The sequence below is a fragment of the Polaromonas sp. genome (assembly GCF_016185115.1).
In the GTDB taxonomy this organism is placed as follows: Bacteria; Pseudomonadota; Gammaproteobacteria; order Burkholderiales; family Burkholderiaceae_C; genus Polaromonas.
This window is the reverse complement of record NZ_JACPOF010000015.1, coordinates 455,351-569,929: the sequence shown is the minus strand read 5'-3', so window position 1 is coordinate 569,929 and position 114,579 is coordinate 455,351. Positions and strand designations below refer to the sequence as shown.

At 57.5% G+C, this 114,579-nt stretch carries 107 protein-coding genes and 2 tRNA genes (2 of these 109 only partly in view); 50 read left to right on the top strand and 59 right to left on the bottom strand.

The genetic code is table 11. The annotated features are described in order from the left end of the window. The 4 genes from HYX42_RS09200 to HYX42_RS09185 all read left to right on the top strand — a co-directional run. On the top strand, positions 1 to 364 hold the 3' end of the coding sequence (locus HYX42_RS09200; RefSeq protein WP_293402091.1) for an ABC transporter substrate-binding protein. Its footprint begins 980 nt before the window's first position; 364 of the gene's 1,344 nt are visible here — the last part of the coding sequence; the start codon falls outside the window, past its left edge; the stop codon is at positions 362 to 364. Between the two features lie 15 nt (positions 365 to 379). After that, positions 380 to 2,581: a CHASE domain-containing protein gene (locus tag HYX42_RS09195; protein ID WP_293402089.1), complete on the top strand. Its 2,202-nt coding sequence runs from the start codon at positions 380 to 382 to the stop codon at positions 2,579 to 2,581. Next, positions 2,581 to 3,231, top strand: coding sequence for a response regulator transcription factor (locus tag HYX42_RS09190; protein WP_293402087.1), 651 nt, complete (start codon positions 2,581 to 2,583; stop codon positions 3,229 to 3,231). Before HYX42_RS09195 ends, HYX42_RS09190 begins: the two co-directional genes overlap by 1 nt. Positions 3,232 to 3,643: 412 nt before the next feature. Beyond that, the gene (locus HYX42_RS09185) at positions 3,644 to 3,976 is read left to right on the top strand and encodes a hypothetical protein (protein ID WP_293402085.1); all 333 of its coding nucleotides are present in this window, start codon (positions 3,644 to 3,646) and stop codon (positions 3,974 to 3,976) included. 57 nt (positions 3,977 to 4,033) lie between these two features. Here the strand turns inward: HYX42_RS09185 and HYX42_RS09180 are convergent, their stop codons facing one another. The 5 genes from HYX42_RS09180 to HYX42_RS09160 all read right to left on the bottom strand — a co-directional run bounded on the left by HYX42_RS09180 (position 4,034) and on the right by HYX42_RS09160 (position 14,994). Then, positions 4,034 to 5,419: an efflux transporter outer membrane subunit gene (locus HYX42_RS09180; protein ID WP_293402457.1), complete on the bottom strand. Its 1,386-nt coding sequence runs from the start codon at positions 5,417 to 5,419 to the stop codon at positions 4,034 to 4,036. Positions 5,420 to 5,492: 73 nt separating this feature from the next. Then, positions 5,493 to 8,753, bottom strand: coding sequence for an efflux RND transporter permease subunit (locus HYX42_RS09175; RefSeq protein WP_293402083.1), 3,261 nt, complete (start codon positions 8,751 to 8,753; stop codon positions 5,493 to 5,495). Between the two features lie 667 nt (positions 8,754 to 9,420). Further along, positions 9,421 to 12,636: an efflux RND transporter permease subunit gene (locus HYX42_RS09170; protein ID WP_293402081.1), complete on the bottom strand. Its 3,216-nt coding sequence runs from the start codon at positions 12,634 to 12,636 to the stop codon at positions 9,421 to 9,423. A gap of 22 nt (positions 12,637 to 12,658) precedes the next feature. Beyond that, positions 12,659 to 14,311 carry an efflux RND transporter periplasmic adaptor subunit gene (locus HYX42_RS09165; protein ID WP_293402079.1) on the bottom strand — a complete coding sequence of 551 codons (1,653 nt, stop codon included), beginning with the start codon at positions 14,309 to 14,311 and terminating at the stop codon, positions 12,659 to 12,661. A gap of 236 nt (positions 14,312 to 14,547) precedes the next feature. Beyond that, positions 14,548 to 14,994 carry a CreA family protein gene (locus tag HYX42_RS09160; protein WP_293402455.1) on the bottom strand — a complete coding sequence of 149 codons (447 nt, stop codon included), beginning with the start codon at positions 14,992 to 14,994 and terminating at the stop codon, positions 14,548 to 14,550. Between the two features lie 210 nt (positions 14,995 to 15,204). Here HYX42_RS09160 and HYX42_RS09155 point away from each other — a divergent pair, with 210 nt between their 5' ends. Further along, positions 15,205 to 16,545 (top strand): dicarboxylate/amino acid:cation symporter, encoded by a 1,341-nt coding sequence (locus tag HYX42_RS09155; protein WP_293402077.1) that lies wholly within the window; start codon positions 15,205 to 15,207, stop codon positions 16,543 to 16,545. A gap of 73 nt (positions 16,546 to 16,618) precedes the next feature. Here the strand turns inward: HYX42_RS09155 and infA are convergent, their stop codons facing one another. The 4 genes from infA to HYX42_RS09135 form a co-directional block, all read right to left on the bottom strand. Next, a complete protein-coding gene (infA, locus tag HYX42_RS09150) occupies positions 16,619 to 16,876 on the bottom strand; it encodes a translation initiation factor IF-1 (RefSeq protein WP_293402075.1) in 258 nt (85 codons plus the stop codon). 54 nt (positions 16,877 to 16,930) lie between these two features. Further along, positions 16,931 to 17,185 carry a hypothetical protein gene (locus HYX42_RS09145; protein ID WP_293402073.1) on the bottom strand — a complete coding sequence of 85 codons (255 nt, stop codon included), beginning with the start codon at positions 17,183 to 17,185 and terminating at the stop codon, positions 16,931 to 16,933. 401 nt (positions 17,186 to 17,586) lie between these two features. Beyond that, on the bottom strand, positions 17,587 to 18,633 hold the full coding sequence (locus HYX42_RS09140) for a response regulator transcription factor (protein ID WP_293402453.1): 1,047 nt from the start codon (positions 18,631 to 18,633) through the stop codon (positions 17,587 to 17,589). Positions 18,634 to 18,640: 7 nt separating this feature from the next. Continuing rightward, a complete protein-coding gene (locus tag HYX42_RS09135) occupies positions 18,641 to 22,030 on the bottom strand; it encodes an ATP-binding protein (protein ID WP_293402451.1) in 3,390 nt (1,129 codons plus the stop codon). A gap of 710 nt (positions 22,031 to 22,740) precedes the next feature. Here HYX42_RS09135 and HYX42_RS09130 point away from each other — a divergent pair. The 5 genes from HYX42_RS09130 to ureC are packed head-to-tail and all read left to right on the top strand — an operon-like array spanning position 22,741 to position 26,299. After that, positions 22,741 to 23,043, top strand: coding sequence for an urease subunit gamma (locus tag HYX42_RS09130; RefSeq protein WP_293402071.1), 303 nt, complete (start codon positions 22,741 to 22,743; stop codon positions 23,041 to 23,043). Between the two features lie 16 nt (positions 23,044 to 23,059). Then, positions 23,060 to 23,581, top strand: coding sequence for a formylmethanofuran dehydrogenase subunit E family protein (locus HYX42_RS09125; RefSeq protein ID WP_293402069.1), 522 nt, complete (start codon positions 23,060 to 23,062; stop codon positions 23,579 to 23,581). 53 nt (positions 23,582 to 23,634) lie between these two features. After that, entirely contained in the window at positions 23,635 to 24,252 is a 618-nt protein-coding gene (locus HYX42_RS09120; protein WP_293402067.1) for a HupE/UreJ family protein, read from the top strand. Positions 24,253 to 24,275: 23 nt separating this feature from the next. Next, positions 24,276 to 24,581 carry an urease subunit beta gene (locus tag HYX42_RS09115; RefSeq protein WP_293402065.1) on the top strand — a complete coding sequence of 102 codons (306 nt, stop codon included), beginning with the start codon at positions 24,276 to 24,278 and terminating at the stop codon, positions 24,579 to 24,581. Next, on the top strand, positions 24,581 to 26,299 hold the full coding sequence (gene ureC / locus HYX42_RS09110) for an urease subunit alpha (protein WP_293402064.1): 1,719 nt from the start codon (positions 24,581 to 24,583) through the stop codon (positions 26,297 to 26,299). Before HYX42_RS09115 ends, ureC begins: the two co-directional genes overlap by 1 nt. Before the next feature lie 15 nt (positions 26,300 to 26,314). On the opposite strand, the gene HYX42_RS09105 is transcribed toward ureC, so the two are convergent. Together HYX42_RS09105 and HYX42_RS09100 are read right to left on the bottom strand one after the other, a co-directional pair. Next, positions 26,315 to 26,701, bottom strand: coding sequence for a type II toxin-antitoxin system death-on-curing family toxin (locus HYX42_RS09105; RefSeq protein WP_293402062.1), 387 nt, complete (start codon positions 26,699 to 26,701; stop codon positions 26,315 to 26,317). After that, positions 26,698 to 26,922, bottom strand: coding sequence for an AbrB/MazE/SpoVT family DNA-binding domain-containing protein (locus HYX42_RS09100; RefSeq protein ID WP_293402060.1), 225 nt, complete (start codon positions 26,920 to 26,922; stop codon positions 26,698 to 26,700). Before HYX42_RS09100 ends, HYX42_RS09105 begins: the two co-directional genes overlap by 4 nt. A 66-nt stretch (positions 26,923 to 26,988) precedes the next feature. Between HYX42_RS09100 and ureE the strand changes: the two genes are divergently transcribed. The 5 genes from ureE to HYX42_RS09075 all read left to right on the top strand — a co-directional run bounded on the left by ureE (position 26,989) and on the right by HYX42_RS09075 (position 30,455). After that, on the top strand, positions 26,989 to 27,648 hold the full coding sequence (gene ureE / locus HYX42_RS09095) for an urease accessory protein UreE (RefSeq protein WP_293402057.1): 660 nt from the start codon (positions 26,989 to 26,991) through the stop codon (positions 27,646 to 27,648). Between the two features lie 11 nt (positions 27,649 to 27,659). Further along, the gene (locus HYX42_RS09090) at positions 27,660 to 28,337 is read left to right on the top strand and encodes an urease accessory UreF family protein (protein WP_293402055.1); all 678 of its coding nucleotides are present in this window, start codon (positions 27,660 to 27,662) and stop codon (positions 28,335 to 28,337) included. Next, complete coding sequence (gene ureG / locus HYX42_RS09085; protein WP_293402053.1) at positions 28,334 to 28,990, top strand: urease accessory protein UreG; 657 nt, start codon at positions 28,334 to 28,336, stop codon at positions 28,988 to 28,990. Before HYX42_RS09090 ends, ureG begins: the two co-directional genes overlap by 4 nt. Before the next feature lie 63 nt (positions 28,991 to 29,053). Beyond that, positions 29,054 to 29,143, top strand: a tRNA-Ser gene (locus tag HYX42_RS09080). Between the two features lie 109 nt (positions 29,144 to 29,252). Continuing rightward, on the top strand, positions 29,253 to 30,455 hold the full coding sequence (locus HYX42_RS09075) for a multidrug effflux MFS transporter (protein WP_293402051.1): 1,203 nt from the start codon (positions 29,253 to 29,255) through the stop codon (positions 30,453 to 30,455). 18 nt (positions 30,456 to 30,473) lie between these two features. Here HYX42_RS09075 and HYX42_RS09070 read toward each other — a convergent pair whose 3' ends face one another. The 6 genes from HYX42_RS09070 to HYX42_RS09045 all read right to left on the bottom strand — a co-directional run bounded on the left by HYX42_RS09070 (position 30,474) and on the right by HYX42_RS09045 (position 35,431). Then, positions 30,474 to 30,698 (bottom strand): hypothetical protein, encoded by a 225-nt coding sequence (locus tag HYX42_RS09070; RefSeq protein WP_293402049.1) that lies wholly within the window; start codon positions 30,696 to 30,698, stop codon positions 30,474 to 30,476. Between the two features lie 31 nt (positions 30,699 to 30,729). Continuing rightward, entirely contained in the window at positions 30,730 to 31,887 is a 1,158-nt protein-coding gene (gene hemW / locus HYX42_RS09065) for a radical SAM family heme chaperone HemW (RefSeq protein ID WP_293402449.1), read from the bottom strand. Positions 31,888 to 32,059: 172 nt separating this feature from the next. Next, positions 32,060 to 32,659, bottom strand: a complete 600-nt coding sequence (gene rdgB / locus HYX42_RS09060) for an RdgB/HAM1 family non-canonical purine NTP pyrophosphatase (protein ID WP_293402047.1) — start codon at positions 32,657 to 32,659, stop codon at positions 32,060 to 32,062. A gap of 29 nt (positions 32,660 to 32,688) precedes the next feature. Then, positions 32,689 to 33,420, bottom strand: a complete 732-nt coding sequence (gene rph, locus HYX42_RS09055; RefSeq protein ID WP_293402045.1) for a ribonuclease PH — start codon at positions 33,418 to 33,420, stop codon at positions 32,689 to 32,691. 104 nt (positions 33,421 to 33,524) lie between these two features. Further along, positions 33,525 to 34,427 (bottom strand): protein phosphatase 2C domain-containing protein, encoded by a 903-nt coding sequence (locus tag HYX42_RS09050; RefSeq protein ID WP_293402043.1) that lies wholly within the window; start codon positions 34,425 to 34,427, stop codon positions 33,525 to 33,527. Next, positions 34,424 to 35,431: a serine/threonine-protein kinase gene (locus tag HYX42_RS09045; RefSeq protein ID WP_293402041.1), complete on the bottom strand. Its 1,008-nt coding sequence runs from the start codon at positions 35,429 to 35,431 to the stop codon at positions 34,424 to 34,426. The genes HYX42_RS09050 and HYX42_RS09045 overlap by 4 nt, the downstream gene beginning before the upstream one ends. An 87-nt stretch (positions 35,432 to 35,518) precedes the next feature. Here HYX42_RS09045 and HYX42_RS09040 point away from each other — a divergent pair, with 87 nt between their 5' ends. The 4 genes from HYX42_RS09040 (at position 35,519) to HYX42_RS09025 (ending at position 39,713) form a co-directional block, all read left to right on the top strand. Continuing rightward, positions 35,519 to 36,436, top strand: a complete 918-nt coding sequence (locus tag HYX42_RS09040) for a YicC/YloC family endoribonuclease (protein ID WP_293402039.1) — start codon at positions 35,519 to 35,521, stop codon at positions 36,434 to 36,436. Between the two features lie 55 nt (positions 36,437 to 36,491). Beyond that, positions 36,492 to 37,112 (top strand): guanylate kinase, encoded by a 621-nt coding sequence (gene gmk, locus HYX42_RS09035; protein WP_293402447.1) that lies wholly within the window; start codon positions 36,492 to 36,494, stop codon positions 37,110 to 37,112. A gap of 35 nt (positions 37,113 to 37,147) precedes the next feature. Then, on the top strand, positions 37,148 to 37,351 hold the full coding sequence (gene rpoZ / locus HYX42_RS09030; RefSeq protein ID WP_293402037.1) for a DNA-directed RNA polymerase subunit omega: 204 nt from the start codon (positions 37,148 to 37,150) through the stop codon (positions 37,349 to 37,351). Between the two features lie 121 nt (positions 37,352 to 37,472). After that, complete coding sequence (locus HYX42_RS09025) at positions 37,473 to 39,713, top strand: bifunctional (p)ppGpp synthetase/guanosine-3',5'-bis(diphosphate) 3'-pyrophosphohydrolase (protein WP_293402035.1); 2,241 nt, start codon at positions 37,473 to 37,475, stop codon at positions 39,711 to 39,713. A gap of 10 nt (positions 39,714 to 39,723) precedes the next feature. On the opposite strand, the gene greB is transcribed toward HYX42_RS09025, so the two are convergent. Then, a complete protein-coding gene (greB, locus tag HYX42_RS09020; RefSeq protein WP_293402033.1) occupies positions 39,724 to 40,284 on the bottom strand; it encodes a transcription elongation factor GreB in 561 nt (186 codons plus the stop codon). A gap of 72 nt (positions 40,285 to 40,356) precedes the next feature. Beyond that, positions 40,357 to 40,433, bottom strand: a tRNA-Arg gene (locus HYX42_RS09015). A gap of 168 nt (positions 40,434 to 40,601) precedes the next feature. Between HYX42_RS09015 and HYX42_RS09010 the strand changes: the two genes are divergently transcribed. Together HYX42_RS09010 and HYX42_RS09005 are read left to right on the top strand one after the other, a co-directional pair. After that, complete coding sequence (locus HYX42_RS09010; protein ID WP_293402031.1) at positions 40,602 to 41,741, top strand: CaiB/BaiF CoA-transferase family protein; 1,140 nt, start codon at positions 40,602 to 40,604, stop codon at positions 41,739 to 41,741. Positions 41,742 to 41,760: 19 nt separating this feature from the next. Next, positions 41,761 to 42,918, top strand: coding sequence for an acyl-CoA dehydrogenase family protein (locus HYX42_RS09005; protein WP_293402029.1), 1,158 nt, complete (start codon positions 41,761 to 41,763; stop codon positions 42,916 to 42,918). 83 nt (positions 42,919 to 43,001) lie between these two features. On the opposite strand, the gene HYX42_RS09000 is transcribed toward HYX42_RS09005, so the two are convergent. Beyond that, positions 43,002 to 43,985, bottom strand: a complete 984-nt coding sequence (locus HYX42_RS09000; protein ID WP_293402027.1) for a tripartite tricarboxylate transporter substrate binding protein — start codon at positions 43,983 to 43,985, stop codon at positions 43,002 to 43,004. Positions 43,986 to 44,104: 119 nt separating this feature from the next. On the opposite strand from HYX42_RS09000, the gene HYX42_RS08995 reads away from it, so the two are divergent. Beyond that, positions 44,105 to 45,673, top strand: a complete 1,569-nt coding sequence (locus tag HYX42_RS08995) for an AMP-binding protein (protein ID WP_293402025.1) — start codon at positions 44,105 to 44,107, stop codon at positions 45,671 to 45,673. A 7-nt stretch (positions 45,674 to 45,680) separates the two neighbouring features. Here the strand turns inward: HYX42_RS08995 and HYX42_RS08990 are convergent, their stop codons facing one another. The 4 genes from HYX42_RS08990 to HYX42_RS08975 form a co-directional block, all read right to left on the bottom strand. After that, a complete protein-coding gene (locus HYX42_RS08990) occupies positions 45,681 to 46,868 on the bottom strand; it encodes a CoA transferase (protein ID WP_293402445.1) in 1,188 nt (395 codons plus the stop codon). A gap of 15 nt (positions 46,869 to 46,883) precedes the next feature. Further along, on the bottom strand, positions 46,884 to 47,900 hold the full coding sequence (locus HYX42_RS08985; protein WP_293402023.1) for an NADPH:quinone oxidoreductase family protein: 1,017 nt from the start codon (positions 47,898 to 47,900) through the stop codon (positions 46,884 to 46,886). 15 nt (positions 47,901 to 47,915) lie between these two features. Then, positions 47,916 to 48,908 carry a tripartite tricarboxylate transporter substrate binding protein gene (locus HYX42_RS08980; RefSeq protein ID WP_293402021.1) on the bottom strand — a complete coding sequence of 331 codons (993 nt, stop codon included), beginning with the start codon at positions 48,906 to 48,908 and terminating at the stop codon, positions 47,916 to 47,918. A gap of 139 nt (positions 48,909 to 49,047) precedes the next feature. Beyond that, positions 49,048 to 50,577: an AMP-binding protein gene (locus tag HYX42_RS08975; RefSeq protein ID WP_293402019.1), complete on the bottom strand. Its 1,530-nt coding sequence runs from the start codon at positions 50,575 to 50,577 to the stop codon at positions 49,048 to 49,050. 184 nt (positions 50,578 to 50,761) lie between these two features. Between HYX42_RS08975 and HYX42_RS08970 the strand changes: the two genes are divergently transcribed. From HYX42_RS08970 to HYX42_RS08950, 5 genes are all read left to right on the top strand, one after another. Further along, positions 50,762 to 52,081, top strand: a complete 1,320-nt coding sequence (locus tag HYX42_RS08970) for an acetyl-CoA hydrolase/transferase C-terminal domain-containing protein (protein ID WP_293402017.1) — start codon at positions 50,762 to 50,764, stop codon at positions 52,079 to 52,081. 98 nt (positions 52,082 to 52,179) lie between these two features. Further along, entirely contained in the window at positions 52,180 to 53,094 is a 915-nt protein-coding gene (locus HYX42_RS08965; protein ID WP_293402015.1) for an SDR family NAD(P)-dependent oxidoreductase, read from the top strand. Positions 53,095 to 53,202: 108 nt separating this feature from the next. Next, positions 53,203 to 53,736 (top strand): MarR family transcriptional regulator, encoded by a 534-nt coding sequence (locus HYX42_RS08960; RefSeq protein ID WP_293402013.1) that lies wholly within the window; start codon positions 53,203 to 53,205, stop codon positions 53,734 to 53,736. Positions 53,737 to 53,898: 162 nt separating this feature from the next. Then, positions 53,899 to 55,065, top strand: a complete 1,167-nt coding sequence (locus tag HYX42_RS08955; protein ID WP_293402010.1) for an acyl-CoA dehydrogenase family protein — start codon at positions 53,899 to 53,901, stop codon at positions 55,063 to 55,065. Positions 55,066 to 55,095: 30 nt separating this feature from the next. Beyond that, positions 55,096 to 56,001, top strand: a complete 906-nt coding sequence (locus HYX42_RS08950; RefSeq protein WP_293402008.1) for an SDR family oxidoreductase — start codon at positions 55,096 to 55,098, stop codon at positions 55,999 to 56,001. Between the two features lie 8 nt (positions 56,002 to 56,009). On the opposite strand, the gene HYX42_RS08945 is transcribed toward HYX42_RS08950, so the two are convergent. From HYX42_RS08945 to HYX42_RS08930, 4 genes are read right to left on the bottom strand one after another with little or no spacing between them, the layout of a single operon-like run. Continuing rightward, complete coding sequence (locus HYX42_RS08945) at positions 56,010 to 56,798, bottom strand: crotonase/enoyl-CoA hydratase family protein (protein ID WP_293402006.1); 789 nt, start codon at positions 56,796 to 56,798, stop codon at positions 56,010 to 56,012. After that, a complete protein-coding gene (locus tag HYX42_RS08940) occupies positions 56,795 to 57,724 on the bottom strand; it encodes a CoA ester lyase (RefSeq protein WP_293402004.1) in 930 nt (309 codons plus the stop codon). The genes HYX42_RS08945 and HYX42_RS08940 overlap by 4 nt, the downstream gene beginning before the upstream one ends. 13 nt (positions 57,725 to 57,737) lie before the next feature. Next, a complete protein-coding gene (locus HYX42_RS08935; protein ID WP_293402002.1) occupies positions 57,738 to 58,886 on the bottom strand; it encodes an acyl-CoA dehydrogenase family protein in 1,149 nt (382 codons plus the stop codon). Then, positions 58,883 to 59,350, bottom strand: a complete 468-nt coding sequence (locus HYX42_RS08930) for a MaoC family dehydratase (RefSeq protein WP_293402000.1) — start codon at positions 59,348 to 59,350, stop codon at positions 58,883 to 58,885. The genes HYX42_RS08935 and HYX42_RS08930 overlap by 4 nt, the downstream gene beginning before the upstream one ends. Before the next feature lie 181 nt (positions 59,351 to 59,531). Here HYX42_RS08930 and HYX42_RS08925 point away from each other — a divergent pair, with 181 nt between their 5' ends. From HYX42_RS08925 to HYX42_RS08900, 6 genes are all read left to right on the top strand, one after another. Beyond that, on the top strand, positions 59,532 to 60,989 hold the full coding sequence (locus HYX42_RS08925; RefSeq protein WP_293401997.1) for a 3-oxoacyl-[acyl-carrier-protein] synthase III C-terminal domain-containing protein: 1,458 nt from the start codon (positions 59,532 to 59,534) through the stop codon (positions 60,987 to 60,989). Between the two features lie 164 nt (positions 60,990 to 61,153). Further along, positions 61,154 to 62,356: an acetyl-CoA acetyltransferase gene (locus HYX42_RS08920; protein WP_293401995.1), complete on the top strand. Its 1,203-nt coding sequence runs from the start codon at positions 61,154 to 61,156 to the stop codon at positions 62,354 to 62,356. A 37-nt stretch (positions 62,357 to 62,393) separates the two neighbouring features. Further along, positions 62,394 to 63,407, top strand: coding sequence for an NADP-dependent oxidoreductase (locus HYX42_RS08915; protein WP_293401993.1), 1,014 nt, complete (start codon positions 62,394 to 62,396; stop codon positions 63,405 to 63,407). Positions 63,408 to 63,437: 30 nt separating this feature from the next. Beyond that, positions 63,438 to 64,295, top strand: a complete 858-nt coding sequence (locus HYX42_RS08910; RefSeq protein ID WP_293401991.1) for a MaoC/PaaZ C-terminal domain-containing protein — start codon at positions 63,438 to 63,440, stop codon at positions 64,293 to 64,295. Positions 64,296 to 64,346: 51 nt separating this feature from the next. After that, complete coding sequence (locus HYX42_RS08905; protein ID WP_293401989.1) at positions 64,347 to 65,279, top strand: 3-keto-5-aminohexanoate cleavage protein; 933 nt, start codon at positions 64,347 to 64,349, stop codon at positions 65,277 to 65,279. A gap of 10 nt (positions 65,280 to 65,289) precedes the next feature. Beyond that, the gene (locus HYX42_RS08900; protein ID WP_293401987.1) at positions 65,290 to 66,792 is read left to right on the top strand and encodes an AMP-binding protein; all 1,503 of its coding nucleotides are present in this window, start codon (positions 65,290 to 65,292) and stop codon (positions 66,790 to 66,792) included. A gap of 322 nt (positions 66,793 to 67,114) precedes the next feature. On the opposite strand, the gene HYX42_RS08895 is transcribed toward HYX42_RS08900, so the two are convergent. Then, positions 67,115 to 68,095, bottom strand: a complete 981-nt coding sequence (locus tag HYX42_RS08895) for a tripartite tricarboxylate transporter substrate-binding protein (protein ID WP_293401985.1) — start codon at positions 68,093 to 68,095, stop codon at positions 67,115 to 67,117. A gap of 148 nt (positions 68,096 to 68,243) precedes the next feature. On the opposite strand from HYX42_RS08895, the gene HYX42_RS08890 reads away from it, so the two are divergent. Beyond that, complete coding sequence (locus HYX42_RS08890; RefSeq protein ID WP_293401983.1) at positions 68,244 to 69,449, top strand: CoA transferase; 1,206 nt, start codon at positions 68,244 to 68,246, stop codon at positions 69,447 to 69,449. A 78-nt stretch (positions 69,450 to 69,527) separates the two neighbouring features. Here HYX42_RS08890 and HYX42_RS08885 read toward each other — a convergent pair whose 3' ends face one another. Further along, on the bottom strand, positions 69,528 to 70,085 hold the full coding sequence (locus HYX42_RS08885; RefSeq protein WP_293401981.1) for a hypothetical protein: 558 nt from the start codon (positions 70,083 to 70,085) through the stop codon (positions 69,528 to 69,530). A 33-nt stretch (positions 70,086 to 70,118) separates the two neighbouring features. Beyond that, on the bottom strand, positions 70,119 to 70,763 hold the full coding sequence (locus HYX42_RS08880; RefSeq protein ID WP_293401979.1) for a glutathione S-transferase N-terminal domain-containing protein: 645 nt from the start codon (positions 70,761 to 70,763) through the stop codon (positions 70,119 to 70,121). A gap of 174 nt (positions 70,764 to 70,937) precedes the next feature. On the opposite strand from HYX42_RS08880, the gene HYX42_RS08875 reads away from it, so the two are divergent. The 3 genes from HYX42_RS08875 (at position 70,938) to HYX42_RS08865 (ending at position 74,114) form a co-directional block, all read left to right on the top strand. After that, a complete protein-coding gene (locus HYX42_RS08875; RefSeq protein WP_293401977.1) occupies positions 70,938 to 71,654 on the top strand; it encodes an MgtC/SapB family protein in 717 nt (238 codons plus the stop codon). Positions 71,655 to 71,959: 305 nt separating this feature from the next. Further along, positions 71,960 to 72,907, top strand: a complete 948-nt coding sequence (locus HYX42_RS08870) for a bestrophin family ion channel (RefSeq protein ID WP_366931143.1) — start codon at positions 71,960 to 71,962, stop codon at positions 72,905 to 72,907. 169 nt (positions 72,908 to 73,076) lie between these two features. Next, positions 73,077 to 74,114 (top strand): VWA domain-containing protein, encoded by a 1,038-nt coding sequence (locus HYX42_RS08865; protein WP_293401973.1) that lies wholly within the window; start codon positions 73,077 to 73,079, stop codon positions 74,112 to 74,114. Between the two features lie 39 nt (positions 74,115 to 74,153). Here HYX42_RS08865 and HYX42_RS08860 read toward each other — a convergent pair whose 3' ends face one another. Continuing rightward, positions 74,154 to 74,585 carry a helix-turn-helix domain-containing protein gene (locus HYX42_RS08860; RefSeq protein ID WP_293401971.1) on the bottom strand — a complete coding sequence of 144 codons (432 nt, stop codon included), beginning with the start codon at positions 74,583 to 74,585 and terminating at the stop codon, positions 74,154 to 74,156. Between the two features lie 203 nt (positions 74,586 to 74,788). Here HYX42_RS08860 and HYX42_RS08855 point away from each other — a divergent pair, with 203 nt between their 5' ends. Beyond that, positions 74,789 to 76,246, top strand: coding sequence for an integrase (locus HYX42_RS08855; protein WP_293401969.1), 1,458 nt, complete (start codon positions 74,789 to 74,791; stop codon positions 76,244 to 76,246). A gap of 51 nt (positions 76,247 to 76,297) precedes the next feature. Here HYX42_RS08855 and HYX42_RS08850 read toward each other — a convergent pair whose 3' ends face one another. The 5 genes from HYX42_RS08850 to HYX42_RS08830 form a co-directional block, all read right to left on the bottom strand. Continuing rightward, entirely contained in the window at positions 76,298 to 77,050 is a 753-nt protein-coding gene (locus tag HYX42_RS08850; RefSeq protein ID WP_293401967.1) for an SDR family oxidoreductase, read from the bottom strand. 137 nt (positions 77,051 to 77,187) lie between these two features. Next, a complete protein-coding gene (locus HYX42_RS08845) occupies positions 77,188 to 77,922 on the bottom strand; it encodes an SDR family oxidoreductase (protein WP_293401965.1) in 735 nt (244 codons plus the stop codon). A gap of 37 nt (positions 77,923 to 77,959) precedes the next feature. Further along, a complete protein-coding gene (locus HYX42_RS08840; RefSeq protein WP_293401963.1) occupies positions 77,960 to 78,772 on the bottom strand; it encodes an SDR family NAD(P)-dependent oxidoreductase in 813 nt (270 codons plus the stop codon). Positions 78,773 to 78,794: 22 nt separating this feature from the next. Next, complete coding sequence (locus tag HYX42_RS08835; RefSeq protein ID WP_293401961.1) at positions 78,795 to 79,778, bottom strand: tripartite tricarboxylate transporter substrate binding protein; 984 nt, start codon at positions 79,776 to 79,778, stop codon at positions 78,795 to 78,797. A 168-nt stretch (positions 79,779 to 79,946) separates the two neighbouring features. Beyond that, positions 79,947 to 81,257: a citrate/2-methylcitrate synthase gene (locus HYX42_RS08830; RefSeq protein ID WP_293401959.1), complete on the bottom strand. Its 1,311-nt coding sequence runs from the start codon at positions 81,255 to 81,257 to the stop codon at positions 79,947 to 79,949. A gap of 175 nt (positions 81,258 to 81,432) precedes the next feature. Here HYX42_RS08830 and HYX42_RS08825 point away from each other — a divergent pair, with 175 nt between their 5' ends. From HYX42_RS08825 to HYX42_RS08815, 3 genes are read left to right on the top strand one after another with little or no spacing between them, the layout of a single operon-like run. Further along, entirely contained in the window at positions 81,433 to 82,299 is an 867-nt protein-coding gene (locus HYX42_RS08825; protein ID WP_293401957.1) for a polysaccharide deacetylase family protein, read from the top strand. Between the two features lie 45 nt (positions 82,300 to 82,344). Beyond that, positions 82,345 to 82,803, top strand: a complete 459-nt coding sequence (locus HYX42_RS08820; RefSeq protein WP_293401955.1) for a DoxX family protein — start codon at positions 82,345 to 82,347, stop codon at positions 82,801 to 82,803. A gap of 20 nt (positions 82,804 to 82,823) precedes the next feature. Beyond that, positions 82,824 to 83,333: a cupin domain-containing protein gene (locus tag HYX42_RS08815; protein ID WP_293401953.1), complete on the top strand. Its 510-nt coding sequence runs from the start codon at positions 82,824 to 82,826 to the stop codon at positions 83,331 to 83,333. Positions 83,334 to 83,416: 83 nt separating this feature from the next. Here the strand turns inward: HYX42_RS08815 and HYX42_RS08810 are convergent, their stop codons facing one another. The 3 genes from HYX42_RS08810 to HYX42_RS08800 all read right to left on the bottom strand — a co-directional run bounded on the left by HYX42_RS08810 (position 83,417) and on the right by HYX42_RS08800 (position 87,097). Then, positions 83,417 to 84,775, bottom strand: a complete 1,359-nt coding sequence (locus HYX42_RS08810; RefSeq protein ID WP_293401951.1) for an MmgE/PrpD family protein — start codon at positions 84,773 to 84,775, stop codon at positions 83,417 to 83,419. A 46-nt stretch (positions 84,776 to 84,821) separates the two neighbouring features. Next, a complete protein-coding gene (locus tag HYX42_RS08805; RefSeq protein ID WP_293401949.1) occupies positions 84,822 to 85,874 on the bottom strand; it encodes a tripartite tricarboxylate transporter substrate binding protein in 1,053 nt (350 codons plus the stop codon). 74 nt (positions 85,875 to 85,948) lie between these two features. Further along, a complete protein-coding gene (locus HYX42_RS08800) occupies positions 85,949 to 87,097 on the bottom strand; it encodes an alpha-hydroxy acid oxidase (RefSeq protein WP_293401947.1) in 1,149 nt (382 codons plus the stop codon). 163 nt (positions 87,098 to 87,260) lie between these two features. Here HYX42_RS08800 and HYX42_RS08795 point away from each other — a divergent pair, with 163 nt between their 5' ends. Further along, entirely contained in the window at positions 87,261 to 87,674 is a 414-nt protein-coding gene (locus tag HYX42_RS08795; RefSeq protein ID WP_293401945.1) for a VOC family protein, read from the top strand. Between the two features lie 49 nt (positions 87,675 to 87,723). On the opposite strand, the gene HYX42_RS08790 is transcribed toward HYX42_RS08795, so the two are convergent. Genes HYX42_RS08790 through HYX42_RS08775 form a run of 4 tightly spaced genes read right to left on the bottom strand, consistent with a single transcriptional unit; the run spans position 87,724 to position 91,655 of the window. Next, entirely contained in the window at positions 87,724 to 88,890 is a 1,167-nt protein-coding gene (locus tag HYX42_RS08790; protein ID WP_293401943.1) for a CoA transferase, read from the bottom strand. Positions 88,891 to 88,902: 12 nt separating this feature from the next. After that, positions 88,903 to 89,859: a hypothetical protein gene (locus HYX42_RS08785; RefSeq protein ID WP_293401941.1), complete on the bottom strand. Its 957-nt coding sequence runs from the start codon at positions 89,857 to 89,859 to the stop codon at positions 88,903 to 88,905. A 1-nt stretch (position 89,860) separates the two neighbouring features. Continuing rightward, a complete protein-coding gene (locus HYX42_RS08780; RefSeq protein ID WP_293401939.1) occupies positions 89,861 to 90,835 on the bottom strand; it encodes a tripartite tricarboxylate transporter substrate binding protein in 975 nt (324 codons plus the stop codon). A 31-nt stretch (positions 90,836 to 90,866) separates the two neighbouring features. Next, positions 90,867 to 91,655, bottom strand: coding sequence for a citryl-CoA lyase (locus HYX42_RS08775; protein ID WP_293401937.1), 789 nt, complete (start codon positions 91,653 to 91,655; stop codon positions 90,867 to 90,869). A gap of 77 nt (positions 91,656 to 91,732) precedes the next feature. Here HYX42_RS08775 and HYX42_RS08770 point away from each other — a divergent pair, with 77 nt between their 5' ends. After that, positions 91,733 to 92,662, top strand: a complete 930-nt coding sequence (locus tag HYX42_RS08770; RefSeq protein ID WP_293401935.1) for a LysR family transcriptional regulator — start codon at positions 91,733 to 91,735, stop codon at positions 92,660 to 92,662. Positions 92,663 to 92,850: 188 nt separating this feature from the next. Continuing rightward, a complete protein-coding gene (locus tag HYX42_RS08765; RefSeq protein ID WP_293401933.1) occupies positions 92,851 to 93,765 on the top strand; it encodes a LysR family transcriptional regulator in 915 nt (304 codons plus the stop codon). Positions 93,766 to 93,843: 78 nt separating this feature from the next. Here HYX42_RS08765 and HYX42_RS08760 read toward each other — a convergent pair whose 3' ends face one another. Both HYX42_RS08760 and HYX42_RS08755 read right to left on the bottom strand, forming a co-directional pair. Next, positions 93,844 to 94,821, bottom strand: a complete 978-nt coding sequence (locus tag HYX42_RS08760) for an NAD(P)H-quinone oxidoreductase (protein ID WP_293401931.1) — start codon at positions 94,819 to 94,821, stop codon at positions 93,844 to 93,846. 18 nt (positions 94,822 to 94,839) lie between these two features. Continuing rightward, positions 94,840 to 95,820 (bottom strand): tripartite tricarboxylate transporter substrate binding protein, encoded by a 981-nt coding sequence (locus HYX42_RS08755; RefSeq protein ID WP_293401929.1) that lies wholly within the window; start codon positions 95,818 to 95,820, stop codon positions 94,840 to 94,842. Between the two features lie 269 nt (positions 95,821 to 96,089). Here HYX42_RS08755 and HYX42_RS08750 point away from each other — a divergent pair, with 269 nt between their 5' ends. Genes HYX42_RS08750 through HYX42_RS08725 form a run of 6 tightly spaced genes read left to right on the top strand, consistent with a single transcriptional unit; the run spans position 96,090 to position 101,638 of the window. Further along, positions 96,090 to 97,067, top strand: a complete 978-nt coding sequence (locus HYX42_RS08750; protein ID WP_293401927.1) for a tripartite tricarboxylate transporter substrate-binding protein — start codon at positions 96,090 to 96,092, stop codon at positions 97,065 to 97,067. Between the two features lie 35 nt (positions 97,068 to 97,102). Further along, positions 97,103 to 97,618 carry a cupin domain-containing protein gene (locus HYX42_RS08745; protein WP_293401925.1) on the top strand — a complete coding sequence of 172 codons (516 nt, stop codon included), beginning with the start codon at positions 97,103 to 97,105 and terminating at the stop codon, positions 97,616 to 97,618. A 41-nt stretch (positions 97,619 to 97,659) separates the two neighbouring features. Beyond that, complete coding sequence (locus HYX42_RS08740; RefSeq protein WP_366931147.1) at positions 97,660 to 98,508, top strand: amidohydrolase family protein; 849 nt, start codon at positions 97,660 to 97,662, stop codon at positions 98,506 to 98,508. A 52-nt stretch (positions 98,509 to 98,560) separates the two neighbouring features. Then, positions 98,561 to 99,505, top strand: a complete 945-nt coding sequence (locus HYX42_RS08735; RefSeq protein ID WP_293401924.1) for an ABC transporter substrate-binding protein — start codon at positions 98,561 to 98,563, stop codon at positions 99,503 to 99,505. Then, complete coding sequence (locus HYX42_RS08730) at positions 99,505 to 100,467, top strand: tripartite tricarboxylate transporter substrate binding protein (protein WP_293401923.1); 963 nt, start codon at positions 99,505 to 99,507, stop codon at positions 100,465 to 100,467. Before HYX42_RS08735 ends, HYX42_RS08730 begins: the two co-directional genes overlap by 1 nt. Before the next feature lie 13 nt (positions 100,468 to 100,480). After that, a complete protein-coding gene (locus HYX42_RS08725) occupies positions 100,481 to 101,638 on the top strand; it encodes an alpha-hydroxy acid oxidase (RefSeq protein WP_293401921.1) in 1,158 nt (385 codons plus the stop codon). 46 nt (positions 101,639 to 101,684) lie between these two features. On the opposite strand, the gene HYX42_RS08720 is transcribed toward HYX42_RS08725, so the two are convergent. The 13 genes from HYX42_RS08720 to HYX42_RS08660 all read right to left on the bottom strand — a co-directional run. Next, entirely contained in the window at positions 101,685 to 102,707 is a 1,023-nt protein-coding gene (locus HYX42_RS08720) for an ABC transporter substrate-binding protein (RefSeq protein ID WP_293401919.1), read from the bottom strand. Continuing rightward, positions 102,658 to 103,428: a class II aldolase/adducin family protein gene (locus HYX42_RS08715; RefSeq protein ID WP_293401890.1), complete on the bottom strand. Its 771-nt coding sequence runs from the start codon at positions 103,426 to 103,428 to the stop codon at positions 102,658 to 102,660. Before HYX42_RS08715 ends, HYX42_RS08720 begins: the two co-directional genes overlap by 50 nt. 40 nt (positions 103,429 to 103,468) lie before the next feature. After that, the gene (locus HYX42_RS08710) at positions 103,469 to 104,482 is read right to left on the bottom strand and encodes a tripartite tricarboxylate transporter substrate binding protein (RefSeq protein WP_293401888.1); all 1,014 of its coding nucleotides are present in this window, start codon (positions 104,480 to 104,482) and stop codon (positions 103,469 to 103,471) included. Positions 104,483 to 104,828: 346 nt separating this feature from the next. After that, positions 104,829 to 105,818 (bottom strand): tripartite tricarboxylate transporter substrate binding protein, encoded by a 990-nt coding sequence (locus HYX42_RS08705; protein ID WP_293401886.1) that lies wholly within the window; start codon positions 105,816 to 105,818, stop codon positions 104,829 to 104,831. A gap of 72 nt (positions 105,819 to 105,890) precedes the next feature. Continuing rightward, entirely contained in the window at positions 105,891 to 106,964 is a 1,074-nt protein-coding gene (locus tag HYX42_RS08700) for a lysophospholipase (RefSeq protein WP_293401884.1), read from the bottom strand. 140 nt (positions 106,965 to 107,104) lie between these two features. Beyond that, positions 107,105 to 107,974: an ABC transporter substrate-binding protein gene (locus HYX42_RS08695; protein WP_293401882.1), complete on the bottom strand. Its 870-nt coding sequence runs from the start codon at positions 107,972 to 107,974 to the stop codon at positions 107,105 to 107,107. A gap of 135 nt (positions 107,975 to 108,109) precedes the next feature. Further along, complete coding sequence (locus HYX42_RS08690; RefSeq protein WP_293401880.1) at positions 108,110 to 109,105, bottom strand: tripartite tricarboxylate transporter substrate binding protein; 996 nt, start codon at positions 109,103 to 109,105, stop codon at positions 108,110 to 108,112. A 12-nt stretch (positions 109,106 to 109,117) separates the two neighbouring features. Continuing rightward, positions 109,118 to 110,770 carry a CocE/NonD family hydrolase gene (locus tag HYX42_RS08685; protein WP_293401878.1) on the bottom strand — a complete coding sequence of 551 codons (1,653 nt, stop codon included), beginning with the start codon at positions 110,768 to 110,770 and terminating at the stop codon, positions 109,118 to 109,120. A 15-nt stretch (positions 110,771 to 110,785) separates the two neighbouring features. Beyond that, a complete protein-coding gene (locus HYX42_RS08680; RefSeq protein ID WP_293401876.1) occupies positions 110,786 to 111,793 on the bottom strand; it encodes an ABC transporter substrate-binding protein in 1,008 nt (335 codons plus the stop codon). Between the two features lie 127 nt (positions 111,794 to 111,920). Beyond that, positions 111,921 to 113,087: an ABC transporter substrate-binding protein gene (locus tag HYX42_RS08675; protein WP_293401874.1), complete on the bottom strand. Its 1,167-nt coding sequence runs from the start codon at positions 113,085 to 113,087 to the stop codon at positions 111,921 to 111,923. Positions 113,088 to 113,140: 53 nt separating this feature from the next. Continuing rightward, positions 113,141 to 114,148 (bottom strand): fumarylacetoacetate hydrolase family protein, encoded by a 1,008-nt coding sequence (locus tag HYX42_RS08670; RefSeq protein WP_366931142.1) that lies wholly within the window; start codon positions 114,146 to 114,148, stop codon positions 113,141 to 113,143. A 1-nt stretch (position 114,149) separates the two neighbouring features. After that, positions 114,150 to 114,524, bottom strand: a complete 375-nt coding sequence (locus HYX42_RS08665; protein ID WP_293401872.1) for a YciI family protein — start codon at positions 114,522 to 114,524, stop codon at positions 114,150 to 114,152. Then, positions 114,525 to 114,579 carry the final stretch of a VOC family protein gene (locus tag HYX42_RS08660; protein WP_293401870.1) on the bottom strand. The gene runs 875 nt beyond the window's last position, so only the last 55 of its 930 coding nucleotides appear in the window; the start codon falls outside the window, past its right edge — the gene reads right to left on this strand; the stop codon is at positions 114,525 to 114,527.

The following is a 114,579-nucleotide window of genomic DNA, read 5'->3' as shown; positions in this document are numbered from 1 at the left end:
TTTCTACATCTTCAGGAAAAGCCCGCCCGCACAACAAAAGGCGGCGTTCAGGTTTGTGCAATGGATGGTGGCGCCCGCACGCACGGCGCAATGGGGCATCAATTCCGGCTACATCGGCGTCAGCCCCGCCGCATGGGAGACCGACATCATGAAAAAACATGTTGCGGCGTTTCCTGCTGCGGCCGTTGCACGCGACCAGTTGCCGGGCGCCGTCGCAGAACTGTCTACACATGAAAACCAGCGCGTTACGCGCGCCCTGAACAACGGCCTGGCCGCAGCATTGACAGGCAGCAAGACACCACAACAGGCCATGCGTGACGCACAGGCTGAAGCGACACGCATCCTGCTGCCCTTCCAGCGCTGAGGCTTGAAGATATCCGTGAAAACAAGCACATCCCTGGCCGGCAAAAAACCGGTGACACAGAAACAGCTGAGGTTTTTCAGCTATCTGTTGCCCTGCGTGGTGCTGGGTCTTGCGCTTGCCATGGCCTGGTATTTCTGGGAGCGCGAACGCAGGGAAATTGAAGTCGTATTGCAGGGCGAGTTTGACGCGCGCGTGCGCGAGACCGTCAGCCTGTTCAGGGAACGCATGCTGGCCTGCGAGCAGGCACTGCGCGCCACGCACGGGCTCTTCTCGACGTCAGACCGGGTGCAGCGCGGTGACTTCCAGGCTTTTGTCGCCAACCTGCGCATACAGAACCATGCCGGGCTGCAGGGCATGGGCTTTGCGCTCATCGTGCCGCCGGCTGAACGCGAAAAGCACATTGCGGCGGTGCGCAGCCAGGGCTTTCCGGCGTATACCGTGCAGCCCGCGGGCGATAGCGGCAGCAGCACCTCGGCGCTTTATTTCGAGCCCACCGGCTCAAGTTTTTTAAGCACACTGGGCACCGACTACTTTGCAGAACCGTCCCGCCGTCCGGCCATGGAAGCCGCACGTGACAGCGGCGGCATTGCGATTTCCAACAAGGTCAAACTGCCTGAGGAAGACCCTGCACAGGTGCAGGCCGGTTACCGCATGTACCTGCCGGTCTACAAAAACGGCCTGCCGCATGAGACGGTGGCGGAACGCCGTGCCAACATCAGCGGCTGGATTTACGCAGCCTTCAGCATGGACGGCCTGATGGACAACATCCTGGGCGAACGGGCCAGCATCACTGTCGAGGTTTACGACGGCGGCGAAGAGCGTGGCGACGACCAGCTGGTAGACACCTACAGCGACCGGGTGGGCGGCGAATCCACCGTCAAGCTGTTCCACAGCTCGAAGCAGGTTGAGGTGGGCGGCTATTCATGGACGGTCGTGGCGCGCTCACTGCCCAACTTCACCACTGCGATTGCGATCAGCAAACTGCAGCTGGTGGCCCGCCTGGGCGCAGCCGTGAGTGTGCTGCTGGCTGTGTTGACCTGGTTTTTGCTGCGCCGCCGCCTGCGCGCGCTGCTGGCGGCCGAAAGCCTGCGCGCAGCGCGTGACCATGCAGAAGCCGCCAGCCATGCCAAGTCGCAGTTCCTGGCCGTCGCCAGCCACGACCTGCGCCAGCCCATACAGGCGCTCAGCCTGTTCGTTGCAACGCTGCAGGCCATGGCCCGCAAGCCTTCGCTCACGGGCAGCGAGGTCGGGCATATTGCGGGTCGCCTGCAAACCGCACTCAACGGCCTGGGGCGCCTGCTCAACGGCCTGTTCGACCTGTCGCGCCTGGACAGCGGCACGGTGGCCATCACAAGGCGGCCGGTACGGGTTGCTGAATTGCTGGCAGAAGTGCAAGCCGCCTTTGCCGGGCCGGCAGAAGCCAGCGGGCTGGGCTTCAAGGTGGTGATGCCGCATGGGCTGTGGGTGGACACCGACCCGCTGGTCATGGCGCGTGTGCTTTCAAACCTCACGGCCAATGCGCTGCGTTATACCGACAGTGGCCGCGTTCTTGTCGGCTGCCGGCCGCGCGGGCAGCAGGTCGAGTTCCAGGTGTGGGACACAGGCATAGGCATTGCAGAGCATGAGCGTGCCAGGATTTTTGGCGAGTTCTACCAGGTGCCCCACGTCGCACGCGACAGGGAACACGGCCTGGGCCTGGGCCTGGCCATCGTGCAGCGCTCTGTGCATTTGCTGGGCGGCCGGATCAGCGTGTGTTCAGTGCCCGGCAAGGGTTCGATGTTTTCAGTGCTGCTGCCGCGTGCGGACCCTGTGCCTGCAGAAGACCAGGGCCTGCTGATGGAACCGGACCAGTTGGCCCCCGGCAGTGTGCTGGTGCTCGACGACGACCCCGAGGTCAGGGATTCGATGCAGCGCGTGCTGTCCGAATGGGGCCATGAGGTGCTGGTTGCGGCCACGCTTGAGGAGGCACTGGTGCTGGCAGGCGCGCATGCAGACAGCATCACCATGATCCTGTCCGACTACCAGCTCTCCGATACCACCAATGGCGTGCAAGCCATTGAGGCCGTGATGGCACGCCTGGGCCACCAAGTGCCTGCCACCATCATCACCGGCGATACTTCTGCCGAACCGCTGGCCCACGCCGCAAGCCGGGGCCTGCGCGTGCTGTACAAACCGATAGACCCGCAGGTGCTGGCCGCCCTGATGAAAGCTGCCTGATGACCACCGTCACCAAAATCATCCTCGCTGAAGACCATGTGCTGATGCGCGAGGGCCTCAAGATGCTGCTTTCAACCGAGCCGGGTTTTGAAGTCGTTGCCGAGACGGGCGATGGCGCGGCCGTGCAATCGCTTGTCACGCAGCTCAGCCCGCAGCTTTTGCTGCTGGACCTTGGCCTGCCGGGTCTGCATGGCGTCACCGTGCTGTCTGCCGTCAAGGCGCTGTTGGGTGATGCGGTCAAGGTGGTGGTGCTCACCGGCGACCTGCAGCCCAGTTCTGTGCAGCAGGCGCTGGCTGCGGGTGCAGACGGCTACGTGCACAAAAGTGAAAACAGTGCCGAACTGCTGCAAGCGGTGAAGGCGGTGCTGGCCGGCCGGCAATATGTCAGTGCCAGCATTGCTGCGGCCTTTGTACCGCATTCCACACGCGGAGATGCCCATGGCGGCGCTGCGCCTGCCACGCCGCGTGAGCGCGAAATCATGTCGCTGGTGGCGCGCGGCATGAGCAACCGCGAGATTGCCGTGCTGCTGGCCATCAGCGTGCTGACGGTTCGCACACACCGGCAAAACCTGATGGAAAAATTTTCGCTGCGCAATGCAGCAGAGATCACCGCCTACGCCGTGCAGCGCGGCTACTACCTGCCCAACTGACCCTGCACCGGGGCGTTTACACGCATGCCGCCATGGTTGCATCTGCGCAAATCGGATGATCAAGGCCAGGCGGCGCTTGAATTGCTATATTTTCAATAGCTGCTCACGCTCATGTTTATTGGCCTGCAGCCATTTTTGGCAGATAAAAGCAGGTATTTTTTGCCATTTTGGGCGGTCTGGAGGCATTTTTCCAGGCTGCCAGCCGTGAAACAGATCAAATGTTAACTTGCAAGTTAACATTTTTAATGTACGGGCAACCCGAACTGGCCCTTGACAGTCGCCACCTCTACTGCCTTTGCAGTATGGCCTCCACACCATTAGTTACACAAAATCAACGGCAGCCGATTCACGAATTGCCCCATGACCCGTGTGAATACGGTTGCCTTCCGACCAATACCTGAACAAGGGCCGCATGCTCATCGCCACCGCAAGCTCGTTGCCGCCTCACCTGAAGATGCCGGACACATCGCGCATTGGCGGCACCATGCCTTTTGAAAATGATGCTGCAGTTCTGGCCGTGCTGGACGTGGCGTGGCAACTGCCTTCCGACGTGCTGATGAGCTGCGAGATCGGCGTGCGCAACTGTGCCGGTGAGGTGTATCGCCGTGCCCTGGTCAAGGGTGTGGCACAAATGCTTTACCTTGAAGATCGCCTGAGCCAGATGGGTTTTGTGCCCGAGCTTGAAGACAGCGAACACAATGGCAGCGGGTTTGACGTCATCTTCAGGCGCAGCGTCAGGAAGTAAGCAGCCCGGGCGTCAGCGCTTCAAAAAGGCTGAAGATGAACCACAACAGCAGGGCGGCTACGGCGCAGGCTGCCAGCCGCCACCCAGCGACTGGATCAGCGCCACAGCGGTCGTCTGCCGATCTGCCAGCGCCTGTATCAGCGCACGGCGCGCACTGAGCGCGGTCGCCTGGGCCGTGATCACTTCCGTATACCCGACCTGCCCGCTTTTGTAGCGGTTAAGCACCTGCTGCTCGACCAGGTCTGCAGACTCGGACGCCTGGCGGCGCAATTCCTGCTGGCTTTGCAACACGCGGGTGGCGGAGAGCTGGTCTTCCACGTCCTGAAAAGCCGCCAGAACGGTTTGCCGGTAGCGTGCCACGGCCTGTGCGTTGCCGGCCTCTGCGCCCTCAACGCGTGCGCTGGTGGCGCCTGCATCAAATATCAGCTGCGCAGCAGACAGGCCCAAAGACCAGACACTGCTGGCCGCCTTGAACAGGTCTGCCACACGGCTGGCGCCCGAGCCCGTTGAGGCATTCAGGCTGATGCTGGGGTAATAGGCGCTTTTGGCGATGCCGATCTGCTCGTTGGCAGACGCGACGCGGCGCTCGGCCGCCGCGATGTCAGGCCGGCGCTGCAGCAGCGTTGACGGCACACCGACAGGAACCTGCGGCACCACGGGTGTCCAGCTCGCCAGGGCGGGCAGGCTGAAGTTGGCAGGTACTTCACCCACCAGCACGGCAATTGCATGTTCGAACTGGGCACGCGAACGCTCCAGCCCCAACTGGTCGGCCTTGCCATTGGCGAGCTGGGTTTGTGCCTGCAACACATCTGTTTTGGCGGCGATGCCTGCGGTATAGCGGTTCTGCGTGATCTCGAGTGCGCGGGTAAAACCTTCTATGGTTTTGTCGAGCAGCGCCTTCTGTGCATCGGTTTGCCGCAGCGAAAAGTAGTTCACAGCCAGTTCACCCTGTGCAGACAGCTTTGCCGACGCAAGATCTGCCGCACTGGCTGCCGCACCTGCATTGGCGCTGTCAACGGCACGGCCAAGGCGGCCCCAGACATCGGGCTCCCAGCTGCCGCCCAGGCTGACCTGGTAGTTGTTGCCGGTGCGACCCGCGACGCCTGTGGTGACATTGCCGCTGCTGCGCGATCGAGTTGCACCACCATTGAGCGTGACGGACGGGAACAGCGACGCACGCTGCTCGCGCACCAGCGCCCTCGCCTGTGCATAAGCGCCCACGGCAATCGCCACGTTCTGGTTTGACACCTCGACGCGCGACGCCAGCTGGTCCAGCACCGGGTCCTTGAACAGCGACCACCACGGGCCGCGCTCAAGGGCGTCTGCGGGCACAGCCGGTATCCAGTCGCCGGCTTCCTTGAAGGCTGCCGAATCGGGTGTAGTGGGGCGCTGGTAGGTCGGGCCTACTGCGCAGCCGCTGACCAGCAAGGCCAGAGCAGCCATGGCCAGCAGGGAATAAGGGGGCTTTCTGTTGATGGTTATCGCAACGGTGGAATGCATGGAATGTGTCATGGTGTTATCCGGGTTGCAGTGCCTGATCTGAATCTGCATGCCTGCCCAGCAGGTGCTCGGTCTTGCCGGGGCGGCGCAGTTTGTCCATCAGCACGTAGACGACAGGTGTGGTCAGCAAGGTCAGCAGCTGGCTGGCGATCAGCCCGCCTATGATGGCAATGCCCAGTGGCCTGCGCAACTCTGCGCCTTCACCGAAACCAATGGCCAGCGGCAAGGCGCCCAGAATGGCGGCGAGTGTGGTCATCAGGATGGGCCTGAAGCGCAGCATGCAGGCCTCGCGCACGGCCTCGACGGCGGTCAGCCCGCGTGAACGCTCCGCGTCAATCGCAAAGTCGATGATGAGGATGGCGTTCTTCTTCACGATACCGATCAGCAGGAACACACCGATAAGCGCTATCAGTGAGAAATCGAGCTTGAAGATCAGCAGGGCCAGCACCGCACCGACACCGGCAGACGGTAGCGTAGACAGGACGGTGATGGGGTGTACCAGGCTCTCGTAAAGAATACCCAGCACGATGTAAATGACCACCAGGGCCGCAAAAATCAGCAGGGGCTGCTCCTGCTGCGACTGCTGCGCATTGCGTGCTGTTCCCTGAAAGCTGCCGCGCACATTGTTGGGCATGCCGATTTCTGCCTCGGCCTTTGCGACAGCCGCCTGGCCGTCGCTGATGGTCTTGCCCTCGACGAGGTTGTAGGAGATGGTGGTGGCCAGTTCACCATCCTGATGGTTGACGGAGGCGGCCTTGGGGTTCTCTGAAAACCGGGCTATCGCCGACAGGGGCACCATATTGGTCGCAGAAGAACTCAGCGCCTGGCCTGTGGACTGGTCACGCAGCGCAGGGTTCACGATATTGGTGAGCGACGATGAAGCCGCCGTCGATGAGGTGGTGATGGTCGCACCCTTGGCCGGTACATAAATGTCTTTCAGCGATTCGGGGCTGCGGATGTAGCGCTGCGCCACACCCATGATGACGTGGTACTGGTTGAGGTCGGTATAGATGGTGGCCACCTGCCGCTGCCCATACCCGTTGTAGAGCGCATTGTCAACATCGCGCGAGCTGATGCCCAGGCGGGCCGCGCTTTCCTTGTCTACCGTCACCATCATCTCGACGCCGTTGTCCTGCTGGTCGGTGTTGACGTCAATCAGGGCGTCCTGCTGCATCATCTGCTCGGACAACCTTGTGGCCCACCGCTTGAGGTCGGCAATGTTGTCGCTCTTGAGCGTGTACTGGTACGTCGAGTTGCTGGCGCGCCCGCCGCCCCGAAGGTCTTGTACCGGGTTGAGGAAAAGGCTCACACCCGTCACGGTAGCCAGCTTGGGCCGAAGTCGCGCAATGACGGCCAGGCCCTTGTCGGTGCGCTGGCTGGCAGGCTTGAGGTTGATGAACATGAAGCCGCCCCCCGCCCGGCCGCCGCCGGTGAAACCCACCACTGTATCGACCGCCGGATCGGCACGGATGATGTCCACCAGTTCCTTGAGTTTGCCCTGCATGGCCTGGAAGGAAATACTCTGGTCGGCACGCAGGCCGCCATTAATCTGGCCTGTGTCCTGCTGCGGGAAGAAGCCTTTTGGCGCCTTCACAAACAAAAAGACATTCAGGCCAATGACGGCCAGCAGAATCAGCATGACCAGCAGCTTGCTGCCCAGCGCCCAGTCCAGGCTGACCTCATAGCCGCGCAGCACGCGGTTAAAGCCATTCTCGAAAAAACGCGGGATGAAGCCAAGGAAAGCAAAACGGCCCGCAGGTTTGCCGGCCTCAGCATCGGTGTCTTCCTTGTTCTTCAGCAGCCAGGCACACATCATGGGTGTGGTGGTCAGTGATATCACCAGCGAGATCATCACGGCCGCAGACAAAGTCACGGCGAACTCGCGGAACAACCGCCCGGTTTGCCCGCCCATGAACAGCAGCGGGATAAACACCGCCACCAGCGACAAGCTGATCGACAGCACGGTGAAACCCACTTCACGCGCGCCCAGCAGCGCAGCCTTGAAGCGGTCCATGCCAGCCTCGATGTGGCGGCTGGTGTTTTCAAGCACCACGATGGCGTCGTCCACCACAAAGCCGGTCGCGACAGTCAGCGCCATCAGGCTGAGGTTGTTGAGTGAAAAGCCCAGCAGGTACATCACGCCAAACGTACCCAGCAGCGACACCACGGTGGCCACGGCGGGAATGACGGTCGCACGCGCGCTGCGCAAAAAGGCACTCACCACCAGCACCACCAGCACGATGGAGATCAGCAGCGTCAGTTCAATTTCATGCAGCGACGCGCGTATGGAGTTGGTGCTGTCCGATGCCACAGAAATTTTGACGTCAGCCGGCAATTGCGCCTGCAGTTCGGGCAGCAGCGCACGCACGCCATCGACGGTTTCAATCACATTCGCGCCGGGCTGGCGCGTGACCAGCACGATGACGGCAGGGTCGCCATTAAAAAGACCCAGCGTGTTGACGTTCTCCACGCCATCGCTGATCTCGGCCACATCCGACAGCCGTATGGCCGCGCCGTTGCGCCAGGCCACCACCAGCCCGGTGTAATCAGCTGCCTTGAGGCCGCCGGTGGCAGTGTTGGCCCCTGAGTAAATCTGAAGGCGCCGGCCATTGCCCTCAATCGCGCCCTTGGGCCGGTTGGCATTCGATGCCTGCAGGGCTGCGCGTATGTCTTCGCTGCTGACGCCGTAACGGTTGAGTGCAAACGGGATCAGGTCTACACGCACGGCAGGCAGCGAGCCACCGCCCAGCTCCACATCACCGACGCCCGGCACCTGCGCTATCTTTTGTTGCAGCAGGTTGGACACCTCGTCGTAAATGCGGCCCGGTGAGCGTGTCTTCGATGTCAGCGCCAGAATGATGACGGGCGCATCAGCCGGGTTGGCCTTGCGATAGGTCGGGTTGCTGCGCAGCGTGGATGGCAGGTCGGCACGCGATGCGTTGATCGCGGCCTGCACCTCACGCGCCGCGGCGTCAATCTTGCGGTTGAGGTCAAACTGCAGGCTCACACGCGTTGAGCCCACGCCGCTCGACGACGTCATTTCATTGACACCCGAGATCGTGCCCAGCCTGCGCTCAAGCGGCGTCGCCACACTGGTGGCCATGGTTTCGGGGCTTGCACCTGGCAGTGAGGCGCTGACCGAGATGACGGGGAAATCAACCTGCGGGAGTGGCGAGACCGGGAGGACGAAGAAGGCGCCTATGCCTGCGAGGGCCAGGCCTATGGTCAGCAGGACTGTGGCTACTGGTCTTCTTACGAAGGGTTCTGAGAGGTTCATGTTTGACCTCTTGTGGTCGGCGCTGAGTATGCCGTTGTGCCCTTCACGACCAGGCCGGGTCTCGCCCCGGCGGGCGAGTTACTTTTCTTTGCTTCGCCAAAGAAACCTAACGAAAAGAAAGGCGACCCTGTTCGTCGTCCCCTGCGGGGCACCCTGCGATGCTCGGTCCAGCCGGGGTCTGAAACAACTCGCCTGCGGCTCAAACAAGTTTCAGCCCTGATCCGTCTGGCCCTGCGCTTCTCGGCTCCTCTCCAAGGGTTGGGGGAGATGAAGACAAAAACAGGAGCCAATGCCGATCTGCTGTCTCGGTCATTGCGGACTCGATCCGCAATCCATCCTGAACGAAGCGGGGATGGATCCCGGATCAAGTCCGGGATGACAGAAAGAATCCCCGAACCCATTCCCCAACCCGTGGAGGCTGGGCCGAGCAGCGGAAACGGAGGCGGAAGGTCAGGCAAAACTTGTCTGAGCCGCAGGCGAGTTGTTTGGACTGCCGCCGGAGTCGAGCAGCGCAGGTTGCCCGAAGCAAAGCGTAGGGACCCAGACGTCGGGTCGCCTTTCTTTTCGTTAGGTTTCTTTGGCGAAGCAAAGAAAAGTGACTTGCCGCCGGGCAACCCCCGGCACCCGCCATCAAAGCGTTCACCGCAGAAATAACGAGCAAAACCTCTCATGCAGCTTCCTCAGGCGGCGGCAAAGCAAGCTGCGGCTTTTTAGCTTTGCCACTCCACCCCCGAACCCGAGTCGCCAACCGGTCAAACCCAAGATAAATCACCGGGGTGGTGAACAAGGTCAACACCTGGCTCACAATCAGGCCACCAAATATCGCAAGCCCAAGCGGCCGCCGAAGCTCGGCACCCTCGCCAAAACCGAGCATCAAGGGAACAGCAGCAAACAAGGCCGCCAGCGTCGTCATCAGGATAGGCCTGAACCGCAACAACGCAGCCTGGTGAATCGCCTCCTGCGCAGACTTGCCCTGATTGCGCTCGGCATCAATCGCAAAGTCGATCATCATGATCGCGTTCTTCTTCACGATACCTATCAGCAAAATAATGCCGATGATGCCAATCACCCCGAGGTCGGAACCGCTGATCATCAGCGCCAGCAGCGCGCCCACACCGGCCGATGGCAATGTTGAAAGAATCGTCAGCGGGTGGATATAACTTTCATACAGCACACCCAGCACGATGTAGACACAGACCACTGCCGCAAGAATCAGCCACAGCTGATTGGACAGCGAGTTCTGGTATGCGCCTGCAGCGCCAAGAAAAGTCATGGTGACGCTGGCCGGCATGGCGATATCCTTCGCGGCCTGTTTGATCTGGTCAACCGCCCTGCCTAGCGATACGCCCGGGGCCGTGTCAAAACCCAGCGTGGTGGCCGGGAACTGCGCAACGTGTGTCACCTGCAGCGGCGCCGGGCGCTCGGTGATGGTGGCGATGGCCGACAGCGGCGTGGTGCCGCCCGTGCCGGTCTTGAGCTGCAGGTTGCCCAATGCCGCCGGTGTGGCGAGTTGGTCGGGCATGGCCTCCAGAATCACGCGGTACTGGTTGGTCTCGGTGAAGATGGTCGACACAATGCGCTGGCCGAAAGCGCTGTAGAGCGCGTCGTCAATCGACGAGGTGGTAATCGCCAGTCGCGATGCGGTGTCGCGGTCTACCGTGATGTATGCCGATGCGCCGCTGGAACCCGCGTCCGACGCCACATTGCGCAGGGCTGACAACTCCCGCATGCGCGCCGCAAGCTTGTTGGCCCACTCGACCACCACGTTATTGTCAGAACCCTCCAGCGACAGGCGGAACTGGGTGGGACCGGTCTCGGCATCAATCGTCAGATCCTGTGTGGGCTGCAGGTACAAGGTGACGCCGGCAATCTTTTGCGCACGTTCACGCAGGCGGTCCATGGTTTCCTGCTGGCTGCCGATGCGCGAGCTCTTGAGGTTGATCAGCATGCGGCCTGTGTGCAGCATGGTGTTGTTGGCGGCATCGACACCGATGAAGGAACTCAATGTGTCCACATCAGGATCTTCAAGCACCGTTGCGGCCACGGCCTGCTGCAGTTCCGCCATGCGGGTATAAGAGACCGACTGTGCAGTTTCAACACGTGCCTGCAACTGGCCTGTGTCCTGCGTGGGGAAAAGCCCCTTGGGAATCACCACATACAGCAGCACGGTCAAAAGCAATGTGCCAAGCGCAACGAGCAGCGTCAGCCCCTGGCGCTTGAACACCCAGGTCAGCCAGATGTCGTAACGTGCAATCACGCCATCAAAAAACTTCTGCATGCGTACGCCAAATTTGCCGCCTTCCGGCTGGCCTTCTGGTGCGCCGACCGCCAGCGCCGGGCCGCCCCAAGCAAGGTCAGCCCCCTCGGGGGGCAGCGTAGTACGCGAAGCGACAAGCGTGGGGGCTTTTTTCTTTAGCCAGCGTGCTGCCATCATGGGCACCAGCGTCAGGGAGACCACCGCAGAAATCAGGATGGTGATGGCCAGCGTGATGGCAAATTCGCGGAACAGCCGCCCCACCACATCACCCATGAACAGCAGCGGGATCAGTACCGCAATCAGCGACACGGTCAGCGAGATGATGGTAAAACCAATTTGCGTCGCGCCCTTGATGGCGGCGGCCATGGGCTCTTCGCCCTCCTCTATATAGCGCGCAATGTTTTCAATCATCACGATGGCGTCATCGACCACAAAGCCGGTAGCAATCGTCAGCGCCATCAGGCTCAGGTTGTTCAGGCTGTAACCCAGCATGTACATGGCACCGCAGGTCCCTATGAGCGAAATGGGCACAGCCAGACTGGCAATCACGGTGGCACGCAGGCTGTGCAAAAAGGCAAAGATCACCAGCACCACCAGCAGCACGGCCAGCACCAGTTCTATCTCGACATGCAGTACAGATGCACGAATGCCGGTGGTGCGGTCGCTGAGCACATCAACCTTGAGGGCTGTGGGCAGGCCGGATTGCAGTTCGGGCAGGCGCGCCTTGATGGCATCGACCGTGGCGATCACGTTCGCGCCAGGCTGGCGCTGCACATTGAGGATGATCGCAGGCTTCAGACCAGACCACGCGCCCAGTTTGATGTTCTCTGCGCTGTCGACGACCTGGGCCACGTCAGCGACCCGCACGGCGGCGCCGTTGCGATAGGCAATGATGAGGTTTTTGTAATCGCTAGCTGCCAGCAACTGGTCGTTGGAATTGATGGTGTAGGCGCGCGTCGGGCCGTCTATGCTGCCCTTGGCGCCGTTGGCATTGGCAGCGGTGATGGCTGTGCGCAACGAATCAAGCGCCAGGCCATACGATGACAGAGCACGGGTATCGGCCTGTATGCGTACTGCGGGGCGCTGGCCGCCGCTGAGAGACACCAGGCCAACGCCGTTGACCTGGCTGATCTTGAGCGCCAGCCGCGTGTTGACGATGTTCTGCACCTCGGTCAGCGGCATGGTGTCCGACGTGATGGCCAGCGTCAGCACAGGCGCATCGGCGGGGTTGACCTTGGCGTACACGGGCGGCGCAGGCAGGTCGGCCGGCAGCAATGATCCGCCTGCATTGATGGCGGCCTGCACTTCCTGCTCGGCCACGTCCAGCGTGATACCGAGTCCGAACTGCAGCGTGATGATGGACACACCGGCAGCGCTGGTCGAACTCAGGCGCGTGAGCCCTGCCATCTGGCCGAACTGGCGCTCCAGTGGGGCTGACACGGTTTGTGCCATCACGTCGGGGCTGGCACCGGGGTAAAGCGTCTGGACCTGGATGGTGGGGTAATCAACCTGCGGCAGCGCAGCCAGCGGCAGGAACTTGAAACCGACAAGACCTGCCAGCACGATGGCCACCATCAGCAGCGAGGTCGCTACCGGGCGAAGGATAAAGGGGCGTGACGGACTCATGTGAAAAGAATCTCGTACACCTTCATTGCGCCGGCCGCTCGCCGCCCTGCGCACGTCGCTGCACTATGGCTTGCCAGCGGGCGATGGCTTCGGGGTCCTTTTTATCAAGCTGCTCAAGAAATTTCTGCTGGCGTTCCAGTGCAACAGGATCGTCCTTGACACGCGCCAGCATGCGCTGGCGCTGCTCGGGCGAGGGTCCATCGGCCGACAGGGCCTGTGGCGCCGGGGACGCCGAAGGCGCTGCAGCAGCAGGGCCGGTGGCCGCATCAGCCACTGGCGGACGGCGGCGTGAGGCGCCATCGACAGGCGGGGATGCAGCACCGGATGGAGAACCAGTGACAGCAGAAGCACTGCCTGCAGGCGCACTGGCGCCCTGCCGCCTGCGATTGCCCGCGCCCGCACCGGGGACGCGGGGAGCATCACCCGCAAGAGTCACACGTGAACCGTCCTTGAGGCGGTCCGCGCCTTCGGTAATCACACGTTCGCCAGCCTGAAGGCCGGTCGCAATGACGACCTTGTCAACAGTAGCCTGGCCGCGCGTGACTGGCCGCAGCGACACCGTACGGTCTGCATTGAGCACATAGACATAGTCGCCGCTGCTGCCCTGGCGCACCGCCGTTACAGGCACTACCACGGCGTTGTCAATCGTGCGGACCAGCAACTGCACATTGACGAACTGGCTTGGGAAAAGCGTGAGATTGCTGTTGGCAAAACGCGCCTTGGCCTTGACGGTGCCGGTGGTGGTGTCCACCTGGTTGTCCAGCGAGGCAAAGACGCCGGTGTCCAGCACCGTGGCGCGTGTGCGGTCCAGTGCAGTCACCTTGATAGCATTTGCCCCCGCCTGCAGATCGCTGACACGGTCCTGCGGTATGGCAAAGGCCACATCAATCGGCGAGACCTGCGTGATGAGTACGACGCCATTGGCATCACTGCTGCTGACCACGTTGCCGACGTCCACCGCCCGCAGGCCGACCCGGCCGCTCACAGGCGCGACGACGCGGGTGTAACTGAGATTGAGGCGCGCCGTGCCTTCGGACGCCTTGTCGATGACAACTGTGGCTTCGAGCTGCTTGACCAGCGCGGTCTGTGTGTCGACCTCTTGCCGTGCAATGGAATCCTGCTCAAGCAGTGTCTTGTAGCGCTGCAGCGTGACGCGGGCGCTGTCAAGCTGGGCTTCGTCGCGCTGGCGCTGGCCGCTGGCCTGCATCAGCGCCATTTCAAACTGGCGCGGGTCGATGACTGCCAGCAGGTCGCCTTTTTTGACCATCTGGCCTTCGTTAAAAAGGACTCTCTCAAGCACGCCGGACACCTGTGGCCTCACCCTGACTGTCGCCTGCGGGGTCACGGTGCCCAGGGCATCCAGCAGCACGGGAATGCTGGCTTTCTCGGCTGTTGCCACGCCTACCGTGCTGGCCTGCCCCCCACGCCCGCCGCCGGGACCTCCCGGGCCACCGGGTCCGCCGCCGCCAAACGCTGCACCGGCCGGTGCCGAGCCCGGCGTTGCCGGACGCGTCAAATACCAGGCGAGACCGCCAAGCGCCGCCAGCAACAGCAGGGCAACGATGGCGCCAATGATGGATGTGCGCCTGCTGATGCGCTTGCGCCTCGGCACGACCTCGGTGGAATGGGATGTTGTGGCTGGCACTTCGGGCTCATCGGGCGTTCGAGGGTTCATCATTAATCCTTATGGTCCGGTTCATGCCAATCGGGGCAGCGCAGGCGACACGCAATTCTGGGCCTGAAAATGGTCCAGGCCCGTAGGCTTTCTGGCCGCCAACGGCCCGGAAAGCGCCGCGTACCGTCGCGTTCATGCTTCAAATTTATTATCACTGCGGCCCCGGTGGGAGCCGCTTCGGGCTTGAAAGCAGGACGTAAATGTCCTGTAAAGCCAGCGCCTGCCCTCGGCGGTCTCTAGCGAACCGGTATCGGTGTGGCCCTGTCAACAGGCACGGCAGTAATGCTGTTCTGCGGCGAGCCCTCGATAAGGCGGTCCGAGTAAGTCAGATAGACGAGCGTGTTGCGTGGCTTGTCCACCATGCGCACCACCCGGAGTTTTTTGAACACCAGGGAAATGCGCTCGGTCAGTACATCTTCCTGCGTCTCAAGCGGTTTCGCAAAGGTAATGGGGCCGGTCTGGCGGCAGGCAATTGACGCCTCTGACCTGTCTTCGGCCAAACCCAGCGCACCCTTGTAGCCGCCGGTTTTGGCGCGGGACACATAGCAGGTGACGCCCGCAACCTTGGGGTCGTCATACGCATCGACCACAATTTTGTCGTTCGGGCTGAGCAGCTTGAACACGGTGCTGACCTCGCCAACCTGCTGGGCGCCGGCCCCGGTCAGCCAGAACAGCGAGGCCATCACGGCCACGGAAAACAGGGACATACCAAGGATTTTTTTCATGGGATTTCTTTCCAGCAAGGCCATGACCATCACAGCAACAGCCGCTAGCGTACACGGTAAGGCCTCCCAGAAGCGGGCTTTGGCGCGCCTGCGGCTTTAGACATTGGCACACGGGTCAGAAAACACTATATTGGTGCCGCCAACAACAACACATAACAGGGGACTTTCATGACAGTTGCAAAGAAACTTCCGATCTACCGCTCGCTTTATGTGCAGGTGATCTGCGCCGTGATTGCCGGTGTGCTGCTGGGGCACTTCTACCCCGCTTTCGGTGCAGAGATGAAGCCGCTCGGCGATGGCTTCATCAAGCTGATCAAGATGATGATCGCGCCTATTATTTTCTGCACTGTCGTCATCGGCATCGCGGGCATGGAGGACATGAAAAAGGTCGGCAAGACGGGTGGCCTGGCGCTTCTTTATTTTGAAGTCGTCAGCACGTTCGCGCTCATCATCGGACTGGTGCTTGTCAATGTGTTGCAGCCCGGCGCGGGCATGAACGTCGATGCGTCAACGCTGGACACCAAATCCATCGCCGCCTACACAGGTCCGGGCAAGATGGTGGGCCCCACCGACTTCATCCTCAATATCATTCCGACGACGGTGGTTGATGCATTTGCCAGGGGCGAAATACTGCAGGTCCTGCTGATCGCGGTGATGTTCGGCTTCGCACTGCATCGCTTTGGCGGGCGCGGCACGCTGGTGTTTGACTTCATCGAGAAGACCTCGCATGTTTTGTTCACCATTGTCGGTTTCATCATGAAGCTGGCCCCCATAGGTGCCTTCGGTGCCATGGCATTCACCATAGGCAAATACGGCGTGGGTTCGCTGTTCTCCCTGGGCAAGCTGATGGGCGCGTTTTACCTGACCTGCCTGCTGTTCATTTTTGTGGTGCTGGGCCTGATTGCGCGCCTCCATGGCTTCAGCATCTGGAAGTTCATCAAGTACATCAAGGAAGAACTGCTCATCGTGCTCGGCACGTCGTCGTCCGAGTCGGTGCTGCCCCGCATGATGGAAAAGATGGAAAACCTGGGGGCAAAAAAGACGACCGTGGGCCTGGTCATCCCGACGGGCTACTCATTCAACCTTGACGGCACATCCATCTACCTCACGATGGCCGCCGTGTTCATCGCGCAGGCGACCAACACGCCCATGACCCTCACGCAGGAGTTGACCCTGCTGGCCGTGCTGCTGCTGACCTCCAAGGGCGCGGCCGGCATCACCGGCAGTGGTTTTATTGTGCTGGCGGCCACACTGTCTGCGGTGGGTACCGTGCCTGTTGCAGGGCTGGCGCTGATTCTGGGCATTGACCGATTCATGTCGGAAGCCAGGGCACTCACCAACCTGATTGGCAATGGCGTGGCAACGCTGGTGGTAGCCAAGTGGACGGATGAGCTGGACGTCAAACGCCTGCATGCCGGCCTGAACAACGAAACCTGGCAGGAAGCGCAGGAGCCGGAAGTGCTGCTCAATAAAAAGACCGAACACATGGCAAAGGCGCAGCCGCATTAACCGGGCTGAGCCCGAAATAAAAAAGGCCCTCGACGAGGGCCTTTTTTATTTAACGCACATACAGATCAATAGATCAGCGCGGACCGGCGCCGCCGGGCCCTGGGCCACGACCAGCGATGTGGCGGAAGGTGATGCGGCCCTTGCTCAGGTCGTAAGGCGAGAGTTCAAGCGACACCTGGTCACCCGCCAGAATGCGGATGTGGTTCTTGCGCATCTTGCCGGAGGTGTAGGCCACGAGCTTGTGGCCGTTGTCCAGCGTCACACGAAAGCGCGAATCGGGCAGCACCTCATCAACCAGCCCGTGCATCTCAATCAGTTCTTCTTTAGCCATGGTGAAACTCCTTGAATACTGTAAATCTGTAGGACGTTGTGGGTCGTCGTCTTGTTAAACGCAGGCGGTGCAGCTCAGGCCGACAGGCGAAGAACGCTCCTGGATCCAGGCCAGTGCGTTTTCGGTGGCGTAGTGCAGGGCCGCTGCGGCGCTGTCAAACAGGCCGGTAAAGCGCATCACGCGGTCATGCGTGGCGCTGCCCTGGCCAGAACGGATGGAAACCGATGCAGCATAGCCGCCGGTCTCCTGTGGTTTTGCAAGCGGTGAGACAAGGTACTTGCCAACCGCGATATTTTGGGAAATCGTCATAAAAATCTTTGCCGGGTTGCTCATCATTTTGTTGATCTGGAGATACCCGGCGGGGTACTCACATATATATAGAAAACATAAAACGGCCTGGAAATCCCGGCCAACGGTATTCGGTTTCTACCCGTTCATTGTCCAAAAAAAAAGGGGAACAGGTTGAGCCTTGAGTGGGCACCGTTGGTGGAGGTGCTCGCCAGTAAATGCAGCCGTTTGGGGAGGATTTCAATATCGTGAAGAAGGTGAAACCCGGGGGAGCATTTGTGATTCGAAGCTCTGGAAGCGCCGCATTTTGAAGACAAAACCCGCTTGGTATGGGGGTTTCGCTGTAAACGCTGATGCGTGACCGAAGCACTTATTGTAACCCGGTGGCCGAAAGCGTGCTTTTCGGGTATTCCCCCAAGAATTCAGCCCTCAAACTGCGGATGCAGCTGGCGAATCCGGTTCATCGCCATGCCGGCCGCCGCCGTGCGGGTCTCAACCCCCAGCTTCACATACACCCGCTCCAGGTGCTTTTTGACCGTCGCCGGGCTGGCGCCGAGGATTTCGGCGATGTCGCGGTTGGTCTTGCCCTTGACGACCCAGTACAGCACCTCGGCCTCACGCGCCGTGAGCTTGAAGCTCAGGCTCATGGCTTCAACAATGGCGTCTTCCGATATCTCGCGCATCACGATCAGCCAGTCGCTGCTCAGGGCTTCGCCCGCATTGCCAATCTCGCCATCACCCGTTTGCTGATGCAGCCTGAAGGTCAGCCGGCGCTGGCCAAGCTCTGCGGTCAGGCGCGGCGGCTCGGTATGGGGCGTGACATCCAGCGCATGGCGGCGCAGCCAGTTCAATACAGGCTCGGGCGTCTGCGGTGCCGATGTGCCGTAATAACGCAGCAGCAGATCGCGCGCCAGCGGCGTCTGCCAGATCAGCTTGCCCTCGCCTTCGCCGCCCAGGCGCACGGTGATGCTGGCATACCCGAAAGCGTCCAGCGCATTGCGCGCCTGGCCGGCCTGGCGTGCCTCCTGCCGCGCACGGCGAGCGCCCTGCAGGTGCACGCCCATGCGGGCCATCACTTCTTTCGGTTTGATGGGCTTGGTGACGTAATCCACCCCGCCGGCTTCAAGCGCGGCGACCAGGTATTCGGTTTCTGTGAGCCCCGTCATGAAAATGATGGGGATGTGCGCTGTCTCTGGCATGGCTTTGAGGCGCTTGGCGACTTCAAAACCGTCCATTCCGGGCATCATGGCGTCGAGCAGAATGATGTCTGGCAAGGCCTGCTTTGCGCGCTGCAATGCCGCTTCGCCGCTGGTGGCAACCAGCACGGTGTAGCCCGATTCATCAAGCGCGTCATGCAGCACCGAAAGGTTGTCGGGCACGTCGTCGACCACCAGCACCACATCGCTGTTGGCACGATCCAGCGTGCGGTCAAGCGTGCGCTCCAGACCCTGCGCGGCCGCGGCATTCATGTCAGGCTCAAGCACGCTGCTCATGGCTTTCCTCGCGGTTGTCCTGGCGGGTGAGTTGCCTGCCCATGGCTTCGAACTGGAACTGGCGGGCCAGCAAACGCATGTCTTCTACGAACACGGTGGTTTCGGGGTGAAGGGTTTCGATGTCAGCCAGCTTGTTCATGATGCCGCGGTAAAAACCCAGGTTGACGACTTCCAGCAGTGCCGCGATCTGCGGCGCGTCTGGCAGTATGCGTGGCGATGCTGTCACTGCGGCAGCCTCAGCCACCGCGGGTGCTGGCGCATCATAAAGCCAGGCCAGTTTCAGTCTCCGCTCAAGCCAGTCAATCAGCTCGGTATGGCGCACGGGCTTGACGATGAAATCTTCAGGCCGTATGCCGACGTCGTTCTCCAGCCCCTTGTCAAACGCGTTTGCCGAGACGATGGCCATGTGTATGCCTTCATGGCCGGCCGCACGCACACGGCGAATTGTTTCCCAGCCGTCTATGCCGGGCATGGCGAGGTCCATAAAGATCACATCGGGCTGGTAACCGGCCGCCAGCAAATCAAGGCAGTCATGGCCGCTGGCTGCCGTGCGCAACTCAAAGCCCATGGGCTCCAGCAATTGCACCAGCAGTTCGCGGTCGGGTTCTTCGTTGTCGACCACCAGCAGTTTGCGGCGCCCGCCCGCATAGGCGCGCGGCTGGCGCCTCGCCGGTGGCAGCGCGCCCTGCGCCGCAGCGGTGCCGTGCACTTCGGGCAAAAACAGGCGTATGCGGAAGATGCTCCCCTTGCCCGGCGTGCTGACCAGTGTCATCTCGCCGCCCATCAGGTCGGTCAGCATTTTGGCAATCGTCAGCCCCAGGCCTGCGCCCGGCGTGCCTGCAGCACTCTGGCCCGCTGCACCGCCGCGTGCAAACGGCTCGAATATCTGCGCGAGTTCTTCTTCACTCATGCCTGGGCCCGTGTCTTCGATGTCGAAATACGCCATCTCCCGTGCATAGCGCAGGCGGAAAGTGACCTGGCCTTCAGCCGTGAACTTGATGGCGTTGCCCAGCAGGTTGATGATGATTTGCCGCACCCGCTTTTCATCGGCACGCACGGTCTCGGGCAGGTTGCCGCTGGCCTCGAACACAAAACCCAGACCCTTGGCGGCTGCCTGCAGCTCGAACATGCCGGCCAGCTCATGCATGCCGTCGGCAAACTGCATGGGCTTGACGTTGAGCGTGAGCTTGCCGGCCTCGATGCGCGCGATGTCCAGCGTGCCTTCAATGAGAGACAGCAAATGCTCACCGCCGCGCTTGATGACGTTGACCGCCTGCTTGCGGTGCGCCGGTATGGCGGCGTCTTCACCCATGAGCTGGGCGTAACCCAATATGCTGTTGAGCGGCGTGCGCAGCTCGTGGCTGATGGCGCTGATGTAGCGGCTCTTGGCCTGGTTGGCCTGGTCCGCCACGCGCTTTGCTTCCTGCAGCGCCTCGTCGGTCTGGCGGTGCGATTCGATTTCCTTCATCAGCAAATGCGTCTGGCGGTTCGATTCTTCCTGCGCCACCTGCCGGCTCTTGTGCGCGAGCACCAGCCACCAGGCCACCAGCCCGGCCGTGACCAGCAACGCCATGTAGGCCTTGATAAAGCCAGAGCGCAACGCAGACTCGGGCGCCTCAAGCACCTCAGCGTCAGACAGGCTCTGCGCCAGCCCGCTGAGCTCCTGGTGGTAGAGCAGCCCGAACACGCTTGCAAGTAGCGGCATGATGATGAGCATCAGCAGCAGAAAGTGGCCGAGGCCGGTGTCGAGGTAAGGCCAGGCGCGTTTGGGCAACAGCCAGCGCAGCGCCGACGACCACTGCGCCGACAGGCTGGCGTGCGGCTTGCACATGTCGCCGCAGCGCGCATCCAGCGTGCAGCACAGCGAGCAGATGGGGCCGCCATAGGCCGGGCAATGCGCCATGTCAGGCCCCTCATAAGGCCGCTCGCAGATCACGCACTGGCGGGTTGAATAACGTTTGTACGACGCGTCGGCAGCCTCCGGGCTTCTGGCAATGTAATAACGCCCCTTCGTTGCCCATGCCAGCAGCGGCGCCGTCACAAAGGCAGTTCCCATCGCAATCACCGCAGAAAACGCCTGCGCGGTTTCACCATACATACCGAGGTGTGCGGTCACTGACAGCAGCGAGGCCAGCGCCATCGCGCCCACACCCACCGGGTTGATGTCATACAGGTGCGCACGCTTGAACTCAATGCCGGGTGGCGACAGGCCCAGCGGCTTGCTGATGACGAGGTCGGCCACCACGGCCATCACCCAGGCAATCGCAATGTTCGAGTACAGCCCCAGCACATCGCCCAGCGCCTGGAAGACGTTCATCTCCATCAGCATGAAGGCGATCAGCGTGTTGAACACCACCCACACCACCCGGCCCGGGTGGCTGTGCGTGATGCGCGAGAAAAAATTGGACCAGGCCAGCGAACCCGCATAGGCGTTGGTCACATTGATCTTGAGCTGCGACACGACGACAAAAATCGCCGTCGCCGCCACCGCCACGCCGTAATGCGGAAAGACGTATTCGTACGCCGCGAGGTACATCTGGTTGGGGTCCACCGCGCGGTCCAGCGGCACCATGTGCGAGATGGCGAGGTAAGCCAGCAGCGCGCCGCCCAGCATCTTGAGCACGCCCACAAACACCCAGCCCGGCCCGCCGACCAGCACACTGGCCCACCAGCGCCAACGGTTGGCTTTGGTCTGCACCGGCATGAAGCGCAGGTAGTCGGCCTGCTCGCCCATCTGCGTGATCAGCGCAATGCCCACCGTCAATGCCGCACCAAACAAGTGCAAATCAAAACCGCTGGCACCGGCCTTCTCACCAACATAGTGCAATGCCCCGTTAAACGCCCCCGGATCACGCACCAAAACGTACACAAAGGGCACGATCAGCATGACCAGCCAGAGCGGTTGCGTCCAGACCTGGAAACGGCTGATGGCCGAGACGCCGTGCGTGACCATGGGAATGACCACCAGCGCACATATCAGGTAACCCCAGCTGGGCGGGATGTTGAGCGCCAGTTCCAGCGCATAGGCCATCACGGCCGCCTCCAGTGCAAAAAAGATAAAGGTGAAGGACGCGTAGATCAGCGATGTCAGCGTCGAACCGATGTAGCCGAATCCGGCGCCGCGCGTGAGCAGGTCCATGTCGACGCCGTAGCGCGCGGCGTAAATGCTGATCGGCAGCCCGGCCAGGAAGATGATCAGCCCGGTGGCCACGATGGCCCAGAAGGCATTGGTGAAGCCGTACTTGACCAGCAGGGTTGCGCCCACGGCCTCCAGAATCAGGAAGGACGCCGCGCCAAAAGCCGTGTTGGCCACCCGCCATTCAGACCATTTGCGAAAGCGCTGAGGCGTGAAGCGCAGTGCGTAATCTTCCATGGTCTCGCTGGCCACCCAGCTGTTGTAGTCGCGCCTGACCTTGATGATGCGCTGCACCGGCTCGCCGAGCGCGGCCGCCGTCACGGTGCCCGCGTCTGCAGCGGGCGGGGTGGCGGTAGCGGATACGACAGTGGGCGTGGCGGTCATGGGCAGGGCCTTGCTGCAGGTTCCATGCCATTGGCCTGACGCCGGAATTTGGGTCTGGGACCAGGCCGCGCATGCCGGATCGCCACAAATTCACTATTAAATTAGTAGCAGCTTACGTATGTATTCATTGGCTTGCAGCCGTTTTAATGCCTGAAAATGCCAGTTTTTGGGCGGTTTTTGATAGCTTTTCGGCCAATTGAGCGACCAGACCAGTGAAATGTTAATACAGAAGTTAACTTTTCATTCATTTTTAACGTATACGTTAATTTTTTAATGTTTACGTTAAAAATCATCGCTGCAACCCGGCCAGCGGCTTGCGACGGCCCGTGGGGCACATCAAAAATGCTTTTTGAGGCATCAAATCAGCCTCAAGACCAATGAATACGTACGTGAGCAGCTACTTTTTTAATAGTGATCCGGCACTTCAGCTTCAATCCGCCCGCCGGACAGCCACGCCCACAGCACACAGGGATAAGATGGCAGCCAATGGCACCGTTCTTGCTGCCTGGCATCAGCAGAAACCGGGCCTTCCAGTCCCTGCTCCCCCTTAAAAAAAGCGCGCCATGGAACTGACTCCCAGAGAAAAAGACAAGCTCCTCATCTTCACCGCCAGCCTGCTGGCCGAACGCCGCAAGGCGCGCGGACTCAAGCTCAACTATCCCGAAGCCGTGGCCCTGATCAGCGCCACCGTCATGGAAGGCGCCCGCGATGGCAAGACCGTGGCGCAGCTCATGAGCGAAGGCCGCACGGTGCTGACCCGCGCCGATGTGATGGACGGCATCGCCGAGATGATCCCCGACATTCAGGTCGAGGCCACCTTCCCCGACGGCACCAAGCTGGTCACCGTGCACCAGCCCATCGTCTGACCCGGCACAAAGCAGCATGGCCATACACCAACGACTCCTCACGATCGCGGCGACCGCAGGCCTGTGCCTGGGCGCCGCCACCTTCAGCCACGCGCAGGAATCCGCACGCAGCCCTGCGGAATGGATCACCCTGGGTGAAACCGTGCATGGCGGCTTCGGCTCCCACATCGCGCTGGGCATACGCATTGGCGAAGACGCGCTCAGGCGCCTGGGCGCCAAACCCCGCGAGGTGGATGTGCTTGTGACCGAGGGCAAGGATGCGCCCTGCGCCTGCGTGACCGACGGCGTGCTGGTCGCCACATCGGCCTCACCCGGCCAGCGCACGCTGACACTGGCTCCGAAATCTTCAGATGCGTCATTCATGGCGATGGTCGAGGTGCGCAAGCGCGCAACAGGCGCTGCCGTCACCTACCGCGTGCCGGCCAGCGCCATTGCGCCGCTGGCCCAGATGAACCCGCAAAAATCGCCGCGCGAACGTTACGACCTGGTGATGGCTACGCCGGCTGCGCAGCTCTACAGCGTGACAGACACAAAATAAGCACCCCCTTCTTGCCGCCAGGACGCCACTGAAAAAGGAAAGACAACACCGCCATGCACACACAATTCCTCCGCTCACATTCACCCGCCTCTCTGCTGGCCATGGTGCTGATGGCGCTGCCAATGGCAGCTGCCGCGCACACCGGCATCGAAAACCACATCCATCCCGGTTTCCTGGCCGGCTTTGTCCACCCGCTGACGGGCTTTGACCACCTGGCCGTGATGCTGGCTGTCGGCTTGTGGAGTGCACTGGCCGCCCGCCGCGCCGGGCCTGACATGCTTTGGGGTCCCGTGGGTTTTGCCGCCATGCTGCTGCTGGGCGCGATGGCGGGCCTCAAAGGCCTGCAGGTGCCTGCGGTTGAACCCATGATTGCCGCCTCGGTGCTGGTCACCGGGCTGCTGGTCATCACACGCCTGCGCGTGTCCGGCATCGCCGCCGCGCTGCTGGTGGGCGTGTTCGCCGTCTTCCACGGCCTGGCCCATGGTTATGAACTGGTAGGCAACGCTGACGCGGCCATCACGCTGGCCGGCATGCTGGCCGCCACCGTGCTGCTGCACGCCACCGGCCTGGCTATCGGCTGGGCGCTGCGCAGCGCCAGTGTCTGGGTGCCGCGCCTCGCAGGCGCAGGTGTTGCGCTGTTTGGCGCCCTACTGCTCGCACGCCTGGCCTGAACAACCCAAAAAAAGGCACAGCCATGATTCCAGGCGAGATGATCACCGACGGCGCAGACCACGAACTCAACGCCGGCAGGCGCACCGTAACAGTCGTGGTCAAAAACACATCTGACCGCCCGATACAGGTCGGCTCGCACTACCACTTTGCAGAAACCAATGAGGCGCTGGGCTTTGAGCGTGACGCGGCGCGCGGCATGCGGCTGAATATTGCGTCGGGCACGGCCGTGCGCTTCGAGCCCGGCCAGCAGCGCACTGTAGAGCTGGTCGATTTCGCCGGCGACAGAAAAATCTACGGCTTTCGCGGCCTCATCCAAGGAAAACTGTAATGGCCACGATAGGAAGACGCGCCTATGCCGAGATGTTCGGCCCCACCGTGGGCGACCGCCTGCGCCTGGCCGACACCGACCTGATGATTGAGGTCGAGGCCGACTACACCCTGCGCGCCGGCAGCTACGGCGAAGAGGTGAAGTTTGGCGGCGGCAAGACCATTCGTGACGGCATGGCGCAATCACAGCAAACCAGGGCGCAGGGCGCGGTTGATTGCGTGATGACCAACGCCCTCATCATCGACCACAGCGGCATCGTCAAGGCCGACATTGGCCTGAAGGGCGGGCGCATCGCCGCCATCGGCAAGGCGGGCAACCCTGATGTGCAACCGGGCGTAGACATCATCATCGGCCCCGGCACCGAGATCATCAGCTGCGAAGGCATGATCGTCACGGCCGGCGGCATCGACTCTCACATCCACTTCATCTGCCCGCAGCAGATCGACGAAGCGCTGACCTCGGGCGTCACCACCATGATGGGCGGCGGCACCGGCCCGGCGACCGGCACCTTCGCCACCACCTGCACGCCCGGCCCGTGGAACATCGAACGCATGCTGCAGTCGGCAGACGCCTTCCCCATGAACCTGGGCTTTCTGGGCAAGGGCAACGCCAGCCTGCCCGCTGCATTGCATGAACAGATCAACGCCGGCGTGATCGGCCTCAAGCTGCACGAAGACTGGGGCACCACACCGGCCGCCATCAGCAATTGTCTCGACGTAGCCGACGAGACCGACACACAGGTCGCCATCCACAGCGACACGCTCAATGAATCGGGTTTTGTCGAAAACACCATCGCCGCGACCAAGGGCCGCGCGCTCTGCGCCTTTCACACCGAAGGCGCGGGCGGCGGCCACGCACCTGACATTTTGAAGGTCGTGGGCGAGGCCAACTTTTTGCCCTCGTCCACCAACCCGACCATGCCCTACACCGTCAACACGCTTGACGAGCATGTGGACATGCTGATGGTCTGCCACCATCTGGACGCAGCCATCGCCGAAGACCTGGCCTTTGCCGAAAGCCGGATCCGCAAGGAGACGATTGCTGCCGAAGACGTGCTGCACGACCTGGGCGCCATCAGCATGATGAGCTCAGACAGCCAGGCCATGGGCCGCGTCGGCGAGGTCATCATCCGCACCTGGCAGACCGCACACAAGATGAAGCAGCAGCGCGGCAAGCTGGACGGCGACACCGACCGCAACGACAACTTCCGCGTCAAGCGCTACATCAGCAAATACACCATCAACCCGGCCATTGCACACGGCATTTCGCACGAGGTCGGCTCAATTGAAGTCGGCAAGTGGGCCGACCTGGTGGTCTGGAAGCCGGCCTTCTTCGGCATCAAGCCCTCGGTCATCCTCAAGGGCGGCTTCATTGCCATGGCGGCCATGGGCGACCCCAATGCCTCCATCCCCACACCGCAGCCGGTGCACTACCGGCCCATGTTCGGTGGCTTCGGCGGCGCCATCGCCAAAGGCTCGTTGACCTTTGTGTCACAGGCCGGCCTGGCCGCAGGCATCAAGGAAAACTTTGGCCTGGCCAAGACCTTGAGCGCCGTGAAAAACATTCGCGGCGTGCGCAAGCAGCACATGGTGCACAACAGCTATCTGCCGAAGATGGAGGTCGATGCGCAGACCTACGCCGTGCGCGCCGACGGCCAGTTGCTGACCTGTGAGCCCGCCAAAAGCCTGCCGATGACGCAGCGTTATTTTTTGTTTTGACCTGCGCTACCGGATTTAACGGATCTGGATATGGTCTCTGATCCACTGCGCAAAGGTGGACTCGTCCATCGTCCCGGCGGCCACATCCATGACCGTCAAAGTTGCATCCGCCTGGGTTGCATGCAGGCGATACCCATTGACGGCCAGAAACATACCCACAGCAAGAAATGCGGTGCGCTTGTTGCCGTCGACGAACGCGTGGTTTTTTGCCAGCCCCAGCCCGTAGGAGGCAGCAAGATCGGCCACATCCGGCTGACCATACAGCGCAAGGTTCAATGGCCTGGCCAAAGCCGAATCAAGCAGGCCCTCGTCACGCAGGCCAGGGGCTCCACCATGCTCTGCCAGGCTCTCGTCGTGCAGCAACAGCAGCACTTGACGATTGACCCATTTCCACACGGTCATTTGGCCAGTTGGTGGAAAGTATCCCGATATTCGCGCATGAATTCACGGCCCAATTTGAGTTGCTCCTCAAGCTCCGGGTCATACGGCGTCAACGTAATGCCGTTGGCCGCCTCCGTCAGAAAAACCGTGTCGCCTTTCTCAATTTTCATACGTGCCAATACTTCTTTGGGCAAGATCACGCCCAGCGAATTTCCGATTTGTGTCAGTTTCAGAGCAGACATGGCAAACGCCTTCAAGTTATAACAATTGTTATACTATCACTCTTCATTTCCCATATCAAGTCACCCATGCTCCAGGTTTCGAAAATCATCCCCGGCGGTGCGGGCCTCGCACCCGTGCTCATCAAACGCGCAGCGACTGTCGAACTCGATTGGGACGTTCGCCAGAAAAGCCGCTTCGACGCGACCGACTCTTCGGGCCGGCAGCTCGGCATCTTTTTGCCGCGCGGCACGCTGGTGCGCGGCGGCGATGTACTGGTCGCCGAAGACGGCTCCATGGTCAAGGTGCTGGCCGCACCGCAGCCGGTGCTGCGCATCACGCACTGCAGCGACCATGGAACGGCGTTTGATTTGACCCGCGCCGCGTACCACCTGGGCAACCGCCATGTGCCGATAGAACTCAAGCCCGACCACCTGAAGATAGAGCCCGATCATGTGCTGGCCGACATGCTGCGGTCCATGCATTTGATCGTGCATGAGGTGAATGAAGCGTTTGAACCCGAGGGCGGGGCCTACAGCGCCGGCGGGCATTCGCATGGCCATGGCTCGCATGACCACGCGGCCCATGCCGAACACAAGTCTCACGCCCATGATCATGACGACAAACACGATCATGCGCATGACCATTCACACGAGCCCACACACAAGCACGGCCACAGTCCCGCGCAGCAGGCAGCCAAGCCCCACGTGCACGGCCCCGGCTGCAATCACGGCCACGACCATCACTGAGCAATTTGCAGATGCAGGCCTCCAGCCTCATTCAGCTGATCTGGCTGGCCTCACCGGCCTTGCCCGTAGGCGGTTTCTCGTATTCAGAAGGCCTTGAAAGCGCAGTTGAATCTGCAGGCGTCACCGGTGAAGAAGCAGCAGCCAGCTGGATCAGTGACCAGTTGCACCTGACTCTCGCCAGAGGTGACCTGGCCGTGATGGCCCAGGCGATCCCCGCCTGGCGCGCAAATGACATGCCGCGCATCAAGGTGCTCAACGACTGGGTACTGCAGACCCGCGAGACCAGCGAGTTCAGGGCACAGACCGAGCAGATGGGCCGCTCGTTGCTCGAATGGCTGCGCAACCATGAAGGCGCCAACGCCGCACACATACAGGCTTGTGCCGCATTGCCCCCCACCTACCCTGTCGCCTTTGCCCTGGCCGCCTCACAGACCGCTGCCGATGCACGCGACTGCCTGCTGACCTACGCCTTTGGCTGGGCCGAGAACATGATGCAGGCCGCGCTCAAGTCTGTGCCCTTGGGCCAGAGCGCGGGGCAGCGCATACTGGCGAGATTGAGCCGCGAGATTCCGCCTGCGGTTGAAACCGCGCTGGCGCTACCCGATGCAGAGCGCCAAGCCTTCTCGCCCATGCTGGCGATTCTTTCTTCGCAACACGAAACGCAATATTCACGACTGTTCCGCTCATGACCATGCACCACATCGCCAATAGAACCAAGAAGCTTCCACCATTGCGCGTCGGCATAGGCGGCCCGGTTGGTTCCGGCAAAACCACCCTGCTTGAAATGCTTTGCAAGGCGATGAAGACCAAATACGACCTGGTCGCCATCACCAACGACATCTACACAAAAGAGGACCAGCGCATCCTCACCGTCAGCGGCGCGCTCGATGCCGACCGCATCATGGGCGTGGAAACCGGCGGCTGCCCGCACACCGCAATCCGCGAAGACGCGTCCATCAACCTCGAAGCCATAGACCGCATGCTGGTCGACTTTCCCGACGCAGATGTGGTGTTTGTCGAATCCGGTGGCGACAACCTGGCTGCTACATTCAGCCCCGAACTGAGCGATCTCACCATCTACGTGATCGACGTGGCAGCCGGTGAAAAAATCCCCCGCAAGGGCGGACCCGGCATTACCAAGAGTGACCTCTTCGTCATCAACAAGACCGATCTCGCGCCTTACGTGGGCGCCGATTTGAAGGTGATGGAAGCCGACACCATACGCATGCGCACCACGCCCAAAGGCCTCAAACCTTTTGTGATGACCAACCTGAAGACCAACACCGGCCTGGCGGAAGTCGTCGCATTTATCGAGACCAAGGGCATGTTGCACTCAGCCTGAAAGAAGGCTTTTTTCGGGCTCGTTGGCAAGTAGCCATGTGCAGCGGTTAAAATGAGCAGTTACGGAAGCTTGGCAGAGTGGTTGAATGCAGCAGTCTTGAAAACTGCCGAGGATGCGAGTCCTCCGTGAGTTCGAATCTCACAGCTTCCGCCAATCGGGTTTTGAAAGGTGTCTTTCAAGATCCTTTTTTCTTTTTTGGCGACCCTGACAACCACCAGCCTCTTTTATAGATGCTCTGTGGCGGCGCCCAGTGGACCTATCCATGACAACAAGTTTTTTCAAGACCGCACTCGTGCTGGGCTTGCTCTCCGCCATTGGCCCTTTTGCCATCGACATGTATCTGCCCGCCCTGCCCTCCATCGGGCAAAGCCTGGGTGCTTCCATGAGTGCGGTGCAGGCCAGCCTGATGGCGTTTTTCATCTCGCTGGGCATAGGCCAGATCATCTACGGCCCGGTGTCGGACATGGTCGGGCGTAAGGCTCCGCTGTATTTCGGCATGGTGTTGTTTGCCGTCGGCAGCGTAGGTTGCGCGCTCGCACCCGACATCCATACGCTGGTCATCCTGCGTTTCATCCAGGGCCTGGGCGCCAGTGCCGGCATGGTGATTCCGCGAGCCGTCGTGCGCGATCTGCACACCGGACACGATGCGGCGCGCATCATGTCGCTGCTGATGCTCGTTTTCAGCGTGTCGCCCATTCTTGCGCCGCTGGCCGGCAGCCTGCTGATTGAAACCATAGGCTGGCGCAGCGTGTTCTGGGCTGTGACGGTGGCGGCGGTGTTGGGCCTGATCCTGATTGCCACCAGCCTGCCCGAAACCCGTCCGACTGAAGAGCGGCTGGGCAGCAGCTTTGGCAGCGCGCTCGGCGGCTACTGGCTGCTGCTGCGCGACAAACACTTTCTGGGGCTGGTGTTCATAGGCGCCTTTGGCATCTCCAGCTTTTTTGCCTACCTGGCCAATTCTTCTTTTGTGATGATTGACCACTACGGCCTGACGCCACGGCAGTACAGCATTGCCTTTGCGGCGAATGCGGCCTCATTCATTGGTATGTCGCAGCTCACGGGCCGGCTGACCGGCAGGTTCGGACTGGCGCCCGTGGTGAAGGTGGCGGTAAGCTGCTATGCGGCCATCATGCTTGTCCTGCTGGCCGTGAACCTGCTGGGTGTTGACCGTCTGGACGTGATGCTGGGCTTGCTCTTTGTCGGGTTTGGCTTCCTCGGTCTGGTGATACCCACCACGGCCGTCCTGGCACTTGACGAACACGGCCCCATCGCGGGCACTGCATCAGCGCTGATGGGCACGCTGCAGTTTGTGACCGGCGCGGTCATCATGGCTGTCACCGGCCTGTTTGTGGATGGCAGCGCCAGGCCCATGCTGGCGGGAATTGCTTTCAGTGCGGCGGTGGCGTTTGTGTTGTCATGGGTGACCTTGCGTCACATCAAAGGCATTCGGAAAGCTGCAGCCTGAGCCGCCTGGCCCACGCTGTCAGTCAGCTTTCTGCTGGCCTTGCTGGCTGAGCTGGCGTTTGCGTTTGCTCTTGTTTTTTGATTCTGCCTCGGGTGGTGCGTCACGCCTGGCTTTGGCTGCCAGAGCCTCCAGACGCTCTTTCTCAGCCTTGCGTTTTTTGTCTCGAAAATAAACAACCGTGCGGCCCAGACAAAAGCTGATGGAGGCCGTGACGGCGAGAAGAATGATGCTTGAAGTTTCCATAGTGACTTTTGGCGGCTGGGCAATTGTGACGCTACAGGAACAGCGACTGCAGATCGTTTAAAAAATCAAAACCGCGTTCGGTGGGTTTGACGCGTACAAAATCGCGTTCTATCAAACCCTTGGTCTCGGCTTCCTGCAGGCCCTGCTGTATGGCCGTGATGGGCAGACCGGTCTTCTCTGAAAAATCCTGCAGCCTGAAACCTTCTTTCAGTCGCAATGCATTAAGCATGAATTCGAAAGGCAGGTCTGCCCGGCTGACTTCCGTGTCCTGCGTCACGGCACTACCTTGCAGGGCCTTGTCCATATAAAGTTTGGGTTCGCGATAGCGCACCTGCCGCACCACACGGTGCGCAAAACTGAGCTTGCTGTGCGCGCCTGCGCCTATGCCGAGGTAATCACCAAACTGCCAGTAGTTGACGTTGTGAAAACACTTGTGCCCTGGCTTGGCGTAGGCAGAAACTTCATAACGCGCCAAGCCCGCCACTGCTGTCATCTCGGTGATCCGGTCCAGCATGGCGTAAGCCGTGTCGTCTTCGGGAATGGCAGGCGGGAACTTCGCAAAATAGGTGTTGGGCTCAATCGTCAGGTGGTAAATCGAGATGTGCGGCGGGTTCAACGCCAGCGCCTGGCGCATATCGGCTTCAAGGTTTTCAATCGTCTGGCCGGGCAGCGCATACATGATGTCGAGGTTGAAGGTATCAAAGGCCTGGGCGGCCTCTTCAACCGCTGCAATGGCCTGAGCACGGTCATGTACGCGACCCAGCACCTTGAGGTGTGCATCGTCAAAACTCTGCACGCCAATCGACAGGCGCGTGACCCCGGCGCTGCGAAAGGCCCTGAAACGGTCTTTCTCGAACGTGCCGGGGTTGGCTTCAAGCGTGATCTCGCAATCTGGCGCCAGTTTGAGCCGCGCACGAATGTCGCCCAGCAGCCGGTCTATGGCCCGCGGTGAAAACAGGCTGGGCGTACCACCGCCTATGAAGATGCTGTGCACCATGCGGCCCCAGATCAACGGCAGCGATGCATCGAGATCGGCAATCAGCGCGTCGATGTAGCGCTGCTCGGGCATCTCACTGGACACCTCATGCGAATTGAAGTCGCAGTAAGGGCACTTCTTGAGGCACCAGGGCAGATGCACATAAAGCGACAGTGGCGGCAAGGCGCTGAGCTGCAGCGTGCCATTGCGCATGTAGTGCTGGATGTCTTTCACCTCAAAGCCTTATGCCGCAAGCGGGATGCCATGCCAGGCGACCGGGCTCCATACAAGCAGACACCGCGGAACCGGCTTAGCCGGGCTGCTGGTGTCGCCCCTGAGGGGGAGGCCGCGACACGCAGTGCGAAGGCAACGGGGGGAGCCATATCTAAAACCAGCGTTCGCGCATCAAGGCCATCATTTGCTGTGCAGCTTTCCCCCGATGGCTGTTGGCGTTCTTGACCTCCACCAGCAGTTGCGCAAAGGTCTTGCCGAATTCGGGGATGAACATCACCGGATCGAAACCAAAACCGTTGCTGCCCAGCGGCTCGCGGCTGATCTCCCCGACCACGCGGCCCGCTGCAATCAGGGGTTCAGGATCATCCGCAGAACGGACCGCGACCAGGGTGCTGACCAGCGCCGCACGGCGGTTGGTGATATGGGCCATCTGCTCCAGCAAGGCCCTCACGTTGTTGGCATCACCCTTGGCGTAGCCAAATTGCGTCGCGTAATAGGCGGTGTCCACGCCTGGCAAACCGCCAAAGGCGTCGACACACAGGCCCGCATCATCTGCCAGCGCGGGCAGGCCGCTGAGTCTGGACGCATGGCGCGCCTTGGTCAGGGCGTTTTCAACAAAGGTACGAAAGGGTTCTTCCGCTTCAGGAATATCGAGTTCGGACTGGCGCACAAGCTGCACACCCAGCGGCACCAGCATGGCCTGCAGTTCGGCCAGCTTGCCCTGGTTGTTGGATGCAAGGACGATTTTCATGGCGTGGGCGTCGCAGCAAGCCGGGTCGTTTAAACCGCGGTCAGTGCAGCTGTCTGCATGACCACCAGCTCGCGTATGCCTTTTTCAGCCAGCACCAGCAGGGCGTCCATTTCCTTGCGCGAGAAGGCCGCACCCTCGGCCGTGCCCTGCACTTCAACATAGTTGCCGGCGCCCGTCATGACGACGTTCATGTCGGTGTCGCAGGCGGAGTCTTCGGTGTATTCAAGATCAAGCAGCGGCGTCGAATCAACGATGCCGACCGAGATGGCGGCGACATGGTCAAGGATGGGCGACACGGTGAGCTTGCCGCTCGCGAGCAGCGTATTGACGGCATCCTGGGCCGCCACAAACGCACCGGTGATGCTGGCCGTGCGTGTGCCGCCATCGGCCTGTATGACGTCGCAATCAATGTAGATGGTGCGCTCGCCGAGTTTTTTCAGATCGAACACGGTGCGCAGTGAACGGCCTATGAGGCGCTGTATCTCCTGCGTGCGGCCGCTCTGCTTGCCGCGTGCGGCTTCGCGGTCGCCGCGGGTGTGGGTGGCGCGCGGCAGCATGCCGTATTCAGCCGTGACCCAGCCTTCGCCACTGCCTTTTTTGTGGCCGGGCACCTTTTCTTCAACCGAAGCGGTGCACAGCACTTTGGTGCCGCCAAACTCGATGAGCACCGAGCCTTCAGCGTGAATGGTGTAGTGGCGGGTGATGCGAACGGGGCGCAAGGCATCGGCAGCACGCGCGCTGCTCCGTACAAACTGGGTCATGTGAAGGGCTTTCCGGCGGTCTGGCCGCCCTGAAGAAAAAGAAGTGAAGCGCCGGGTATTGTAGAAAGGACGGCAAAGCCCGGGCGCCCCTAGGGGCAGAAACGTCAGACCTTGCGCGCTGCAGAGCGGCGTATGGCCTCGTTGATCTCGGCAATCGAGCGTTCAATCGCCGCCTCGTCGAGGTCGTCCCCCCCGGCTTCCAGGCCGCCGGCCTGTATGGTAGAGGCGAACACGCCGTCCATGATGCTGTCGGTAGACACACCACGGGTCGACTCAAACACGTCGGGGGTCTCCCACTCCATGGCCAGCACAGTCACGTTGTCGCTGTGGTCGCCGCCGGCCTTCAGCGCGCTTTCAACGAGGTCAGGCACCGCGTCGGACACGCCTTTGGCAGAAAGCTGCCTGACGATTTCAGCATCACTGAGGCTGCCCCACAAGCCGTCAGAACACAGCAGCAGTTTGTCGCCCTGCTGGAGCACCACGGGCCCGGCCACGTCAAACACCGGTTTGGTGGGTGAACCGAGGCAGGTGAACAGGATGTTGCGGTTGATGCGTTCGAGCTTGATGACCCCGGCACTTTGCTGCTCAAGGTAGGAGTGGTCGCGCGTGCGCGTGAGCATTTCGCCATCGCGCACGACATACAGGCGCGAATCGCCGCAATGCACCCATGTCGCACCTGACCCCTGCAGGATACAGGCCACCAGTGTGGTGCGGGGCGTGTCGAGCATGCCTTTTTCACTGGCGTAACGGATGATCTGGTGGTGCGCCGCCATCAGGGCGCTGGACAGGAACTCGGTGGTGTCTTCGATGAGGGGCCGTGCCTCACGCTGGTACAGCGCCGAAATCGTCTGCAGGGCCAGTTGCGCCGCAACTTCACCCTCGGGGTGGCCACCCATGCCGTCGGCCAGCACAAACAGGCCCGATTCCCGCGTGTAGCAATAGCCCATGCGGTCTTCGTTTTTTTCGCGCCCTCCCCTGCGGCTGACCTGGAAGACGGAAAACTTCATTTGAAGCGGGTCGCGAAACCAGTGGCTTTACGTGCGGTTTTTTTTGTATCCGACACCATGTTGTCGAACTGAAGGCGCACCTTCTCGCTGACAGTGAGTTTGGTGTAGCGGCGTTCGCCCTCTCGGCTGAGCTCTTTCTGGAGGGCAAATACGGATTGGGGGCGCGACAGCGGGTCAAGGGACATGCACCACTCTACGACCTCAATGAGGTTGTCGGAATACACACCGCGCAGGCGGGACAAGGCAAGCGACAGACGGTCCTTTTCAAGCCGCTGCGGCGCGTCATTGGGGGGATAACCCTGCATCGTCGCGTAAATGCACGCGCCTATCGCGTAGATGTCTGTCCACGGACCCATGGATGAATCCCTGCGGTACATCTCGGGTGCGGCAAAGCCGGGCGTGTACATGGGCCTTATGAAATTGCCTTCCTTGCTCAGCACCTCGCGTGCGGCGCCGAAGTCGATCATGACGGCGCGGTTGTCATCGGTGATGAAGATGTTGGCCGGCTTGATGTCCAGGTGCAGCATCTTGTGCTGGTGCACGATGCGCAACCCGCGCAGGATTTCATCAAACAGCGAGCGAATCGTTGACTCGCGGAAAACCTTCTGCTTTTTGAGCTCACGCGCGGTGATGATGAAGTCCTGCAGGGTGCCGCCCTCCAGGTAGTTCATCACCATGTAGACGGTTTCGTTTTCGCGGAAGAAGTTGAGCACGCTGACGACGGAGCCGTGCGAGATCTGCGCGAGCGAACGCCCCTCTTCAAAAAAACTCTTGAGCCCCAGGCGGTACAGCGAGAGTTTGTCGGGCTGGACCTGCGGCAGCAATTCACCCGGCGGACGGCCTGCCAGCGAGGACGGCAGGTATTCCTTGATGGCGACCTGCTGGCCCTCGTTGTCGACAGCCAAGTAAACTACACCAAAACCACCGGCGGACAGCTTTCGTACAACCCGGTATCCGCCAATCACGGTATCGGGCGGCAGTGGTGCTGGTTTGGCCTTTGACATAATTTGATGAGCAGACGTTAAAAAAGCCACAAAAAAACTGGCTTTATCTGCTTTTACGGTCCCGTTATTACAAAAAGCGTACTACTAATGTCAGTTTACAGCATGACAGGCTATGCGGCCGTCCAGTCAAACACCGCTGCCTCCGGGGAGCAGGAACAGGCTGGAACTGACACAAACACCCGGCTGGGAGTTGAGATTCGCTCTGTCAACAGCCGTTTTCTGGATCTGGCCTTCAGGCTGCCCGACGAATTGCGGCAGGCCGAACCGGCGCTGCGCGACCTGCTGGTCGCCAAACTCAAGCGCGGCAAGGTTGAAATGCGCGTCTCCATCGAAAGCGCATCGGCCAGCAGCCTGAAAGCGCCGTCTTCGGCCACTTTGCAGCGCCTGGGCTCGCTCGAAGACAGCATCAAGGCCTGGCTGCCGCAGGCTGCAGCGCTCAGCGTTGCAGACGTGCTGCGCATTGCGACCAACGAAGACAAAAAACCGCATGACTACAGCGAAGACCTGCTCAAGCTGGCCAAAAAAGCACTGAAAGACCTGCTTGCCGCCCGGGAGCGGGAAGGTGCAAGGCTCAAGCTCATGCTGGTGGACCGGACCGCGCAACTCCGCAAACTGTCTGAACTGGCCGTGCCCATGGTCCCCAAACTGGTCGAGCAGCAGAAAGCAAGATTTCTGGAGCGATGGCAGGAGGCCATGGCCCTTCCGGACAGCAAAGCCCTGCCCGAGGCCGCGCAGGACAGGGCGCTGGCGGAGGCAACGGCTTTCGCCATACGCATTGATGTGGCTGAAGAAATCACGCGCCTGGCCTCCCACCTGGACGAGATTGACCGCCTGCTGGAGGGTGGTGGCGAGTTGGGCAAGCGGCTGGACTTCCTGATTCAGGAACTGCATCGCGAAGCCAACACGCTGGGTTCCAAGTCCGCATCTCTTGAACTCACACGGATCTCGGTGGACATGAAGGTGCTGATTGAGCAGATCCGCGAGCAGGTCCAGAACATTGAATAGCCCCAAAAGCCAACCGGCCTTCCAACTAAAATCATCGCCAATCCCCTGAATGACTATGGACTACCCCGGAAACCTGTTTGTTGTTGCAGCCCCCAGCGGGGCGGGCAAGTCCAGCCTGGTCAAGGCGCTGATGGAGCTGGATTCGCGCATTCAGCCGTCGGTTTCACACACCACCCGCCCCCCGCGTGGCCAGGAAAAGCATGGCCGGGAGTACTTTTTCCTGTCTCCCGAAGAGTTCGATGGCATGGTGTTGCGCGACTCTTTTCTGGAATGGGCGCATGTCCACGGCCATCGTTATGGAACCTCACGCCAGACCATTGAAGAGCGGATCATGCATGGCGCGGACGTGGTCCTGGAGATCGACTTTCAGGGCGCCATCAACGTCAAGCGTATCTTCAACAATGCAGTCCTGATTTTCATCCTCCCTCCCAGCTGGGACGAATTACGTTCGAGGTTGCAGCGCCGGGGTGAAGACACGGCCGAGGTCATCGACCTGAGGCTGAAAAATGCAGCTCTTGAGATGGCCCAGGCCCGGGAATTCGACTTCGTTATAATCAATGAGTTGTTTGAACGCGCTGTTTTCGACCTGAAAACGATAGTTCACGCCCAGCGGCTGAAGTTTGCCGCCCAGCGACGTGCTCGCGCAGACACTTTTGAAGCGCTGAACATCCCCTGAGTTACCGCTCATTTACCGAATTACCGGAGAACACCATGGCCCGCATCACCGTTGAAGACTGCCTCGAAAAAATCCCGAACCGATTTCAACTGGTTCTGGCTGCGACCTATCGCGCCCGCATGCTGAGCCAGGGCCATGCAGCCAAGATCGAAAGCAAGAACAAGCCTGGCGTGACCGCCCTGCGTGAGATTGCAGACGGCAAGATAGGCCTGGAAATGCTTAAAAAAGTACCCGGTTAAGCCTGCCGTACTTTTCAAAAAAAGCACCGCCATGCGGTGCTTTTTTTGTTTTCCACGCCACGTTTTGGACCAAAAAGGCCGTCCGGTTTATGTTTTATAGCTGCCGCGATACATTAAAGGCATGAGCGCCCTGCTTTCGCCCAAGTTAACCAGCAAGCCGACGCCCGCCGCCGCGAATGCTGCTGCAGCCAGTTTCGCCGCGCTGACGGCAAAGCTTGACTACATGAGCGCGTCAGATGTGGACAGCGTACGCAGGGCCTACCGGTTTGCCGACGAAGCGCATCTGGGCCAGATCCGCAACAGCGGCGAACCCTACATTACCCACCCCATAGCCGTCGCGCAGCAATGTGCCGAATGGAAGCTGGACGCGCAGGCCCTGATGGCGGCCTTGCTGCACGATGCGATTGAAGACTGTGGGGTCACCAAGCCGGAACTGATAGAGCGTTTCGGCGCGCCCGTGGCCGAACTGGTGGACGGGCTGACCAAGCTCGAGAAACTCGAATTCAACACCCGCGAGGAAAACCAGGCCGAATCCTTCCGCAAGATGCTGCTGGCCATGGCCCGCGACGTGCGGGTCATCCTGATCAAGCTCGCCGACCGAACCCACAACATGCGCACGCTGGGCGATGTACCGCGTACCAAATGGGCCAGGATCTCCCGTGAAACGCTGGATATCTACGCGCCAATTGCACACCGCCTGGGCCTGAACACCACGTACCGTGAACTGCAGGACCTCTCCTTCCAGCATCTGCATCCCTGGCGTTATGCGACGCTGACAAAGGCGCTGCAAAAAGCCCGCGGGCGTCGGCGCGATGTCATCAAGCGCGTCCAGGCTGAAGTTGAAGCGGCTTTTGTAGCCGCCCACATGACCGTTGAGCTCTCGGGACGCGAAAAAACGCTTTATTCGATTTACCGCAAGATGGATGAGAAACACCTGTCCTTTGCACAGGTGACCGACATTTACGGGTTCCGCGTCATCGTTGACAGCCTGACCGACTGCTACACGGCCATGGGTATCCTCCATCAGCAATACAAGCCCCTGCCTGGCAAGTTCAAGGATTACATCGCGATTCCCAAGATCAACGGCTACCAGTCCCTTCACACCACGCTGGTCGGGCCCTTTGGCACCAACATCGAATTCCAGATGCGCACCGAGGCCATGCATGTCGTGGCCGAATCGGGCGTGGCAGCGCACTGGCTCTACAAGGCAGCCGACCCTGAAAGCGATGCATCGCAGCGGCTCGGGACCCAGTGGCTGCAGTCGCTACTCGACATCCAGCACGAGACCCGCGACGCGGCGGAGTTCTGGGACCACGTCAAGATCGACCTCTTTCCTGAAGCCGTGTATGTGTTCACACCGAAAAGCCAGATCATGGCCATGCCGCGTGGCGCCACGATTGTTGATTTTGCCTATGCCATCCACAGCGACATTGGTCACCGTGCGGTCGCAGCCAAAATCAACGGTGAGCAGGTGCCGTTGCGCTCGGAGCTGCACAACGGCGACGTGATCGAGATCATCACAGCCTCTGTTTCCAACCCCAACCCCGGCTGGCTCGGCTTTGTAAGAACCGGCAAGGCCCGCTCGAAAATCCGCCACTATCTGAAGACCATGGCGCTGACGGAATCACAGGACCTGGGCGAAAAAATGCTCACGCAGTCGCTGCGTGCAGAAGGCATAGACCGGCTGCCAGGGGACACAGGCCCTGACCGCATGATCTGGGAGAAAATCCTGCGGTTCAGCGGCAACCGCTCGCGTGCAGACCTGCTCACCGACATCGGTCTGGGCAAACGTATTGCCAGCATGGTCGCCAAGCGAATGGTGGCGTTGCTGGGGGAAAAAGGTGAAAAACCCGACGCGCTTTTGATGAGCCGCGAGCGCTACACCTCGCATGAATCGGTCTCGCAGGGAGCTTTGCTGCTCGATGGCAGCGAGGGCGGATCAGTCGTGTTTGCCAATTGCTGCAAGCCCATACCCGGCGATGCCATCCTGGGCTATCTTGGCCGCGGCGAAGGTCTTGTGGTGCACACCGACGATTGCGCAGTTGCCAAACGGCTGCAGCACCGGGACAGCGAACGGTTTATCGCGGTGGACTGGTCAGACGAACCCGTCAGGACATTTGAGACGGCGCTGGTGGTCACGGTGTCCAACGGCAAGGGCGTTCTGGCCAAAGTGGCTGCCGCGCTTGCCATCGCGGAAGCAGACATCACGCATGTCAACATGGGGCAGGAACGTGCGCAGGAAGCAACCGAGCTGCGCTTCGGTATAGCGGTGCGGGACCGCGTACATCTTGCGTCGGTCATGCGGGCCGTCAAGCGCACGCCATTGGTACTTCGCGTTCAGCGCGCGAGACCTGCGCCCTGATCCCTGGGCGTCATGCCGCAGGCGGCGCAGGATAAATCACTTTCAGGATGTGCAGCTCCTGCACACCCTGGGGCGTGACAAGGCTTACATCATCACCTGTTGACGACTTGAGCAGCGTCCGGGCAACCGGTGACACCCAGCTGATCTCGCCCTTCAGGGTATCGGCCTCATCAATTCCCAGGATGGTCACAGTGCGTTCGACATCAGCATCGTCGACGTAGGTCACGGTGGCGCCAAAAAAGACCTGCTCGCTTCCGTGGTGCACCGACGGGTCGGCAATTTCGGCAATTTCAAGGCGTTGGGTCAAAAAACGGATTCGACGGTCAATTTCGCGAAGCCTTTTTTTGCCGTAGATGTAGTCACCGTTCTCGGACCGGTCGCCGTTGCTGGCAGCCCAGTGAACGATGTCCACAACCTTGGGACGCTCTTCGTCAATCAGGGTCAACAATTCGGACCGCAGGCGCTCATAGCCCTGGGGCGTGATGTAGTTCCTGCCGCCCGCCGGGAGCGGCGGCAGGCCCGGCGAATCGTCATCGTCAGCGTCGGTTTCTTTTGTAAAAGCTTTACTCATGCTGCTTCAACCTTAGCATGTCGGGCCCATAAAGAAAAAAGCCCGCAACAAACGTTGCGGGCTTTTCTTTTTTGGTGCGGCTGGCAGGAATTGAACCCACGACCCCTTGGTTCGTAGCCAAGTACTCTATCCAACTGAGCTACAGCCGCTAAGCCTCAGATTATAGCCTACCTTGAACGGCGTCGGACGTCAGGCTGTGAAAAGCATAAAAGCGCCCAGCCCCGCCGGGTAAAGCGGGATCAGGGTTCAATTTCCGGATTTGGTATTGTGAGCTATAGTATTGTTCAATACTAACTAGGAACAACAGGAAAATCCAGATGCCCGGTCCGCTTCAAGGCGTCAAGGTCATAGAGATGGCGGGTGTCGGTCCCGGGCCTTTCTGCGCCATGATGCTGGCTGACGCCGGTGCCGATGTGATCACCATCAATCGGCCGTATGCCAGAACACTGGGCAACCGGCGCGACCCTGCGAGCGATGCACTGGCCAGGGGCAGGCGGCACCTGACGCTGGACCTCAAGAAACCGGAGGCCATCACCACGCTGCTGCGCATTCTCGAGGGCGCACAAGTCCTGATTGAAGGCTATCGTCCAGGCGTCATGGAACGCCTGGGCCTGGGGCCCGACATTTGCCTTGAACACAATCCCCGCCTTGTTTACGGTCGCATGACAGGCTGGGGCCAGACCGGCCCATTGGCACAGGCCGCAGGTCATGACATCAACTACATATCGCTGGCCGGAGCACTGCATGCGATTGGAGATGCAGAAAGACCCATACCGCCCCTCAACCTGGTAGGTGATTTCGGTGGCGGAGCCATGATGCTGGCTTTTGGCATTTCAAGCGCGCTTTACGAATGCCAGCGCTCCGGCCGCGGGCAGGTTGTCGATGCAGCCATGAGTGAAGGGGCTGCGATCCTGATGGCGCCCTTTTTTGCCATGCTGGCCAGCGGCTCCTGGAAAGATGCGCGACAGTCCAACACGCTCGATGGCGCAGCGCCCTACTACTGCAGTTATCGCTGCAGCGACGGCAAGTTCATCTCCATCGCGCCGCTGGAGCCGCAGTTCTACGACCTCTTCCTCAAGCTCATGGAGATCGACAACGAGATGTTCAGGCAGCGCGACGACCGCACAAAGTGGCCGCTGCTCAAGGCAGAACTTGAAGCGCGCTTTGCCAGCCGCAGTCGCGACGAATGGTGTGCCCTGCTCGAAGGCACGGATGTCTGCTTTGCGCCTGTCCTCAGCCTCTCGGAAGCGCCCCTGCACCCGCACAACCAGGCTCGCGGCACATTCACCGAAGTGGCGGGCAGCTGGCAACCTTCACCGGCGCCGCGCTTCAGCCGCACGACAAGCGACCTGCCACCGGCACCACGCACCGACACGGCGGCTGAAGTGCTCGCAGAAGCCGGCCTCGATCCAGCGGATATCCAGGCGCTGCGCGACAGTGGCGCCGTTCATTTCTGAAAATTGACAGAGACAACATATGCTCAAACGCAACCTTTTCAATGAAGACCATGAGGCGTTTCGCAGCATGGTGCGTCGTTTTATCGACAACGAGATCGCACCCCATCACGCGCGCTGGGAAGAAGCCGGAATTGTTCCGCGCGACCTCTGGCTGAAAGCCGGCGCAGCAGGCATGCTGTGCTGCACTGTGCCCGAGCAGTATGGGGGAGCAGGCGCCGACTACCTCTTCGATGTGGTGGTATTTGAAGAAATGGCCCGCTCAGGTTTCAGCGGCCCGGGGTTCATGATTCACTGCGACCTGGTGGCAACCTACATATCCACATTCGGTAGCGAAGCGCAAAAACAGCAATGGCTTCCAAAAATGGTAACGGGCGAAGCGATTGGTTCACTGGGCATGACCGAGCCCCATGCCGGCTCCGACCTCAAGGCCATCCGGACAAAAGCCGTGCGTGATGGCGATGATTTTGTGATCTCCGGCCAGAAAGTATTTATCTCCAATGGCCAGCTGTGCGATGTCATCGTGCTGGCGACCAAGACCGACATCGCAGGCGGCGCCAAAGGCGTCACGCTTTTCCTGGTGGACACCAGCCTGCCGGGTTTCAGGCGCGGCAAGAACCTGAGCAAGCTGGGAATGAAAGCGCAGGACACATCGGAGCTGTTTTTCGACGAGGTGCGTGTGCCCGCCTCGGCCATGCTGGGTGAAGAAGGCAAGGGCTTCGAACTGATGATGACCAAGCTGGCCCAGGAGCGGCTGGCGCAGGCCATACGTTCCGCCACGGTGGCAGAAACCGCAATTGAATGGACGGTGGACTACACCTCTCAGCGCAAGGCCTTTGGCAAAACGATTGCCGACTTCCAGAACACGCAATTCAAGCTGGCCGAACTCAAGACAGAGGCAGTCGTGGGCCGCCAATTCGTGGATCGCTGCATCGCTGCCTTCATCAAGGGTGAACTGGACGCCATAGACGCGGCCATGGCAAAGATGTGGGTGACCAACATGCATTGCAGGGTCGTGGACGAATGCCTGCAGTTCTTCGGTGGCTGGGGCTACATGTGGGAATACCCGATTGCACGCGCCTATGCCGATGCCCGTATCGTGAAGATTGCAGGTGGTTCCATAGAGGTGATGAAACACATCATTGGCCGCCAGATGTTTGCGCATTTGAAGCAGGGTTGATAATCCCGCAAACAAATAAAAAAGGCTCCTCACGGAGCCTTTTTGCGCTTCCCGGAGCGCCGGATATCCAGCACCAGGTCATATCAATCCACGATGGCGTTGGATGCCTTCACCAGCGGCGCCCATTTCTGGATTTCGGCATTGATGAACGCGGCATAGGCCTGGGGACCCAGGGGCGCAGGGTCGGCGCCGATAGCGCGGATTTTCGCAATGACATCCGGGTCAGCCAGCGCGCTCACGATCTCCTGCCCCATTCTGTCTACGATGGCTTGCGGCGTACCCGTCGCAGCGGATATGCCATACCAGCTGGAAATATCAAAGTCCCGTATGCCGGACTCCTGCATGGTCGGCACCTCAGGATTACTCGGTGAACGGACCGCCCGTGTAACAGCAAGCAATTTGAGCGTACCTGCCTTGACATGCTGCGTGTAGAGAGGAAGGTTATCAATCGAGAACAGCACTTCACCGCCCAGCAATGCATTCAGGTTGGCGGCGGTCCCCTTGTAGGGAACATGCGTCAACTCCACACCGATGCGCTGCCCATACAGCAACGACGACAGGTGTGAGCTTGTACCTGAACCAGCTGAACCGAAAAAGCCGGCCTTTGGATTGGCACGCAGGTAAGCCGTGAGGTCCGAGAGGGAGTTGATGCCCTTGTCGGCACGTATGGCCAGCGCATTCGAGAACGTCGCAATGCGGCCTACCGGTGGCAGGTCCTTCTTCGGATCAAAGGTTGGCTTGCGGTACAGGCTGACGCCGATACCGTTGGTCGCGACATTGCTGATGAAGAATGTGTAGCCGTCAGGCCTGGCGCTGTTGGCCACCGCTGCTGCAGTCATGCCGCCAGCGCCCGGATGGTTTTCTATGAACAGGCTCTGGCCCAGCTTTTCCTTGAGACGTGACTCCAGCACACGCACGAAGATATCGCTGCCACCGCCCGGGGCTCCTGCGGATATGAAGCGTATCGGCTTGCTGGGCCAGACATCCTGTGCAAAAGATGTACGTGTCAGGGCGCTTGCACCCAAGGCGATTGAGCCAAGCAGGACGCCGCGGCGGGAAGTGATCATGTCTTTGTCTCCAGCAGGGCACAGCCCTCTACGGTTGATTGAACGATCTCTGTAGTATGCTCCCATTTAGTATGCAACCAGACTAGAATTGACCACCAATTTATCAGGAGAAACCCGACATGGGCCGTTTACATGACTGGGCAAAAAAGCAACCCGGCAAGCTGGCCGTGCAAATGCATGAGACCGGCAAAGCGCTAAGTTATCAGGAGCTGGACCAGCGCGCGAACCGCGTTGCAGAATGGCTGCTGTCTCTGGGTCTGGAAGAGGGCTCCGTCATTGCGCTTCTGCTCGAAAACAACATTGGCACATTTGAACTCTGGTGGGGTGCGCGGCGGGCCGGGATGTATTACGTACCCATCAGCATCCTGCTCACGGGGCGCGAGGCCGCGTACATCGTTCGTGACTGCGGCGCGTCTGTACTCATCACAAGCGCTGCCACCACAGACCTTGCACGGGAAACCCTGGAGGCGCTCGGCGCCGACGCGCCGCCGCACCGGCTCATGCTGGACGGCGAAGGAGCCGGGTTCGAAAACTACGACAAGGCGATGTCCGGATTCACTGGTACCGCCAGCCTTCCCGAGAAGCCGGTAGGCCGGGAATTCATGTACTCCTCAGGAACCACAGGTTTCCCCAAGGGCATACGCCGCCCCCTGTTGCCTTACGCAAGGCGTTACGAGTTGCCGGAGCTTGAGAAAAAACTCCGGTCCATGTTCCAGCTTGACGGGAATTCGGTTTTTCTGTCGGTGTCGCCCCTCTACCATGCAACCGGTCGCTTCAACATCCGGGTGCTGGAGTGCGGCGGGACCTGCGTAATCATGCGCAAGTTCGACGCGGCGTCTGCGCTGGAGGCCATCGCGCGGCACCGCATCACCCACGGCCACTGGGTACCCACCATGTTCAGCCGGCTTCTCGCACTTCCCGCCGAAGTCCGTGACCGCCATGACGTCTCAAGCCAGCGCGTCGCACTGCACGCGACGGCGCCCTGCCCGCGACACGTCAAGGAGGCCATGATCAGCTGGTGGGGGCCCATCATCAATGAGTACTACGGCGGCTCCGAGAATGTCGGCGTCACCTACATCGATGCAAAGGACTGGCTCAGTCACAAGGGCTCTGTCGGCAAGCCCATCTGCGGTGAGATGCACATCATGGCCGATGACGGCAGCGACACCGAACTGCCTGCAGGTGAAATCGGCCTGATTTACTTCAACGGGGGTGTCGGGTTTCAGTACCACAACGATTCGGAAAAGACAAAGTCGGTGTTCAACCGGCGCGGCTGGGGTACCTACGGTGACATGGGTTCCATCGACAGCGACGGCTTCCTGTTCATGAGCGACAGGCGAACCGACCTGATCATTTCGGGCGGCGTCAATATCTACCCGCAGGAGGCCGAAAACGCGCTGCTTACGCATCCCGCAGTCGAGGATGTGGCAGTCATAGGCATACCGCATGAGGACTACGGGCAGGAGGTCAAGGCCGTAGTGCAGCTGAAGACCGGCTACCAGCCATCGGACAATCTCGCCAATGAACTTGTGGCGTTCTGCCGCACCCATTTGTCGCGCATCAAGTGCCCGCGCACTGTCGATTTTGTGGACGCGTTACCGCGCAGTGAAAACGGAAAGCTGCTCAAGCGGGTCCTGCGTGACAGCTATGCCGCAAAACCAGTCACCGCCACAACTGCAGGCGGCTGAGGGGTTGTCAGGGCTGCGCAGGCAACACGGCTTTTTGCGCCATCAGCGCCGCAATCTCCTGCGGCGCAAACCCGTACCGCACGAGCACCTCTTGACTGTGCTCGCCCAGGCGCGGAACCCCGGCCTTGCTGTCGCCTGTCGCACAGCCCGGCTGGCGTGCACGCGGCAGGGGCGGCAGACCTGCCACATCAATCTGGCTGAATATCCCGGCATGCCTGACCTGGGGATGCGCGAGCAGGCTTTCATAAGTGCTGACCTCCGCATGCAGCACATCTGCCGCCACCAGCTTCGGCAACCAGAATGACAGCGGCTGACACTTCAGAATGCGGGCCACCTCTTCATTGAGGCCATCGGCATGCATCAGGCGCGACTTGTTGGATGAAAATCGTTCATCGGCCACAAGATGGCCTGCGCCCAAAACCTCGCACAAGCGCGAAAACATGCCGTTGTTCAGCGTACTCAAGGTGATGAACCCGTCACTGACGGCAAACACCCCACTGGGCGCCGTCGCGGCGGAAGCGGGTGTACCCGCGGAAAAAACAGCGTCCACAATATTGCTGGCCTGAAGGGCTGCACAGGCTTCCAGCAGGCTGAGTTCAAGGTGACGCCCCTTGCCCGTAATTGAGCGGCGATACAGCGCAGCGCTGACCAGTTGTGAGGCATACACGGCCGCCGCAATGTCGGCAAGATACAGCCCCACTTTCTGGGGCTGGCCGGAGGCATGGCGGTTGGCATGCATCATGCCGCTCATGGCCTGCATCACGCTGTCTGTGGCTGGCGCGTCAACCAGTGGCCCGTCTGCGCCGAATCCGGAAATGGAGACATACACCAGACGCTCGTTATGCGGTGCCAGGGTGCCGTAATCCAGCCCGAGGCGCTCTACAACGCCCGGTCTGAAGTTCTGTATGACAACATCCACCTGCTGCGCCAGCTTCTGCAACACATGACGGCCTGCCTCAATGCCCGCATCAACACACAGCCCCGACTTTCCGGCGTTATAGGCGAGCACCACAGCTGAAAAACCATGGCGTGTGGTGCCCATGTGGCGCGCCCAGTCCCCCGCAGGCGGCTCGACCTTGATAACCTCTGCGCCCTGTTGCAGGAGGATGTCGCCGCAATAAGGGCCGGCTATGCCCTGGCTTAAATCGAGGACACGCAAACCCTGAAGCAGAGGCTCATCGTTCGGGGACTGCATGAACACAAGACGACCTCAATATGCTTCAGGCGCAACCTGAATCAGCGCGCGTCCCACCACTGTTCGCGCAATCACGGCATCAAAAGCGTCAGCAAGCCTGTGCAACGGAAATGGTTTTGACGATTCAGGCTTCAGTTCGCCCGCAGCGACGTGCCCGAACAGTGTGTCCATCATGTCCTTGAGGCGTTGCCTGTAGACCTCACGTTCGTCCGTCAGTCCCCAGCCGATGTAGAGGCCGAAATTGAAGCCAATGATTTCCGCGTTTTTCACCAGCAGGATATTGGCCGGGATTTTCGGAATTTCACCGCTGGCAAAGCCGACCACAAGAATGCGGCCTTCAGGCTTCAGGCAACGCAGCGCCTCATCGAACAATGCGCCACCCACCGGGTCAAACACGACATCGACATTCTTCCAGCCATTGAGGTCGCGTACCTGCTGGCTCAACTGGCCGCTGCCATGAACGATGCCCGCATGTGCGCCACGATCAAGAGCGATCTGTACCCGCGCATCGCTACCGGCAACGGCTATTACCCGGGCTCCGGCCAGTCGACCCAACTCCACGGCAGGCAGCCCTACGCCACCGGCCGCGCCGTACACAAGCAGCGCGTCACCCGCCTGAAGCCGGCCGCGCCAATGCAAAGCTGCATACGATGTGCCATAAGTCAGCGGAACACTTGCAGCAGTTGCAAGGCTGACCACATCAGGTACATGCCAGGTGGTGGATGCGCTTGCAACGGCCTGCTCCGCGTAACCACCCCAATCCAGTGCTGCGGCCACCCGGTCACCAGGAGAGAACCCGGTCACATCGGAAGCCACCTCCAGGATCACACCTGAGATCTCTGTGCCCGGAACAAAGGGCAACGGCGGCTTGCGCTGGTATTTTCCCGCGATCACCAGCGTCTGGCCAAAACCCGCCGTGGCATAGTGAACCGCAATACGAACCTGCCCTGCGGACAGAACCGGAGGCGCTACATCATCGCGAAGCTCCAGCTCGCTGTAATGCATCCATTTTTCACACAGGTAGGCTTTCAAAAGGACTCCGCGGTTCTATTCAAAGCTGATATGCGACATGTCTTTGGTGATCTGCTGCCATTTGACCGTCTCGGTACGCGCCAGCTCATTGGCCTGTGCAGATGTGGTGCCGGTGGTGTCAATGCCAAAGCTCACCAGCCTCGCGTTGAAATCAGGCGTATTCACGATTTTGGCAATCTCTGCAGAGAGCTGGTCAATGATGGCCCTGGGCGTCTGGCGTGGTGCAAACATGCCCCACCACGGCGAAAACGGCTCCATGCCTGAAATACCCTGCTCGGCGAACGTGGCGACATCAGGCAGCACGGCAGAGCGTTTGATACCCGTCACTGCAATCGGCCGAATCTTGCCCGCCTTGATCAGCGGGGAAGCACTGCCAATATCAGCTACTGCAGTCAGCAGTTGCCCACCCATCAGGTCCTGCAACTCCGGCGCCACGCCCTTGTACGGCACATGCACCATCTTCACGTTGGCCTGGCGGATCATGAATTCACCCAGGACATGCGCGCTCGAGCCATTGCCGTAGGAGCCGTAGTTTGCCGTCTCGGGTTTGGCCTTGACCGCATCGAACAGCTGGCGCAGGTTGGTGATGGACGTTGCACCATTCACATAAAGCACCAGCGGCGTGGAACCGAGATGCGAGATCGCCGTGAGGTCTTTCTGCACGTCGTAGGGCACCTTCTTGAGCGTGGCAGGCGTCATCACAATCGGCGTGCTGGTCGTGAACAGCAGGGTGTATCCATCAGGGTCGGCCTTGGCCACTGCAGCCGTGCCCAGCATCTGTGATGCGCCCGGCCGGTTGTCCACCACCACGGTCTGGCCCAGTGCCTGCCCCAGCCTCTCGGCGACAAGCCTGGCAATGACATCACTGGGGCCGCCAGCACTGGCAGGGACGATGAAACGAATGGGCTTGGACGGGTAGCGTGCGGCGTCCTGCGCCCTGACGCCGGGAACGGCAAGGATCAGGGCTATCGCGCCCACCTTCAGGCATGTTTTCAGTCGAGCGAACATGGGATTTGTCTCCGGTGAATTCTGTGGGGCCGCCCGACAAACCGGTGCGGTCATTAATTACGCTTGCATATGATATTTCACAATACCGATACCGGCAATTACGGGCAAACCAGTAGACATGTCAATCGACCCCATGGGTTCAGGCACTTGCCATGCTTCGCAGCATTTCCCGAAGTTCGCGGCGAATGAGCTTGCCAGTGGGCGAACGGGGCATCTGGGCGAGCACGACATAACGTGCGGGCGACTTGATGCGCCCCAGCTGTTTGCTGCAGTGTGCAGCCAGGACCTCTTCCAGCTGGTCAGGCGGCACTGTCCCGTCGCCCACGACAAAGGCCACCGGTCGTTCGCCAAACTCATCATCTGCGGCACCCACCACACCCACGTCGACAATGCAGGGAAGTTCCATGATGGCCGATTCAATCTCCTGGGGATAGACATTCACCCCACCCGAAATAATCATGTCGTCCATTCGGTCGGTGAGGAACATGTAGCCCTCACTGTCCACATAACCAATATCCCCAAGCGTCTGGTAGCCCTGGGGGCTGGTACGCCCGGCCGTTTTTTCAGGCTCGCCGAAGTACTGGAAAGGCTTGATGCCTGAAAAAAAGATGCGCCCGACTTTTCCAGGCGGCAATTCCGCCCAGTCATCGTCCAGCACATGGGGCACGCCCTTGCAGGTCTTGCCTACCGAGCCCGGGTGCTTCAGCCACTCGCGTGAATCCAGCATGGTGAGGCCCACGCCCTCGGTACCGGAGTAATACTCCATCAGTATGGGGCCCCACCAGTCGATGATGGCGCGCTTCACCGGCACAGGGCAAGGAGCGGCAGAGTGAAGCGCCATCACATGATGGGGTGCCGAGAAACCGCGCCGCACATCCTCAGGCAGGCGAAGCAGCCGCTGGAGCATGGTGGGCACCCACTGCGAATGCGTGATGCGGTGTTTAACCAGCATGTCCAGCGCGTCTTCGGCCTCGAATTTCTCCATGCCGAACACACTGCCGCCCCTGGCGGTCACGGTCAGGGCAAAGCGCAGCGGCGCAGCGTGGTACAGAGGCGCAGTGGAGAGGTAACGCACATTCTCATCAATCGAAAAAAGCGCCATCAGGTCGGCGGCAAAAGTGGGTGCACCCCGGTAATCAATATCCGGCAAGGGCCGCCACACGCCTTTGGGTGCACCCGTGGTGCCCGAGGTGTAGAGCATGAGCGAGCCTGGTGCTTCTTCCTTCCTCGGTTGCGTATCCATGGCGGCCATCAGGCCCGCCGCGCCCGTATACCCGGGCATGTCCGGCCCATGCGAAAGCCAGTGAACAGGCCGTCCGCAAAGCCCCGGGAGTTCCCCAACTGGTGTTTTGACGGCGGCATCCGCGAGCACAAGCCTGGCCTGGCTGTTATCAACAATATAGGCCGCGTCTTTCAGGGACAGCGAGCTGGATGCCGGTGTGAAATACAGCCCGCTGCGCCAGGCCGCCCAGGCCAGCACAAACATGAAGGGCACATTCGGCAAAAAAGCCACGATATGGTCGCCGCGCTGAAGCCCCTTCGCTTCAAAAACCCGCGCCAGCTGGTTGGCGCGTGCCTCCATCTCTCCGTAGCTCAGTTGTTGATCGCCTATGCTGATCGCAACCCTGTCGGGGAAGTGCGTCGCCCAGTGGCGCAGGTCATGTGTCATGTTCTGGTTTCTGGAATATCCCACCGTGCCCCGGCAAGGGTTTGCCCGGTCACATGGATTTAATTGACAAGAGTATCGTATGGCTACATACTATAATCCAACACGTGACTACAAACAACAAACAGCATTCCGGCGTGTTCGATTTTTCACCCATCCATAGACCGGGCGTGCGCCACCATCATCCATGAAAGTACTTGAGCGCCCCCACCATCTGCAGGCGCGGGTGAGTATTGCTGCCGCAGGGTCTGGCAGGCCTGTGCAGGTGACACCCGAAACCCTGTCCTCACTGGTGCGCCCTGGCGAACTCGTCTACGTCCCCGGCGCAAGCGGCGCGCCTCTTTCCTTTGTCTCCAGTCTGCTTGCACACCGTGAGCATCAGCAGGATCTGCGGATGTTGACAAGTTATGTGCCCGGCATCAATACGCTGGACATGCAGTCCATCGATCAGAGCGCCATCGTCACCGGCCTGTTCATGCACGCGGGCTTGCAGGCTGCGCAACTGGCCGGCCAATACCGCTGCCTGCCCTTGAGTTATGCGGGCTTTGTGCGCCATGTGCTCGACACCGTGGATACCGATCTTGCGGTTGTCCAGCTGGCGGCGCCTGATGCGCACGGCAATTGCTCGCTGGGCCCTGCGGTCGAATTCATGCCATCCATCCTGAGGAAGACACGCCGGGTGCTGGGATTGATCAATCACCAGACGCCGCGCATCCCCGGTGCGGTCAGCATTCCCTATGCAAGCCTCGACTACGCCTGTGAAGTCGACAGTCCCCTGCCCACCTACAACACCGACAGCAATGCCGTCACAGAGGCCATCGCACGGCACATCGCCCGGCTGGTGCCTGACGGCAGCGCGCTGCAGATCGGGCTGGGCAAGGTGCCCATGGCATTGTCCCGCCTGCTCTGCGACCGCCGCATGCTTCGCCTGCATTCGGGCATGTTGTCCGATGGACTGCTGGATCTTGCGCGGGCCGGCGCACTGGACCCGGATTTTCCACACACCACTTGCGCCCTTGTCGGCTCCACAGAGCTGTACCGGGACATCGCGGATTTTGACCAGCTTCGCATTCTGGGCTGCGAGACAACGCATAACCCGCGTGTAATGCTTGAGCTGGACAATTTTGTGTCCGTCAACTCCGGGCTGGAGGTGGATCTTTTTGGCCAGTGCAACCTCGAGCACGCGAAAGGCCAGGCCATCAGCGGCGCAGGCGGTGCACCTGATTTCGCGCGCGCCGCACGGCTGTCTGCAGGTGGGCGAAGCGTTGTGGCCCTGAACGCCACACATCACGCCGGCAAGGGTTCGCGCATCGTTCCCTGCCTTGATGCCAATGCGATCACCACCATATCACGCATCGACGTTGACCACGTCGTGACCGAATACGGCGTGGCCAACCTGGCAGGCGCCAGCGTGCATGAACGCGCGCAAGCCATCATCAGCGTCGGGGCGCCCGCCTTCCGCGAAGAACTGTCCCGCAGCTGGTCGGTCATCGCTGCACGCCTTTAGCAGTGCCGCCGCCTCACGCATGAAGCCTGCTTTTTATCCCACGCAAGTCCGTTGTTCACTGCACGGGCTTTACATCAATTCATTTTATGGAGTCAGTCATGCAAGCCTTACTTGAAGGAAAAGTCATTGTTGTCACGGGTGCAGGTGCGGGTGTAGGCAAGGGCATCGCCATGGAGGCAGCGCGCCAGGGTGCCAGGGTCATCGTCAATGACCTGGGCGTCGCGATCGACGGCAGCGGCGCCAGCAGCGGGCCGGCGCAGCAGACGGTTGACGAGATATGTGCCTTCGGCGGCACAGCTGCAGCCAACACCGAGAGCGTGGCCGAATGGAAGTCAGCGCAATCCATCATTTCGCAGGCACTTGATCTCTACGGCCGCATCGATGGTGTCGTGAACAACGCGGGCAACCTGCGCGATGTCATCTTTCACAAGATGCCCGAAGACGACTTTGATGCGGTCATACAGGTTCACCTCAAAGGCAGCTTCAACATGTCGCGTGCCGCAGCGCCCCACTTCAAGAGCGAGGAAAGCGGCTCGTTTGTACATATGACGTCTACCTCCGGCCTCATAGGCAACTTCGGTCAGGCCAACTACTGCTCCGCAAAAATGGGCGTTGTCGGCCTGTCAAAGGCGATAGCGCTCGACATGGAACGCTTCAACGTGCGTTCCAACTGCATTGCACCGTTCGCCTTTACGCGCATGGTCAACACCATCCCGACCGACACGCCGGAGGGCATGGCGCGCATGAAGGTCAACCAGCGGCTCGAAGCCGAAAAAATTGCGCCGTTTACCTGCGCACTGCTGACCGATGCGGCGAAGGACGTGACGGGCCAGATTTTTGGCGTGCGCAACAACGAGATTTACCTCTTCTCGCAGCCGCGCCCCATACGCACGGCCCACTCGGGCGAGGGCTGGACGGTCCAAAGCTGCCTGGATGTGGCCATTCCCATGATGAAACCGTCCTTTTACGCGCTGGACAAGTCCAGGGATGTGTTCTCCTGGGACCCCGTTTAAGGTTGATTCAAGCGGATTGACGCGCAAATTGAACTTAAAGGCCGCTAGCGTAAAATAAAAAAACCGACCTATTCAACATTGCTGCGTCGGCCATGTGAGGACCACACCTTGAAAAGCGCCCAGCCTGCCAAAAAATCAAAAGCCACGGATGTGAGTACAAAAACCGCCAGGGGCCGCGCAAAACCGGCCGAGGCCGAAAACTGGGACGCGCGTCTGGGCTTCCTGATGCATGATGTTTCGCGTTTACGGCGCAGTGTGTTTGACGAGTTCATGAAGCCCATGGCCATGACCCGCTCCCAGTGGTGGATTCTGGCGCACCTCTCGCGGCACGACGGCATGATCCAGAGCGACCTTGCCAACGTGCTCGACATCGGCAAGGCCGCCCTGGGCGGGCTGATTGACCGGCTGGAAGCCTCCACATTTATTGAGCGCCGCACCGACGACAACGACAGGCGCGTCAAGCGCATTTACCTCACGTCCAAGGGCACGCAGATCATCGCGGAAATGCGTACACGCAGCCACGATGTGAGCGAACGCATCCTCGAAGGCCTGGACACCGCCTCACGCAATGCACTGGTCGACATGCTCGCACTCGTCAAAAAGAACCTGTTGTCCATCAAGGGCGACTCGCCGGCCGAATAAGCCCGCGCCCGGGATCTGCCTCCCGCGTCCTGCGGGCCAGGACCACACAGCCGCTTCACCACCGGATCCGGCACAGGCCGCAAGGGTTTGCATAATTAGTCTGCTTGCATATAATATGCAATTGTTAAGTCAATCAATTACCTTGCGAACCGGACTCCCCCCATGAACTTTGACGCCACTGAAGACCAGGTCTCCATCCGAAACGCCATCCAGGAAATCTGCAACGACTTTGGCGACGATTACTGGCTGCGCAAGGACAGGGAAGGCGGCTTCCCTGAAGACTTCTACAGTGCCATTGCAAAAGCGGGCTGGCTGGGCATCGCGATGCCGGTTGAATACGGCGGCGCAGGGCTGGGCATTTCGGAAGCCTGCGCCATGATGGAAACCGTTTCTGCATCTGGCGCAGGCATGTCGGGTGCGTCGTCCATTCACATGAATGTATTTGGCCTGCACCCGGTGGTAATGCACGGCAGCGACGAGCAGAAGAAACGCTGGCTGCCGCCCATCATCAGCGGCGAGGCCAAGGCCTGCTTCGGCGTGACAGAACCCAATACCGGCCTGAACACCCTCAAACTCAAGACCATGGCTGTGCGCAAGGGCGACAAGTATGTGGTCAATGGCCAGAAGATCTGGATATCCACCGCCCAGGTGGCGCAAAAGATATTGCTGCTGGCGCGCACCACACCCATTGAAGAGGTCAAATCGTCCACACATGGCCTCAGCCTGTTCTACACCGACCTGGACCGTACAAAAATCGAGGTCCGCGAGATCGAAAAACTTGGCCGTAAATGTGTGGATTCGAACCAGCTGTTTATTGACGGTCTGGAGATACCGGTTGAAGACCGCATCGGCGAAGAGGGCCGCGGTTTTGAATACATCCTGCACGGCCTGAACCCCGAGCGCGTGCTGCTCGCCGCAGAAGCCACCGGCCTGGGCCGCGTGGCGCTGAAGCGCGCGGCCAGGTACGCCGGCGAGCGCATCGTGTTCGACCGTCCCATCGGCAAGAACCAGGGCATACAGCACCCGCTGGCCGAGCGCTGGGTTGACCTGGAAGCCGGCACCCTGTTGTACCAGCGTGCCGCATGGCTTTATGACCAGGGCCGGTCATGCGGTGCCGAGGCCAACGCCGCCAAGTTCTTCTGTGCCGAAGCTGGCTACAGGGCCTGTGAAACTGCCGTACTCACACACGGAGGCATGGGCTATGCCAAGGAGTATCACGTCGAGCGTTACTTCCGCGAATCGATGCTGCCACGCATCGCGCCCATCTCGCCGCAGCTGATTCTCTCGTTCATTGCAGAGAAAGTTCTGCAGCTCCCCAAATCCTATTAACCCGCTTTCTGGCTACCTCAAGGACCCGACATGAAATTGTGTGAAGGACGTATTGCTGTTGTGACCGGCGCAGGCCGTGGTCTGGGCCGGGCCCACGCCCTGATGCTGGCCACGCACGGGGCCAAGGTGGTGGTCAACGACATGGGCGGTTCGGCAGACGGAAGGGGCGAGGGCAACGATCAGACACCGGCGGAAGAAGTGGTGCAAGCCATCAAGGCCATGGGTGGTGAGGCGGTGGTGGATACCTCTGACGTCTCCGACTGGAAAGGCGCCAAGGCCATGATAGACAAGGCTGTCGATTCATTCGGCGGCCTGGACATCCTGGTCAACAACGCAGGCATATTGCGTGACCGCATGATGATCAACATGAGCGAGGAAGACTGGGACGCCGTCATCAAGGTCCACCTCAAGGGCACTTTTGCACCAGCGCATCACGCGGGCAACTACTGGCGCCAGCAGAGCAAGGCCGGTAAACCGGTCGATGCACGCATCATCAACACCACCTCGCACTCGGGGCTGTTCTGCAACATAGGCCAGGCAAATTACGCGGCCGCCAAGGCAGGCATCGCAAGTTTTTCCATCGTCGCCGCGCGTGAACTGCAGCGCTATGGCGTCACCGTCAATGCCATCGCACCGCGCGCCACCACCCGCATGACCGAAGGCCTGCGTGAATGGACACCCGAGCAGCTGGAGCGCCGCGACCCCGAATGGATTGCCGCACTGGTGACCTGGCTCTGCAGCCCGGAGGCCAGCAAGGTCAGTGGCAAGGTGTTTGAAGCCTGGGGTTATGGTTATGCCGTGGCAGAAAGCTGGCAGCATGGCCCGCTGACGCAGGCGAGCAAAAACCCTGCCGAGCTGGGCGCATCGATTGAGGAGATCATCCGCTTCTCACGCAAGAACGCGGGCATAGACCGCGACACCTGGCTGGATGTTTAAAGCAGGGGCTAACGCCCCTTCCAGTCCGGGGGGCGTTTTTCTGCAAATGCCCGCGGCCCTTCCGCAGCGTCCCCGCTGCTGCGGTTGCGCGCTGCAGCGGCGTCGCTGATAGCCCAGGCCTCGTCAGACAGATAAAGCGACGCATCCAGCGAGCGGTACATCACGCCCTTGCTTTCACGCACCGCAACAGGCGCATTGGCGCAGATGCGCTCAGCCAGTTCCATCGCTTTTTCAAGCACCTGGTCGTGCGGCGCAAGCTGGTTGACCAGGCCCCAGTGCAACGCATCTGCGGCACTCATGAACTCACCGGTGAGCACGTGGTACATCGCCGTTTTCAGTGGCATCTGCCGCGGCAGCCTGAGCATGCCGCCACCGGCCGCCACCAGCCCGCGCCTGACTTCAGGCAGGCCGAAAGCTGCTTTTTCTGATGCAACGATGAGGTCACACGACAGGGCTATCTCCATACCGCCGCCCAACGCATAACCATTCACCGCCGCAATTACCGGCTTGTCGATATAGCGGCGCAGCAGGTCGGCAATGCCGGGTTTGCCGGCTTCGCTGATGCGCGTCATCTCGCCTGCCGCGACGGCCTTGAGGTCTGCGCCCGCAGAAAAGGCCTTGTCGCCGGCCCCTGTCATGACGGCCGCCCACAGTTCTGGATCGGCAGAAAACTTTCGCAGTGCTTCACTCAGGCCCGTGCCGACGTCCATATTGATGGCGTTCATCGCCTCGGGCCGGTTGATGGTGATCAGCGCAACCCTGCCGCGCACCTCATAAAGAACGGCTTGTCCGCTCATGCGGGAAAGCGCTGCGCCAGCTCGAGCACACGCCTGGCCTGCTTGAGGTGCGGCATGTCCAGCATCTTGCCTTCAAGCCCCACGGTCCCCATGCCGGGGTTGGCCTCAAACAGGTCCACCACTTTTTTCGACCAGGCCAGCTCTTCGGCTGACGGGGAGAAGGCCGCATTGATGGCTGCCACCTGGTTCGGGTGGATGGCGATCTTGCCGGTGAAACCGCGCCGCCGTGCCGCAGTTGAATCACGCACCAGACCGGGCTCATCACTGAAATCTGCCCAGATCGTGTCTATGGGCTGCACGCCTGCGGCCACCGCACCGGACAGGCACAAGGTTCTGGCCAGTTCATACACGGAATCGTATTCACCGTCCGGCCGGCGATTGGTGCTGGCACCCAGCGCGGCAGCGATGTCTTCGGCACCCCAGGTCAGCCCCGCCAGCCTTGCACTGCAGCCCTCATAAGAGCCCAGCGTAAACAGTGACTTCGCGGTTTCGGTCGCCACCGGCATGATGCGTATGGAACCCTGCGCCACGCCTTCACGCACTTCAAGTGCATCGAGGTAATGTGAGAGCTGAACGATGTCTGCAGCTGAATCAACCTTGGGCAGCACGATGCCGTCAGGTGCACCCGCAACGACCATCAGGTCCAGCAAAGCCGCTGGTGTGGACAGCGGGTTGATGCGCACCCACAGTTGCTGCTTGCCGCGGCCAGCGCCAGCGCTTCGGCTGCGAAGGTAATCAAGTGCCATCCCGCGTGCGATGTGAGTGCGCGACGGCGCCACCGCGTCTTCAAGGTCAAGAATCAGCGCATCGGCACCTGTGGCATCGCCCTTGGCAAGCTTGCGCTCGCTGTCTGCCGGTATGAAGAGCATGGAGCGCAGCGGCGCGTAGGGATCGGGTGCAAAACCCTTGCTGGGGGGTGTGGTCATGACTGAACTAATCTTATTTCGGTTTGAACAAACTGCGGCCAATGATCTGTTTCATCACTTCCATCGAGCCGCCGGCAATCTTCACGATGCGCGCATCGGCATAAGCGCGCGCAATTGGATATTCCCACATATAGCCCCAGCCGCCAAACAGCTGCAGGCATTCATCAACAGCCTTGCAGTGCAGGGTGGACATCCACATCTTGGCCATGGCCGCATCGGTGCCGTCCAGCGTGCGCTCCATGAAAAGCTTCAGGCAATGGTCTACAAACACACGGCCCACCACTGCCTCGGTCTTGATCTCGGCCAGCTTGAACTGCGTGTTCTGGAAATCGGCCAGCGTCTGGCCGAATATCTTGCGCTCGGCAACGTAGTCAATCGTGTACTGCAGCACGGCTTCAACCACAGCCGCAGAGCGCACCGCCTGCGTCAGCCGCTCCTGCGCCAGGTTTTTCATGAGCAGCTTGAAGCCGCCGTTTTCTTCGCCCAGCAGGTTGCTTGCCGGTACGCGCACGTTCTCGAAGAACAACTCTGAAGTGTCCTGCGCCTTCATGCCCAGTTTTTCGAGCCGTTTGCCGCGGACAAAACCTGCGCGGGTCGCTTCGACAATGAAGAGCGAAATGCCACCGCCTTTCGCGTCAGGATCGGTCTTGGTGGCCAGAACAATCACATCGCAGATCTGCCCGTTGGAGATAAACACCTTCTGGCCGTTGATGACGAAGTCGTCGCCATCACGCACCGCACGGGTTTTGATGCCCCGCACATCGCTGCCGGCCTGCGGCTCGGTGATGCCGAGGGCACCTATGACCTCGCCGCGCACCATGGGCGGCAGCCAGCGCTGTTTCTGCGCTTCGGTGCCAAAGGCCAGGATGTAGGGCATGACCATCTCGTTGTGCACGGGAAAGCCCGGCCCGGTGAAACCCGAGCGTGCCAGTTCCTCTATCAAGGCAAAGTTGAACAACTCATCAGCGCCGGCGCCGCCATATTCTTCCGGGATGGAACAGCCCAGCAGGCCCGCCGCACCGGCCTTTGCCCACAATTCGCGCGGCACACAGCCTTCTTCCTCCCACCGCGCATGGTGCGGGGCAATCTCGGCCTCTATGAAGCGCCGCGCGGTTTCACGGAACTGCTCATGCTCTTGCGAAAAAAGTGCCCGTGTGTTCATGGCTGATTATTTGTTGCGGGAACGCGGTGCATCAGCGCTACCCGCTTGCAGGTCGCAACCAGTTCGTTGCGCTGGTTCCATGCACTGTGCCGGAACACCACAATGCCATTCTTCGGACGTGATTTGCTGTCACGCTTTTCCAGCACTTCGCTCTCGACATGCAATGTATCGCCAGCAAATACCGGCTTGGGGAAACGCACTTCGTCCCAGCCCAGGTTGCCGACAGTGGTGCCCAGCGTGGTGTCGCCGACAGAGATACCGACCATCAGCCCCAGCGTGAAGACGCTGTTCATCAGCGGTTTTCCGAACTCGGTCTCTTTGGCGTATTCGGCATCCAGGTGAATGGCGGCCGGGTTGTGCGTCATGGTGCTGAAGAGCACATTATCGGTCTCGGTGACCGTGCGGCGAATGTCATGCCTGAAGATCTGACCCACTTCAAACTGTTCAAAATAAAGTCCTGCCATGCCTAGTCTCCCATTTGATATGATTGCATATTGTATTGCATGGTACAGTATTTAAAATACCCGGCAAGGCGGCACAGGCGCTCTCCTTGCAGCAGATACTGCAACGGGCGAGCAGGCAACATCAATATCGTATTGATGCATATTAAATAGGGCCTTTCAACGGGCCCGGAAAGGCAGTCCAGTGTCTTCAACCCGTAGCTACGGCATCACAGGTTTTGGGGGCTACATCCCCCGCTTAAGGATGGAGCGCAGCGCCATTGCTGCGGCCCATAAATGGATGGCGCCCTCATTGCGATCAGCAGCAAAAGGCCGCAGGGCCTTCTGCAACTGGGACGAAGATGCCCTCACCATGGGCGTAGAGGCCGCACGCGACGCGCTGAATGGCACGCCTGCAGCCGACATCGGAAAGCTGGTCTTTGCCTCCACCACCATGCCCTTTGCCGACATGCTGAATGCATCCGTCATCGCCGGCGCGCTTGAACTGCCAAAGAACCTGCAGGCCCTCGACATAGGGCAGACACAGCGGGCAGGCACTTCCGCGCTGCTGGCTGCGCTGGCCGACAGCAGCCGCCCAGCCCTCGTAGTGGCCAGCGACCGCCCACGCGGCAAACCCGCCAGCACACAGGAGATCGGCTTTGGCGCAGCAGCCGCAGCTTTCACCCTGGGCAGCGAGAACATCGTTGCCGACCTGCTGGGCTCGGCCAGCGTGACCGACAGTTTTGTGGACCACTTTCGCTCCAGCGACAACAAGTACGACTACTTCTGGGAAGAGCGCTGGATTCGCGACGAGGGCTACCTCAAGATAGTCCCCGACGCCGCCGCCCTGGCGCTGGCAGATGCCGGCGTGAATGCTGCAGCCATCCATCATTTCATCATGCCCACGCCGTTCAAGGGTGTGGCCACGGCACTGGCCAAAAAACTCGGGCTGGCGGCCGGCTGCGAAGCCGATGCACTGGATGAGAACTGCGGTTACTCGGGCAGCGCACATGGGCTGCTGATGCTCAGCCACGTGCTGGAGAAAGCCAAAGCGGGCGAGCTGATTTTGCTGATTGGTTTCGGCCAGGGCTGCGATGCCCTGGTGCTGCGTGTCCGAGAAGCCATTGCGGACTTCAAGCCGGCGCGTGGTGTCAGCGGTGCACTGACGGATGCACAGTCGCTGGACAGCTACATGCGCCTGCTGGCGAATGAAGACGGCGTCGAACCCGAATGGGGCATGCGTGCCGAGAAAAACACCAAGACCGCACTGACCGAGCAATACCGTTCCCGCGACCAGGTCGCCGGTTTTGTAGCGGGCAAGTGCCCGCACTGCGGCACCATACAGTTCCCGCAGCTGGCCTACTGCGTCAACCCGGCCTGCCAGAAAATCGCCACCGGGTTTGAACAGGTGCCGCTGCGCGACGTACCCTGCAAGGTGCTGACCTATACCGCCGACTGGCTCTCCTACCACCCTGCCCCACCGCTGTATGTCGGCTTCGTGCAATTCGAGAACGGTGCACGCCTGCTGATGGAAACCGTGGACATCAACACCCAGCAGCTCGAAGTCGGCACACCGCTGCGTGTTGTCTTCCGCATCAAGGAAATCGACAAGGGTCGCGGCTATCGCCGCTACTTCTGGAAAACCACTCCGTTAGAAGCATGAAACACCCCCGTTGCAGCTCACTGCATGTAGCTGCCTCCCACCCTCAAGGGGGCGCTGCCTGTGGCCCGGCGAAGCCGGTTCCACGGCAGCCCTGGCCCTCTCACTGGTCGTTGCATGTCCTGGCACATGCAACGACCGTACAGAAGCATTAAGGAAACAACATCATGGCAACAGGTATCAGGGACAAGGTCGCCATCATTGGCATGGGCTGCTCGCGTTTCGGCGAACGCTGGGACATCGGTACACCCGAGCTGCTTTCGGAAGCCTTTGAAGAGGCACTGGCCGACGCCGGCATAGAACGCAAACAGATCAACGCGGCCTGGTACGGCTCGGGCATGGACGCGATCAACGTCGGCAACTCATCCATCCCGGCGGCAATGGCGCTGCGGCTGGAAGGCATTCCGGTCAGCCGGGTCGAGAACATGTGCGCCACCGCGACAGAAGCGCTGCGCGGCGCAACCTATGCCGTTGCATCAGGTGCGGTCGACATTGCGCTCGCCATAGGTGCAGAAAAACTCAAGGACACGGGCTATGGCGGCCTGCCCACGCCTTTCAAGGGCACGCTCAACGACATGTGGATGCCGCTGGGCTCGGCGCCTGCAGGTTTTGCGCAGCTGGCTGCCGGCTACCGGGCCAAACACGGTATCTCGAAAGAAGACCTGAAACGCGCCATCGCTCATGTCTCATGGAAGAGCCACCAGAACGGCACCATCAGCCCCAAGGCGCACCTGCAAAAAGCCATCACCATGGAGCAGATCCTGAACGCGCCCATGATCGCCGAACCCCTCGGCCTGTTTGACTGCTGCGGCGTCAGCGACGGTTCAGCCGCCGCCATCGTCACCACGCCCGAGATCGCACGCGCGCTGGGCAAGAAGGACATGGTCACCATCAAGGCGCTGCAACTGGCCACCAGTTCGGGCGTTGAGTCGGGCACCGACAGCTGGGACGGCAGCCATGTGCGCACCACCCGCATTGCCGCAAAGAAGGCTTACGAAGAGGCCGGCATCACCAACCCGCGCGAGCAACTCAGCCTGATGGAAGTGCACGACTGTTTCTCCATCACCGAGCTGGTCACCATGGAAGACCTGTTTGTATCCGCCGAAGGCCGGGCCACACACGATGTGATGAACGGCTTTTTTGACCGTGAGGGCGGCGGTGTGCCCTGCCAGGTTGATGGCGGACTCAAATGCTTTGGCCACCCGATAGGTGCATCGGGCCTGCGCATGGCCTATGAGGTCTACACACAGTTGCTGGGCCGCGCCGGCAAGCGCCAGCTGAACAGTCCCAGCATTGGCCTGACGCACAACCTGGGCGGCGTGCCTTACCTGGGTGTTGCAGCCATTTCGATTCTTGGCCTGCACAGCTGACACTGCTGGAATCGATGATCAAAGGTAAGCTGCGGGCATGACCAATCTCCCCAAAACCAACACCCGCGTCCTGCTGAAATCCCGGCCCACCGGCATTCCGCAGGCTGAACATTTTGAAATTGCCGAGGCAGACATGCCCGCGCTGGAGCCCGGCCACTTCATCGTGAAGAACGAGTTCCTGTCGGTCGAGCCCGCCATGCGCGGCTGGGTCAACGCCGCAGCCAACTACTCAGACCCCGTGCCACTGGGCGGCGTGATGCGCAGCTTTGCGGCGGGCACCGTGGTGGCCTCGCGCCACGCCGGTTATGCCGAGGGCGACAAGGTCATGGGCATGCTGGGCTGGCAGCAGTACGCCGTCAGCGACGGCACTGGCATACGCCGCAAGGTGCTGGAGCATGACCTGCCGCTGTCGCTCTCGCTCGGTGTACTGGGCATCAACGGTGTCACGGCGTACTTTGCATTGACAGAAATCGGCGAGCCGCGCCCGGGCGACACCGTCGTTGTCTCAACCGCTGCAGGCTCGGTCGGTTCGGCTGCGGGCCAGATCGCCAAACTCGCGGGTTGCCGCACCGTCGGCATCACGGGCGGCGCGGCAAAACTGAAGATGTGCCTTGAAGACTTCGGCTACGACGCTGCCGTGGATTACAAGGCCGCCGACTTCCAGCAGGCACTGGCTGCGGCCAGCCCCAAAGGCGTGGATGTCTATTACGACAACACCTCGGGCGCCATCTCCGATGCAGTGGTGGCGCGCATCAACAAGTTTGCACGCATCGTCATCTGCGGCACGGCCTCGGTCGCCAGCTGGGACCCGTGGCCCAGCGGCCCGCGCATGGAGCGGCATTTGCTCAACAAGTCGGCGCGCATGCAGGGTTTCCTGGTCTGGGACTACGAACACCGTTATGAAGAGGCGGTCGCCAGACTCGCCGCCTGGGTGCGCGAAGGTAAGCTCAGGTACCGCGAAGAAATCATCGACGGCATGGCCGCCGCACCCGACGCGATTGCCAGCCTCTACCGCGGTGAAAACCTCGGCAAGCGGCTGATCCGTCTGTAACCACCAATACCTGACCCTGACACCGGCACCATGAACCTCGAACAACTGCTGCAATTCAAGTTCCCCGACATCGAGTACACCGCCACGCCGCGCGATGCCATGCTCTATGCACTGGGCATAGGCGTGGGCGACAGGCCTGAAGATGCCCGCGACCTGCAGTTTGTGTATGAGCAGGATCTCAAGATGTTCCCTTCACAGGTCAACGTCATCTGCCACCCCGGCGGCTGGATCATGAACCCTGTGCTGCAGGTGGACTGGGTCAAGCTGTTGCACGGCGAGCAGGCCTTTGAAATCCTCAAGCCCCTGCGCCCGGGCGCGACCTATGTCGGCAGCTACCGCGTGCTCGGCGTCGTCGACAAGGGCGCGGGCAAGGGTGCGCTGCTTTTCCTGCGCAAGGAGCTGCGCGAAAAAGGCAGCGCGGACATCGTCAGCACCGTCGACTCGACCTACTTCCTGCGCGGCGATGGCGGCTGTGGTGGCACCGGCATGGAAGCGCCTGCGCCGCATGCCATTCCTGATCGCGCACCCGACAGCAGTATCAGCATTTCAATCCTGCCGCGCGCTGCGCTCATCTACCGCCTGAGCGGTGACTACAACCCGATTCATGCAGACCCGGTGCTCGCACGCAAGGCCGGTTTCAACAGGCCGATACTCCACGGCCTGTGCAGCCTGGGCGTCGCAACGCGTGCGATTGTGCAGGCGGCATGTGATGACCGGGCCGAATGCCTGCAGTCGCTCAGACTGAGATTCAGCTCGCCTGTTTACCCAGGCGAAACACTGGTGACCGAGCTGTGGCGTGAAGGAAATGTCGTAAGCTTCAGGTCACGGGTCGCCGAGCGCGACATCGTGGTTCTCAACAACGGACGGGCAACCGTCTCGGGGTCCTGAGTACCTCCATCACACACCCATCCAGCACGACAACATCCCAGGAGACAGGTCATGTTCCAGCAGAAAAAAGTCATCATCAGTTGCGCCGTTACGGGCGCCATCCACACACCGTCGATGTCGCCGCATTTGCCAATCACGGCCGATGAAATCGCCGAAGCATCCATCGCCGCCTGTGAAGCCGGCGCCGCCATCATCCACCTGCATGCACGCGACCCCGTCACCGGAAAACCCGATCAGCGGCCCGAAGCGTTCGAGCCCTTCCTCAAGCAGATCAAGGCGCGCAGCAAGGCCATCATCAACCTGACGACGGGCGGCGCGCCCTACATGACGGTACAGGAGCGCATGCAGCCGGCCAAGGTGCTCAAGCCCGAAATCGCGTCCATGAACATGGGCACCATGAACTTCGGCCTCTTCCCCATGCTCAACCGCTACAAGGAGTTCAAGTTCGACTGGGAAAAGCCCTACCTCGAAGGCAGCAAGGACCTGATCTTCCGCAACACCTATGGCGACCTTGAGACCGTGCTGACCGAACTCTCGGCCAACGAAACGCGCTACGAATTCGAGTGCTACGACACATCGCACCTCTACAACCTGGCGCACTTTGTCGAGCGCGGCCTGGTCAAGGCGCCCATCTTCATCCAGACCGTGTTCGGCATTCTGGGCGGCATTGGCACCCACCCCGATGACGTGATGCACATGAAGCGCACGGCGGACCGCCTCTTTGGCGACAGCTACCGCTGGTCTGTGCTGGGCGCGGGCGCCAGCCAGATGAAGATTGCCGCAATGGCTGCGTCCATGGGCGGCAATGTGCGCGTGGGCCTTGAAGACAACCTCTGGATCGCCAAGGGCAAGCTGGCGGTGAGCAACAAGGAGCAGGTGCTCAAGGTGCGCGAGATTCTTGAAGGCCTGGGCCTGGAGATTGCCACGCCCGATGAAGCACGTGAGATCCTGCAGACCAAGGGTGCGGCCAAGGTCGCTTTCTAAGCCATGCCTCATGTTCCCGGTTGACCTGCTGGTCAAGGCAGCACGCGCCTGGCCGGCGTCCATCGCCATCCAGGACGGCCAGCGCACGCTGACCTTCACGCAGTTGCTGGCGCAGGCCAATGCGCTGGCGGCGGCCATCCAGCAGATCACGGGGCTCAGGCGGCCCCGTGTGGCGGTGCTGTCGCCCAACTCGCTGGAGATGGCGATCGGCATCATGGCCATACACGCGGGCGGCTTCTGGCTGATTCCGCTGAACCCGCGTGATGCGGCTGCTGAGGTCGAGCGCCAGGTCGAACTCGCCAAACCCGACCTCTTTATCCTGGACCCGGCACTGGCGGAAGGCTTCAAGGCCGGGGGCGTGCCCGTGGTGCACAGCCGCCAGCATGGCGATGCCACCAGCATCGAAAGCCTGGTGCGCCTGCATGAAGGCCATACGCCGGTCTTCGCATGCACCGATCCTTCCGAACCCAACGCCATCAAGTTCACCGGCGGTTCATCAGGTAAACCCAAGGCCGTGGTGCAGTCGTTTCGCACCGTCAACGCAGTGGCCACCACGGTGGCGACGGCGTTCGACCTGAAGAGCGACGAGGTCTACCTGCTCACCGCGCCCATGACGCACGGCGCTGGCGCCTTCATGCTGCCGGTGCTGTCGCGCGGCGGGCGCTGCGTGATCATCGACAGGCCGCGGCCGCAGTCGATTGCCGACGCGCTGGCGCATCACAAGGCCACCATGACATGGATGCCACCCACCCTGCTCTACATGCTGATGGATGTGCCTGGCATTGAGGCGCAGGATTTCAGCGCACTGCGCCACCTGATCTGGAGCGGCGCGGCCGCCACGCCCGAAAAGTTCAGGCAGGCGCGCAAGCTGTTCGGCAACGTGGTCGAGTCGGCCTACGGCCAGGCCGAGGCGTCGTCGGTGGCGACTGTTTTGCGCGCCCACGACATCGTTGATGACGAGGTGCTGGCGTCGGTCGGCAAACCCACGCTGCTCGCGCATGTCGAGATCATGGCGCCCGATGGCCGCATACTGCCCGTCGGCGAGGCGGGCGAGATCGTCATTCGCGGCGACATCCGCATGATCGAATACCTGGAGATGCCCGAGGTCACGGCCAAAACCATCATCGACGGCTGGGTGCATACCGGCGACATCGGCCAGTTTGATGCGCGCGGCTACCTCTTCATCAAGGGCCGGCTGCGCGACGTGGTGATTACCGGCGGCTTCAACGTCTACCCGCTGGACGTGGAAGACGTGCTCTGCCGTAACGCTGCAGTGCAGGAAGCCGTGGTGTTTGGCCTGCCCGACGACAAGTGGGGCGAGCGCGTCGAAGCCGCCATCACACTGCGGCCGGGCGCAGATGCCGACCCTGAAGAACTGATCGAATTCGTCCGCCAGGCGCTGGGCCCGGTCAAGACGCCCAAGGCCATCCACATCCTGGGTGACCTGCCGCGCAGCGTGGTCGGCAAGGTTCAGCGGCGCGAGGTGCGGGAGCAGTTTCTGGCCAAAGCCTGATGGCGGGTTTTGAACGTCAGAGCGAGCCTGAACAAAGCCACCTGAAGGCCGGGAAGCCAAAATTTAACGTACACGGCAAAAATTTAACGTGTACATTAAAAAATACATAAATGTTAAGTTACAACTTAACATTTTGACGGGTTCGACCGACCAGCTCAGGTTTATGCTTAAAAAATAGGCAAAAAGAGGTCTTTTTCAGGCATGAAATCGGCTGTAGCCCTTTAAACACAAGCGTGAGCAGCTATTAATTTCATAGTAAATTGAACCTGACGCGGCACCCGGCACGCGCCCGCTGGCGCCCGGAGCCCCTCACAACCCGAACTTATTCAGGCTGTATGCCGGCCGCCTTGATCTTGTCGCGCCACGAGGCCAGTTGCTGATTCATATAGGCACCCAGTTCCGCCGAAGTGCCCGGTGACACGTCGGCGCCCATGGCGGTCAGCTTGTCCGTCACTTCCTTTTTGGCCGTGATCTTGTTGATGGATGCGCTCAGCCTGTTGGTGATATCGGCCGGCAGTGCTGCCGGGCCGAGAATGCCGACCCAGGCCGCCAGGTCAAAGCCCGGCAGGTTGGCGGTGGCAGCAATGGTAGGCAGTTCGGGCGCCAGTTTGCTCTTTGCCTCGGTCGTCACGGCCAGCGCCCGCAGGCGTCCGCCCTTGAGCAGCGCCTGGCTGGAGGCCAGATCGACAAACAGGTAAGTCACTTCGCCGCCAACAAGCGCGGTCAGTGCCTGCGGCGTGCTCTTGTAGGGCACGGCTATCGCGCCCAGGTGCGCCAGGTTGTTGAAGGCTGCGCCAGCGATCTGCCCGGTGCTGTTGCCGTAGGCGAAGCTGGCCTTGGTCGGGTTGGCCTTGGCGTAAGCCATCAGATCCCCGACAGACTTGACGGGTGAATCAGCCGCGACGGTCAGGATGAACAGGAAGTTGCAGATGCGAGCAACCGGCGTGAAGTCCTTGATCGGGTCGTAAGGCAGCTTCTTGAACAGGTGCGGGTTGCCCGAGTTGATGGTGTTGGTCGTCAGCAAAAGCGTGTAGCCGTCTGCCGGGGCCTTGGCTACCAGCTCGGCTGCGATAAAGCCCGATGCGCCGGGTTTGTTCTCGACCACAAAGGGCTGGCCGTATTCGGTTTGCAGTTCCTGCGCGTAGAGGCGCGCGACGATGTCACTGGCGCTGCCTGCGGCAAACGCGGTGACGATGCGCACCGGCTTTGCCGGCCAGGCCTGGGCAAATGAATTGCCGGATGCCAGTGCCGCAGCCGCCAGGGCGGCCGTCAACATCACCCGCCGTGTGTTCATGAACTTCATTGTTTCGTCTCCGGTTGTGGTGCGCAATGCCCATTTAGTATGCTACTGTACTTTATACTACCACCAGAGACAAACCGGCGTCAATGCGGTAAACACCACGTTGCGTCGGTGCAGCCACCGACGCACATCAAGACAGGAAAACCCATCCATGAATCCATCAACGCCATCACCACTCCAGGGCCTGCGTGTGCTCGACCTGTCCAAGGTACTGGCCGGTCCGCTGTGCGCCCAGTACCTCGGCGACATGGGCGCAGACGTCATCAAGATTGAAACCCCCGACCAGGGCGACGAAACACGCCACTGGCCGCCTTTTCGCGAACACGGCGAGAGCAGGACAGGTGCGGTTTTTTTAAGCGCCAACCGCAACAAGCGCAGCCTCTGCCTGGACCTGCGCAGCGAAGAAGGCCTTGCCGCCATCTACCGCCTGGCCAGGTGGGCAGACATTGCGATTGCCAGCTTCGGCCCCGGCGTGGCCGACAAGCTCGGCGTTGACGCAGCCGCCCTGCGCGCCTGCAACCCGCGGCTGATTTATTGCGACATCTCGGGCTTTGGCAGCGTTGGCCCCATGAACGAGGGCAAGGGCTACGACGTGATCCTGCAGTCCTTCACCGGCATGCTGGCCATCACCGGCGAGCCCGGCGGCCCGCCGGTACGCAGCCCGTTTTCGCCGGTAGACCAGGCCACAGGCCTGCACGCCCTCATAGGCATACTCGCCGCGCTCTACCAGCGCGAACGAACGGGCGCAGGCAGCACCGTGGAGGCCTCGCTTTTTGACACCGCCACTGGCATGCTCGGCTACTTTCTGCAAAGCTTCTGGGAGCGCGGCACAGAGCCCGAAAAACCCGGCTCGGGCCATGAATCGCTGTGCCCGTACCAGGTGTTTGAAACAGCGGACAAGCCGCTCATCCTGGGTGTGGCCAACGACACGCTCTGGAAGCGCTTTTGCACCATGACCCATCTGGACGATGTGGTGGACCACCCCGACTACCGCACCAACGCCGACCGCGTGCGCAACCGCGCAAAAACTGTCGCTCTGGTGTCCAGAGCCCTTCAGGCCAAAGGCCGTGATGCCTGGCTGGCTGAACTCGACAAGGCCGGCATTCCCAGTTCGCCGCTGCACACGCTGGGCGAGCTGTCAGAGCACCCACACACGAAGGCCAGCGGCATGAAGTTCGACTACAACCATCCCGCCCTCGGCAAGATGCAGGGCGTGTCGCAACCGCTGCGTTTTGATGGTGAACGCACACAACTGCGCAGGCCACCGCCCATGCATGGGGAGCACAGTGTCGAGATTCTGAAAGAACTGGGTTACAGCGACGAAGAGATCGCCACCCTGTCGCCCGCCAAAAGTTAAGGCTCACTGCGGCTGATAGACGACTGCTCGGCGATTGCGCGGCGATTTGGTGATTGGGCCGTCGCGCCCCGCCGCCATTCAGCGCGGCTTGCGCTTGTCGAACTCTTCCTGCGCAACCTCTATCGCATCCCGCCCGCCCTGCTCCAGCCACAGGTTTGCACCCAGCGCCCTCATCTGCTGGATGTCTGCGATTTCCCCGCCGGCTTCCGTCGACAGCTCGACGAAGGCATAGGCAAATGTCTCTGTCCATTCAATCTGCGGCCAACGCCGCGAATGGGGGATGGCGGTCGCAGCAATGCCCGTGCTGTCAGAAAAATCAGATATGGGCGCAGCTTCTTCGGGCGACTCCTGCAATTCGGCCAGCCGCTCGGCGAGCGCTGCAGCCTTGGCGGTGTGTTCAGCCCACTCGGTGAGCTCAGCCTCTGTCGGCGCCGCGCCCTCACCGTCACGAAATGCCCGCACCTTGTTCGCCAGCTGAAGAAAACGCTGCGCCCGCCGGATGTCCTCAAGGCGTTCGGCCTCCACCGCTCTCTGCAGTGCAGCTACCCGGGCGTCGTTATGGTCGTGCAAGCCACCTCCCGCAGGCGCATGCTTGCGCCGCCTGTGAAGTATGACGATGAAGGGGGATTTGCGCAACCGCAGGGCCGCCCTGCACGGCCCGGTTCAGGTTCAGGCAGCGCGGGCGAAATCCGCTTGTACTTTCTTCTCATATGCGAGCAGCTTCTGCACGCTGGCGCGCTGCTCCATGCGCTGAAGGTGGGCCACGCAGTTTTTATAAACGGAGGTGTCGGCCTTGAACATGGAGCCGCGGCGGAAGCACCAGTAAAAGTAGGCATCGGCACAGGTGAAATGGTCAAAAAACCATTCACGCCCGGCCAGCATGCTGTCTGCAATTTCAAAAAGCTCAAGCATGCCCTGCGAGCCGTGCGCACGTACATTGTCTGCCGTATCCGGCAGATCACAGTAACGCGCGGGCCTGGCCTGCTGCGTGAGCTTGGGGTGAATGCCGGCCGCACACCAGGCCATGACCGACAGCGCATGCACATAGGCCATGGGGTCGGCGGGCATCAGCTTTGCGGCTGGAAACTCACGCGCAATCCACACCTGTATCGCCACGTTCTCGGTCAGTGGCTCGCCATCAATCAGCAGCGCAGGCACCTTGCCTTTGGGGTTGATGCGCAGATAGTCAGCGCTGTTGTTCTCGTTTTTTTCAAGGTTGACATTGAGCACATCAAACTGCGCACCGGCCTCGGTGAGCAGGATGTAGGGAACGAGCGAGCAGGCAACCGGGCAATAGGCTAGGGTAAGTTTCATATGTCTCCTTTGGTATGAGTGGCGATATCCTCAACACAGCGTAATCTGGCGGGACTGGCACAGTGGCATTTTGTCACTGGCCGCCGAAATCCGCCGATGGGCCCATGTGTGGCGTTCTGCAAGTGCTGATGTACTGCTTTATTGTCATATCAAGCCGTTAATATCCGCACCAACATGCAGGCATTTCAAACCGTCAATCTCCAGTCCCTGATCGACTCCCTTGTCAGCCTGAGTGCGGCGTTTATCTTCGGCGGCATGATCGGCTTCGAGAGGCAGTTTCGCCAGCGAACCGCGGGCCTGCGCACCAATGTGCTGGTAGCTCTTGGCGCTGCCATCTTTGTAGACATGGCAGCCCGCCTGCACGGGCAAGAGGGTGCTGTACATGTCGTGGCTTACGTGATTTCAGGCATAGGCTTTCTCGGCGCCGGTGTCATCATGCGCGAGGAGGGCAACGTGCGTGGCCTCAACACCGCAGCAACACTCTGGTGTTCGGGTGCGGTAGGCGCTTGCGCGGGCGCCGACCTGGTGCTTGAGGCTGGCGTAGCCACGCTCTTCATCCTGGCTGCCAATACGCTGCTACGCCCCATCGTTGACCAGATCAACCGCCGCCCGCTGGACGTGAAGTCAGCGGAGGTGACCAACATGGTTTATGTAGTCACGGCCAGCGACAGCCAGAAAATGGTTCTGGCCCTGCTCGAAAAATCGCTGGAAGAATTGCGCTATCCCACGCGTGATCTTGAAGTCCATGCCTTCGGCGATGACGAGGTCAAGATTCAGGCGGTGCTGGCCGCCACATCGATAGACGGCCCGCAGCTGGATGCCATGGTCAAACGCCTGTCAGACCTGCCCGTGGTCACGCAGGCCTACTGGAGCGCCAGCACTTCGGATTAGTTTTGGCTGACTTGAGTGATCAGGGATTGAGGAGACAGAGGAGACAGAGGAGACAGAGGAGACAGAGGAGACAGAGGAGACAGGCTGCCGCAGGAGCATACTGACCGTCCGTACCCAGGCCACACTAGTCCGGAACATTTATTTTCTGGACCTTGTCACAAAGGAACAGCCTCAAACGTCTTGTTGGGTATGGCTGTGCCCCGGATCAGGCAGGTGGTAGGCGCATTAAATCAGGGACAGCAATGCATATCGGAAAATCCTACAGGCGCACTGAATTTCTTCATTGGACGCGGCGCAAAATCTACGTGCTTACGCTTGTCACGACCGTGCCGGTGGTGCTCTACCAATTACTGGATCTGAAGTGGGTAGCCTTGCCCTGGGTGGTGGTGGCCGTGCTGGGAACCGCCACATCGTTCATCGTTGGCTTCAAGAACGCGCAGACTTATGGCCGCACCCTGGAAGCACAGCAGGTCTGGACAGCCATCGCCACCGGCAGCCGTTACTGGGGCCTGATCAGCAGGGACTTTCCGGTTGACCGCGAGAAATCAAGGGCGCTGGTGTACCGCCATCTCGCCTGGCTGACTGCACTCCGGTACCAGCTTCGTACCCGGAGAATCTGGGAAAGCGTATCAAGCCAGTCGAACGCCGAATATGGCAAGACGTTTTTCACCGTACCGGAAACGGAAACATCGCTGGACCATGAGTTGCTGAAATACCTGCCGGAAGAAGAGCTTGCATTGATCGCCCACGTGCGGGGCAAGGCGACATGGCTCATGGGTGCACAAAGCGAGGCCATACGCGCGCTCTACGCAGCACAGAATTTGGTGGTTCTTCATCACACCGAAATGCAGAAAACCCTCAAGGACTTCATCGACCAGCAAAGCAGGGCCGAGCGTATAAAGAATTTCCCCTATCCACGGCAGTACGCCATCATCAACACGATTTTTGTGTGGAGCTTTGCAGTGCTGCTGCCGTTTGGCGTCATGGTCGAGTTTGACAAGCTCAATGCGCATGTTGGCGGTTTTCTCGCCGGCAACATGAGCTGGTTTGCCATACCGTTCAGTTTGCTCATTTCCTGGATGTATATCTCGCTGTACCAGGTTGGGGAGAGTACCGAGAACCCGTTTGAAGGGGGCGCCAACGATGTGCCCATGGCGCAGGTTTGCCGATTGCTTGAGATTGAGCTGAAACAAATGCTTGGCGAAACTGATGTTCCGAGCCTGCTCAGACCGAATAACAACATCATTCTTTAAACACATCGCACCCCAGGTCCGGCTTGCGGAACAAACCTGCGGGGCCAGTACTTGCCAAGCGCTGGCATAAGCGGCACGATATTGCTGTGTTGCGGGGAATGTCGTGCCCCCACGCCGCAAAATTCGACGAAGCCAGTCCTTCCTCACGATAACCGTACAGGATTGCCCGATGTTTTTTCTATGGCCGCAGTACCTCTGGCTGCTGCTTGCGCTGCCCCTGCTGCCATTGGCCTACCTGTGGCTGCTGCGCCGGCGCGGCAGAACGTCACTGCGCTACAGCAGCGTGGCTATGGTGCGTGCCGCCACAGCCGGACGCAATTGGCGCAGGCACGTGCCGCCCGTGCTGCTGTTACTTGCCAGCGCAGTGCTGCTGCTGGCCGCAGCGCGACCCGTTGCAAAGGTGCCGCTGCCATGGGCAAGGTCATCCATCATGCTGGCCATGGACGTGTCGCTCAGCATGCGGGTCACTGACGTCAAACCAACCCGGCTGGTGGCAGCCCAGGACGCGGCCAAGTCTTTCCTGAAGGAGTTGCCCAAGGGCATTGAGGTCGGGCTCGTCACCTTCGCCGGCAGCACCCAGGTGGCCCAGGCCGCAACACTTGACCGCACGTCGCTGGTCGCGGCTATCGACGCCTTCCAGATGCAGATGGGCACAGCGGTAGGGAACGCCATCGTGCTGTGCCTGGCAGAACTCTTCCCCGACCACGGCATCGACCTGAGCGGCATGACCTTCGGCAGGCAGCTGCGCGGACGCAGCCTGGATGACAAGGACAAGCCGCCACCGAAAGAGATCACGCCCGTAGCGCCGGGCTCGTACAACTCTGCCGCCATCATTCTGCTGAGCGATGGACGCCGCACCACCGGTGTAGACACTCTTGCCGCAGCAAAGATGGCCGCCGACCGCGGGGTAAAGATCTACGTCGTGGGCCTGGGTACTGTCGGTGGAGATGGCGCCACGGCCGAAGGCATGCCCATCTACCTGCAGCTTGATGAACCGACACTGCGCGAAGTGGCGCGCATGACAGGCGGCGAATATCACTACGCCGGCACGGCAGAAAAATTACGCAGCGTCTATGAAAATCTCGGCTCGCAGCTGCAGGTGCACAGGCGCGAAACCGAACTCTCTGGCCTGCTTGCGCTGGTGGCAGCGTGTATCGCGGCTAGCGGGGCTTTGTTGTCTGTCATCTGGTTCGGGCGGATAGCCTGAACGGGGCAACTCGCCAAGCCCAGGCGCAAGGACAAGGCGCTACTTGAGCGTCGCAAGTAGCTGAAGCGCAGCCTTCTTGCCCATCCCCCGCAGCCTGGAAATTGCGGGCATATTCTTCTCACGCGGCCGGGTCTTGCCGTCCTCCCATAGATAGACCGAGGCGCCGGATACACCCAACAGCTTGCCAAAGTCAGCTGCGGACAAGCCCAGCTTCTTGCGCAACGCGGCCAGATTTTTTGCGCTGTAGCGAGTGACGGTTGCGGGTTGGGCATCAGACGCTTCGGCAACTCTCTTGCGAGTGCCTTTGCTGAGTTGACCGACAAGGCGTTCCAGTTGCGCGATGCGGCGTTTCAAATCGGCGATGTCGGAGCGGTACCGGGATGATGCCGATTTGAGGGCGGAGACTTCAGCGCGAACTTCCTTGCGGGCGACGCGGGAGATTTCGGATTTGAGGGCTGTGGCGATGTTCATGCGTTCATTATCCAGAAATCACACAACAAAAACAGCAACGCCCCAGACCCGAACGGATGCTGAGGCGCATTGAGAAAAGATAAATGGTAGGGCGTGTAGGACTTGAACCTACGACCAAAGGATTATGAGTCCTAAAAATTGGATTTTATTGGATTCCACTGGACAAGTTAAATTAACGCAAGTCATTGATATATAACATTTTATTGTTCAACGACGTCCAATGCGATATACGAACATCGGCTAAAATTCTGGCAACGGTCTGGCAACGGTCTGGCAACGGTCTGGCAACGGTCTGGCAACGGTCTGGCAACGGTCTGGCAACGGAACACCTCAGGATTATGCAAGCGTCCCTCAATAAGCTCACTCCAAGTCAACTCATTAATCAGTCGCCAGTTGGTCGTTTCTCAACACTGAGAAAGATCATTCCTACCGGCGCCCTTCAAGTGCGTAAGCACAGCAATGGCACGGTAACCTTTTATTGGCGATACAGCTTCGGACTCAAAAGTGAGCGGGTCCCCATCGGCAGTTATGACTCGTCAGCACCACCTAAATCGCTGTCTCCTTCGGCCAAAGGCTTCTCAATTGCTGCAGCTGAATTTCAAGCCCAGAAGCTTGCACAAGAGCACTTGAATCACAAGGCCCAAGGGGGGCGCCCGGCCCTTCTCGCAGAAAAAGCCAAGATCGCACGTGTTCAGCAGCTCGCTGCAACGGAACAAGAAACTGCGACAGTTAAGCACCTCCTGGAAGCCTACTGCGACTACCTGGAGCAAAACGAAAAGATATCTCACAGCGAGGCTCGTTCGATCTTCAAGGTTCATGTTTATGAACCGTGGCCATCCATATCTGAACTGCCCGCTTCAGAAATGACGGTCGATCACGTGGTCGAAATAATGCGACGCGTTATCGAGCAAAAAAAGGGAAGGACCGCTAATAAGGTGCGGACTTATTTGCGCGCCGCCTATCAAACAGCAAAGGCAGTAAAAACAAAACCATCTGTCCCGAAGCTTTTCGAAAAGTTCAAGATTACGTTCAATCCAGCCGCAGAAACTTCACCAGACAATTCAAACAATCTGCCGGACAAAAATCCTCTCGAATTAGATGAACTTCGACTTTATTGGTCCATTATTAGGGACATGCCAGGCTTCAAAGGTGCCGTTCTAAGACTTCACCTACTTACTGGCGCTCAACGATTGGCTCAACTAGGGCGCCTTCTAACAGCTAACATCAAATCAGACCGATTCACGTTAATAGACAAAAAAGGCAGATCTGGACGTCCCGCTCGAATCCATCCGGTTTACCTCATCCCCCAAGCGAGAAAGGCACTGGATCAATGCAATTCGACCGGGAAGTATGCTTTGTCTACTGATGGTGGAATAACTCACATTGCAGGGACGACGCTAAGTGACTGGGCATGTGAAGCAGCAGCTGGTATCAAAGATTTCTCTACCAAAAGAATCAGGTCAGGGGTTGAGACTTTACTCGCCAGCCTAAAGGTTAGTAAGGAAACTCGGGGCCATCTCCAATCGCATGGACTTTCTGGTGTACAGCATCAGAGCTATGATGACTATCAGTACCAAGAAGAGATCCGGGACGCGCTTAGCCGGCTTTACCTGGCGCTTGATTCCTCGCCCGCGGTTGGCAAGAAACGTCGAGGCGCTTGAGCGACTGGAGCAGGCTTCGAGCGCGTCCAATCGCATCAACCAGCTCCGTCTTTACACCATAATGATGCCGCCGTTGGCATCTATAGTTGCGCCAGTAATGAAGCTTGCGCCATCCGACGCAAGAAATTCAACTACTGCGGCAATTTCATCTGCTTGAGCGTACCGGCCAAGTGGAATAGTTTTGGGGATAGCGGCATAAAACTCATCGGACGTGGTTTCTTTAACTCGGTCCACATCAGTCGGTCCAGGTGCAAGTGTATTGACCAAGATGTTGTACTTTGCATACTCCTTGGCCAAATGCCTGGTGATGCCAAGTACCCCAGTTTTTGCGGCTGTGTACTCAATTCCTAGCGCTGTTGCAACGGAACGGGCGGCGTTTGACGCGAAGTTAATGATTCGACCTCCTCCGTTTGCCATCATGTCCGGCAAAACTGCCTTACAACACAAAAACACGCCCTTCATGTTGGAATCTACAACCGAATCCCATTCCTCTTCAGTAGTCTCATGTGGCAACTTATACTGAAAATAGCTGCCCGCAGCGTTAACCAAGACGTCTGCGGGTCCGTAAGCAGCCCGGACGTCATTCACCATTCGCTGCACTGAGTCCCAAGATCTGACGTCACACTGAAAGGCTTTTGCCTGCCCCTTGCCGGATGCATTGACTTGTTGCACGCAGTCCTGAGCTCGCTCGAGCAGGAGGTCCACGACAGCGACACGCGCGCCCTCTGCTGAAAACCTCTTAACGACAGCAGCGGGAATACCGCGGCCCCCACCAGTAACTATAACGACACGATTTTGTTTCATACATTCCTCGAAAAAGATTGACTTACGACCTAACGCAATAGAGCAAGGTCGTGGTCAATCACAGGAAAATTGTTTGTATCCAAAAAGCCAAGTCGCAGGCCCTTCAGTATCCGCTTGATCTGTGGGGTTCACTTTACTTATCCAACGGAGTAGCCGCCATCAACAACAAGTACAGACCCGGTCGTAAATGCTGATTCATCGCCTGCAAGATAAACACAAGCGGAAGCAATCTCGGCTGGCGAACCGTAGCGCCCAATAGGATGTGCGGCTACCCGGGCGAGGCGCTCAGCTTCAGGATCAACGCACGCGGCGACCCGCTGCGCAACGGTCGGCGTATCAATCACACCTGGACAAATTACGTTGCAACGCACACCGTCTTTTGCGTGCCCCATTGCAAGCGCTTTGGTTAGTCCGATAACAGCGCCCTTACTCGCGCCGTACGCCAAGCGGGTCGCATTTCCAATAATGGAAGACTGCACAGAAGCTATATTGATGATCGAGCCCCGACCTCGCCGAATCATCGATGGGATGAAGGCCTTATTGATCCGAAACATTGACTTGACATTAATGTCAAAGGTTTGATCCCAATCCTCTTCGGAGCAGTGAAGTATGTCGCCGTGATGCACCCACCCAGCCACATTAACTATCACATCGACTTCTTGAAACTCATGGGCCAACTCCAGAATGCGGGAGTGCTCGCGAACATCAAGGGAACGTACCTGAATGCGTTCACTCCTGAGCTCTTGCAGCATGTCGGCATTGACATCGGTGGCAATTACCGTCGCCCCTTCAGCGGCTAGTTGCAAAGCCACTGCTTTGCCAATTCCCTGCGCCGCCGCGGTCACAAAGGCACAACGATCTCTTAGTCTCATTTCAGTTTCTTTCAGTTTTCTTGTTCAGCTAATTCATTTACGACCGTGGCGCTACACACGAAAGTCCGCCATCCACGAGAAGATCAGTACCGGTGATGTAAGACGCTTGGTCTGAAGCAAGAAAAACCGCTGCATTTGCCACATCCCAGGCAGTTCCAAACCGACCTAGCGGCACCGAGTTCTCTCTCGCGGCCCGTGCAGAGGCGATATCGCTGATTTGTAACGCTTCGGCAATTTTTGCGGATGCATGTTCTAACGTTGGCGTATCAACTATTCCTGGGGTGATGGTGTTGACCCTAATGCCTTGACGCCCATACTGAGCGGCGAGCGCTGACGTAAATGAGTGCACCGCACCTTTCGTAGTGCTATATGCGATAGCCGGCATTCCCAAATACCGACTTGCCGAGATTGAGCCGACGTTGGTAATAACCCCGAATCCTTGGGAGAGCATGACTGGTATTACATGCTTGCAAGATAAAAAAAGCGTTTTGATATTTAGCCTCGACGCCAAATCCCAATCTTTCTCTTCGAGAGAAACTACGTCACCGGGGAACATAACCCCGATGTTGTTATGCAGAATATCAACACTTCCAAAGTGGCTCAGGCACACCGCGACCATCTTTTCGACCGACGCACTATCGGATAAATCACCTGCAAAAATCTCGCAGTTCCCACCCTCGCTCAGAATGATCTCCTGAGTCTCCCTTGCTGAATCAGCGCTCACATCCGCTGCCAGGACTTTAGCGCCCGCCCTGGCAAACGCCACCGCAGTCGCTTTCCCGTTTCCCCATCCCGGACCAATGGCGCCAGCGCCACACACAATGGCAGTTCTGCCGATCAACGCTCTCATGTTCAGAGTCTGAGCTAGCCTGTCACTCAAGCTTGATATTCATCGGAGCCAATGTTTTTCCCCAGTTCTGGTACTCGCTGCGCGCAAATTGTTCGGTTTGTTGAGCGCTCATCCGCTCTCCTACGATGAAGCCCGCATCGCTCAGGCGCTTGCTGACTTGGGGCGTCTTCATTGTCTCGTTAAGGCTGTGGTTGATACGTTCAACGAGTGGCTTCGGCGTGCTGGCAGACATCGCCATGGCGAGCCAGACCGGGAAGAATACGTCGTAGCCTGACTCTTTGAGCGTAGGAACATCAGGGAGTGTCGGCAGTCTCGCCAAAGTGTTTGTTCCAATGACGCGCAACTTGCCTGACTGCACAAAGGGCATGGCGGTACTCGGATCGACAAACATGGCGGACACCAGCCCTGCGGCAAGATCGGCGACCGCCGGAGGCGAGCCCTTGTAAGGAACATGAACCATGTTGAGTCCGGCTTTGCGCTGGAACATTTCCATGGTCAGATGCACAGGATTTCCCATCCCTGACGATGCAAAATTGACTGACTTCTCTGGCTTTGACTTTACGTAAGCCACGAATTCGGCCACTGTCGATACGCCAAGTGATACGGGAACAAACATGACCATGGGCAAGGTCACCATCATGCCGGTCATTGCAAAGTCCCGACGTGGGTCATACGCCAGCTTTGTGTACAGATGAGGATTCAGGGAATAAGCACCCATATCCACGCTAAGAAGGCTATACCCATCGCTAGGTGCAGCGGCAAGTGCAGCGGCGGCGATAGCCCCTGCAGCACCTGCTTTGTTATCAACAACAACGGGTTGCCCCAATTCTTTGCTCATCCCTTCAGCAACCACACGAGCGACAAAGTCAAGTCCGCTACCCGGCGGATAGCCGACGATCCAACGAATGGGTTTAGTAGGGAATGTCTGAGCCAAACTGGGTAACGCCGCCATTGCAACGGCTGTTCCGAGCGTACGCTTCAATGTCAGTCGCTTTTGAAAATCCATCGTGGTCTCCTGATGCTGTGTTAATTCGCCTCGGCGACAAGATGTGCCGGCCGGGAATCGTATTGCCGCAGTCAACAGACTTCAATCTTGATTTCCTATCAATACGGGAAAGCACATCCCTGTGTAGCAACCCCCTTTTCTGACCGATCTCTGCCCGGTCAAGAAGCTCTACACGGAAGTACCTTCAAACTTGGCCCGAGGCCTGAGCAAAGACCCCGTCAACCTCTGCTCTTGTATATGAGCAACCCATCCAGCCGTTCGCGCAAGCCCAAACAGTGCGCCTGGCAACTGCTTTGGCAAATTCATCTCTCTGCAAACTGCGACTATTCCGAGTTCATGCCTAGGATGCAGATTCAACTCATCCTCCATCCGGTCAACAAAGGTTAAGAGAGCTTTAGAGCTTTTCGAAAGTAGAGGACGGCGCTGCAGTACGGACAGAAGGTATTTTGCTCGGGGGTCGCCGCGCGGATACATCGGATGAACAAATCCAGGGACGACAGCCCCTCTAGCATGTGCATCTTTGGCCCGCTGCATGAGCTCTCTTGAGCTAGATGCCTGCAGAAAAGCATCAACTCGCAAATATTGCCGTCCAATGCCCAGACCTGCGATCGCGCAAGCGCCGGAAGCCAGACAACTGTGCAAGGCACTACCACCAGACGCACATACCCTGGCGCAAAGGGTTCCAGGGGATAGTTCGTGGTCTGCCATGATTACCAAAATTGCATTGAGTGCCTCAATGTTCGAATCCGAACTCTCAATCTGGAGAGCGTCGATCAGACCTTGAACCACCGAGGAACCAGGTGTCATGGGAACGAATTTCTCCAACGGACCTGCGTATCCACAACATCCCACCAGTGAGTGGATGATCTGGCGCGCTGCGTCGTATGTGCGCCCGCCCTGGCCCCTTTCCGCCGTAGCTCCGCCCGCCCCTGCAGCTACGCCCAAATGCAAGGTGACAATTGAGAATATCTCCAGCAATTGATCTGCTGGATTTTGGCTCTCCAGCGAGTCAGTGATACGTTTTAGCTCAGGAGTAAGTTCTAGGACTGGCCAAGTAATAGCCTCATCAAGAAGAGTGCCTGTCCACAGCAGTTCAGCTGCGGATTCAAAGGAAACTTTCATGCGTGCGAGTTCCGCAGCCGACCGCCCACGGTAGCGATGACCTGAAGGAGTTATTTCCGTTATGGTGCTCGGGACGATCGGATCACCCCAATTCATTGCTGAAGCCGCTAGCGCCCCATGACCGGTCCTAGCGAGGGAGCGAATACACATGCGTTCCACATCGCTGCGCAAATATAGTTTCTCTTTACTGCCAGGTTGCGCCAAACTTGAAATTAACCCCCTGCTCACATAGGCGTACAAGGTCTGCTGCCGAACCCCCATCATTTTCATCGCCTCTGCGGCGCTCACATAGTCTTGCTTTTCCTGAGAGTTCTGGGATGCGATCCCGTCCAAGTTCAGTTTTTGTTTTTGAGCCATATTCAGTATCCTCTTTGACCGAATATTGCCGCGACATGTCCATAGTTGCAAGCTTTATACGACTCCTCCTCGCATACCCGTATTGATCACGAATCAAGATTGAAGCACCTGCTAGATAGGATTAGATTCTTGCCTTGACGGGAGCACCAAGCCTGATGCTCGAATATTCTCAACGATGCATCCCACCGAGGAAAAAATGTCGCAAAAAAGCTTTTGGCCAAACGGTGCACGTTTGGCAATATCCATCTCTATGCAATTGGAAGCCGGGGCGCAACCAGCCCATGCGCCATATAGTCCATTCGCCGAAATGGACGCGGAGACGCCCAATCCGGCTACTGTGAAATGGTTTGAATATGGATTGAAGGAAGGTATCCCTCGGCTTCTGAATCTTTGGGATCAAAAGGGAATAAAAGTTACCTCGCATATGGTCGGCAAAGCTGTCGAGCAAAGCCCCGCGCTGGTCAAGGAAATCGTCAATAGAGGTCACGAAGCTGCAGCACATGGTCACAAGTGGGAACCCCACTGGAGAATGCAGCCGGATGAAGAGCGTGCCTCCTATGAAGCAAATATCAGGGCCATAGAAAGTGCTGCCGGCGTCCGGCCCACAGGATTCAATGCATTTGCTTTAAGGAACGGACCAAATACTCTGGAAATTCTTCAGTCCTTAGGGTTCAAATACTACATCGATGACGTCAGCCGCGACGAGCCATTTTCTGTTTCCGTAGCCGGCAAGCCATTCATGGTCGTCCCCTATACGCGCCGCAACAATGACATCGACAGATTTCACCAGCTTTCAATTTCGGCCAAGGATTTCCTTTCGGATTTGAAGGATGAATTTGATGTCCTTTATTCCGAAGGAACACAGCGACGTCGTTTGATGTCAGTTAGTGCGCACGACCGTATAGCCGGTCAACCAGCAATAGTGAAAGCACTAAGCGATTTCATTGACTACGCGCAAAGCCACGACGGCGTTGTGTTCATGCGAAAAGATGAGATTGCAAACTGGGCCAGCGTTCAGAAGGATACGCCTCATGAAGCCTGAGATTTCGAAAGCTTCACACACTAAATGTCTCTTTGGTGCGCGCCCATGATGAGTTCGAACCTTAATCAAATGTTTTTGGCTTTGGCACCGTGGATGGACGCATTTTTCCGTTTCTGCGTCGGCGCTGCACTCGTTCCGTACGCGCTGCGAGCAAGCTTCGGGTTCTTCAAAAATACTGGTATGCCCGTTGGTGACCTTCGGGGTACCGCAGAGTACCTGGAGCGGTTCGGCTGGCGGCCAGGCATGTTTTGGGCAGTGGCGTCGACTATCAACAATCTGGTATGTGGCGCTTTACTGGCAGTCGGACTATTTACACGATTTGCCGCACTGGGCTGCGCTCTGCTACTGATCCTCTCCGCATGTCACCATCTCCGGAAAGACGGATATTTTGCTAATCAGAACGGCTTTGAGCACTACGCTTTATGGGCAATCTGCTGCATGTATTTCGTGGTCCACGGTGGCGGCCCCTTCTCCCTCGACCGTGTTCTCGGTCTGTCAATTTAACAATCTCCTGCAATACACCAATGACTTCTACTTCAATTGCTCCAATCGCCAACAGTGCCGACGAATGGAGAGCCGAAATGGATCGGTTGTCGCAGAAAACCGTACCTAGCTTTTTTCATATTAGAGCTCGCCTGCCTAAAGCAGGGCGCACCAATCAAGTGTTGGGCGCCTCCAAATACATGAATGTTGTCCTGAAAACCTATGCCACGGGTGGTGAAAATGAACTCCACGCCCACTCGAACGAGGATCATTTATTTGTTGTGCTGCAGGGGTCGGCAATCTTCTATGGTCCCAAAAACGAGACCAAGCGCGTCGAAAAGAATGATTGCGTTCTTATTCCTTCAGGTGCGTTCTACTGGTTTCAAGCGGAAGAGGAAGAGCCGCTGGTCATGCTTCGCGTTGGGGCCGCGCTGGATCCGCATAAGGATATTCTGGCAAGGATTGATATTGAGGGCCGATCATTCGACGGCTATTCTGAAAAGAACAAAGAAGCGCCTTACATCTTGGATGAGGTCAAAATCTTTGAGTAGCGTTACGAGATAGGGAGTTGTAAGACACCTTGTACTCAACTAACTTTCCCATGGGTTGGTCCCAGCCTCCAAATCCCCAAGCCTTATATTCGCTCAGGAACTTGCCATTTCTTTGCCAAATGACGCATGTCCAATTGCTGCTCAAGATGAAGTACAGACTCACTTAAATCAGTAGCGCTTTCAGAACCCAGCACAGGAGTGACCAGATTTTCAAATTTTCGGTCAAGGGAATATTGTTCTGAAGCATCACGAGTCGTGGGACTGACTGCCACGTCACAAAAATGTGAGTCTTTTGATCCGTCTGCATAGGTGATCATCACCCTGGCGGCGGTCTCTGCGAGATCGTCGGCAGAGGTCAAATGGATAATATCTAAAAGGTCTAACAACCGCCTATCCGAATTCTCCACTTTCCGAAAATTGCCTTGATCGGCTGTATCAGCATTATCGAAGGCAAGTGCAACGCCGAGAGGAAAACTTCGCTTTGCTTCCAACTCATCTTCAGGTCGCAGAAATCCACATGCCAATTGCGCGGACGGATTGACCTCAATTTCGATGTGCAGAGGTCGAGGGGAATTGCGTTCACGCATGCTGCTACCCAAAAAGCGCGCGCACTCTATCGCACTATGCGTATAAAAGCATGCTGCATGCCTTTTAAAAATGTGCTGCCGAAGATAGTAGTCCGTCCCATGTGGACGAAACACGCCACAACGCTTTTCGTCACTGTAGGCTTCTACAAATCCGCGCTGAGTTTCCAGGAAGTCAATTCGGGCGGTGAAGCCCCTGAGAGCCATTCGTGCTGCAAATATTCCATTGCTAGCAGCCCGGCCGGCGTGAAGAGGTTTGCACATGGTTCCGCCGTCGATCCGAAGTCCTGACGCATGGCTGGCGGCAATCCCCAGAGCATGCGCGGTCTGGGATGGGGAGAGGCCGTGGAGTCGCGCCGCTGCTGCTGCCGCGCCCAAGGTACCAACAACCCCGGTCATGTGAAAGCCACGGTTTTGACTACTCGGCAATATGAGACGCGATATCGAGCACGCAACCTCATAGCCACACAGATAGGCAGTCAGCACTTCCTTGCCGCTCCTGCCTTCAAACTCTCCGAGCGCCAATACAACTGGCAGCAGTACTGCCGTGGGATGTCCACTGAACACCATGCTCACATCGTCAAAATCAAACGCCTGGACAGCAGTGCCGTTCACTAGCGCTGCAGAACAATGCGGCAGCAATTCATTTCTGCCTATGACGCTACATTGCGGCGCTCCGCCGGTTTCTGCCGCCTCATCAAAAAGCATCTGGATAAGAGGCTCATTTGCCGCACTGATTGCACATCCGATCCCATCTCGCATAGCAAGCTTTGCCAGGGTTGCAACATCTCCGGGAATTTCTGAGAACTGCAGATTGCATGTGTATTGAGCAAGGAGGTCTGCAACTGTCGGTTTCATGGCGAATTACAGGTACGTCCATCCCACTGCTGAAGCTGGGTCGCAGTCAATCCAGTTTGATATTCATCGGCTTCACTACATCAGCCCACAATTCGACCTGGCTCTTGGCAAACGTTTCCACCTCTCGCCCACCCTTATAAAAGGGTTCCACACCAACGACAGCCAATTTCTGCTTAACGGTATCGGACTGAACAGCTTCCTTGAGGGCAACCGAGAGTTGTTCCACTATGGGTGCAGGGAGGCCCTTGGGAGCAGCGAGAGCAAGCCAGACAGAAATTGGGAAATTCTTAAGGCCAACCTCGTCGAATGTAGGTACATCCGGGAGCAACTCAAGCCTGATGTCCGTTGCAACCGCAAGAGCACGCAGTCTTCCGCTCTGAATAAAAGATTTGAAAGAACCAAAGTCCCCGATTGCAGCATCTACCTGGCCGCCGACGAGATCGGCAACCATCCCGACCATTGCCTTATAAGGGACGTGCGCCATGCTAATGCCTGTTCGACGCTGCAAGAGCTCCATGCTGATGTGGAGAGGATTGCCCACCCCTGAGGTTCCATAGTTCAGTTTCCCGGGGCTCCTTTTTGCAAGGGCAATGAATTCTTGATATGTCTTCGCAGGACTATTGGCGTTCACCACCAATACAAAGGGAAGCCGGACCATCGTCCCAATAATTTGAAGGTCGCGAGGTGGGCTGTAAGGCAAGTTACTGTAGAGGTATTGAGCAGTTGTATATCCGCCAATATCAATGGTCATGAGGGTATAGCCGTCGGCCGGCGCTTTGGCGACAAATGCAGCGCCGATCGTGCCGCCAGCACCTGCGCGGTTGTCGACCACAATCGGCTGACCCAATTTGGGCGACATCTCATTCGCGAGCAACCGGGTCATGACATCTAAGCCGCCGCCGGCTGGGTAAGCTACCACCCATTTAATCGGTTGTGCCGGCCACTTGCCTGCGGGCTGCGCGGACGCGAGGCCACTAAGGGAGGCCCCTAGAAGAAGGCCGGCGCCGTTGGCGATAACAGTGCGGCGGGTTATTGCCGATTCGCGCGTGGAGAGTTTTGGGGATTTTCCAGCGATTTGTGGTGAGGTTTCTTTATTCATTTATGTCTCCATGGGGGTTATAGAACTGAAAGGCTCAATGCCAAAACTCAACAATTACTGGCTTGCAAAAAGAGCTACTTCGACAAGTACTCTGTTGAAAGCAGCCTGGCGTCTGGGCAGCCGATGAGGCCCAACGTGCGATCAATTTCATCTTTAAAAATTTCGATACAGCTTGCAGCGCCTTCAACGCCTCTTGCGATCACTCCATAAAGAGGTCCACGGCCGGAGAAAACAAACTGAGCGCCCAGACAGCGTGCAACGACGACGTCGGCACCACGGCGAATGCCACTGTCCATCATCACGACCACCCTTGAACCTACGGCCTGCACCACAGCGGGTAGACAGGTAATTGCCGCTGGCCCCTGATCCATCGCCTTTGCACCGTGATTTGAAACAATGACTCCGTCAACCCCAGCTTCGGCAGCACGAATCGCATCTGCGGGATGTTGGATCCCTTTAAGCACCAGATTACCGTCCCATCTAGAACGGAAGAAGTCGAGATCTTTCCATGTCTGAATAGAAGGGCTTTGCGATCTAAAGTATGTAAAAACTTCACCCGCGCCAGCATCCTTCGGGGCATATCGTGCCCAGGTTTTCATCAATGGCAGGCCACCATTAAGCAAATAGTGGGCGATCCATGCAGGATGGGCAAGTGCTTCTAACATCAGCGGCAACGGTGGCTTCAGGGGAAGACCAAATCCGTTGCGCATATCCCGCTCTCGCTTTGGAAGAACAGGCGTATCGACGGTCAGCACAAGGGTTTCTATGCCGGCATCTCTGGTACGTGTAAGCAGATCCTCCGTCACAGCTCTGTCTCTAGCCGCATATAGCTGAAACCACGTTCTATCTGGAGATATCGCTGAAACTTTTTCCAGCTCCTCGATGCAGGCACCCGAGAGGATGAATGGAACGTCCGTCTGGACTGCGGCCCTTGCGAGCATTGATTCCGCTCCCGCTCGAAACATTCCAGCAAGGCCGGTAGGCGCGATCCCTATCGGTGCTGCGTATTGCTTGCCGAAAATGGTTGTCTGTTGCGTACGTACTCCGACGTCTACGAGCAACCTTGGCGTTAAGAGATGATCCTTGAATGCCGCCTCGTTGCGGGCCAGCAGATGTTCGTTTTCAACGCCACTTTCAATGACATCAAAAAGAATCTTGGGAAGCCTCTTTTTTGCCTCCCGATGGAGATCGCTGAAACTGATGAGCTTTGGCCGGGATAGCATTCGCGTGGAAATTTAGGGTGGAAATGAACTCTAAAAGCCCCCGCAGACACGGTCAATCTTGAAACTGCATCAATCCGGGTAAGTCATGGAAGGGACAAAACCGTTATGAGGCACAGTATGGTGTCTGGACATCTTCTAATTTCAATCCACACAATCGACCTCAATGCCTGCAACGTTTGCACCACATTCAGTAAATCTCTCAGTCTCCGATCTTGATGCGTCCATCGCCTGGTATCGGGATGTATTCGGGTTCCAAGAGTTTTATAGAAACTCCTATCCTGAAATGCAGCTGGAAATCGCATTCCTGAAGCAAGGCGATTTCGAGATTGAGCTGATTAAGTTTGGGGGTTCTGCGGCTGGCACCCAATTCCCGGACGCGCCGCGTCACGCGGCAGTACGCGGCATCACACATTTCGCTTTAAGAGTCCCGAGCCTGGAGAATGCAATCTCCGATTTAGCCGCTCATGGTGTCAAGCCTGTTTGGGGAATTAAGGTATTCCCCGAACTCAAGATGTCCGTTGTATTTTTCCGGGATCCTGACGGCAATCAGTTAAAGCTGGTGGAAAAGCAAGAATAGCAGCGGCCGGATTGCAACGCATGGTCAAAAAATGCGCTGCAAAATGCTATTACTCCTGCGAGGCAGCGCTCTTTGCGCTCGCCGGCTCTTCTAAACCCAGCCAGCTTTTCAGCACTTCCGAGGAGTGTTCGCCAAGTGCGGGAGGTGGGAGGAGCGCCTCACAGCGCTCACCATCAAAACGCAATGGATTTCTCACGCCTTGCACTGCTCCGTAAACAGGATGCTCCAGCGTGTAAAAAGGGTTCAGGTGGCGCACATGCTCGTTGCCCATCAATTCATCAAATCTAAGTGCGGGAGCAAAAGGTACGTCGTTGGCCTTAAGCCGTTCATGCCAGTCGTGGCTTGTCTTGGTAGCAAATATCTCGGCCAAAACATTAGAAAGCGCTTGATAGTTGCGTACACGCCCTTCACGTGTGCTGAATCTTTCATCGACCTTGAGCTGATCGGCATTAGTTGCGGCAACCAAGCCCAGCCAGAATTTCTCAGGTGATGATAGATGTACTCCCACTCTGGCTCCATCAGAGCAGGAAAGCACAAACGACTGGGATAAGGCTGTTCGGCCAAAAGGCGACACGTTTTTTCCAGTGGCGAAAAACTGAGCCAGCGGTTCGGCTGCGAAAGCCAAATTGGCCTCCACCATATTCACGTCAACCTTGCGGCCTTTACCGGTCTGGCTGCGCTCTACCAGAGCAGCTAAAACACCGTTGCACGCAAACATGCCGGTGAGCGCATCACACACGGCTGGCCCTGCAATACGTGGATCCGTTGAATCATGGAACAAGCTAAGCCACCCGCTAAGGGACTGTCCAACGGTGTCATATGCCGGCCGGTCTTTGTAGGGCCCATCCTCACCAAATCCGGTAATTGAACAATAGACAAGCTTGGGATTGAGTCGCATGGCCTCTTCGGCGCCAATTCCCAATCGCTCTGCACCTCCTGGGCGCATATTAACGATCAGAACATCCGCCTTCTGTATGAGATCAAGCAACAGGTCTTTGCCCGCAGGTTGGCCATAGTCCAGCAAGATACTTTTCTTATTGCGGTTGTGGGCCTGAAACTGGGGACTGTACAGATTGCCGTCGAATGCCCTGAAAGGGTCCCCCCCCCCAGGTCTTTCAACCTTAACTACTTCGGCACCTAACTCAGCCAAAAGCATGGCGGCATATGGAGCGGTAATGAACGATCCCAAGTCGAGCACGCGAATTTTTTGCAACATTTTTTTCCAGAATTAGTTAGGCGCAACGGTCAAGCGAACAATGGTTGCAGGACCCGGAGCAGGACCGCCGTACCATTTGTTGGCTACGTATCCACCATCGGAAATAACGTACGGACCGCGTCCCCGCCTGTCCCATCCCAATGCAGTATTACCATTGACACCAGTTTCTGCACCCGCGACCTTTTGCGGTTTACCCGCCGAATCCAACATCATCACCACGTCCCGGTGGGTGGTATAGAAGAATGTTCCATTCGGAGAGAATGCAAAATCATCCGCACGGATTCCATTTGCGAACACGCTTAGATCAAGGGGCGAGCCTAGATCCGATAGCTTCAATGCGTAGATCACGCCCGACACCGTATTGGAGATATACAGACTTCCCTTGTGCAGCTTTAATCCGTTCGCTGCGGGTGTTTGCGATTTTGTGTCCGTTGCATCCAAACGCGGGTCGGTGAAAAACCTCGAGACCTGTGCGTTGCGTGTGTCCAGCGACCAAATTGTTCCGCCCCGCGAGTCCGCAATGAGAATCTTCCCTGGGCTTTGGCGAATCATGCCGTTCAGAAAGTTGGCCCCAGATACTTGCAAGAACTTAACGGGACTTTGACCCGGCAGCGCCCGATAAATCCAGTTCGCATTGGTCATATCGCCACCACCACCGAACAAATCCTTTTCCTGCGCGGTTAGGTACATGATGCCATCCGAGTCAAACTCGATACCCAATGGGTAGGCATCGAGCTTGGCATGCTCAACCAATCCTCCGCTCTCGGTAAATTTCATCACGCGACGTTTGGTGTAGTCGGTGATGTAGAAGGCTTCATCAGGGCCCAGAGCGAGATTCTCAAAGAAACTTCCGGGTGGGGCCTGACCAACTACTGCAGTGACACCTTGAACAGGTTGCTGGGCGCAGCCAGCAGCTACAAACGCAAAAGCAACAAATAAATATCGAACAGCAGAATAAATTGCCTTCATTTCAGTTCCCCCCTTTAGCCCCGGTCGCCTTAATGATCTGGGCATATTTGCGTGCATCCTGTCTCATGAATTCTGCAAACTGCTGTGGCGTTGACACCGCGGCATCAACTCCCAAAACCTCGAATCTTTCAAGGACATCTGCAGAGTCAATGGCCTTCTTGATTTCCTGATTCATTCTTGCAACCACGTCCGCTGGCGTACCAGCCGGAGCCACAATGCCATACCAGGTTCGAAAGTCGAATTCGGGATAACCAGACTCTGCTACCGTAGGAATACCGGTCAAGCTCGGTTGGCGTTTGGGACTAGATACGGCCAAAGCTAATGCTTTACCTCCTTTGACTTGCGGGATCGCTGTCGAAAGACCGGTGAACATCAAATCTACCTGCCCACCAATCACGTCAGTGAGAGCTGGACCGACCCCTCTATAGGGAATGTGATTGATATCTACCCGCGCTAGAGAGCGGAACCACTCCATAGCCAGGTAGTGCGGGCTACCCTCACCCAATGACGCATAGCTGATCTTTCCAGGTTTCGACTTGGCAAGTTTGACCAGGGATGCCACCGACGTAATCTCCGAGCCTGCTTTCGTGACCAAGGCGAATGGAACAAAGACCAACTGACTTACCGGCTGAAACGACTGAACGGAGTCGTAAGGAAGTTTCTGAAAGTTTGGATTAATGGAGTGGGAGTCTGTGATCACCCCAAATGTGTAGCCATCGGGCGCTGCCTTAGCCACAACGTCCGTTCCGATGATGGTGTTGGCACCGCCCTTGTTTTCAATAACAAGGGGCTGCCCAAGTGCAGCAGAGATCTTCGGTGCTATCAACCGTACAACGGCATCAGTACCGCCGCCGGGTGGATATGGCACCACCAGTTTGATCGGCTTTGAAGGCCACGCCTGCGCGAGGGAGGCCGAGGATATTGATACAGCAATAAGGGCCACAGCTAGGTTAAGAACTTTGAACTGAATTTTCATTTTGTCTCCTGTTACTTTGTTACTGATGCAATCACTCTTGGGGCTCACTAGACTCCTCTTCAGCGCGCAGCCAGATTTCTTTCGCGATAGGGCTATGAGCTTCTTCAACGAGATGCCCGACAAGACCTACTGACCGACCAATAACTGCAACGCCTCTTGCTGCAGCCTTGGGAAGCCCCAGTTCGCAACAAAGCGCACCTATCGCGCCCGTCGCATTTATTGGCAATAGGCGGGATGTTCTGGCTTCCGCCTCAGCCTGAATGGCTTCGAGCAGCGAAACAAATTTCCCTCTCAGCCCATGCTGCTGCGCGATCTCGAACAACTTCTTTGAGCGCGGGTCGATTGGCTTGTGCAAGTGGTGCCCAAGTCCAGGAATCTGCTTACGGTTGGACATGAAGTCTGAGACGATCGCCTTTGCAGTTTCCGCCTCTGAGCGCTCAGGATTTTTGGATCGAGCGTCTAAAAGCATATTCACCGTTCCCTCGGATCCACCCGCAAAGACGCTGCCCATCCCGCACAAGCCAGCGGCCACAGCTCCTTGAAGAGCCTCTGGAGCTCCTAAATATGTCAATCGTGCAGCTATCGCATTGGGCGTTAGGCCGTGCTCCACAAGCGTCACCAAAACCGCGTTGAAGACCGCCGCTTGAGAGGGTGTTGGCAGTTGGCCCGTGATCTCAAGCCATGCCATCTGACCCAAGTCGACTTTCCCGAGAAGATCATTTACCAGATCCAGGTCCCTCACGACAATACGGTCTACCGTACTTGTTCCCATGCGGCTCTTAATCGGTTGTCTTACTCGAGCGCTTTGGCTTGAAGTCATTTGTGTCTTGTCTCCTATGACTTAGGATTGTGAAAAGCGGTATGTCATATGTCAAATAGATAATCACGATGAACTAAATGTCAAAATCAAATATCTCCTCTTTTGATCTCAATCTCTTGCTCATATTCGACGCATTGATGAAAGAGCGGAGCGTCACACGAGCGGGTCTCGTGCTGGGTATGTCGCAGCCGTCTGTAAGCGCCGCTTTGCGCAGGCTTCGCGCAGACATAGGTGACCCTTTATTCGTTAAAACCCGCACTGGCATGGAGCCAACCAGGTATGCAGTTGCCCTGCATCCGTCGATTACCCAAGGTCTTGCAATGTTGAAGTCTGGCTTGCTCGGCAGCAGTCCATTCGATCCCGCACTCGAGAGCCGCGATTTCAAACTACTCCTCAGCGATATCGGTCAGGTCCTGTACCTGCCAAGATTGATGATGCGCCTGAGAAATCTGGCACCTCTTAGCACGATCACCGTTGTGCAGGTTCCGCGGGATCGCTATCGTGACTCGTTGGAATCTGGGGAGGTAGATCTAGCCTTGGGATATCTACCTCAGCTTGGATCAACTTTCTATCAGCGCCGGATACTTCAAGATACCTTTGTGTGCCTCGTGAGTAACGCTCATCCAAGAATTGGAAAGAAGATCTCTCTAAAAAGGTTCTGTGCTGAGTCCCATATTGCAATAGCGCCGAGCGGCGTTGCGCCGAACCTGCTAGAGCAAACACTTCAAAGTCTTAGGATTCGCCGGGAGGTAGTTTTGAAGATCCCTAGCTTCCTCGCAGCCCCGCCAATCGTGAGAGACACCGAGCTGCTTGCCAGCGTCCCCAGCATGACAGTGAAGGCAATGTCCCCGGTAGCGGGGGTTAGGCAAATGCCACTGCCCTTTGCCACTCCGTTCTTTACAGTGAATCAGTACTGGCATCAACGTCAACATAACGACAAAGGCAACCAATGGCTTCGAAACCTCATATCAGAAGTAATGCAAGAGGCATTTGAGGGATTAAGCTGAGTCCCACCAAAACGTCGCACTTGCAAAAGGCCGGGACAGGTTGGTGTTAGCCGAACAGAGCGGTGTCAGGCGCATATGAAAAATAGTACGCCAGGCCGATACCGATGATGGTTATTCTTCTTGTCCCTCTGTCTGAAATTTAGTATACCGAGGCATTACTACGACTTCCGAGACATGACGAAAGCACAATGAATACCCATGATGAAGATCTAAATCTCCTCATAGTTTTCGAGGCAATGCTCGAAACGTTGAGCGTGTCCAAGGCCAGCGAGCGGCTACAGATGAGTCAGCCGTCCATGAGCCATGCTTTGGCCAAGATGCGCAAGGCTTTCGGTGACCCAATGTTTGTGCGGGTGAAAAATCAGATGCAACCCACGCCCCGAGCCCTGTTGATGGCGGGGCCGGTAAAGAAGGCACTAGACCTTGCGCGACTCGAAATATTCAATCGACCGAGTTTCGATCCAACTACTAGCGACAAAAGTTTTGTGCTTTGCATGACAGATGTCGCAGAGGCATCCTATCTGCCACAAATAATCAATGCTGTACGCATCGCAGCCCCAAGGGTGAAATTACGTACAGTTTCGCCCATCGCAGAGAAGCTCGAAGAAGGCCTGGATTCAGGAGCGGTTGACTTGGCAATCGGCTTTTTCCCTGACCATCTGACTGCCGGTGTATTCCAGCAGAAGTTGCTCAGAAACAGCGGATTTATGTGTCTTGTAGGGGATAAGAATCCGATACTGACATTGGGCGAGCTTTCAATGGATGGATTTCTCAAGGCGTCGCATGTTGCTATCCGAACGGAAGGAAGAAGTCAGGAGGTTATCGAAAAGACAATGCAGGAACACGGAATCGTGCGCAATGTATTTCTCACCGTTCCCCACTACCTTGGGTTAGTTAGCATTATTGCCAACACAGATCTCATCGCAATCATTCCAATGGATTTGGCGGGAGCTTTCGAAGCCCAACGCGGGATGCGCATCTACCCTCTCCCATTTAAATCGCCAACAGTTGAAGTGAAGCACATCTGGCATAAGCGATTTCACACGGATCCCGCCAACCAATGGCTAAGAGAACTGGTAAGAAATGCTCTTCAGCAGCGTTGATCTTTTCGCCTTTAGGCGACACATCAAACTCACGCAGGAAGAGCTTCTCTTCGAAGCGAGATGAACTAATCAACAGTTCTAGAAGGTCAGGATAATTTTTCCGATGTGTTCGCTGCGCGCCAACATCGCTTGGGCATCTGTGGCACTTCGGAATGGAAAGGTTGCATGGACGAGCGGTACGATCAAGCCAGTTTCCAACAGAGGCCATACGCGGGCATGGAGGGCGTTTCTAACTGAGGTTTTAAATGCCAGAGTCCTTGGTCGAAGGGTAGACCCCGTAATAACCAGCCTTCGTCGTATAACCTGTTCCAAGTCGAGGTTGGCAGACATTCCACCCATCATGGCAATCATCACTAGGCGGCCATCATCAGCAAGGCAAAGAATATTTCGCTCCAAATACTCGCCCCCGACCATGTCCAGAATGACATTAGCACCACGACCCTGCGTCACAGAAAGGGTTATTTCACTAAAGTTTTCTCGGCTGTGATTGATCGCCCGGACAACACCTAGAGCCTCGACCGCACTTACCTTGACCTCGCTACCAACAGTGGCGATCACCTGGTGCCCCAATGCCGTGCATATTTGAATTGCTGCGGTCCCCACTCCACTTGCCCCGCCGTGCACCAGCAAAACTTCTCCGGGCTGCAGGTTGGCGCGTTCAAACACGTTGCTCCACACCGTGAAATATGTTTCTGGCAAGGCAGCCGCCTGTGCGTCCGACAGACAGCTTGGCACAGGCAAGCATTGACCGAGTCTTGCCAATGCGTACTCCGCATACCCCCCTCCTTCCAGGAGGGCACAGACTCGCTGACCAATGGCGAACCCACTGCCCTCCACGTCACCGGAAACAATGGTGCCGCAAACCTCAAGACCGGGTATGTCGGAGGCATCCCGGGGAAGTGTGTAGCCCTTTTTTCGCTGCGACAGATCGGCGCGGTTTATTCCAGCGGCCAAGACGCGTATAACCACCTCGGCCTTGCCTGCTACAGGTATAGGTCTCTCTGCGACTTCAAGCGAAGCTCCATCCCCATGCCAGGCAAGTTCAATTGCTAACACCACTTAGACCCTTTCACTTTACTGGCGCTCTAACTTAACATCGATTACAAGCCGGCTCCACACTTCGTACTGCTTTGCCACGAAGGTGCTAAGCGCTGCTGGAGTCATCACCTCAGCCGAAATGCCCTGCGCCCCAAGCTGGCGCACTGTGTCCGGATTCCGGAGAGCGGAAGTAAGGGCCTTAGAAAGCCTGTCGACAACAGGCGAAGGAGTGCCGGCTGGCGCGAAGACGGCCGACCACGGGACCACAGAAACACCTCTTATGCCGCTTTCATGCAAAGTGGGAACGTCTGGTGCCAATGCACTGCGCTGGTCGCCAACTACAGCAAGGACCTTAAGCTTGCCTTCCTTCACCAGCGATAAAAGTGAAGTTGTGGATCCCAACATGACCTGAACCCTACCGGAAACCAGATCAGGTACCGCAAGTGCCTCCCCTTTGTATGGCACCTGAGTCATCGTGAGTCCGGCAATTTGAAGCATCTGCGCACTCGCCAAGATACTTGTCGCACCTGCGGTGGCGTAATTAAGTTTGCCAGGATTACCTTTCGCATACGCCAAAAAGTCCTGCAGCGTACTCCCAGGAACCGAAGGGTGAACGAACAGAAAAAATGCCGACTGCCCGACCATGCCGATTGGACTAAATGCGGTTCGCGGATCATATGGAGATTTAAGCCTGAGGGTTGGTACAGCCACGATGGCTGAGTTTGTGGCCAGGAATATCGTCAAGCCGTTAGCAGGTGAATTAATCACCGCCTCCGCGCCGATCGCCCCGTCGGCCCCTGGCTTGTTGTCCACGACGACGGGTTGGTCGAGTTGCTGCGCCAGAGCTTGTCCCACAATTCGGCCAAATGAGTCAGCGGATCCCCCAGCCGGGAAAGGTATCACCATTTTGATAGCTGGAGTCGCCGAACTTTGCGCCATACCCGGCAGGCTCACGCTCAAGAAGGTAGCAAAAACGAAAAAAGCCTGAAAAAAGCAGGTGGGGATCGAGCCTCTCATGTATCACTCCTTTGATATTGGGATTTGAGGCCATTGCGCGCGTGCGCACAACTCCTCAAGTGCATTTTGGAACGAGCGTGCAGTATCTCTACATTCGTTGCATTCAATGCGCGGGATAGTACCTACCAAACATGTGCCTCAGCGTCGCGCTTAAAAGTTGTATTCGATTTGTCTATATAGCGAATGCAATTTTTCGAATTGCCCTTACGCGGCGTGAGTGCAGACAATGTGCCCTTCTTGAATAAATAGAAAAAGTTTCTGGAGACACCATGAAAAATCCATTACGTCCGCTCTGGCTGATTCTGACCATTGCAACTATCTTCACGTCTGGTGCGCATGCACAGGGTTCCGCGACGTATCCAAGCCGACCTATCAAACTGGTTGTGCCATTCCCTGCTGGGGGGCCGACCGATCTACTGGCTCGGGTTATCGGTCAAAAACTCTCCGACAAAGTTGGCCAACCTGTCATCGTCGAAAACAAGGCCGGGGCAAACACCATCATTGGCGCGGATGCCGTGGCCAAAGCGCCAGCGGATGGGTACACGCTCCTTGTAGCGATCGACAACACCTTGGTCATGAACCAATACCTTTACAACAAGCTGTCATACGACCCAGTCAGAGACTTCGAACCAGTTGCAAAGCTGGCGATTGCTCCACTTGTCATCCTGACCGGATCAGCCGGACCGTCATCCATGGCAGCGCTTGTCGCACGTGCCAAAGCGCAGCCGGGCAAGGTGTCTTATGGCTACGGAACGTTTACATCCCAGCTCGGGGGGGAACTCATAAAAACCTCCCTGGGACTTGACCTGCTGAGCGTTTCCTACAAAGGAAGCGCCGGTACGGTTCAAGGTCTGTTGTCGAATGACGTCACATTCATTATTGATGGCGTCACCGCAGGGCTGCCGCACGTCCAAAGCGGAAAATTCAAGGCAGTTGGCAACCTGGGGAAATCAAAAATTCCGGCATTGCCGGATTTGGCCTCTATCTCAAATGAGCAAGGCCTACAAACATTTGACGTCGCTGTATGGATGGGTCTCGTAGGACCTAAGGGAATGCCCCCAGCGATCACTCAACAACTCAACGCTGAAATCAACCGCATTCTCAGCATGCCTGACGTCAAAGAGCAATTGTCCGCGTCCGGCCTCATCGCGGATCCTTCATCTACGAAAGCTTTCAGCACCTTCCTTGAGAGCGAGTCTTCAAAATGGAAAACGGTGATAGATAAAGCAGGGATCAAAGTCCAGTAGCGCATCCGTTCAAACCAACCAATAAGGATCATTGAATGTCAGACCCAAATAAGCCTCTCGCGAAGATTGCAAATAGCGCTTCGGAGTGGAATGCAGAGATGGCGCGAATGTCGCAATCAAAGGTGCCAAGTTTTTTTCATATTCGTGCTCAACTGCCAAAACAAGGGCGGACCAACCAGGTTCTGGGCGCATCACGACATATGAATGTTGTCTTGAAAACGTATGCGAGTGGTGGCGAGAATGAAATTCATGCCCATTCAAACGAAGACCATGTTTTTGTTGTACTGCAAGGCGAGGCTACTTTCTATGGGCCAAGGAACGAAACTCGCGAAGTCGCCAAAAATGACTGCGTTCTGGTTCCATGTGGAGCTTTCTACTGGTTTTTAGCAAAAGGAGATGAGCCCTTGGTTATGTTGCGCGTAGGCGCTGCGGTGGACCCGGACGCCGATATCCTTGCCCGCATCGACATGGAAGGTAAGCCGTTCGACGGATATTCAGAAAAGAATAAAGAGCTTCCCTACATCCTGCATGAGGACAAGTTCTTCGAATAGCCAATGACATCTCTCTCATGCTAGAACTCTGTCAGCCGCCAATTGCAGCTATTAGGCGCCCAAAGCTGATCTGTCCCCCTGGTACTACTGACTGTCACGTCCACGTATATGGACCCACGCAACTGTATCCGCCAGCCGTAACCAGATCTTTTGATGTTCCTGACGCTCTCCCTTCCACCTTGGCAACGGTGATGGATGTATTGGGAGTTGAACGCGTGGTTTTGGTTCAACCGTCAGGCTATGGGACCGACAATCGCCGGCACCTTGAAGCGGCTGCTCAACTAGGGCGGCCGGCCAGGGTGATCGCTGCCCTTCGTGCAGATACACCCGACAACGAATTAGCTCGCTTGAACGCATTGGGTGTCCGCGGGGTACGTTACAACATCGGACATAAGGGGGCCGTCCCCATTGAAGAGATGCCCACTCTGTCCAGGCGAATTGCGAAGCTCGGATGGCACGTGCAATTGCATGTGATGGATGACGGCGGTGGGGCTCCGCTTGCTGCCATGGAACGGACTTTGATGTGCCTTGAAAGCGAGTTTGTAATCGACCACATGGGTTCTTTAAGGCCCGAGGAAGGAGTCTCCCAACTTGGCTTTCAGACCTTGCTTCGCCTAATCAAGACTGGCCGATGCTGGGTGAAATTGTCCTCAAGCTACCGTATGTCAAAAATGCCCGCGCCGTATGTAGACATGCTTCCCTATGTGAACGCCCTGCTAGATATAGGGAGTGATCGTCTGCTTTGGGCCAGTGACTGGCCACATGTGTCGTTCAAAGGCAAGATGCCCAACACAGCTGACCTGCTTGACCAGATGCTCACCTGGTTGCCAGACGAAAGCACAAGGCAAAAGATCTTGGTGAAGAACCCTGAAGTTCTATACGGGTTTTGATTTCCCAGTCTGACTATTGCGAGCGCACACCGCTCTCATCTAACAATTTCAAATGCACCTTCAACACACACACTTAACACCTTGGCGGGTCGGGATAGTATCCAAGACGTTCTTCAACGTACCGCTGTGGGCAGGTATATCGATGGGCTGGTTTGCGCAGGAGGGCCTGGACGTCGAGACAGTTTTAATGGGAAACGCTTCTCAGGTCGAGCCCCTTTTAAGCGGCTCCCTTCAAGTAGTTCTCGGCACTCCAGAAGCGACCCTGCAGAATGCGGCGAAGGGCGGCCCCTTGAGAATAGTGGCAGGCAATACCGGGAAGCTGAGTCATTCACTTATCACACGGGCTCCCTTCAAAACTGTGACATCCCTCAAGGGCGGGAAGCTAGGTATTCTGAATAAAGTGGAAGGCAGCTTTTTTCAGTTGAAAGCAATGCTCGCCCATCATGGGCTTCACTATCCTGCAGACTATGAAGTAGTAGAAATGGGTGGTGTTCCTCCACGACACAAGGCGCTCCTGGAGGGCACTATCGACGGCGGACTGCAGTCAATACCGTGGAACTATGTCGCAGAAGAGGCGGGAATGAACAATCTCGGCGAAATCACGGGTTATGTTCCTGATTGGCAGTTTGTGTCGGTTAACGCTGATATGTCCAAATTCCGTGCAGACCCCTCACAACTGGAGGCCTTCATTCGGGTACTACTGAGGGCAACAGAATGGCTCCACCAGCATAAAACCGAAGCGTCCATGGTTGCGGAGAAAGAACTGCCGACCACGTCGGAATATGCGCAGAGGGCATGGGACTATTACACGGAGACCAATGCCCTGACGAGAGATATGAGCGTCAACCGCAAAGGCCTGGAAGTTGTCATTCAGACACAAATAGATGCCGGGCTGATTCCAAAGGAGGCTCCTACATCTGTCGACTTCTACCTTGCACCCGAGTGCATCATCAAAGCCAGAGCTCAGAGCGGTGCGGACGCTGAAGGGAATCATTAATGAATAAGTTTCTTAGCTGCCTCGCAGTGACTATCCTTGTGTCCTGCCCGGTATTCGCACAGGAAGCGTGGCCAATCCGTCCAATCAAATTTATTGTGCCTACCGCTGCCGGTGGCCCCACAGATCAAGTTGCTCGCGTACTGGCAGACAAGCTCTCATCGAGCCTGGGCCAGCCTATTATTATAGAAAACCGGGCAGGTGCAGGACATCTGGTGGGGATGGCCGCGACCGCGCAGGCAGCACCAGACGGATATACCTTTGGCATTGTCTCTACACCACTGGTCGTAGGCCCAGCACTGCATGCCAAGATGCCTTACGACACCACTAAAGATCTGATCCCCATCAGCATTCTTACCGGCCAACCTCTTGTGTTGGTGACCAAAGCTAGTTCTTCATTCAAGTCAATAAACGAGCTTGTGTCAACAGCAAAAAGCAGACCACGCTCCCTCAATATGGGTTCTGCAGGAAACGCCACTGGGCCACATCTTGCAGGTGAACTTTTAAATACCATGGCGGACATTCGTGTCATACATGTGCCCTACAAAGGTGCGCCACAAGCCACACTCGCAGTGATATCGGGGGAAACAGACTACTACTTCGATACTCCGCTTGCAGCCCTTCCGCATGTCAAAGATGGAAAGCTGCGCGCTCTAGCCGTCACGTCATCAACACGCATGACGACACTGCCGGATATTCCCACTGTCGCAGAAAGAGGATTTTCAGGATTTGAGTTCAACAGCTTCAGCGGCCTGATGGCGCCAAAGGGAACTCCTACGGCCGTTCTGGCCCGCATGCAGGCTGAAGTTCGGAAAGCAATAACTTCGTCGGACGTAAAGAACAAGCTCGCCGCCAGCGGCATGGAAGCTGTAGGAAGCACACCGGAGGAATTTTCCTCAATGATCGCTGCTGAACTGCCTAAGTGGCGCAAGGTTGTGACCGAAGCAAAAATCAGCGCTGAGTAGAAGTTAAAAGATCATGGACATATCTTCAGCAGTCAGCATTGCAGATCTGGAATCAATGGCTAGACGACGGCTTCCGAAAGTCATATTCGACTACCTGTATGGCGGGGCTGAAGATGAAATTACTCTTAGTGCCAACCTTGATGCATTTAAGCAATGGCAGTTCAAACCACGCCTTGTTACAGGTCATGTCAGCAGGAATTTATCCGTGGATCTTTTTGGGGATCGGCTGTCCCTTCCGTTTTTGATTGGTCCCACTGGCCTTAACGGCTTGCATTGGAAAGGTGCCGACTTGGCTTTGGCACAGGCAGCGAAACAAGCTCAAACCGTACATACTGTCTCAACGGCTTCAACCAACTCGCTAGAAGACATCGCCAAGGTATCTAGTGGACCTAAATGGTTTCAGCTGTATCCGTGGGGAGACCGTGCTGTGGTGGGCCGGCTGATTGACCGGGCGAAAGCCGCTGGGTATACCGTAATGATGGTCACCGTTGACTCGCTTGTTGCTGGTAAGAGAGAGCGTGATGCACGTAATAAGTTTTCCCACGAAGTACATTTGACTCCACGCGTTATTTGGGATGGGATTACACATCCCGACTGGCTGATTAAGACCTGGTTTGCTGGCGGGGGCATGCCTAGAATTGAAAACGTTGCCGAGTTTGTAGGTCCTGGATCCAACGCTTCCCAACTGGCAGAGTTCACGCGATCTCAAAGAAACGCGGGCCTGAACTGGGATGACATTGCCTGGATGAAGGATCGATGGGGCGGGCCGTTTTTGGTCAAAGGTATTGCATGTGCAGAGGATGTCCCCCTTGCAAAGAAGGCAGGGGCGGATGGGGTGGTTGTCTCGAACCACGGGGGTCGCCAGCTTGACGGGGCACCGGCAACACTGGACGTCTTGCAAGAGGTCGTACAGGCGTCAGGCGATAATTTTCCAGTTTTGATCGATGGTGGATTTCGCCGAGGTAGCGACATCATTAAGGCACTCGCTTTGGGGGCTAAAGCAATTCTGCTTGGGCGGGCGACTTTGTATGGACTGGCGGCGGGTGGTGAACCTGGTGTTGCCAAGGCGTTATCAATTCTGCAATCAGAGCTGGATCGAAGCCTTGCATTGCTCGGCTGCGAGAGCGTTCAAGCATTGAACTCCAGCTGGGTACGAAGAGTTGCTAAGTAGTTAGCTTCGCTCTTTCATAAAAGGAACGGTGCATCTGCCGGTGAGTTCACTGTACCTTCTCAAGGGAGCCTTTGAAGCCCGATTCCCAACGGATCTGCCGTAGCACTTCGTCAAGAATGCTTGTCGCGTCATAGGCCCTATTCACCAGCGCATTGGGGTGTTTGATTAAGTTCGCATCGATAAGAGCTGCATATACATGTGACAGACCTTCTAGACTCAAGCTCATGTCAGGCGTTATGCACTCGGTTTTTGCGAAATAATCCCAGCCGGCCTGACTGTCCGTAATATTGATTCCAAGATTCCGTGCCGCTACTTCAGCTGCACCCTCACGATTTTCATAGAACCAGTTGGTCGCTCGAATCATCGCCCTGAGAAAACGGGTAACCAGTTCCCGATTTTCTTCCACCCAATCGAGGTGAGCATTCAAGGTATTAAATTGCCACTGCGGCAAGTAGTCTGAGATATCGGCAATATTGTTGAAGCTCAACTTCTCAGCAACATAGACCCACGGGAATGACTGCAGACCCGCGTCAATCTTCCGGTCAAGCAGCATCTGGTGCCTGACAGGTGCACCGCCTGTTTCGACCAGCTCATAGTCGCCAGGATAAACAAGCCCGTGCGCTTTCGCCAATGCCCGAAAATGAAAGAAGCTTCCCTCGGTGCGAGAAAGAATGCCGAATCGCTTTCCTTTGAGCTGCTCTACCGTAGTAATTTCCGGCTGCGTTATCAGGCAATGACTCAACCTATCGGAATTCCCTGCAAGCAATCGAAGTCTTCCGCCTTTATCCACGTCCTGTAAGACGCTGTCTGGCGGCGCAATAGCAAGTTGTATTTCGTGTCGGTAAAGAAGCTCGGCCGGATTTTGATTCCCAAGCAGTTCGATCTCGACCTGTATGCCTTCATCCTTGAAAAAATGACAATCCTGGGCGATCCACAGCGGTGTGTAGTAGTACGTCTTGGACACGATGCCTACGCGAATCTTTGGCATGCCATCGGCTTGAGAAATCCCTTCCATACATTCAATCTCGATAGGATTGGTCAATCCGGTCAGCAGTGCGGATATAGGCATCCCAGTCTTCCCCTCCCTGAAGCTCCCATTGCCTTGCAGCATGCTCACAAATCTCGGGGCTTGGAATAATGATTTTGCAGCCTGTGGCCTCCAGCATCAGCTGCGTCTCACAGGAGGCGATCAGATATCGCATTAAGGACAGCGCCTCACTGCAACTTGTCCCGGCAGTGACAAGCCCATGATTTCTCAAGATCATGGCTTTATTCTTCGGTCCAAGATCAACAGCCAGCCGCTTCGCTTCGTCGATATCTGTAGAGATACCCTCGTAATCATGGTACGAGATACGGTTATAGAAGCGCATGGACCCTTGAGTCATTGGCAAGAGGCCACCCCCATGTGCAGACATGGCCATCCCGACTTTGGTGTGTACATGCAGAGTACATGCCAGGTCGGGCCTAGCATTGAGCATCGAAGTGTGAATCGTAAAACCGGCCGCATTCACGTTCGATTCCCAACCCACAGGCTGTCCATCCATGCGCAGTTTCAACAAATTTGATGCCGTAACCTCCTCAAACATCAGGTCATGCGGCTTTATGAGAAAGTATTCCGGCTGATCGGGAACGCGAAGCGCTATGTGGTTATAGATTAAATTTCCCCACCCGTAGTGCACGGATAGCCTGTGGGTTGCAGCCAGATCGATGCGTGCTTGCCATTCGGCCGCAGAGGTCTCATCCCGCTTAATTTGATACACGTTTGCCGATGTCATCTTTTTCCATTTCAAATAATTGCCTATCTAAACCCCAGTGCTCAGGTAGGCGCATTTAATCCGCTTGCATACCCGTCTTTTTAATCAATTGCGTCCACTTAGCCGTGTCAGTTTTGATCTGCGATGCAAAAGCTTCTTGCGATGTGGCGGTCGAAGTCATACCCAGATCAGCAATTCTCTTTTGGAGATCGGGAGACCGCATAACTTGACCAAAGTCTTCGTTGATTTTTGCAAGAACATCTTTTGGAGTCCCGGCAGGAGCAAACAGCCCAAGCCACGCACCAGACTCGTACCCCGGCACTCCAGCTTCAGCCACAGTTGGAACATCGGGAAGCGTTAACAGGCGCTCTTTACTAGAAATGGCCAAAGCGCGCAGTTTTCCAGCTTTGATTTGCGGTAATGAGGAGGACGCTCCATCAAAGGCCATCTGAACCTCATTGCCAAGCAACCCGATAACAAGTGGGCCACTTCCTTTATAAGGCACATGTACAAGCTGAATTTCTGTCATCGAACGAAAGAGCTCAGCTCCAATTCTCGAGATACTCCCCCCAGATCCAAAGTTAATGGTGCCCGGTGTGCTTTTTGCGAGAGTCACGAATTCCGGCACGGATTTCGCTGCGACGGAGGGATGAACAACCATCACCAAAGGTACAGTCGCGAGCTTGGAGATCGGAGCCAGGTCCTTGATGGGGTCATATGGCATCTTCGGATAGAGACCGGGATTGATGGTTATAGACCCGTCGGAAGTCAGCAACAGGGTATAGCCATCCGGACTGGCTTTTGCCACGTAGTCGGTTCCGATCATCTGCGCCGCACCTGGTTTGTTCTCGATGATTACTCCGCTTTTCCACACACGGCCCAGTCGCTCAGCTACCAGCCTGGCCAGCATGTCGGTAGGCCCTCCCGCGCCCGAAGGCACAACGATTCTCACGGGCTTTTCTGGAAAGGCAGACGCCATTGCTGGCATAAGTGCAACAGCAGCGCACCAGGTCCAGCTAGTCAGCATTCCTTTGAGCTTTCCACTGAATATCGTGGATTTAGCTGTATGGCTAGCTTTGGATTTCGTCATTTTTTGTCTCCACTTTTTTTTGGATCCCTGAGTGAAAACTTCCCAGAACAGCTTTTAGCAATGTTCAGGCGCGCCCTCAGGTTTGGTATCTAAGACCTAAGCAAACAGAAAGTGTGCAACCTTTTTTCCGTTGCACAGTGCATCGCCACTAGACATCCCGTCTATTCATAAAATGGGAGCCTCGCAGTAGGGCGACCATCGGTGCCGGAACATGTCGAATCAGTGCGCTGCTCAAGAGTTGAATTCCGGCTCATTAAGTTTGCAACCGTCCCGATGGCCTTTGATCAGAGCAGGCGACTCACCTGCTTCACCATCAATTTAGATCTGGAAAATTTGGTTCAGTCAACTAGTCGGCGCGAATGCCGGCACCTTTGATAATCTTTGCCCAACGCTGATAGTCGCTTGCAACCAGTTCCTTCATTTGCTCCGGCGTGCTACCTTTGGTGGTTATGCCCTGCTCGGAGAGATTGGCCTTTACGTCAGGCATTGCCAGTACCTTGAGGACATCAGCATTGATTTTTTGGATCACCGCTCGTGGAGTCTTGGCGGGTGCTGCAAGGCCTAACCAGATCTCACTGTCATAGCCGGCTACTCCAGCCTCAGCCATCGTCGGTATTTCGGGAAGCAAGGCTGCTCTTTTTGTTCCACCCACCGCAAGTGCCCTCAAGCGACCTGTCTTGATGTGAGGGAGCAAAGAATTAATGGCGCCAAATTGCATGTCAATCTGCCCTCCAAGCATGTCCGTGATTGCTGGAGCCGCACCCTTGTACGGTATGTGAACAATCCTCGTCCCCGTCATAGACTTGAACATTTCTGCAGATAGATGCTGTGGACTTCCGGATCCACTGGAGGCATAGGTCAGAGCGCCAGGTCGAACTTTCGCCAAAGCAATCAGGCTCTTTACATTTTCAGCTTTTACATTGGAGTTAACAACAAGGACCACCGGCACGATACCGAGTTGCGTGACTTGTGCAAAGTCATTCGCGGCATCAAAGGGCATGTTAGCCAACAACGCCGGATTGATAGACATGGTATTGTTGTTAGTGATCAGCAGGTTGTAACCATCGGGCTGCGCTTTTGCGACAAAGTCGGAGCCGATATTTCCGGCTGCCCCTGTCTTGTTGTCAACGATGACCGGCTGACGCCACATGTCACCCAGCTTCTGAGCCAATACACGCGCGATCACGTCATTGCTTCCACCTGGCGTGAACGGAACTATCAACCGAACAGGTTTGGTGGGGAATGTATCCTGCGCAGCAACTGGCGATGCTGCAAAAGTGAAGCCTGCATATGCAACAGCCAGTAAGCAGTGTGTACTCAGTATTCGAAATTTCATTTATGTCTCCGGATCAAAAATTATTCTGCAATCGCATTTCCGTAGCCATGCACACACCCATTAGTGCAAGGACTACCTGACATTCTTCAAAATCCAAGCCCCAATAAAGTCGGCAACTTTGAGGTTGTTCTTATCCTGCATCATCATGTGCGAATTCCCTGATATGCCGACTTCAGGCAACTGAACAATCTGGGCTTTTCCTCCGGCAGAGTTAATGCGGTTCACGACCATCTTCCTTGCGTCGTAACGCGGCTTGCCAGCGAATCCGTTTACATCTTGCTGAACAAAGTCGCCAAACAACTCGAGTGCCGGCACATTTTTGTATGCCTCGATCTGCGCATCGGTTGGGGCTACGGCCTGACTTCCTTCTACATTGACAACTGCCTTGACCAGATCAGGTCGTTTACCAACAAGCGCATCTACCATCGGGCCGGATTGCGAGTGCACAAAGAAGATTGCTGGTCCAATACGGTCCAACAGAGCTACCAGTGCGTTGGGAGTATTTGTCAACGCACCCCCTTCCAGAGTTGTCTCCGCGAGCGGGACGTTTTGCGCGCCCAAAGCCGCAACTGCATCCACAGGGAACTGCAGCCCTGAATTGACCTGACCATAAGAAGGGCCAAAGCGGAATATCTGCCAAGCATTTTCTTGTGTAACTTGCGTCACCTTGGCAGGATCAACTCTCGTCGCATCAAACCCAGCGCGACCACGACCAGGAAAGTCCACAACGTATGTCGTATAACCCTGACGCGTGAAATAGGTCGCCCAACCTTCCCTTCCATCTGGGGTAGTCTCGTAGGTCATACCAGTGAGACCACCGCCATGGACAAAAACTATCGGAAGCTTGCGAGCCTTGGACTTCTGAACCTGCGGCACTCGGTAATGAACATACATCTGACCAACCACAATCTGGCCAGGTTTAGGAGGAGTTCCCGGAATGAGCGCAAGAGTGTTGGTATCCTTTAAAGCACCGTTTACGAAAAACATGCCTTCATCTTGTAAGCGCATTGGACCACCGAGCGTGCCCGCATTGGCTAGCCCAGAGATGGCTCCCCAGATGAGAGCGACAGCAATGTTTAGCGCATTGAAACCTGCGCAAAAGCCAAAGGTGGAGCGCAGGGGAAAGGATTGATGACGCGAGTCCATTTGTCTCCTACATATTCTTGATCGAAGAACAATAAAGTTCTCTTGGCATTGTCGTGACTGGACACGTATGTCAGCAATGCGACCAAACGAATTTGCTGTATAGACTAGATAAATACTCCGATGGGCTCGCGGCTGGCAACTCAGCGGCTTGCCGCCGCCAAGTAGCTTTCATCCACAATTTTCTGGAATTCGAAAGCACGATTTTTGGGTACCAGATTCGCAGCGACAAGCGTCTCAAACACCTTTCCCAATCCAGGGCGCGATACGGATAGGTCACCGGACAGTATCTTTAGTCTGGCAGTTTCATTCAACGCGCGCTCTGCAAGCGCCGCAGAGGTTTGAAGCTGCTTCGAAGACACAGCAATCGCGAACGCGGGGTTTTTGGCGATGTCCTCTTGGCCTAACTTCAAAGCCTTCAGAAAGTTGATCACCACACTTTGATTTCGCTTGGCCCAGAGATCATCAACATTCACACTGGTGAATTGATAGTCGGGAATCAACGAAGCAATAGCTCCCAAATTCGAAAACCCGGCTGCGTCTGCTTCGTAACTCAACGGAAAAGGCTGCAGGCCTACGTCAATCTTGCCTTCCTTTAGAAGCTTCCAGCGTGTGGGCGCCCCTCCCACCTGCTCAATCACGTAGTCTTTGGGCGTGAGTCCTACATTTGCAAGAATTTCCCGAATGAGATTAGACGAGCCTTCCTGCGTGGACAAAACACCAATAGTCCGACCCTTGATCTGAGCTAGAGTCCTTATTTCGGGCTTCGCGATGATGAAGTGAGGTAATTTCTCCGCATTGCCCGCGATGATCCGTAGACTACCATTCGCATAAGCATCGGTTATCACACCTTCTGGGGTCGATATGGCGATCTGCACAACGCCCTTCTTCAGATCCTCGGTGATCTTTTCAGCGTTGTCATAGACCACAATTTCTGCATCGATTCCTGCCTGCTTGAAGAATCCGCGTTCCGCTGCTATCCAGAGAGGAGCGTAGAACACGGTGCGAGACACGATTGCTACCTTCAACGCCTGTGCAGACGCTATGAGGGGCACACAGAAACTCAACAGTGAAATTGAGACAATAGCCAACCACTTATTTCTAGTCATACTTATCCTCGGATGTGTTTAGTTAATGAGGCTAACGTCCTACTCTTGCTGGGTCACGCCTGCCAAACGAACCATCTCAGCGCGTGATGGCAGTTCTTTCTTGATGTAGTCGGAGAATTCGGTTGGACCCATCCCGCTTGGCTCGTATCCTTTCGGAATAAGGTGTTTTTCTCGAAATGCCGGCTGTGCGATCAATCGACTGACTGATGCATGGATTTTCTCTACAACCTGTTTTGGCGTGCCGGCTGGTGCCAGGAGCCCATACCACACCGTCATATCAACTTTCGGATACCCGTTCTCAGCGAAAGTCGGTACCTGAGGCAACATTGAAGATCTTTTGTTTCCACTAATGGCGATAGCTTTGATCCGCCCTTCTGCAATCAACGGCTTTGCCGTGAAGGCGCCCAACCATCCAAGATTGACTTCGCCGGTCAGCAGCGCGGTAGACATTTGCGGAATGCCCTTGTACGGAACATGCAGGAGCTTAATGCCAGCGTTCTGAGCAAACGTCTCACTCAACAAGTGCATGTTGCTGCCGCTGCCAATAGAGGCATAGGAAAATGATCCTGGAGCAGCTTTTGCCTTTGCGACCATTTCAGAAACTGACTGTGCGGGGAAAGTCGGATGGGCAACAAGCACCGTGCTGAAAGTGATCAGCATAGTCACCGGAGAGAAGTCTTTTATCGGGTCATAAGGCAATGACTTATACACGAACGGATTAGTAGTCAAATTGCCATCAATAGCAAGAAACAATGTGTGGCCATCTGGCGGAGACTTCGCTACTGTATTGGCAGCGAGAATGCCGTTTGCACCCGGTTTGTTATCCACTATCACCGGCTGCTTCCACACATCAGCGAGTTCCTGGGCCAAAGCCCGCGCCAGTAGATCACTACCACTTCCAGGAGGCAGGCCTATGACTATTTTTACTGGCCGGGTTGGCCACGAGTCCACACCTGAGTTGGAACTCGGCTGCGCCATCGCCAAACCAGAACAAAGACTGGCAAGCACTACCAAAATCTTAGAGCTAGAAAGCATATAAATCCTGTCTTAAGGTGAGGGTCTGAGTGGAAGGACTAGACGCGATGGATAAGTGCTACTGTGGAAAAATGTGTCCACGCCAACTTTCCACGGTGAATATTCGTGCGGAAACACATACTCAGTAACGCTGGAGTCTCCGTTGGCAACTTCCAGCCTAATTCGACTGCCACTCTTGAATACATGCGCCGAAGGCATGATGGCGATTTCAAAACAATAGACTTCACCTGGTTCTATTGCTGTCGGCGACGTGTGAACATAGTAGGGGGCCAAATGCGTGCTGCGATTCACATCCAACTGTCTATGAGACGCTCTTAACCAACCTTTAGATACCACTTGGTAGCCAGGGTTCAGACCGTTTTCAGTGCCCTTATCGTCAGGCGCATACTGCTCACTGACCTTCACAATGAAATCCGTGTCACGCTGCGTAGAACTCGCATAAAGAATTAGGTTCATTGGCCCGGCAATTTCAACGTCGTCCGTCAAAATGTCCGTCGTGAATGTCAGAACCCGTCTTGCTGGATCTGGCTTCCCGTCAGGGCCAGGCCCTACGACGCCAAGACGCCAACCTGGATCGGGATAATGAAAGTCAGTGCTGCCAGCGCTTTCGCTCACCTTAGCCTCCACTAAGCGTCCGTCATTCAAAGACTGAACACTCCCGGTCGGCCCAGATGCAAGATAAAAAACTTTCGGACTGATGTCTTCAGGAGGCCATGCTTGTGCAGTACGCAGCGCCTTGCTACCGCCAGGAAAGTAGCGCACAGCCGGCTGAGCTTCGTAACCCGTCTCACGACCTTTCAAATAACGGTCGTAAAACGGAAGAAGGTATTGTTTATGAAACGCGACGCTTGAGTAATCTTGAACAGCATCTTGGACATTAGCGGAAGAAAACACCAACAGCTTTTTCGGCCCCCCGCTCCTCTGGAAGCCGATGATGTTTCCATTGAGATGCAGATCCACTTTTCGCCACACACCGATAGAAAATACTGGAACTGAAATCTCGTGAAGTCGCTCTGCGGCCGCGCGCTCAACCCAAAACTCGTCATACGTCGGATGTTGCCGTACGGCCAATGCATAGTCCCATTCAATTAGCTTGGAGGGGCCGGAGGCTGGATACTGGTTGATGGCGCGAACAGTTGCATTGAACCAGGTCGTTCCAGGAAAATCACCTGGAATTCCCCCTGTGTAGGCTGAGCAGCGATAGGTATCGACGTTACCGTCGTACGGTGCCACACATGCCAGATGGGGCGGAGCCTGAATCGCCATGAACCATTGCATTCTCGCGTAATAAGATTGCCCAATTCCTCCAACCTTCTTGTTCGACCAAGACTGTTCAGCAATCCACTCCACAACTTCGTAGAGGTCATGCTGCTCGGAAGCATCCATGTACCTATATTCGCCGTTAGATCTTCCGGTACCGCGGACGTCCATGTGCACAAAGGCATAGCCCTCAGTGAGATACCACTCAATGGGGCCGGTTTCGCGCCACAAGAAGATTGGCGTCGCTGGTGCGAGATTATTGTCAAAGCGATAGGGAGATGCTGCTAGCAGGGTGGGGAACACCTCACCAGGCTTCACAGATGGCAGGTAAACCGCCAAAGCGATTTCGGTGCCGTCCTCCATCAGGACAGTTTCAATCCTCGTTGGCAAAAGGGAGTCGCTCACAGTGCCCCTTTTGATTCAACGTTGAATGGCTTGATCAAAGTACCGCGAGTCGTAGTAGCTATTGACGTTTCCGATGGCTCTTTTAGGCTGGCCGTATTTTTGGCGAAGATTGAGAACCGTTTGAACGCCGTTCTTGTCAATGGCGGCATTCTTTTGGAAGCCGGACTGGGGGGCTAGCAGTACTGAATATGAAACCTCTGCCGACTGTCTTGTGGAATTTGGAACGTTTTTCATAAAGAGTGCCAATGCCTCCTCTTTATTTTTTGGATCGTAAAGCCATGCGGTCGCGTCCTGATATCCCCGTATGTAAGCAACTACTTGATTCTGGTTTGCCGCCGCCCACGACCGTCGCACTCCGGCAACCAGGCCTTGGTAGCTGCCGAGCGCAGATGACGCATCCACAACTTGATTGAGCCCTTTGGACTTGGCCATAACCTCAAATGGAGACACCAAGAGAGTACCGGCATGCTTACGTTCCACAAGAGCGTCATAACGCTGCAAAACCCCTCCTGCCGCGACAGTCTGATAGTCACGGTTGAGCACCAATCCATTCCTCTCGAGGATTTCCAGCAGAACGAATGCGTAGCCTGTAGTAAGTGAGTCAACGGAGAGTTGCTTACCTTTGAAGTCGGCAACTTGTTTGATATCCTCACGACCAACCAACCGCAAAAACCCGTTGTCTCCGCCCATTACTGCGACCAGTTCCGAGCCATCAATCTCTATGCCACCCTGACCCTCACGATAGGCCACGATGTTGTCAACAGCCGTCATCGCTATATCGAACTTGCCGTCTATCAAGCCAGTAAGCTGGAATCTGGAATTCGGTGTGGGCGTTATCTTTGGCAGGACACCCTGACGGGCAAAAAAGCCCTTCTCCAATCCAGCCCAGATTGGCCAGTTAAAGCCTCCGGGGAACACAATTACCTGCAATTCTTTAGGGGGAGCAGGTTCCTTGTTGGGAATGGCACAGGCAGACACCAACAGTGCCAGGCTCAACATCGCCGCACTTACTATCTTGTTCATATGTCTCTTTAATAATTATTTGATTCTGAAAGTACGTTGTCCCGCCGAAATTTCGGCCGGACAACACAATGTAGTAGCTGAGTCTGCGCAGCAATTTCAACCCAACTGATGGCAGATCAATGACTAATCACTTCATCGGACACTGATCAACGTAAGCATCGGAGTGGCCCTTCAAGACGTTAGACGCTAGAAGTTTGAACTCGGGCTTCGCGGCTCCGCTCTTTGCGATCTGGAAGACGTGGTAGTCCTGAACAGGATAGTTGTTCTTCCCGAACTTGAACGATCCACGTACAGACTTAAACTTCGCGATGGCGATTGCCTTCGTAAGGGCTTTACGATCGCTGGCATTGCCCTTTAGTGATTTGAGGGCGGAGTCCAATAGCATCGCCGCGTCGTAGCTGAATGCCGCATACGCAGACGGTACTCGCTTGTAGCGGCTCTCGAAGGCAGCCACGAACTGCTTTGACTCCGGGTTTTGCAGGCCTGGCGTCCAGCTGTCGCCGACGATGGCACCAGTTGCCGCGCTACCCATTGCATCTAGGGCAGAGCCTTCTATCGTATTGCTCGAGTAGAAAGGGATCTTGCCCAAAAGACCGGCTTGTTGATATTGCTTCACAAATGCAATCCCCAGAGCGCCCGGATAAAACGCATAGATTGCATCTGGCTTAGAACTGGAGACCTGAGTTAGTTCGGCTGAAAAGTCGAGCTGATTAAGAGGTGTGTAGATCTCATCAACTATTTCGCCCTTATAAAAGCGTTTGAGCCCTGCGATTTTGTCTTTTCCTCCAACGAAATTGGGAGTCAGGGTACTAAGTCGTTTCACGCCCTTATCTGCAAAATACTTTCCAACCACCTCTGCCGGCGAGTCGCTTTGCCAAGACATGACAAAAAGGTTCGGCTTGCATTGCGCACCGGCGGTCGGTGAAGGTCCTGCGACGGATCCAACGAATGGAACGTCAGTCGCCGCAATCTTTGGCTGCATGGCCATCAGGATATTGGCAAAAGTAAGGCCCGTAACAATATCGACATTGTCCTTTTCCAATAGCTTGGACAAGGCGTTGAGGGCAATCTCAGGTTTTTGCTGATCGTCCTCACGGATAACCGTCGCAGTAGTCCCGCCAAGCTTCCCGCCTAGCCGCTCCAACGCCAAGTTAAACCCGTCAAGTTGGTCACGACCCACCTCTGATGAGGGACCACTCATCGTTGCGAGAAAGCCAATCTTGACGTCGGCCACCGCTTGCTGAGCAGCTATGGCCATGGCTGTAGCTGCAAAAATAATCTTGAATTTACTCATGTCTCATTTCCTTTACTTTATAAATTCCGCGTGAAGAACACCGATAGAGCAGACTAGATAATCTGCGTTTTAAGCTCGCCCAGTCCCTCTACCCAAACCTTCAAAACATCTCCTGGAGCGATAAATGTTCCCGTCTCCATGCCCACGCCAGCGGGCGTGCCTGTCAACAAAATGTCGCCAGGATAAAGATCGAGCCGATGACTCAGATATGAAATCTGTTCTGCGACTCCGTACAGGTGATTTGAGGTATTCGAGTCCTGCTTCAGCACATCGTTGACCCAGAGCTTGATCCCAAGACTTTCAGGCGAAGTGACAAACTCAGCCGGAGTCAAGTAGGGACCCACCGGGCAAGCACCCGTAAAGCACTTATGACCAATCCAGTCAAACCTAAACGGGGACGACTGGTCGACTTGTGCACGCGTCAAGTTGTCACGCGCCGATAGATCGTTGGCACAGGAATATCCGGCGACATAGGACAATGCGTCTCCAACAGAAACCTTCGACGCCGTTTTCCCGATCACAACAGCGAGTTCTGCTTCCCAGTCAAGTTTTTGAGTATGCGGAGGAAATGCAACACTCTCTCCGTGACCCGAAAGTGTTCCTCGCCCTGCTTTGATGAAATGCCAAGGATCAACACCTTCGGCTTTTGGATCGAGCACCAGCTTCATGTTAAAAGCGCGCCCCATTGCCTCCACATGATCGCGATAATTCGCACCCGCCGCATATATGACACCGGGGCGCCCCAATGGCGCCTTGAAATGCATAACCTGTGCTTCAAGCTGACTGCCGGAAGCTCTCGCTGAGTCACCAGCTACTGTTTTTGCGAGCTCTTTTAGGAGGAGATGTGACCCCGACCAGTCTTCCAGCAAAGCGTCAATGCTCTGATTCGCCAATGTCGGCATCGCCATAGCAACTGATAATCCATTCAGGTCGAAGTGCTTGTCATTTACAAGCATTCCAGTGGCCTGTTTGCCACCCTTGGCGAATCTGAATAGCTGGTATTTCATATGTTTTCGGTAGGAGAGAGATGGGGAATAGAACCGATCGGCATCGATATCCAAGCTACAAAAGCCGGCTCGATTGATCGGAGAAGCGGACGGTTAAAGTGACGGACCCTTCCATGACCACCCATTTCCTCACCTCAACGGTGAACACACCCTGGGCGATAAACGGGTCCTTTTCCAGTATCTTCATTGCGTGATCTACCGACTCTGCGCGGAGAATGGTCATGCCCCCACCGAAACCTGGCGGGCTACCAGGCTTGGCAAAGGGGCCAGAAGCAAACAGCTCACCACGCCCCTCAGCAGCAACGGCCCAATGCAAATGCGAACTAAGCAAGTCCGACATTTTTGAGATATCTGCAGGTTGCCGAAGAGCCACGTAGAGCTCCTTGTTCAACATTCCTGCCAACATTTCTTGAGAAGTTTGCTGATTCATTCAATCTCGCTCTTCGAAATTGGCGACGAACTCAGGAGGCGGTGGAGTTGCAGCC

Excerpts from the sequence above, each read along its gene's own strand:
- HYX42_RS09190 (WP_293402087.1), top strand. The coding sequence starts at position 2,581 with ATGACCACCGTCACCAAAATCATCCTCGCTGAAGACCATGTGCTGATG.
- HYX42_RS09185 (WP_293402085.1), top strand. The coding sequence starts at position 3,644 with ATGCTCATCGCCACCGCAAGCTCGTTGCCGCCTCACCTGAAGATGCCG.
- HYX42_RS09180 (WP_293402457.1), bottom strand. The coding sequence starts at position 5,419 with ATGGCTGCTCTGGCCTTGCTGGTCAGCGGCTGCGCAGTAGGCCCGACC.
- HYX42_RS09175 (WP_293402083.1), bottom strand. The coding sequence starts at position 8,753 with ATGAACCTCTCAGAACCCTTCGTAAGAAGACCAGTAGCCACAGTCCTG.
- HYX42_RS09170 (WP_293402081.1), bottom strand. The coding sequence starts at position 12,636 with ATGAGTCCGTCACGCCCCTTTATCCTTCGCCCGGTAGCGACCTCGCTG.
- HYX42_RS09165 (WP_293402079.1), bottom strand. The coding sequence starts at position 14,311 with ATGAACCCTCGAACGCCCGATGAGCCCGAAGTGCCAGCCACAACATCC.
- HYX42_RS09160 (WP_293402455.1), bottom strand. The coding sequence starts at position 14,994 with ATGGCCTCGCTGTTCTGGCTGACCGGGGCCGGCGCCCAGCAGGTTGGC.
- HYX42_RS09155 (WP_293402077.1), top strand. The coding sequence starts at position 15,205 with ATGACAGTTGCAAAGAAACTTCCGATCTACCGCTCGCTTTATGTGCAG.
- infA (WP_293402075.1), bottom strand. The coding sequence starts at position 16,876 with ATGGCTAAAGAAGAACTGATTGAGATGCACGGGCTGGTTGATGAGGTG.
- HYX42_RS09145 (WP_293402073.1), bottom strand. The coding sequence starts at position 17,185 with ATGACGATTTCCCAAAATATCGCGGTTGGCAAGTACCTTGTCTCACCG.
- HYX42_RS09140 (WP_293402453.1), bottom strand. The coding sequence starts at position 18,633 with ATGAATGCCGCGGCCGCGCAGGGTCTGGAGCGCACGCTTGACCGCACG.
- HYX42_RS09135 (WP_293402451.1), bottom strand. The coding sequence starts at position 22,030 with ATGGAAGATTACGCACTGCGCTTCACGCCTCAGCGCTTTCGCAAATGG.
- HYX42_RS09130 (WP_293402071.1), top strand. The coding sequence starts at position 22,741 with ATGGAACTGACTCCCAGAGAAAAAGACAAGCTCCTCATCTTCACCGCC.
- HYX42_RS09125 (WP_293402069.1), top strand. The coding sequence starts at position 23,060 with ATGGCCATACACCAACGACTCCTCACGATCGCGGCGACCGCAGGCCTG.
- HYX42_RS09120 (WP_293402067.1), top strand. The coding sequence starts at position 23,635 with ATGCACACACAATTCCTCCGCTCACATTCACCCGCCTCTCTGCTGGCC.
- HYX42_RS09115 (WP_293402065.1), top strand. The coding sequence starts at position 24,276 with ATGATTCCAGGCGAGATGATCACCGACGGCGCAGACCACGAACTCAAC.
- ureC (WP_293402064.1), top strand. The coding sequence starts at position 24,581 with ATGGCCACGATAGGAAGACGCGCCTATGCCGAGATGTTCGGCCCCACC.
- HYX42_RS09105 (WP_293402062.1), bottom strand. The coding sequence starts at position 26,701 with ATGACCGTGTGGAAATGGGTCAATCGTCAAGTGCTGCTGTTGCTGCAC.
- HYX42_RS09100 (WP_293402060.1), bottom strand. The coding sequence starts at position 26,922 with ATGTCTGCTCTGAAACTGACACAAATCGGAAATTCGCTGGGCGTGATC.
- ureE (WP_293402057.1), top strand. The coding sequence starts at position 26,989 with ATGCTCCAGGTTTCGAAAATCATCCCCGGCGGTGCGGGCCTCGCACCC.
- HYX42_RS09090 (WP_293402055.1), top strand. The coding sequence starts at position 27,660 with ATGCAGGCCTCCAGCCTCATTCAGCTGATCTGGCTGGCCTCACCGGCC.
- ureG (WP_293402053.1), top strand. The coding sequence starts at position 28,334 with ATGACCATGCACCACATCGCCAATAGAACCAAGAAGCTTCCACCATTG.
- HYX42_RS09075 (WP_293402051.1), top strand. The coding sequence starts at position 29,253 with ATGACAACAAGTTTTTTCAAGACCGCACTCGTGCTGGGCTTGCTCTCC.
- HYX42_RS09070 (WP_293402049.1), bottom strand. The coding sequence starts at position 30,698 with ATGGAAACTTCAAGCATCATTCTTCTCGCCGTCACGGCCTCCATCAGC.
- hemW (WP_293402449.1), bottom strand. The coding sequence starts at position 31,887 with ATGCGCAATGGCACGCTGCAGCTCAGCGCCTTGCCGCCACTGTCGCTT.
- rdgB (WP_293402047.1), bottom strand. The coding sequence starts at position 32,659 with ATGAAAATCGTCCTTGCATCCAACAACCAGGGCAAGCTGGCCGAACTG.
- rph (WP_293402045.1), bottom strand. The coding sequence starts at position 33,420 with ATGACCCAGTTTGTACGGAGCAGCGCGCGTGCTGCCGATGCCTTGCGC.
- HYX42_RS09050 (WP_293402043.1), bottom strand. The coding sequence starts at position 34,427 with ATGAAGTTTTCCGTCTTCCAGGTCAGCCGCAGGGGAGGGCGCGAAAAA.
- HYX42_RS09045 (WP_293402041.1), bottom strand. The coding sequence starts at position 35,431 with ATGTCAAAGGCCAAACCAGCACCACTGCCGCCCGATACCGTGATTGGC.
- HYX42_RS09040 (WP_293402039.1), top strand. The coding sequence starts at position 35,519 with ATGTCAGTTTACAGCATGACAGGCTATGCGGCCGTCCAGTCAAACACC.
- gmk (WP_293402447.1), top strand. The coding sequence starts at position 36,492 with ATGGACTACCCCGGAAACCTGTTTGTTGTTGCAGCCCCCAGCGGGGCG.
- rpoZ (WP_293402037.1), top strand. The coding sequence starts at position 37,148 with ATGGCCCGCATCACCGTTGAAGACTGCCTCGAAAAAATCCCGAACCGA.
- HYX42_RS09025 (WP_293402035.1), top strand. The coding sequence starts at position 37,473 with ATGAGCGCCCTGCTTTCGCCCAAGTTAACCAGCAAGCCGACGCCCGCC.
- greB (WP_293402033.1), bottom strand. The coding sequence starts at position 40,284 with ATGAGTAAAGCTTTTACAAAAGAAACCGACGCTGACGATGACGATTCG.
- HYX42_RS09010 (WP_293402031.1), top strand. The coding sequence starts at position 40,602 with ATGCCCGGTCCGCTTCAAGGCGTCAAGGTCATAGAGATGGCGGGTGTC.
- HYX42_RS09005 (WP_293402029.1), top strand. The coding sequence starts at position 41,761 with ATGCTCAAACGCAACCTTTTCAATGAAGACCATGAGGCGTTTCGCAGC.
- HYX42_RS09000 (WP_293402027.1), bottom strand. The coding sequence starts at position 43,985 with ATGATCACTTCCCGCCGCGGCGTCCTGCTTGGCTCAATCGCCTTGGGT.
- HYX42_RS08995 (WP_293402025.1), top strand. The coding sequence starts at position 44,105 with ATGGGCCGTTTACATGACTGGGCAAAAAAGCAACCCGGCAAGCTGGCC.
- HYX42_RS08990 (WP_293402445.1), bottom strand. The coding sequence starts at position 46,868 with ATGCAGTCCCCGAACGATGAGCCTCTGCTTCAGGGTTTGCGTGTCCTC.
- HYX42_RS08980 (WP_293402021.1), bottom strand. The coding sequence starts at position 48,908 with ATGTTCGCTCGACTGAAAACATGCCTGAAGGTGGGCGCGATAGCCCTG.
- HYX42_RS08975 (WP_293402019.1), bottom strand. The coding sequence starts at position 50,577 with ATGACACATGACCTGCGCCACTGGGCGACGCACTTCCCCGACAGGGTT.
- HYX42_RS08970 (WP_293402017.1), top strand. The coding sequence starts at position 50,762 with ATGAAAGTACTTGAGCGCCCCCACCATCTGCAGGCGCGGGTGAGTATT.
- HYX42_RS08965 (WP_293402015.1), top strand. The coding sequence starts at position 52,180 with ATGCAAGCCTTACTTGAAGGAAAAGTCATTGTTGTCACGGGTGCAGGT.
- HYX42_RS08955 (WP_293402010.1), top strand. The coding sequence starts at position 53,899 with ATGAACTTTGACGCCACTGAAGACCAGGTCTCCATCCGAAACGCCATC.
- HYX42_RS08950 (WP_293402008.1), top strand. The coding sequence starts at position 55,096 with ATGAAATTGTGTGAAGGACGTATTGCTGTTGTGACCGGCGCAGGCCGT.
- HYX42_RS08945 (WP_293402006.1), bottom strand. The coding sequence starts at position 56,798 with ATGAGCGGACAAGCCGTTCTTTATGAGGTGCGCGGCAGGGTTGCGCTG.
- HYX42_RS08940 (WP_293402004.1), bottom strand. The coding sequence starts at position 57,724 with ATGACCACACCCCCCAGCAAGGGTTTTGCACCCGATCCCTACGCGCCG.
- HYX42_RS08935 (WP_293402002.1), bottom strand. The coding sequence starts at position 58,886 with ATGAACACACGGGCACTTTTTTCGCAAGAGCATGAGCAGTTCCGTGAA.
- HYX42_RS08930 (WP_293402000.1), bottom strand. The coding sequence starts at position 59,350 with ATGGCAGGACTTTATTTTGAACAGTTTGAAGTGGGTCAGATCTTCAGG.
- HYX42_RS08920 (WP_293401995.1), top strand. The coding sequence starts at position 61,154 with ATGGCAACAGGTATCAGGGACAAGGTCGCCATCATTGGCATGGGCTGC.
- HYX42_RS08915 (WP_293401993.1), top strand. The coding sequence starts at position 62,394 with ATGACCAATCTCCCCAAAACCAACACCCGCGTCCTGCTGAAATCCCGG.
- HYX42_RS08910 (WP_293401991.1), top strand. The coding sequence starts at position 63,438 with ATGAACCTCGAACAACTGCTGCAATTCAAGTTCCCCGACATCGAGTAC.
- HYX42_RS08905 (WP_293401989.1), top strand. The coding sequence starts at position 64,347 with ATGTTCCAGCAGAAAAAAGTCATCATCAGTTGCGCCGTTACGGGCGCC.
- HYX42_RS08900 (WP_293401987.1), top strand. The coding sequence starts at position 65,290 with ATGTTCCCGGTTGACCTGCTGGTCAAGGCAGCACGCGCCTGGCCGGCG.
- HYX42_RS08895 (WP_293401985.1), bottom strand. The coding sequence starts at position 68,095 with ATGAAGTTCATGAACACACGGCGGGTGATGTTGACGGCCGCCCTGGCG.
- HYX42_RS08890 (WP_293401983.1), top strand. The coding sequence starts at position 68,244 with ATGAATCCATCAACGCCATCACCACTCCAGGGCCTGCGTGTGCTCGAC.
- HYX42_RS08880 (WP_293401979.1), bottom strand. The coding sequence starts at position 70,763 with ATGAAACTTACCCTAGCCTATTGCCCGGTTGCCTGCTCGCTCGTTCCC.
- HYX42_RS08875 (WP_293401977.1), top strand. The coding sequence starts at position 70,938 with ATGCAGGCATTTCAAACCGTCAATCTCCAGTCCCTGATCGACTCCCTT.
- HYX42_RS08865 (WP_293401973.1), top strand. The coding sequence starts at position 73,077 with ATGTTTTTTCTATGGCCGCAGTACCTCTGGCTGCTGCTTGCGCTGCCC.
- HYX42_RS08860 (WP_293401971.1), bottom strand. The coding sequence starts at position 74,585 with ATGAACATCGCCACAGCCCTCAAATCCGAAATCTCCCGCGTCGCCCGC.
- HYX42_RS08850 (WP_293401967.1), bottom strand. The coding sequence starts at position 77,050 with ATGAAACAAAATCGTGTCGTTATAGTTACTGGTGGGGGCCGCGGTATT.
- HYX42_RS08845 (WP_293401965.1), bottom strand. The coding sequence starts at position 77,922 with ATGAGACTAAGAGATCGTTGTGCCTTTGTGACCGCGGCGGCGCAGGGA.
- HYX42_RS08840 (WP_293401963.1), bottom strand. The coding sequence starts at position 78,772 with ATGAGAGCGTTGATCGGCAGAACTGCCATTGTGTGTGGCGCTGGCGCC.
- HYX42_RS08835 (WP_293401961.1), bottom strand. The coding sequence starts at position 79,778 with ATGGATTTTCAAAAGCGACTGACATTGAAGCGTACGCTCGGAACAGCC.
- HYX42_RS08830 (WP_293401959.1), bottom strand. The coding sequence starts at position 81,257 with ATGGCTCAAAAACAAAAACTGAACTTGGACGGGATCGCATCCCAGAAC.
- HYX42_RS08825 (WP_293401957.1), top strand. The coding sequence starts at position 81,433 with ATGCATCCCACCGAGGAAAAAATGTCGCAAAAAAGCTTTTGGCCAAAC.
- HYX42_RS08820 (WP_293401955.1), top strand. The coding sequence starts at position 82,345 with ATGATGAGTTCGAACCTTAATCAAATGTTTTTGGCTTTGGCACCGTGG.
- HYX42_RS08815 (WP_293401953.1), top strand. The coding sequence starts at position 82,824 with ATGACTTCTACTTCAATTGCTCCAATCGCCAACAGTGCCGACGAATGG.
- HYX42_RS08810 (WP_293401951.1), bottom strand. The coding sequence starts at position 84,775 with ATGAAACCGACAGTTGCAGACCTCCTTGCTCAATACACATGCAATCTG.
- HYX42_RS08805 (WP_293401949.1), bottom strand. The coding sequence starts at position 85,874 with ATGAATAAAGAAACCTCACCACAAATCGCTGGAAAATCCCCAAAACTC.
- HYX42_RS08800 (WP_293401947.1), bottom strand. The coding sequence starts at position 87,097 with ATGCTATCCCGGCCAAAGCTCATCAGTTTCAGCGATCTCCATCGGGAG.
- HYX42_RS08795 (WP_293401945.1), top strand. The coding sequence starts at position 87,261 with ATGCCTGCAACGTTTGCACCACATTCAGTAAATCTCTCAGTCTCCGAT.
- HYX42_RS08790 (WP_293401943.1), bottom strand. The coding sequence starts at position 88,890 with ATGTTGCAAAAAATTCGCGTGCTCGACTTGGGATCGTTCATTACCGCT.
- HYX42_RS08785 (WP_293401941.1), bottom strand. The coding sequence starts at position 89,859 with ATGAAGGCAATTTATTCTGCTGTTCGATATTTATTTGTTGCTTTTGCG.
- HYX42_RS08780 (WP_293401939.1), bottom strand. The coding sequence starts at position 90,835 with ATGAAAATTCAGTTCAAAGTTCTTAACCTAGCTGTGGCCCTTATTGCT.
- HYX42_RS08775 (WP_293401937.1), bottom strand. The coding sequence starts at position 91,655 with ATGACTTCAAGCCAAAGCGCTCGAGTAAGACAACCGATTAAGAGCCGC.
- HYX42_RS08770 (WP_293401935.1), top strand. The coding sequence starts at position 91,733 with ATGTCAAAATCAAATATCTCCTCTTTTGATCTCAATCTCTTGCTCATA.
- HYX42_RS08765 (WP_293401933.1), top strand. The coding sequence starts at position 92,851 with ATGAATACCCATGATGAAGATCTAAATCTCCTCATAGTTTTCGAGGCA.
- HYX42_RS08755 (WP_293401929.1), bottom strand. The coding sequence starts at position 95,820 with ATGAGAGGCTCGATCCCCACCTGCTTTTTTCAGGCTTTTTTCGTTTTT.
- HYX42_RS08750 (WP_293401927.1), top strand. The coding sequence starts at position 96,090 with ATGAAAAATCCATTACGTCCGCTCTGGCTGATTCTGACCATTGCAACT.
- HYX42_RS08745 (WP_293401925.1), top strand. The coding sequence starts at position 97,103 with ATGTCAGACCCAAATAAGCCTCTCGCGAAGATTGCAAATAGCGCTTCG.
- HYX42_RS08735 (WP_293401924.1), top strand. The coding sequence starts at position 98,561 with ATGCACCTTCAACACACACACTTAACACCTTGGCGGGTCGGGATAGTA.
- HYX42_RS08730 (WP_293401923.1), top strand. The coding sequence starts at position 99,505 with ATGAATAAGTTTCTTAGCTGCCTCGCAGTGACTATCCTTGTGTCCTGC.
- HYX42_RS08725 (WP_293401921.1), top strand. The coding sequence starts at position 100,481 with ATGGACATATCTTCAGCAGTCAGCATTGCAGATCTGGAATCAATGGCT.
- HYX42_RS08720 (WP_293401919.1), bottom strand. The coding sequence starts at position 102,707 with ATGCCTATATCCGCACTGCTGACCGGATTGACCAATCCTATCGAGATT.
- HYX42_RS08710 (WP_293401888.1), bottom strand. The coding sequence starts at position 104,482 with ATGACGAAATCCAAAGCTAGCCATACAGCTAAATCCACGATATTCAGT.
- HYX42_RS08705 (WP_293401886.1), bottom strand. The coding sequence starts at position 105,818 with ATGAAATTTCGAATACTGAGTACACACTGCTTACTGGCTGTTGCATAT.
- HYX42_RS08700 (WP_293401884.1), bottom strand. The coding sequence starts at position 106,964 with ATGGACTCGCGTCATCAATCCTTTCCCCTGCGCTCCACCTTTGGCTTT.
- HYX42_RS08690 (WP_293401880.1), bottom strand. The coding sequence starts at position 109,105 with ATGCTTTCTAGCTCTAAGATTTTGGTAGTGCTTGCCAGTCTTTGTTCT.
- HYX42_RS08680 (WP_293401876.1), bottom strand. The coding sequence starts at position 111,793 with ATGAACAAGATAGTAAGTGCGGCGATGTTGAGCCTGGCACTGTTGGTG.
- HYX42_RS08675 (WP_293401874.1), bottom strand. The coding sequence starts at position 113,087 with ATGAGTAAATTCAAGATTATTTTTGCAGCTACAGCCATGGCCATAGCT.
- HYX42_RS08665 (WP_293401872.1), bottom strand. The coding sequence starts at position 114,524 with ATGAATCAGCAAACTTCTCAAGAAATGTTGGCAGGAATGTTGAACAAG.